The sequence below is a fragment of the Bradyrhizobium sp. B124 genome, from assembly GCF_038967635.1.
Taxonomy (GTDB): domain Bacteria; phylum Pseudomonadota; class Alphaproteobacteria; order Rhizobiales; family Xanthobacteraceae; genus Bradyrhizobium.
On the sequence record NZ_CP152413.1, the window covers coordinates 5,555,783 to 5,667,359 of the forward strand.

The following is a 111,577-nucleotide window of genomic DNA, read 5'->3' on the forward strand; positions in this document are numbered from 1 at the left end:
CTTCGAGGCGTGGGGCGGCACCGATGAGGCAACCGTCGAGGGGCGCAGGCGGTTGTCGACGATTCTGTTCTCGTAACGCACGCCCGTCACAGCACCGGGACCGCAGATGCCGATCAATGCCGAATATCGCGGGCCCGGCGAGCTCCCCGAGGTGATCCCGGTGTTCCCGCTGCCTGGCGCGCTGCTGCTGCCGCGCGGCCAGATGCCGCTCAACATCTTCGAGCCGCGTTATCTCGCGATGATCGATGACGCGCTGCGCGACGGTCACCGCCTGATCGGCATGATCCAGCCCGACGTGGCGCATTCGCAGAACGAGGCGAGGCCGGCGCTGTTCCGCATCGGCTGCGTCGGCCGCATCACCCAGCTCGCTGAATCCGGCGACGGCCGCTACATCCTCGAACTGACCGGCGTCGCGCGCTTCAAGGTGGTCGAGGAGTTGACCGTGCAGACGCCGTACCGGCAGTGCAAGGTCGATTTCTTCTCCTTCACCGGCGACTTCACCGCGCGCAAGGGCGAGGACGCGGTCGACCGCAAGGCGCTGCTCGAGGTGCTCGCCGATTTCCTGGAAGCCAACAATCTGAAGGTCGACTGGGAGGGCATCGAATCCGCGCCGAACGAGGCGCTGGTCAATGCGCTGGCGATGATGTCGCCCTATGGTCCGGCCGAGAAGCAGGCGATGCTCGAGGCACCCGACCTGAAGACCCGCGCCGAGATCCTGATCGCGGTCACCGAGATGGACCTCGCCAAGAAACGCACCTCGGGCGACCCGCCGGTGCAATAAGGCGCTTCACCGCAGCCCTCGTCGGCCCAGCCAGATGTGAAGCGGAAACATCAGGGAGAGGGCAAATCCCGCTGTGAGGTGGATCCAACTCATCCAGGGCCGCACCTCCTCGGACCCAAGATAGTAGAGTCCGAATGCGGTCACGATCAGGACCGCATTGAACGCCGCCATGATCGATCCCGAAATGCGATTCTTCCGGCTCCGCCACGCGCGCAGCAGATGCACGGGGATGAGGGCGCCCAGCGTCAACAGCGCCAGCATGGCGACGCCGCCATGAACCATCAATAAGTTGGCCGCGGCCTGCTGCCATATCTCGTCGCCGGCAACGTTCTTTTGCCAATCCGCCACCAGCCAGCCGGCGCCCGTCAGTAACAGCACGCCGAACGTCGCGTACATCGAATAGCGAAATGAACGTTTAAGCCGCAAGATGCACCGCCTGAGGCCAGTCGGAAGTGATCTGAACGTCGCCGTCGGTCGAGATCAGCAAGGCACTTGCCCTGTAATGCTCAAGCAGGTCGCCGGCATCGGTCCCCGAGATCATGACAGCCTTCGTCAGCGCATCGGCGATCATGCATGAGGGCGCGCAGACCGTGGCGCCGATAGCGACGTTTGTCGGATTGCCCGTGGCGGGATCGATGATTGCGGAAGTGCCCGGAGGCGCTCCGTCGACCAAATCAACCCGGAGCGCGGTCGATGCCAGCGCCTGATCCGTCAGCTCGATACGAGCGAGCAAGCGGAGCGGGTCGCGGGGGTCGCGCAGATGGATCGTGTGCTGTCCCTGTCCGAACACCCGAAGATCGCCGCCGGCATTCACCACCCCGCCCGGAATATCGAAGCTGCGCAACACCTCGACTGCGCGGTCGACGGCAAAGCCCTTCGCGATCCCTCCGAGATCGATCGCGATGCCCGGCGATCGAAGGCGCACTGCTTGTTTGGGCAGCAGCTCGATCGCATTGTCGAGGCTCTGTTCCGGCCCGATGATGCGATCGCCGCCCGATCCGGGCAGCAGGCCCATGGCTTGCAACACCGGCGCAACGGTGACATCGAAGGCACCCTTGGAGCGGCGATGCATCTGGAGCGCCGCCTCCAGGACCTCGAACGTCCAGGCATGAACGCGCGTCGGCCGGACGCCGGCCTCCCGGTTGACGCGGCTGACGTCGCTGTCGTGTTCGTGAAAGCTCATCAGCCGATGAACCCGCGCGACGGCATCGAATGCGGCGTCAATGGCGGCATCCGTTTCGGGTCCGGCGGCAGCCGCGACCTCGATCTCGACGAAGGTGCCGAGCAGCGGCCGGGCGCGGCGAATACTATCGGAGGCGATTGGCATAGGCGGCCAAAATCCTCTTCACGCCCTCCGTGACATGCGTCGACGACAGCGTCGCGCCGGAGATATTCCGGATGTCGCCGTTGATCTTCAACGCGCTGCCGCCGGTCTTACCGACGAATTGCGCCAGCCAGCTCGGACTCCGGATCTCGCCGCCATAGGACTCCCGATATTGCAGGATCTCGACCTTATGCACTGCGCCGCCCGGCGTCAGCGCCACTGCATAGTCGATAAACAGGTGCTTGCCGATCACCCGGTCGAAGACGAAGAAGCCCGCGACCTTGCCTCCGGCTTCGGCCTTCCAGACCCGGCCTGCCTGGACTTCGGTGAAATTCGTCGCCGACGGAAACGCCTGCTTCTGCGCCTCCTCGATCGACAGATACTGAACGGCATAGGCCGGCGAAGCCGCCGACACGATCGCCGCTGCAGGCAGTGTATATCGAACCCACGTCATCTCTCACCTGGCTCCAATCGTTTTCATCATGCGCGCGGAGCGTTTGCTCCGCCGCGGCCGTGTTGATCTCAGAAGAAGAATCCGACGCCGCCGAGGAACGAATCCGACATCGCGCCGGTGATGCTCTTGTCGATGACGTGCTGATAGGTCGCCTTCAGCGCGATCTTCGGTGACGGGAAGAGCGCGAAGCCGGCGGTATGGAACTGGCGTTGGCCGGCGCCGGTCGGCAGGTTGGCATCCGTGCCGGCAAAGCCGCCGCTCTGCAAATTCTGGTAGGTGTAGCGATAGAAGGGCACCGCCTCCCACTCGCTGTTCAGGATGGTGCCGAGCGGCACGTGATAGGCGATCTCGCCGGAATAGCCGTTCATCGCCTTGCCGACATTGTTGGTGGGATCTGAATCGTTGTTCGCGCGCAGGTTCTCCGGATGGCTGAATTCGGCGTGGACATACTCGCCGCGAAGCTCGAGGCCCGTTTCAGGGACGCGGTAGCGGAACTCGGCGTCGAACATCGCCAGACTGGAGTGGCCCAGGAAATTGCCGAGATCATCGTGCGCCCCCCGTGGCGTCGTGTTCGGCGAGAAGTAGGCGCTTACACTTCCCGCGAAGCCGGGCAGGAATGTCGGCGTGACGTCGAGCCGTCCGGAGACGGCGACGGCATTGTTGAGCTGCTGGAAGTCACCGAGCGGGGGCCTGGAGAACCCGAGCCCATTCAGGCCATCGATGCCCGCGGCGTAGGGCGTTCCGGGAAGCGGCACGGTCTTGGCCGCGGTGCGATTGTCGAAGGTATCGCCGAAGTCCTCATTACTGGTGCTGACCATCACCTGATACTTCAGATCTTCGCTGATGGTGCCGTAGACGCTGCTCGACGGCACCTTCCAGGTCGATGGAATGAGGCCGTTGTACAATTCGGGCCGGTTCACACTGTAGAACTGCGTCGGCTCGTGATGCTGGTTGATGTAGCCGATCGGCACGAGATCGATGCCGGGCGCGCGCCAGTTGAACTGATCGAGGATCTTGAAATCGATCCAGAGCTGCTCGATCTCGGCGGTGCCGTGCAGCTTGTCGTCGTTGTCAAAACCGGACCCTGCGTGCTCGAACTCGATCTCGGCGTTGAAGATGATGTTCGGCGTGATCGCATAGGTCGGCAACAAGACGAATCGTGCGGCATCGAAGCCCTTCTGCCATTGGCCGTTGGCGGCGGGGTTTTGCATGCTACCGAACTTGATCTCGCCATAGGCGCCGATGCTGAGACCGGCCACGGGCGAGTCCGCCAGCCCGAGAATAGGCTTGTCACCGACCGCCGGAAGCGGGGGCAACTGCAACATCGGCTTGGCCGGCGTCTGCGCTGATTGAGCCGCGGGCTTGCCCTTGGCGTCCTTCGGGTCCTTGGTGTCTGCCGCCTCTTTCGGCTCGACCGACGAAGCCGCGGCGTTGGCGCTCCGGATCGAGGCCGCCTGCGGCGCCGGTGTGCGGCTGTCCTTCTGCTTCAACTCGGCCTCGAGCGCCTGGATTCGCCGCTCCATCTTGTCGAGCTTTTTCAGCAACGCCTCGTTCGCAGTATCTTCAGCCCCGAATGCGCTGCCGCTGCTGATGATCGACAGCGCGGTCGCCGCGAGCAGCGCCGCACGCCTGGAATTAAAGCCAAGTTCGAATTTCGATGCACCCAACCCCACGCGACGATGCGACGACATGTGCCCCCCTGCTCTGCGGAAACGAAAAGCCCGCGACATAAGGGCGCACCTAACACCACTGAGAATTATTTCGGAGAGTTTCCGTCATCCGAGTGGCAGCTCGGCGATTAGAATCGCTCAAGTTTGGAATTAGAATAAGAATAAGCTTCAATTGTTGGTTGGGATCATCCGTCGCCGGAGGCGGATTTGCGCATGGGCTTCCGAACCAAAGACGCGCCCCGGCCTGACGGCTCGAAGCTGCTTACCGAGGACTGCGGAAAAGCTTCCGCCCGGTGAACATCGCGCGCACCAGGTTCTGACGCTGCAGCAATCCCACCACGATGACGCCGAGCACGTGCAACCCGGCCAGGATGATGACCGCATCCGAGGCATAGGCGTGGGTGTCCTCGACCCACCAGACCCCGAAGAAGGTCACCGTGACCTCCATTGCACCCGTGATCGCGGAGACCGCGAGCGTGAGCAGCAGTGCCACCAGCATCACGGTGCCCGCGGGGTTGAGCCCGATATAGCGGCCGGTGATGCCGCGGCGGAGATTCCAGATATAGCGCGGCGCGGCGCGCAGGCGGATACCGAGCTTGCCGAAGCGCGCATAGCGGGTGCCGGCAAAGCCCCAGATCAGCCGGAATGCCAGGAGCCCGATCACGGAATAGCCCGCCAGCCGGTGCAGCCGGTCATAGACGTTGGGCGTCACCCAAGCGACCAAGACGAGGATGGCGAGCGCCCAGTGCCAGAGCCGCAGCGGCAGGTCCCAGACCTGCACGGTGGTGCCGCCGCGGGCGCCGGGCGCCGCCTTCGTCATCGCGCCTGCTTCACTTCGCGATCGTGTGCTTCAGGCTGAGATCCTCCGGGCTGTAGAACAGCTCGTAGAGCTTGCCTTCCTTGACGCCGTAAACTTCGTAGCAGGAGCCCTCGACCTTCGAGCGGCGCACCTCGTAGCCCGCCGCCTTGGCCTTGGCTTCGGCATCGCTTGCCGGCTTCCACGACGCCTTGTCGAGCTTGGTGCAATTCTTGTAGCCGTCGGCGAAGGCCGCCGATCCGGTCAGCCCAAGAGCGGACCCAAGAACGCACGCTGCAAGCGCAGCGCTCATCATCAATCTCACGCGCATCTCCCCTCCGTTGACGATCATGCCCACAACGCCATCGCGTAGAGCACATGCGTGAAGAATGCGGAGGTGATTGCCAAGTCAAGGAAGCACGGACACGGCACGCTTTAGAGAAATTCTAACGGTCGCGAAAACCGCTTTGCGCTCCACGCGCAATTTGGTTTTCACCGCTTGCCGCGGCCTTACGCCTCATGGACATCCGAATCTGCTGGCGCGGCCCCTCGGTCAGGACGCGGCGCCGGCCATTGCCAGGCGAACCGCTGGGCGTTCGGTCGCCGCCGAGGTCCGCCCACCGATCATCTGCGCGACCTTCTCGCTCTGGACTGCGGGGCTGAAGTGGAAGCCCTGCACTTCGACGCAGGCATCGGCGCGCAGGATGTCGAGCTGCTCCCTCGTTTCAACTCCTTCGGCCGTCGTCGTCTTGCCGAGGCTGACGGCGAAGCGAACGATCGCGCGCGCGATCCGGCGCGACTCGTCCGTTGCGCCCGAAAGTTCGGACACGAAGCTGCGGTCGATCTTGACCTTGTCGAACGGAAACTTCTGCAGAAAGCTCAGCGACGAATAACCGGTGCCGAAATCGTCGAGCGCGATCCGCACCCCGAGATCATGCAGCTGGCCGAGCGCCGCGAACACCGCCTCGCTGTCCTGAATGATCGCCGTCTCGGTGACTTCGAGCTCGAGCCTGTCAGGCGAAACGCCCGAGCTCGCCAGCGCGTGCACGATCACCGGCACCAGTTCCGGGCTCCTGAACTGCACCGGCGACAGATTGATCGCGATCTTGAGATCATCGGGCCATTTGGCGGCTTCCGCACACGCCGTGCGCAGCACCCATTCGCCGAGCGGCACGATCAGACCGGTCTCTTCCGCCAGCGGAATGAACTGCGCCGGAGACACCATGCCGCGTTGCGGATGATGCCATCGCAGCAGCGCCTCGAAACCACAGGTCTCCCCGCTCGCGACGTGGATGAACGGCTGATAGTGCAGCTCGAACTCGCCGTTGGCGAGCGCGCTGCGCATGTCGCGCTCGAGGCTGCGCCGGGTCTGCAGCTGTCGATCGAGCTCCGGCTCGAAGAAACGGAACGAGCCGCGCCCGCCGCTCTTGGCCGAGTAGAGCGCAAGATCGGCGCTGCGCAGGACCTCGTCGGAATCGGTGCCGTCGCGCGGTGCGATCGCAATCCCGATGCTGGTCGTCGTGGTGACCCGATGATCGCCGAGATCGATCGGCTCGCTGAGCGCCTTTCTGATCTTCTCAGCGAGCACACCGGCTTCCGCGACCGGATCGGTGACGTAGTCGATCACCGCGAACTCGTCGCCGCCGAGCCGCGCCACCAGCGTGGTATCGCTGACGCACCGGCGCAGCCGCGAGGCCACGGACTTCAGCAGCGCATCGCCCGCCGGATGTCCGAGCGTGTCGTTGACGTCCTTGAAGCGATCGAGATCGAGCATCAGCACCGCGAGGCTCGGTCCACCACATCGCGCGCCGGAGAGCGCCTGCTCCATCCACTCCTTGAGCAGCACGCGGTTCGGCAAGTCGGTCAGTGCGTCGTGCTGCGCCATATGGGTGATCTTGGCCTCGGAGCGCCGCTGCTCGGTAACGTCGCGATGCGTCGCCACCCAGCCGCCGCCGGGCATCGGCTGTCGCGTCACGCAGATCAGGCGGCCGTCGGCAAGCTCGTCGACCCGGCTGCTGATCTCGCCGGCCGGCAGCGCGTTCAGTGTCGCGAGCACCTGGGTCGCGGCGCTGTCGCTGGTCTCGCCCTTGAGAATGCCGTTGGCGATCCGATGCGTGATGATCTCGCGATGGGCGGTGCCGGGCAGCAACAATTCGGGCGGCAGCCGGTACATCTTGGCGTAGCGATCGTTGCACACCACGAGGCGCTTCTCCGCATCGAACATGCAGAGGCCCTCGCCCATGTGGTTGATCGCCGTATCCAGCCGGAGCCTCTGTTCTTCCAGCTCCTTCTGCGACGCCTCGACCTGCTGCCGCGCCAGCGAAAGCTGGCTGATGATCTCCTCGAAGCGGCGCGTGCGAAGCGCGAGGCGCCGGTCGGCGAGCACGCCGACCAGGCTCATCCCGAGCACCGAGAGCGCCACGCCCGCGATCACGATGGCGAGGAAGGCGGGGGAGAGCGACAGGGCCTCCGGAGCCAGCAACGGGTCCGGAATGATCGCGACCGCGCCCATCGCGGTGAAATGATGCGACACGATCGCAAGCGTCAGCAACAACGCCGCGACGAGCGACATCCAGCGATCCTGGTAGCGGACCGCGACCGACAGCGCGGCGTAACCGAACAGCATGCCGAGCACGATGGAAGCCGCCACGAGATCCATCGACCACACCACGTGGCCCGGCACCTCCAGCGCCCACATTCCGAGATAATGCATGCTGGCAATGCCGGCTCCGATCACCGCGCCGCCCACCGGCGCACGCCAGGAGCCGGAGTCACCGGCGGCAAGACCGAGGCCGCCGGATGTCAGCATCATCGCTGCGACGAGCGACAGGGCGGTGAGGATGATGCCATAGCCGGTCGGCACGCCCGGCTCGTAGGCGAGCATGGCAATGAAATGTGTTGCCCAGATGCCGTAGCCGATCGCAGCTCCCGCGATCGCGATCCAGATCAGCCGCGTCCTCGCCTGTGAAGCGATCGCGCGATGGAAGATGTTGACGGCGACAATGCTGGCAACGAAGCAGACCAGGCCGGCGAGCAGAACGAGCCGCCAGTCATGCTCACCTGTAAGGCACGTCAGAACACGAAACATGCGTCGGTCCATGGTTGTCCGCGCGGACAAGCTAGGCCGATTGAATTGGCTTCTCGATAATTTTCTACAACTTTCAGTGGCATGGTTATCCGCGCGTAAGCCGATTCCGCACGGAAATTGATGGCTCCATAAATATTGCACACGTCCTGCGATCGCGCGTCTTCAGCCCTCGAGCGGAACAAGGACAGTTCCGCCGGTTGCGCCCCGCGACGCCTCGCGCTGTTCGTTCTCAGCCAGTCATTCCGCGCGCGAAGACGATGCTCCGGCTGGCGCGATCATCGTCATGATCGCACTCGCTAGTAACCGGCCGCGGCGAGCGCCACGACGGCGCTCATCGCCATCCAGCCGAAATGCCGGCCGCGAGTCGCAACTGCATTGGCGAGCGCGGCGCTGCCGAACACGATGGCGAGCGTTGCCACGATCCAGTGCCGCGCGGCATCGGAGGCCATCGCCGGCGCGGCGACCAGCAGCACGCCGCCGCCGATCCAGGCGACCGTGCCGGCCTGATAGACCAAACGAAGCAAAAGACGCAGCCGCGGGGGTTCGACGGTGGCGCGTGCGAACACTTTGGTCTCGCCGAGAACGCCATGGATCAGGCTGACCAGGATGGCGATGAGTCCGGCGCCTTGCAGCAGAAGATCACGCATCATGACGCCTCCATACAGTTATGTATGGATAGGACACCGCCGGCTGGCGCCTGTCAATACACTTGTGTATGGTCGGGCGCGGACGGGGAACCATGACGGAACAGCTCTCGGTCAAGGACTGGCTCGATCAGGGCCTGAAGACGCTGGCGAAGCACGGCTTCACGGCGCTCAAGGCCGAGCCGATAGCCAAGGCGATGGGGGTCTCGCGCGGCAGCTTCTACTGGCATTTCGCCGACGTCGGCGCCTACCGCACCGCGATCCTCAATCATTGGCGCGAGGTTGCCGCCGAGCAGGTGATCGCCGAGCTCGAGACCATTCCGGAAGGCGGCGACGCGCTCGCGCTGTTGCTGCGCCGCGCCTTCTCGGCGCGGCTGGCACTGGAACGCGCGGTGCGCAGCTGGGCCACCGCCGATGCCGCGGCGCGCGCCGCCGTGCTCGAGGTCGACCAGCGCCGCATCGGCTATATCGAGACCCTGCTCCGGCATGCCGGATTCCTCGACGGCGTGGCGCGCGGCCGGGCGCAGATCTTCTATTGGGCGTTCATCGGCTACGCGCTGTCCGAGCAGACGCTGCCGAAGCCGCGTCAGCAGGCCGCAATCGACGAGCTGTTACGGATGACCAAGCGCTGACAGCTGACACGGGAATGTGCTACACGACGGCCAGTTTGTTCTGACGCGTTTTCTTCACGCGAACCGCTGCCCACTTCGCTCGAGAACGCTCCAGTCGGAGACATCAATGAATTCGACGACCGACCACCTCGATAGCACCGCCGACCCAAAACTGCTCGAAATCCTGGTATGCCCGATCACCAAGGGACCGCTGGAATTCGACGCCGCGCGGCAGGAGCTGATCTCGCGCTCCGCAAAGCTCGCCTATCCGATCCGCGACGGCATCCCGATCATGTTGCCGGAAGAGGCGCGCAAGATCGATTGATGCGCGCCCTCGTCACATGGCTGCTGCTGCTCGTCTCGTTGGCGAGCGCGACAGCCGACGAGAGCAGGCTGCGCATCGGCGCCATTGACGCGGTGCTGACCGTGCCGCCCGACATCGCAAAACCGCCGGTGGCGCTGCTGATCGCCGGCTCCGGCTCGACCGATCATGACGGCAACGGGCCGCAGCTCAAGCCGGCGACATTGAAGAAGCTCTCCGAGCAGCTGGTCGCGCGCGGCATCGCGACGCTACGCTACGACAAGCGCGGCGCCGGCGAATGGAAGAAGGAGTTCGGCCGTCCGGAGGACTTTCGCTTCAAGGACTATGTCGGCGATGCGGCGGCACTGATCGAGTATCTGCGCGGCAGCGGCAAGTTCGCCCATGTTGCGGTGGTCGGGCACAGCGAGGGCGGCCTGGTCGCGATCCTCGCCGCACAGCGCGTGCCGGTCGACCGGCTGGTGCTGCTGGCAACGGCGGCGCGCAAGCAGGGCAACCTGTTGAAAGCGCAGCTCGAAAAGCAGCTGCCGCCGGACAAATTCGAGCCGATCGGAAAGGCCATCGACGACATCATGGCCGGGCAGATCGTCAACCCGCCGCCGGCGGGGCTGGCGATCGCACCTGCGATGCAGCCCGCCATCGCATCCGCCTTCACCGAGGATCCGATCGATCCGATGAAGAAGATCACCGGGCCTGTCCTGATCGTCGCGGGCGGCCGCGACCATCAGCTGGCGCGGCTCGACTTCCTCGCACTCACCACCGCCGACTTCGCGGCCAAATCATTGTGGCTGCCGGACATGAATCACCTGCTGGTCGATGTCACCGACGCGGCGGACGACATGGCAAGCTACAACGAGCCGGAGCGGCCACTCGATCCCGACCTGATCGATGCGGTGGCTGGCTTCATTTCACAGAAATAGTGGATGCGAAGGCCGGAGCCCGGATGGAGCGCAGCGCAATCCGGGGCCGATCCATCCGTGGAGGGACTGCTCCCGGATTTTGCTTCGCTGCATCCGGGCTACGGCACGGCGCAAGTCTTACAGCGCCTCGCCCTTCAGCAGCCGCGGCACTTCGCCCGACAATCCCGCCGCCTGGCGGATGAACATGCTCTTCAGCGGCGGCGCGCGATCGACGAGGCCCAATCCGATGTCGCGCACCGTGCGCAGCAGCGTCGATTCGTTGGAGAACAGGAAGTTCAGCGAGTTGGTCGCAACCCCCATCGCCATCGTGTCGAAGCGCCGCCAGCGCTGATAGCGCTCGAGCACGTCGGCCTGTCCGAGATCCATGCCGAGCCGCGCCGCATCGACGACCACCTCGGCCAATGCGGCGACATCCTTCAGGCCCATGTTGAGCCCTTGTCCTGCGATCGGATGGATCACATGCGCGGCGTCGCCGATCAGCGCCAGCCGTTCGGCAATGAACGAGCGTGCGACGAAATAGCCGAGCGGGAATGCGCGCGGCTTGTCGAGCGCCTTGATCTCGCCGAGGTGCAAACCAAAACGCTGCTCGAGCTCGGCGTGGAATTCCTCCTCGCTCAACGCCGTGATCCGCGCAGCATCCTTGCGCGTCTCGGTCCACACCAGCGACGAGCGATTGCCGGTCAACGGCAGGATCGCGAACGGACCGGCAGGCAGGAAATGCTCCTCGGCGCGGCCGTGATGCTCGCGCTCATGCCCGACGGTGACCACGATGCCGGATTGGTCATAATCCCAGCCGTGGGTCGCGATCCCGGCGCGCTCGCGCAGCTTGGATCGCGCGCCGTCGGCGGCAACCAGCAGGCTCGCATCGATCTCGGTGCCGTCGGCCAACCGGACGCTGATGCCGTCGGGCCGCGAGTCGAAGCTCGACACTGCGGTGGCGCGCAGCTCGACGCCCTCGGCCTCGGCGCGGGTCGCCAGCGCATCGATCAAATAGCGGTTCTCGACCATATGGGCGAACGGCTCGCCGGGCTCGACATTGCCGGCGAAGGTCAGGAACACTGGACGCGTCGCGTCCTCCAGCTTGGAATCGGTCACGACCATGTCCGTGATCGGCTGCGCCGTCGGCGCCACCTGCCCCCAGACGCCGAGGGTCTCGAACAGCCGTCGGCAGGCCGCCACGATCGCGGTCGCGCGGGGATCGCGGCTAGGGCGCTGGCTCAGCGCCGGATCGGCCACGATGACCGGAATGTCCGGCCCCAGCCCCTGGCGCAACGCCACGGCCAGCGCCAGACCCGCAAAAGCGCCCCCGCAGATGACAATACTTCGCTGTGCCGGCATGCCGTTCCTTTACGCGCCCTGCGCTCTCAGACTGTGCTTGCTACCTGATAATAGCTGGGCGAAACAGGGGACAGAAACAAGAGCGGCTATTCAGCCCCACCCGTCATTCCGGGGCGCGCAACGCGCGAACCCGGAATCCATCAGGCCGCATCTTCCGTGGACGAATGGATTCCGGGCTCTCGCGGAGCCTGTCATCGGGCGCGCATCCGCGCGACCCGTTGGCGAGCCCCGGAATGACGGCATCCAACCCTTCCAGGACGCACCCCTCATGTCCAAGAGCCTGATCGACCTGTTGTCCATCCTCGATCTCGAGCAGCTCGAGGTGAATTTGTTCCGCGGCAACAGCCCGAAGACGAGCTGGCAGCGCGTGTTCGGCGGCCAGGTGATCGGCCAGGCCATGGTCGCGGCCTGCCGCACCGTCGAGGGCCGGCTGCCGCACTCGATCCATTGCTATTTCATCCTGCCGGGCGATCCGCAGATCCCGATCATCTACCAGGTCGAGCGGCTGCGCGACGGCAAGAGCTACACCACCCGCCGCGTCACTGCGATCCAGCACGGCAACGCGATCTTCTCCATCATGGTCTCGTTCCACGCCGAGGAAGAGAGCAACTTCAATCATCAGGAGAAGATGCCCGACGTGCCGCCGCCGGAGAAGCTCACCGCGGAGGAAGTGTCGAAGCAGCCGATGTTCAAGGAAATGCCGGAGTTCATCCGCCGCTACTATGAGAGCGACCGGCCGATCGAGCTGCGCCCGGTCGAGCTCGGCCGCTATTTCGGCCAGCAGATCGAGGACGGCCGCATCCATGTCTGGATCCGCACCGCGGCGAAATTGCCCGACGATCCGGCGCTGCATCTGTGCGCACTCGCCTATGCGTCGGATTTCTCGCTGCTCGACGCGGTCATGGCGCGCTACGGCCGCACGCTGTTCGACCGGCGCATGATGCCGGCGAGCCTCGATCACGCGATGTGGTTTCACCGCCCGTTCCGCGCCGACGAATGGCTGCTCTACGCGCAGGATTCGCCGAGCGCGCAGTCTGGCCGCGGTCTGACCCGCGGCCAGATCTTCAAGCCCGACGGCACGCTGGTGGCATCCGTCGCGCAAGAAGGTTCGGTGCGCGAACGCAAGGCGTAATCGCTTTAGCCGTTGGCGTAAGCGCCGCGCTCGGTCAGCGCGAATTGCGAGACGATCCAGTTGGCGTACCAGCGCAGCACCCACGGAATCGGGATCAGGAAGGCGCAGCCGATCGAGAACACGATGGTTCGCCACAGCACCTCGAGCCCGGATGCGTTGAAGGTGACCTCGCGGCGTGTGCCCTCGACGTTACGGCAGATCCAGCGCAGCCATGCGGTCAGCACCCAGGCCCAGCCGACGATGGTGATGGCCGAGATCACCATCAGCAAATACCAGCCGATATAGACGAGCGGGCTGCCCGTGAACGAGATCGGCAGATCCTGGCCGCTCGAGCTGAGGCGGCCGAAGATCCAGCGCACGATCATCCAGCTCAGGAAAGCCTGCAACAGCAACGAGAGCAGCGTGACGATGTTGCTGTTGGCCGCTCCGGCATAGGTCAGAAGACCGAGCACGATGAAGACGTACCAGATGTCGAGCGGCTGCCCGGTGAAGCCGAGATGCGGCCGGCCCGGCACGCGGATATAGGGAATCGCGAAGCGATACAGGCCGGTCGCGGTCCACGGCGCGGGGATGACGAAAATCTGGCCGATGAACATCAGCAAGCTGCGCCCGAACAGGCCCCAGATCGGGAAGTCGGCCGACAGCGCGCCGCCACTATAGCTTGCCGATGCGGCCACCGGCGGCGGTCCGCCGGCCTGCGGAAACGCCGGCGGCGCACCGGCGCTCGGAACAAGGCCAGGAATCTCCCCGGCCTTCTGCCAGCCGGTCATACCCTCGGTCCACACCAGGGTATCGGCGCCCACCATGCCACGGGTGATCAGGTCGCGGAGCTGAGCTTCAGGCAGGGGGCCCTTTTGCTGGCCTTCAGATGCATAAAACCAGTTTCGATTCGACATTTTATTGTTCCTCGGGGCGCGGGCGCACGCGCTGTGGCGAGAATGAGCCAGCGGGAGCGCTGGCCGGGGCGGGAAAGCCATATTCTGGCCGACGGTTGTCGTCCCGTACAGTGACGGAGTTCACGCGCTGCGCACGTTTTCCCCTTCAACCTGCAACTTTTTTATGCCATTTGCCCAGAAAGCTGCCAGATTTGGCGGACGGCAAATTGCCGCTCCGGTGGCGGGACGTGCAGACTCGGAGTTGGCAAGTGCCGCTCCGGGGATGGGCGCACACGGAAAACCTCAAGGAAATGAAGGCCTGAACCATGAAACTCGTCGTCGCGATCATCAAACCGTTCAAGCTCGATGAGGTACGCCAGGCCCTGACCGCGATCGGCGTTCACGGCATGACGGTGACCGAGGTGAAGGGCTATGGCCGCCAGAAGGGCCACACCGAGATCTATCGCGGCGCCGAATATGTCGTGAATTTCCTGCCCAAGCTCAGGATCGAAATCGCCGTCGACACCGCTCTCGCCGACAAGGCGGTCAGCGTCATCACCGAGCACGCCCGCACCGGCCAGATCGGCGACGGCAAGATCTTCGTGACGCCGATCGACCACGCGCTGCGCATCCGCACCGGCGAGACCGACAACGACGCGCTCTGAGTCTCAATCGACACCACCGCCGCCAGCGACGCCGGCACACGCCAAAAACCACGTAAAGAAACCACGACACGCCGGGGAATGATGATGGGGGCACGAGCTCTTCGTGCAGCGATATCAGCTGCGCCGATCACTGCTGCAATCCTGCTCTCGTGGGGTACGCCGGCGTCAGCGCAAGATTCCAGCGCCTCCGGCATCAACGCCGCCGACACCGCCTGGATGATCGTCGCCACCGCGCTGGTCTTGATGATGACGATCCCGGGGCTCGCGCTGTTCTACTCCGGCATGGTGCGCAAGAAGAACGTGCTGGCGACGATGGCGCAGAGCCTCACGGCCGTTGCGATCATTTCGATCCTGTGGGTCATCTTCGGTTATTCGCTGACCTTCGTCGGCAACGGTCCATGGCTTGGCTCGCTCGACAGCTGGTTCCTGGCCGGCATCACGATGGACAGCGTCAATCCGGCGGCAAAGACCATCCCGGAAGCGCTGTTCATGCTGTACCAGATGACGTTTGCGATCATCACGGTGGCGCTGGTTGCCGGCTCGGTCGCCGACCGCATGCGGTTCTCCGCCTATGTGCTGTTCTCGATCGGCTGGTTCATCTTCGCCTATGTGCCGCTGGCGCATTGGGTGTGGGGCGGCGGCTTCCTCGCCTCGATGGGCGTGATGGACTTCGCCGGCGGCCTCGTCGTGCATCTGTCCGCCGGCATCAGCGGCCTGGTCGCGGCCAAGGTGATGGGCAACCGGCACGGCTATGGTAGCGAGAATTTGTCGCCGTTCGACCTGTCGCTCGCCGTGGTCGGCACCGGCCTGCTCTGGGTCGGCTGGTTCGGCTTCAACGGCGGCTCGGCGCTGGCGGCCAATTCGCGCGCGGTGATGGCGATCACCGCCACCCATCTTGCGGCCTGCGCCGGCGCGCTGACCTGGGGCGCGATCGAATGGGCAACGCGCCGCAAGCCGTCGGTGCTCGGCATGATCTCGGGCGCGGTCGCAGGGCTCGGCACCATCACCCCGGCATCCGGTTTCGTCGCGCCGTGGCACGGCATCGTCATCGGCATCATTGCCGGCCTGGTCTGCTTCTGGGCCTGTACCTGGCTGAAGCACCGCTTCCAGTACGACGACTCGCTCGACGTGTTCGGCGTGCACGGCATCGGCGGCCTGACCGGCACGCTGCTCGCAGGCGTTTTCGCCACCGCGGCGATCGGCGGCACCTCCGGCCTGCTTGAGGGCAATCCGGGGCAGCTCCTGATCCAGCTCTACGGCGTCGTGGTCACGCTGGTCTGGTGCGGCGGCGTCACCTTCGTGCTGCTCAAGCTGGTCAGCGCCTTCGTCCCGCTGCGCGTCTCGATGCAGCAGGAGCTGGAGGGTCTCGACATCTCGCAGCACGGCGAGGCGTTGCAGTAACAGCCGAGCTCGTATCGCCAGGACGAGATGGGCCCTGAGAGGGCGAATTCGTAAAACAACCCCATGCAAAGTACCCGAGCGCCGCGACGTCACGCTGCACGGGACAGTTCAGGCTTGCACGACACATAAGTATATGCTTATGTGTTGGCATGGTCGACACCGATATCTTCAAGGCACTGGCTGATCCGACCCGCCGCAGGGTGTTTGAGAAGCTGGCCGGCGGCAGCCTGAACGCCAGCGCCTTGCGCGACGGACTTGAGATCAGCCAGCCGGCGATGTCGCAGCATCTGGCGGTGCTGCGCGCGGCCGGATTGGTGCGCGAGCAGCGGCAGGGCCGCTTCGTCAACTATGAAGTCGACCCGGACGGGATCGCCAGCATCGGGACCTGGCTCGCCCGCTACCGCGCCTATTGGCCGAAGCGCATCGAGGCGCTCACCGACCTCCTGAAGGACATGGATCAATGAGCGACACGGTTGAGCCTGACGCCGACGCAGCCTTGGTGATCGAATACGAGCTCGACGCACCGCCTGACAAAGTATGGCGCGCCGTCACCATTCCAGCCCTGCGTGAACGCTGGCTTCCGGATTGCGATCTCGCGGGCGCTGAACCCCTATCATCGATCACGGGCGAAGAGGTGCGTTACCGGCTCCGCGATTCCGAGCCGCCGTTTCGCGAGAGTCATGTCACCTTCCGGATCGAGCCGAACGAGGCCGGCGGCACCCGGTTTCGCATCATCCAGGAAGCCTGCGACCAGCGCGCAAACCGGCCGCAAGCGGCCAACAGCAACAGCCGCGTGCTGATGCGCGCGGCCTGATCGCAGACTTCATCATCCGCTGAAACTTCATCACCTGCTGAAATGGGAGGTCGCCGATGCGCGACATGATGCAACTCGTCCCGATGGTCGTCGAGCAGTCGTCCCGCGGCGAGCGCTCCTTCGACATCTATTCCAGGCTGCTGCGCGAACGCATCATCTTCCTCAACGGCGAGGTCAATGATGCGATGTCCGGACTGGTCTGCGCGCAGCTTCTGTTCCTCGAGGCTGACAACCCGAACAAGCCGATCAACCTCTACATCAACTCCTATGGCGGCGTGGTCACCAGCGGGCTTGCGATGTACGACACCATGCAGTTCATCAAGGCGCCGGTGCACACGCTGTGCATGGGCACCGCGCGGTCCATGGGGTCGTTCCTGCTGATGGCCGGCGAGCCCGGTCACCGCGCCGCGCTCCCGAATGCCAGCCTGCACGTGCACCAGCCGCTCGGCGGCTTCCAGGGCCAGGCCTCCGACATCCAGATCCATGCCGCCGAGATGCAGGCGACCAAGCGGCGCATCATCCGGCTTTATGCGCAGCACTGCCGGCGCACCGAGGCGGACGTGGAACGGACCCTGGACCGCGATCACTTCATGTCGGCGGAGCAGGCGCTCGAATGGGGATTGATCGACAGGGTTTTTGCAGCGCGCGACGCCGCCTAATGGTCTGGCATTGCTCTATCTAAATACCGATGCCTGCACCGCAGCTGAGCAGAATTGTGTCCAGACCCTGGCTTGCTCACGAATTAGGCCAATCTGATTATATTTTAGGCGCGACGGAATAGCGCAGCAGCACCTTGCTCCCGCAATGCGGGAAAAGGTCCGGATTCATAATCCATTAGCGAACCCGAGCCGTTTGGCACGGCATTTGATTCTAAGGGTCTCGGCTGTGCCCGCGTAATGGATGTCTTCCGCGTGGTGAACCTCAGTCGAAACTCCCGGTGTTCGTTCGCACCGGGCCCAAGCGGGGATAGGACTCATGAAAATTGTTATGGCGATCATTAAGCCATTCAAGCTGGAAGAGGTCCGTGACGCCCTGACCGCCATTGGCGTTCACGGTCTCACGGTGACGGAAGTCAAGGGGTACGGCCGCCAGAAGGGCCATACGGAAATCTATCGCGGCGCCGAATATGCGGTGAGCTTCCTGCCCAAGATCAAGATCGAGGTCGCAGTCGCCTCCGATCAGGTCGACAAGACCATCGACGCCATCACCGCCGCCGCCAAGACCGGACAGATCGGCGACGGCAAGATCTTCGTCATCAGCCTCGAGCACGCCGTGCGCATCCGCACCGGCGAGGCCGATGCCGCGGCCCTCTGATTTCGCGCTCAACCTTTAAGACCTCAGGAGTGAAATAACATGACGTTCAAGCGTCCCTATGGCGCGGGACTGGCGGCCCTCGCAGTCGGCCTCTTTGCCGCAACCGCCGCCTACGCCGAGCCAACCGTCAACAAGGGCGACAACGCCTGGATGCTGACATCGACGGTGCTGGTGCTGTTGATGACCATCCCGGGCCTCGCGCTGTTCTATGGCGGTCTCGTCCGCTCCAAGAACATGCTCTCGGTGCTGGCTCAGGTGTTCTACACCGTCTGCATCGTCACCGTGCTCTGGGCCCTCTACGGCTACAGCCTCGCCTTCACCGGCGGCTCCGACTTCATCGGCGGCTTCTCCAAGGCCTTCCTGATGGGCGTCACGCCGGACTCCAAGGCTGCGACCTTCTCGGTCGACGCCAACATCTCGGAACTCGTCTATATGTGCTTCCAGATGACCTTCGCGGCGATCACGCCGGCCCTCATCGTCGGCGCCTTTGCCGAGCGGATGAAGTTCGCGGCGATCGCGCTGTTCATCCCGATCTGGGTCACCGTGATCTACTTCCCGATCGCGCACATGGTCTGGTACTGGCCGGGCCCGGACGCGATCCAGGATGCCGCCAAGGCGCTTGCCGCCGCGGCTGACGGCGATGCCAAGACGAAGGCGCAGGCCGCCCTCGACGCGATCAACGCCGATGCCGGCTGGATCTTCAAGAAGGGTGCGATCGACTTCGCCGGCGGTACCGTCGTGCACATCAACGCAGGCATCGCCGGCCTGGTCGGCGCGCTCCTGATCGGCAAGCGCACCGGCTACGGCAAGGAGCTGATGGCTCCGCACTCGCTGACCATGACCATGATCGGCGCCTCGCTGCTCTGGGTCGGCTGGTTCGGCTTCAACGCTGGTTCGAACCTCGAAGCCAATGGCGGCGCTGCGCTCGCCATGACCAACTCCTTCGTGGCCACGGCCGCGGCGGCGTTGGCCTGGATGTTCGCGGAATGGATCATCAAGGGCCATCCCTCGCTGCTCGGCGCGCTCTCGGGCGCGGTCGCGGGCCTCGTCGCGGTGACGCCTGCGGCCGGTTATGCCGGTCCGATGGGTGCCATCGTGCTCGGCCTCGTGGTTGGCGTGGTCTGCCTGTTCTTCTGCACGGTCGTGAAGAACGCGCTCGGCTATGACGACTCGCTCGATGTGTTCGGCGTCCACTGCGTCGGCGGCATCATCGGCGCGCTCGGCACCGGCATCCTGGTCAACCCGGCGCTCGGCGGTGCCGGCATTATCGACTACACCGCGATCCCGCCCAAAGTTGCCGATTACGACTTCGTGGCGCAGATGACCTCGCAGGTCTGGGGCGTCTGCACCACGCTGGTGTGGTCGGGCGTCGGCTCTGCGATCCTCTACAAGATCGTGGACGTGATCGTCGGCCTGCGTGCCAACGTCGAGACCGAGCGTGAAGGCCTCGACATCACCGAGCACACGGAGCGCGCCTACAACATGTGAGTTCTCCCGGGGCGCGACCTCCCCAAGCGGTCGTTCCCAGAACTACGGTCCGGGCACATACCCGGCAATGTCCGGACCGTTGAGGGGCTCCAGCGCAAGTTGGAGCCCCTTTCTTTTTTCTGCGGCTTGAGAAAATATTGTCGGAATTGGCTGCTATTGTGGAATAGCAGGCTACATACAAGAAAACGGGAGGACGTCATGAAGGTGCAAGGCAGGTGCTATTGCGGCAACGTGCGCTATGAGGCCGAAGGCGAACCGATGATGGCGGCGCAATGCCTGTGCCGCGAATGCCAATACATCACAGGCGGCGGACCGAACATGTTCATGGCGATGCCGACCACCGGCTTCAAATACACCGCCAGCCAACCCAAGCAGTTCACCCGGAAGGACCTCGAGCGCGCCGTGACGCGCGAATTCTGCCCGGAATGCGGCACCCATCTCGTGACCAAGGTGCCCGGCCTGCCCGCCACCATCCTGAAGGTCGGCACGTTCGACGATCCCAGCGTGTTCACCCCGCAGATGACGATCTACACCTGCGACAAGCAGACCTTCCACCATGTCCCCGACGGCAAGCCGTCGTTCGAGAAGCTGCCGGCGCGGTAGTCGTCACATCGAGTACGTAGCCCGGATGGAGCGTAGCGCAATCCGGGAACAGCGTCTACGCGGCGAGACTGCCCCCGGATTTCGCTTCGCTTCATCCGGGCTACGCAGCTCACGCCGCGTCGCGCGCGTGCTCGACGCGGTCGCGGCCGTGGCGCTTGGCGGCGTAGAGCGCCTGGTCGGCGGTTCGCATCAGGCCGCTGAGGTCGAAGCCGCTTTCCTTCAAGGTGAAGCCGATACTGATCGTCACCGGCAGAAGGGTCACGCCGTCGAGGATCGTTCGCGCCGCGCAATCGCGGCGGATTTCCTCGGCGCCGTGCGCCGTCTGCTCGTGGCTCAGGCCGGTCACCACGGCTGCGAATTCCTCGCCGCCGTAACGGGCGACCAGCGCACCGTGCCGGATCGCGAACTGGCGCAGCACGTCGGCGATCTCGACCAGCACCTTGTCGCCGATCTCATGTCCGTAGCGGTCGTTGATCGACTTGAAATGATCGATGTCGCACATCAGCACTGCAACCGACGCGCCATCGGCCTGCGCGCGTTCAAGCGCCGCGGCGGCATCAGCGTCGAAGCCGCGCCGGTTCAACAGGCCGGTCAGCTGGTCGGTCTGCGAGATCTGGGCCAGCTCGCGGCGGGTACGCGCGAGCTCCAGCATCAACATGCCGGCGCGATAGGACATCGCGCCGCTGAGCGCGATTGAGATAAAGACGCCGGCGGTGAGCCCGAACAGCTGCATCTGGCCGACCGTGATCGGCGCGGCCAGATCGCGGCCGAACACCAGCATGCCGATGGTGAAGGACATCACCGCGGTCATGCCGGCAGCAATCACCATCACCTTGCCGGTGCGGCGCAGAACATCGCCGTGTGTCTCGATCCTGATGGCCATGTCCGTCTGCACGTCCTCGCAATACGCGGGTTCATTCGGTCGTGCTGTGTTGCGAATTGCTGAAGGAACTCGTGACGTGCGCGCTGGCCTTAATAGCGGGTAAAGCGGATCACTCGAATGCACGGCAATGCTGTCAGTCGATCAGGACTTCCTCGTCCGGCAGCTCGCCTGGCGCGCCGTCGCGCAAATAGCTTTCGAGGATGCCGGCCAGCGACAGCGGCGTGAGGCGCTCCTCCGCGCGGGATAGATCGGCGATCGGCCACCAGCGAAAGCAATCGAGCACCGTCGCCTCGATCTTGTCGGCCATCACAGGGTCGAATCGATCCGTGTGAACGATCCGGTACTCTTCCTTCTGGGAGATCCGCCGGCCGCCCCAGTTGAAGGTGTGATGACGCCGCCAGACGGCGGGACCAGGCTCGAAACCGACCAGCCCCAATTCCTCGGCCAATTCCCGCTGCAGCGCCGCTTCCGGCGTCTCGCCGTCTTCGATGCCGCCGCCGGGCGCGATCCAGAAACAGTCGCCGCCGTGCGGCGGGCGAATCCGCATCAGCAGGACCTCGCGCTCGCCTGCGATGATGAGCGCCCTGACGGCGCGGCGATGGATCATGTCTCGGTGCAATTTTGATGCGGTTTTCAATGCGTTTTCTGAGGGGGGTGCTGATATCACGCGCCGGCCAAACGTGCCGCGCCGCCGATGGTTAATCGCGTCTTAACCTCGCCCTATCTATGGTGATTTGATCGGTTTACGGTCGGCTCCCCCTCACCTCCGACCGCAGTGAAAGTGCTGGCTTTTCAACCATGGCAATGACCGCCTCATCCGGCGTGGCGCAGGGCGCCGCCGATGCCACATCCGCCGGCCAGGCCGAGCGCTCCCCATTCGTGCGAACCACCGAATTGCTGGCGCCGTACCAGCCGGCCAAGCCCTTGATTACACTGTCGGTCGGCGAGCCGCAGCATCCCGTGCCGGATTTCGTCGGGCCGGTGCTGGCGAAGCACACCGCCGAGTTCGGCCGCTACCCGATGGCCAAGGGCATCGAGCCGTTCCGCCGCGCGGTCGCGACCTGGCTGGGAAGCCGGTTCCAATTGCCGCGTCCGGTCGATCCGGAGAGCGAAGTGTTGGTGCTCAATGGCAGCCGCGAGGGGCTGTTCTTTGCGGCGATCACAGCCGCGCGCCACGTTGCCCCGCGCAAGGGCCGGCCGGCGATCCTGATGCCGAATCCGTTTTATCCGGCCTATGGCGCCGGCGCGCGCGCGGCCGGCTGCGAGCAGATCCATCTGCCGACCACGCTCGCCAACGGTTTCCTGCCCGACCTTGATACGATCGACGAGGCGACATGGGCCCGCACCGTCGCGTTCTTCATCGCCTCGCCGGCCAATCCGCAAGGGTCGGTCGCCTCGCGCGCCTATTTCGCGCGGCTGAAAGAACTCGCCGACCGGTTCGGCTTCATGATCTTGTCCGACGAGTGCTACTCGGAGATCTATACCCGCGAGGCGCCGGGCAGCATGCTGGAATGCGCCGGTCCCGATTTCCGCAATGTCGTTGCGTTTCAGTCGCTGTCGAAGCGCTCGAACCTGCCGGGTATGCGGGTCGGCTTCGCCGCCGGCGACCGGAAGTTTCTCGCCGCGTTCCTCGAGTTGCGCAACGTCGCTGCGCCGCAGGTGCCGGTGCCGCTGCAACATGTCGCGGTCGCCGCCTATGGCGACGAGGCGCATGTCGAGGAGAATCGCAGGCTCTATCGCATCAAGTTCGATTTCGCCGACCAGATCCTCGGCAACCGCTACGGCTACAAGCGTCCCGCCGGCGGCTTCTGCGTCTGGCTCGACGTCTCCGATCGCGGCAGCGACGAGGCGGTGACCGTCAGGCTCTATCGCGACGCCGGCGTTCGCGTGATTCCGGGCAGCTACCTGGCGCGTGAGCAGAACGACGGTTCCAATCCGGGCGAGGGCTATATCCGCCTTGCGCTGGTCTCCGACAGTGAATCGACGGCCGAGGCGATGCATCGCCTGGTCGAAACCCTGGGTTAATCGCGAAGCGCGAAGATTGAGTATGCCAGCGATCGAACGTGTCATCCCCCTGGTCGGCCATCTGCCGCTCTCGTTGCGCGAGGCGCTGGCGCGACGGCTGCGCGAACTCACCGGGCTCGGCCTGATCGCGCTGTCGGGCGCCATCACCGCCGCGCTGATGACCTGGTCGGTGCAGGATCCGTCGCTCAGCCACGCCACCTCGCGCGCGATCCGCAACGTGCTCGGCTATCCCGGCGCGATCGGCGCCGACCTCTTGATGCAGATTCTCGGCCTCGGCGCCATCATGCTGCTGCTGCCGGTCGCAGTCTGGGGCTGGCGGATGCTGACGCATCGTCCGTTCGACCGCGAGGCATTGCGGCTCGGCTGCTGGATCCTGTGCACGGTGATCGCGGCGGGTTTTGCCAGCTGCTGGCCGCACAATACGTCATGGCCGCTGCCGACCGGGCTCGGCGGCGTGGTCGGCGACGCGCTGCTGCGCGCGCCGGCTGTCGTGTTCGGGCCGCCCGGCTTCATCTATCGCGTCGTGCTCGGCCTGATCCTGTTTGTTGCGATGGCAGCAAGCTTCCTGTTCGCCTGCGGTTGGGGCGCCAAGGAAGAGGACGAGGAGTTGACGCCGATCGCTGACGACGACGAGCCGTTCGTCGAAGAGGAAGACAACGACCGCAGCTCGGTCTCGCTGGGCTGGCTGTTCCATGCGCTGATGAGCGCGAAAGCACGGCTCGGCTGGCTGTTCACCACCGCCTACAAATCGCTGGTGTCGAGCGGATCGCAGGGCCGCAGCAGTGCGGCGTTCGAGCGCCAGGAGCCCAATATCGGCGGCGGCCGCGCGGCGCCCTCGATCGCGCCCGCGGCTGACGACCACGACGAAGACGAAGCCGAGGCTTTCGACGACGAGGAAGAAGAGGATAACGAGGAGGAAGCTCCCGCCGCCCGCGCCCCGCGCAAGAAGGCCGAGCCGAAGCCGAAGAAGAAGAACTCCGACAAGTTCGAGCTGCCGTCGGTCTCGGTCCTCAGTGCGCCGAAGGCGAGCGATCGCCAGCCGCTGAGCAAGGCCGAGCTTGAAGCCAATTCGCGTTCGCTGGAAGGCGTGCTGCAGGACTTCGGCGTGCGTGGCGAGATCGTCAAGGCCAATCCGGGCCCGGTGGTCACGCTGTACGAGCTGGAGCCCGCGCCCGGCATCAAGTCGTCGCGCGTGATCGGATTGTCCGACGACATCGCCCGTTCGATGAGCGCGCTGTCGGCCCGCGTCGCCGTGGTCGCCGGCCGCAACGCGATCGGCATCGAGCTGCCGAACGCGCATCGCGAGAAGGTCTATCTGCGCGAACTCCTGGTCGCCAAGGAAAGCGTCGATTCGGTTGCGAAGCTGCCGCTGTGCCTCGGCAAGACGATCGGCGGCGATCCCGTCATCATCGACCTCGCGCGCACACCGCATATGCTGATCGCCGGCACCACCGGCTCCGGCAAATCGGTCGCGATCAACACCATGATCCTGAGCCTGGTCTACCGGCTGCGTCCGGATCAGTGCCGCCTGATCATGGTCGACCCGAAGATGCTCGAACTCTCCGTCTATGACGGCATCCCGCATCTCTTGACGCCCGTCGTCACCGACCCGAAGAAGGCCGTTGTCGCGCTGAAATGGGCCGTGCGCGAGATGGAGGAACGCTACAAGCGGATGGCCAAGCTCGGCGTGCGCAACATCGACGGCTACAATGCGCGCCTCGTCGAAGCCAAGGCCAAGGGCGAAGAGCTGACGCGCACCGTGCACACCGGTTTCGACAAGGAGAGCGGCAAGGCGATCTACGAGGAAGAGAAGCTCGACCTCGAGCCGCTTCCCTACATCGTTATCATCGTCGACGAAATGGCCGACCTGATGATGGTCGCCGGCAAGGACATCGAAGGCGCGGTGCAGCGCCTCGCGCAGATGGCGCGCGCCGCCGGCCTCCATGTGATCCTCGCCACGCAGCGTCCGTCGGTCGACGTCATCACCGGCACGATCAAGGCGAACTTCCCGACCCGCATCGCCTTCCAGGTGACGTCGAAGATCGACAGCCGCACCATTCTGGGCGAGATGGGCGCCGAGCAGCTGCTCGGCCAGGGCGACATGCTTTATATGGCAGGCGGCGGCCGCATCAGCCGCGTGCACGGCCCGTTCGCATCGGACGAGGAAGTCGAGAAGGTGGTGCGTCACCTCAAGACGCAGGGCCAGCCGGAGTATCTCGAAGCCGTCACCGCGGAAGAGCCGACCGACGAGGACGGCGCCGTGTTCGATGCCACCGGCATGGGTGGCGACGGCGGCGGCGATCTGTTCACGCAGGCGGTTGCGATCGTCAAGCGCGACCGCAAGGCGTCGACCTCCTACATCCAGCGCCGGCTGCAGATCGGCTACAACCGCGCCGCCTCGCTGATGGAGCGGATGGAACTTGAGGGCATCGTCGGCCCGGCGAATCACGCCGGAAAGCGCGAAATCCTGGTCGGGGAGGAAGAGGGCCAGTTCTGATCGGGGGCGATCATCACGGAAAAACCATATCTCCCTCGGAAGAGGCGGGATAAAATCCGGCGAAGCGGGACGAGCGTCGAACAGAGACCTGACATATCTGATGGCAAAACATCTCATTGACCGCGGCACGCGCACTGCGCTGGCTCTTCTCGTCACCGCCGCGATCGCCGGCGGCGCGGCTGCGCAGAATGCGCCGGCGACGCCGAAACCCGTAGCCAACGCGGGGCCGAAGGCTGCGCCGAAGGCCAAGGACGCCGGCGCGCAGAGCAATGCGGACAAGGGCCCGGCCACCACGGGCGCCACCCAGGCACCGCCGGACCCGGTGATTCCCGATCCGCGCCGCAACGTGCCCGCCAACATCTTCCAGACCTTCGACGCCAACCAGAAGGCGCAGGCCGCCAAGGTCTCGGCCTATCTGTCGTCGCTGCAGACGCTGGTCGGGAATTTCGTCCAGGTTGGTCCCGACGGCACCAAGACCAAGGGCGATTTCTACATCCAGAAGCCCGGCAAGCTGCGCTTCGAATATGACAATCCGAGCACCATCGAGGTGATCGCCGACGGCTCGTCGGTCGCAGTGCGCGACCGCAGGCTCGCCACCCAGGACATCTATCCGCTGTCGCAGACCCCGCTGCGCTATCTGCTGTCGGACCGCATCGACCTGATGAAGGACACCAACGTCGTCAGCGTCACGGCCGACGACGTGTTCGTCAGCATCACGATCGAGGAGAAGCAGGCGCTGGTCGGCACCAGCCGCTTCCTGCTGATGATCGGCGCCAAGGACGGCAAGCTCAAGCAGTGGACCGTCACCGATCCGCAGGGCTACGACACGACAGTTGCAGTCTACAATCTCGACGCGACGCAGAAGCCCGATCCGGGGCTGTTCAAGATCGACTTCACGACCTATCCGGGTTCTTCGCCGGGTTAGCCTGTTTGCGTAGGATGGGTAGAGCGCAGCGAAACCCATGGGCTTCGTGCCGCTGATTGAGATGATGGGTTTCGCTTCGCTCTACCCATCCTACAGGCGCTTGCTTGTGGACAAAGCGCTAACCCGCACCGAGAACCGTGCTAAGACGCACCTCTCATGCGGTTCTCCGTCACCACCTGGAACATCAACTCGGTGCGCCTGCGCATCGACATCGTCGCCAAATTCCTGAAGAGCGCGCGGCCAGATGTGCTGTGCCTGCAGGAGACCAAATGCATCGACGATGCGTTTCCGCTGAAGCGCTTCAAGCGGCTCGGTTATGAGCACATCGCGCTGAACGGACAGAAGGGCTATCACGGCGTCGCCATCGTCTCGCGCCTGCCGTTCGAGACCACCGACATCAGGACGTTCTGCGACAAGATCGACTCCCGGCACATCTCGGTGTCCTTTGGCGAGAAGGCGCAGCTCTCAAAGCCGCTGGTGCTGCATAATTTCTACGTGCCGGCCGGCGGCGACATTCCCGATCCCGCGCTCAATCCGAAGTTCGAGCACAAGCTGCAATTCCTCGACGAGATGAAAGCCTGCGAGCCGCTGCATCCGCGCGGCGACGACCGTCACATCCTGGTCGGCGACCTCAACGTCGCGCCGCACGAGAACGACGTGTGGTCGCACAAGCAGCTGTTGAAGGTGGTCTCGCACACGCCGGTCGAGACCGAGAAGCTGCTCGCGGCGCAAGCGCATGGCGAATGGTTCGACATCGCGCGCGAGCGGATCCCGATGTCGGAAAAGGTCTACACCTGGTGGAGCTATCGCGCCGCGGACTGGACCGTCGGCGACCGCGGCCGCAGGCTCGACCACATCTGGGTCTCGCGCGCGCTGAAGGATCAAGTCAGCGATTTCAAGATCACCCGCGACGCCCGCAGCTGGGAGCGGCCGTCGGACCACGTGCCTGTCACGGCGGTGATGGAGGTTTAGACGCGGCGTCAGCCTGAGCACCGTCATCCTGAGGCGCGAGCGGAGCGAGCCTCGAAGGATGAATCGGCCCGGCTGGTGGCCGTCGACCCTTCGAGACGCGCGCAAGAGCGCGCTCCTCAGGGTGACGGATCAATAGACAGCGGCTACGTGCTCAGCTTCCCGCCCGCGATCAAAATATCGCTCGCGAGCTGGCTGGTGCGGAGCGCGAGTTCGTCGCGCAGGCGGCGGGCGGCGGCCGGATCGCTTTCCAGCACGCGCTGGAACAGGCTGCGCGCGACGCGGATCACCGAGCCGCGCTCCAGCGCGGTCGCGGTCGAGGGCCGCTTCATCGCGACGATCAATGCGAGCTCGCCGATCAGCGCGCCGTGGCCGGCGATGATCTCGGCGCCGCCTTCCTCGACCCGGAACGTGCCGCGCTGCACGACGTAGCCGGCATCGGCCGTGTCGCCGGTCTTGAACAGCACCTCGCCTGCGTTGAAATCGCGTTGCTCGGAGCCGATCGCCAGCATGCGCAAGGAGCTGTCGCCCAACAGACGCATCGTCGGGACCTGCTCGAGCAGGGCTACGTCATCATCGATCGACATTCAGGGCCGGTAACCGCGGTGCGCCTCGATTTCACGAATCGTTGAGCGCGGAGCGTATCACGGCACCAGCTTGTAGCCACCGGCTTCCGTCACCAGGATTTCGGGGTTGGCGGCGTCCTTCTCGATCTTCTGGCGGAGGCGGTAGATGTGGGTTTCCAGCGTGTGGGTGGTGACGCCGGAATTGTAGCCCCAGACTTCCTGGAGCAGGGTCTCGCGCGACACCGGCATCTGGCCGGCGCGGTAGAGGAAGCGCAGGATCGCGGTTTCCTTCTCGGTCAGCCGCACCTTGCGGGCATTGGCGCCGGTGAGCATCTTCGAGCCGGGCCGGAACGAGTAGGGGCCGACCGAGAACACCGCGTCCTCGCTGGCCTCGTGCTGGCGCAGCTGCGCCCGGATCCGGGCCAGCAGCACCGCGAAGCGGAAGGGTTTTGCCACATAGTCGTTGGCGCCGCTTTCGAGGCCAAGGATGGTGTCGGAATCGGTGTCGTGGCCGGTCAGCATGATGATCGGGGCCTTGAAACCGCCCTTGCGCAGGCTGCGGACCACTTCGCGGCCGTCGGTGTCGGGCAGGCCGACGTCCATCAGGACCAGATCGGGAGAATTGGCTTTGGCGGCAGTGGCGCCCTTGGCGCCGGTGTCGACTGCGGAGGCTTCGAATTCCTCGTGCAGGGACAGCTGCTCGACCAGCGTATCGCGCAGATCGGTATCGTCATCCACGATCAAGATCTTGCGGGCATTGGCCATAGGTACAATCCTTCGGGGGCGGGGCGGTCAGAAGCGGGGGGCGCTTATGGCCGTAGCATCGGCTAGATACGTGCTCAGGTAGGCCGTCGTTACCGATTCACAAGGCAGCGCAGTCTACCTCAAATCCGGCGGGGCAGGACGTGAATGTCCTGTAATGCCGGGAGATAGAATGTTTGGGACGTTCAAGGCAAGTTCAGTTTTGAACGATTCTTAAAGGAAGACCAGCTATTTCAATCACTTATATGACAGTGAAACGTGATCGCCCGCTCTCCGCCATCGAGGTCCGCAGCGCCGCCGGCGACCCGCGCCGGGGCTGGCTGACCGCCGATGGCTGGACCGTTCCGGTGGCGCTTGGGCGCGGCGGAATCCTCGCCAACAAGCGCGAGGGCGACGGCGGCACGCCACGCGGCATCTTCCACCCCAAGCAGCTCTGGTGGCGCGCCGACCGGCACCGGCGTCCCGTGACCTTCCTGCCGGCGCGGCCGATCCGCCGCGAGGACGCCTGGTGCGAGGACCCGGCCGACCGCCATTACAACCAGCCGATCCGGCTCGACCGCGAGCAGGGCGGCGACCGCCTGACGCGCGAGGATCACCTCTACGACTTCATTGTCGAGATCGACCACAACGCCGCACCGCGCATCGCCGGCCGCGGCAGCGCCGTGTTCCTGCATCTGGCGCGGCCGAATTTCGGGCCGACCGCGGGCTGCGTCTCGATGACCAAGGCGTCGATGCTGCGGCTGCTGCGGCGGATGTCGCCGCAGACCCGGATCATCATCGGGTAAAGTTCTGGAATAGCTGAGCATCGGTTTTCCCACGCGACAAGCACGACGCGCTTGTGCTGAGATCGTGCGCAACGCAGAAAATTCCCGCAGGGACGAAACCGCATGCTCGACAACAACCAGATCGCCGCCGCCGCCAAGGTTCTGCACGATCACTGGCACGCCGGAATAAAACTCGGCGCGCTCGACGGCGCCATCCGGCCGCGCGACCGCGCCGAGGGTTACGCGGTGCAGGCTCAGCTGGAAAAGTCATCGCGCGAAAAACTGTTCGGCTGGAAGATCGCGGCGACCAGCGAGGCCGGCCAGAAGCATATCAATGTCGCAGGGCCGCTGGCCGGGCGCATCCTCGCCGAAACATTGATCGCTGATGGCGGCACCGCATCGATGAAGGGCAACGCGATGCGCGTCGGCGAACCGGAATACGCCTTCCGCATGGCGCGCGATCTCGCGCCGCGCACCACGCCCTACAGTGTGCAGGAGGTCCTCGACGCGGTCGGCACGCTGCATCCCGCGATCGAGATACCGGATTCGCGCTTCGCCGATTTCACATCGGCCGGCGAGGCGCAGCTGATCGCCGACAACGCCTGCGCGCATCTGTTCGTGCTCGGACCCGCAACATCAGCGGATTGGCGCGCGATCGATCTGGTCGAGCAGCGCCCGACCATCACGCTGCGCGGCGAGCGCTACACCGGCCACGGCAAGAACGTGCTCGGCGATCCCCGCGTGGCACTCGCCTGGTGCGCCAACGAGCTGCGCGCGCTCCGCCTGACCTTGCGGGCAGGCGAGGTCGTCACCACAGGCACCTGCCATCCGCCGCTGCCGATTCAGGCCGGTGACGTGTTCGCAGCCGATTTCAGCGCGATCGGAACGGTGTCGGTGAAGTTCGCGTGAGCCGTGCGCGAGCCGCACACACCGCCGTCGTCCTGGCGAAGGCCAGGACCCATTACCACCGCTGTCACTTGCAAGATGAAGGTCTCGCCGCGTGCCCTTTGCGATGGCCGCGGCGTATGGGTCCTGGCTTTCGCCAGGACGACGTTAGTTGTGCACCACCGTCCGCGTCCCGAAGATCGCCGAGCCCACGCGCACATGGGTCGCGCCCATCTGGATCGCGACCGCGAAATCCGCGCTCATGCCCATCGAGAGATTCTTCAGCCCGTTGCGCGCGGCGATCTTGGCGCACAGCGCGAAATGCGGCGCCGGGGCCTGGTCGACCGGCGGGATGCACATCAGTCCTGAAATCTGCAGGCCATATTTGTCGCGGCATGCCGCGATGAAGGCATCCGCGTCCTGCGGCGCGACGCCGGCCTTCTGCGGCTCCTCGCCGGTATTGATCTGGACGAACAGCTCCGGATGCTTCCCTTGATTTTTGATTTCCTTGGCTAACGCTTCGCAAATGCTGGCGCGGTCGACCGAATGGATCGCATCGAACAGCGCCACCGCTTCCTTGGCCTTGTTCGACTGCAACGGCCCGATCAGATGCAGCTGCAGTCCCGGATGAGCCTGGATTAATTCCGGCCACTTGCCCTTGGCCTCCTGCACGCGGTTTTCGCCAAAAACGCGCTGTCCGGCGCGAATAATCGGCAAAATTGCGTCGGCCGCGAATGTCTTCGACACCGCGATCAAGGTCACTGAGGCGCGGTCGCGCCGCGCTTCCTTGCAGGCATGCGCGATCTCCTGCTCCACGGCGGCGAGGCCGAACGCGGGGTCATGTGGTGAATCAGCCGATAACGGCGCGGTCGGGCTTTGTGTCATGCTTGTGCCGTTCTCTGACAGGCGCGGGGGGTTGGCTCGAATTTTACCAAATTCGGGAAAGGCTTTTTGAAGCCCTTCACTCTACCTTGCGCCCGGGCAAGGGACCAGAATGTCGGGCGTCACTTTCAACCGCAACCGGGTCAGACTCAAGAAGGTTCTGGGCATTCGCGCCCGGCTCGCCTTGCTTGCGGTGATGCTGGTCGCGCCCTTGATGCTCGATCGCGTCCGCACGCTGGAGAATTTCCGCTCGACGCAGATCGCGCAGGCCGCGGCCGGCTATGCCAACCTCACCGCGCACGCTGCCGAAACCCAGCGCGAGGTGGTCTCCTCGGTCGAGACCATGCTGAAATCCGCCGCCTATATCCGCGCCTCCGGCGGCATCGGACAGAGCTGCGAAGTGTTGCGCGCCAGCCTGCCGACGATCCTGCCATGGATCCGCAGCATCATGTTCGTCTCCAGGGACGGTCTCGTGCAGTGTTCGACGCTCAACAGCCAGGTCGGACTCAATCTCGGCGACCGCGAATATTTCAAGAAGGCGCAGGACAACCGCGGCTTCGTGTTCAGCGACTATCTGCGCGGCAGGACCAACGGCCGGCCGATGATGATGGCCGCCTATCCGGTGGCCGCGATCAATCCGGAGCTCGACTCCATCGTCGTCGCCGGCATCAACATCGACTGGCTGTCGCAGATCATGGGTAATCTCGGCGGCCAGCCCGGCATGTCGGCGGTTCTCGTCGACTCGACCGGCGTCGTGGTCGCCGCCCCCACGGATCATGCGAGCCTGATCGGCCGCTCGCTCGACACCATCCCCTTGATGTCGGCGATTGCGGAGAAGGCGCTGAGCTACGACGAGCCGTCAGGCTCGGTGTCGTTCACGGCGTCCGACGGCGCGCAGCGCACCCTGAGCTTCGCCCGCATCGCCGGAACGCAATCCCGCCTGATCGTGAGCATGGATGAGGCCAAGGTGACGGCGGCGATCAGCCGTGAGATCCGCACCGCCTATCTGCAGCTCGGCTTCGTCTGCCTCTTCGTTTTGTTGGGTGCCCTGGTCGGCGCGGAGCGGCTCGTGATCCATCCGATCGAGCTGATGACCAGCATGGCGCGGCGCTTCGGCGAGGGCGACTGGTCGGCGCGCGTCGCCAAGCACAAGCTGCCGTCGGAATTCGTGCCGCTGGCGCGCGCCTTCAACGCGATGGCGGCGCAGCTCAGCCAGCGCGAGCGTGAGCTCGTCGCCTCCAACGATCGCCTCACCGTGATGGCGTCGATCGATGCGCTGTCCGGCCTTGCCAACCGCCGCGGCTTCCAGAGCCGGCTCGATTTCGAGTGGATGCGGGCGCAGCAATATGAATGCGAGCTGTCGCTGATGATGATCGATGTCGATCACTTCAAGCTCTACAACGACACCTACGGCCATCCCGAAGGCGACGTCTGCCTGACCCGGATCGGCGAGACGCTGGCCGGGATCGCCGCCGACACCATGGGCTTCGCCGGCCGCTACGGCGGCGAGGAATTTTGTCTATTGCTGCCGAACACCGACGCCGCGCACGCACTCGCGATCGGCGAAACCGTGCGCACCGCAATCCTCGGCCTCGCCGTGCCGCATGCGCCTTCCAGCCATTGCGTCGTCACCGTCAGCGTCGGCGTCGCCACCACGAAACCGAACGAGACCCAGCGTCCCGGCGACCTGATCGAGGCGGCGGACGCCGCCCTCTACGCCGCCAAACGCCGAGGCAGGAATGCCGTGATCGAGCACGGCTTCTTGCAGACGCTGGATGAAGCCGGGATGGCGCTGGCGAGTTAGTACCTCTGATCAAGGAGCGGGCGGAACGAACGGCAAAACTCGGACAAAACATGTCGCGAGGACGCGAAATCGGGCCCCATATCACGCTGTCATCGCCCGGCTCGACCGGGCGATCCAGTACGCCGCGGCCTCTCGGTTCAAGTATAAACGTCTCTGGAATACTGGGTCACCCGGTCAAGCCGGGTGACGACACCGGATCGGTTCCTAGCGGGCTGCCGTGTGGCGACCCTCACCCTTCCCCGCTGTACCGACGGCAGGCCATGAGCATTTGGCAGCCCCCAAGCCGTTGACCCCATGGGCGATTTTATGGCCTAGTCCGCCGTCCCCGGATGGGACCCGAAAACCACCCAAAGCCACCCAGAATCCCTGCGATTTCATGACCGCCGAACGCTACAACGCCCGTGAATCCGAACCCCGCTGGCAAGCCACCTGGGACGAAAAGGCGATCTTCGCCTCCAAGAACGACGATCCGCGGCCGAAATACTACGTGCTCGAAATGTTCCCGTACCCGTCGGGGCGCATCCATATCGGCCATGTCCGCAACTACACGCTCGGCGACGTGCTGGCCCGCTTCATGCGCGCCAAGGGCTTCAACGTGCTGCACCCGATGGGTTGGGACGCGTTCGGCCTGCCGGCGGAGAACGCCGCGATCGAGCGCAAGGTGGCGCCGAAGGCCTGGACCTACGACAACATCGCCGCGATGAAGAAGCAGCTCAAGTCGATCGGGCTGTCGCTCGACTGGAGCCGGGAGTTCGCGACCTGCGACCCCAGCTACTACAAGCATCAGCAGAAGATGTTTCTGGACATGCTGCGCGCCGGCCTCGCCGAGCGCGAGAAGCGCAAGCTGAACTGGGATCCGGTCGACATGACCGTGCTCGCCAACGAGCAGGTGATCGACGGCCGCGGCTGGCGTTCCGGCGCCGTTGTCGAGCAGCGGGAAATGAGCCAGTGGGTCTTCAAGATCACGAAGTACGCGCAGGAGCTGCTGGAGGCGCTGGACGGCCTGGACCGCTGGCCCGACAAGGTGCGGCTGATGCAGCGCAACTGGATCGGCCGCTCCGAGGGCCTGTTGATCCGCTTCGCGCTGGATCCGGCGACCACACCGGCCGGCGAGAGCGAGCTGAAGATCTTCACGACGCGGCCGGACACGCTGTTCGGCGCAAAATTCATGGCGATCTCGGCGGATCATCCGCTGGCGCAGGCGGCGGCCGCGAAGAATCCGAAGCTCGCCGAGTTCATCGCCGACATCAAGAAGATCGGCACCGCGCAGTCGATCATCGACACCGCCGAGAAGCAGGGTTTTGATACCGGCATCAAGGCAGTGCATCCGTTCGATCCGAGCTGGAAGCTGCCGGTCTATGTCGCGAACTTCGTGCTGATGGAATACGGCACCGGCGCCATCTTCGGCTGCCCGGCGCATGACCAGCGCGACCTCGACTTCGTCAACAAATACGGCCTCGGCAACGTGCCGGTGGTCTGCCCCGAGGGCCAGGACCCGAAGACGTTCTTCATCACCGACACCGCCTATGACGGTGACGGCCGCATGATCAATTCCCGCTTCCTCGACGGCATGACGATCGACGAGGCGAAGGAAGAGGTTGCGAAACGGCTGGAAGCCGAGCTGCGCGGGAATTCGCCGGTCGGTGAGCGGCAGGTGAATTTCCGGCTGCGCGACTGGGGCATTTCGCGCCAGCGCTATTGGGGCTGCCCGATTCCCGTCATCCATTGTCCGACATGCGACGTGGTGCCGGTGCCCGACGACCAGTTGCCGGTGACGCTGCCGGAGGATGTCAGCTTCGACAGACCGGGCAACGCGCTCGACCATCACCCGACCTGGAAGCACGTCACTTGCCCGAAGTGCGGCGGCAAGGCCGTGCGCGAGACCGACACGATGGACACCTTCGTGGACTCGTCCTGGTACTTCGCGCGCTTCACCGATCCCTGGAACGAAACCGCGCCGACCACGCCCGCGGTCGCCAACCGGATGATGCCGGTCGACCAGTATATCGGCGGCGTCGAGCATGCGATCCTGCATCTGCTCTACAGCCGCTTCTTCACCCGCGCGATGAAGGCGACCGGCCACATCGACATGAGCGAGCCGTTCGCCGGCATGTTCACCCAGGGCATGGTGGTGCACGAGACCTACCAGAAGGCCGACGGCAGCTGGGTCACGCCGGCCGAGGTGAAGGTCGAGGTCGGCGGCAACGGCCGCCGCGCGGTGCTGATGGCGACCGGCGAGGACATCGAGATCGGCCCGATCGAGAAGATGTCGAAGTCGAAGAAGAACACCGTCGACCCCGACGACATCATCGCAAGCTACGGCGCCGACGTGGCGCGCTGGTTCATGCTGTCGGACTCGCCGCCGGATCGCGACGTGATCTGGAGCGACGAACGCGTGCAGGGCGCCTCGCGCTTCGTGCAGCGGCTCTGGCGGCTGGTGAACGAATCGGCCGAGATCGCCAAGCTGGCGTCGGCGGCCCGGCCCGGCACCTTCGGGCCCGAGGCGCTGGCGTTGCGCAAGGCGGCCCATGGCGCGCTCGACAAGGTGTCGTCCGGGATCGAGCGGCTGCATTTCAATGTCTGCCTCGCGCATATCCGCGAATTCGCCAATGCGCTGTCCGAGGTGCTGGCGAAAGGCGACAAGCCGGCGCCGGACGTCGCCTGGGCGGTGAAAGAGGCCGCGACCATCCTGGTTCAGCTGTTCTCGCCGATGATGCCGCATCTGGCCGAGGAGTGCTGGGTGGTTCTGGGCCAGTCCGGCCTGGTTTCCGAGGCCGATTGGCCGCAAATCGAACGCGATTTGCTGGTCGAAGACAGCGTGACCCTGGTCGTCCAGGTCAACGGTAAAAAACGAGGTGATGTTACCGTGCCACGGGCGGCGCAAAATGCGGATATAGAGGCTGCCGTTTTGGCGCTCGATGCGGTAAAAGCCGCACTGGGCGGCAAACCCGTCCGCAAGGTGATCGTGGTGCCCATGAGGATCGTCAATGTTGTCGGCTAGGATCAGGATCGCCGCCCGGCTCGTGGCCGTGGCAGCCTTGGCCGCGCTGACGGCTGGTTGCTTCCAGCCGATGTATGCCGAGCGCACCCTCGACGGCCAGTCGTCCGCCTTGCGCGAAAAGCTGATGGGCGTCGAGGTTCCCCCGGTCGACAAGGCGAACGCGTCCCGCGAGGCCCGGGTCGGCGTCGAGGTTCGCAACGCCCTCGCCTTCAAGCTCTACGGCACCGCCACCGGCGCACCGCCGACGCACCGGCTGGTGCTGCGCTTCTATACCAGCCGCTCCTCGCTGATGATCGATCCGACCACCGCGCTGCCGACCAGCGAGAACTACGGCATCGATGCCCAGTTCAACCTGATCGAGATCGCGTCGAACAAGTCGGTCATGACCGGCACCACGTTCTCGCGTGTGTCCTACGACATGCCGGGCTCCTATCAGCGCTTCGCCCGTACCCGCGCCCTCCGTGACGCCGAGGACCGCGCCGCGCAGGAGATCGCCGACAACATCCAGACCCGCCTCGCCTCCTTCTTCTCAGCCGGGACCTGATCGCCGCATTGGTCGCGCTTCGCGGAAAAGAGATCGACAGCTTCCTCGCCCGGCCTGACGCCGGTCGCCCGATCATCCTGCTTTACGGCCCGGACCTCGGCCTGGTGCGCGAGCGCGCCGACGCGCTGATGGCCTCCGCGGTCGACGATCCCAATGATCCGTTCTCGCTGGTGCGGCTCGATGGCGACGAGCTCGCCGCCGAACCATCGCGGCTGGTCGATGAGGCCATGACGGTGCCGCTGTTCGGCGGCCGCCGCGCCATCCGCGTCCGCGCCGGCTCGCGCAATTTCGCAAGCGGCGTCGAGACGCTGACCGAGACCCCAGCACTCAGGGATTGCCGCATCGTGATCGAGGCCGGCGAGCTCAGGCCGGAATCGCCGCTGCGCAAGATCTGCGAGCGCGCCAAGAACGCGGTGGCGATCGGCTGCTATCCCGACACCGAACGCGACCTGACCAAGCTGATCGAGGACGAGCTGCGCGTCTCCAACCTGCGGCTCGCGCAGGACGCGCGCGCGGTGCTGATGTCGCTGCTCGGCGGCGACCGCATGGCCTCGCGCAACGAGCTGCGCAAGCTCGCGTTGTTCGCGCATGGCAAGGGCGAGATCACGCTCGACGACGTGATGACCGTGGTCTCCGACGCCTCCGAGCTGAAGCTCGATCCGATCGTCGACGGCGCCTTCGCCGGCAACGCCGCGTTGGTCGAAAGCGAGTTCACCAAGGCAATGGTCGCCGGCACCTATCCCGGCGTGATCATCTCGGCCGCGCAGCGCCAGGCGGCGTGGCTGCATAAATCGGCGCTCACGATCGCGGACGGCACGCCGGCGTCAGCCGTGCTCGAAGGCGGATTTCCGCGCCTGCATTTCTCGCGCAAGCCGGCGGTCGAGGTCGCGCTGCGCAATTTCACGCCGCCGCGGCTGGTGGCCGTGATCGATCAGCTCGCGACCGCGGCGCTCGACATGCGCAAGCAGGCCGCGCTCGCCGCCGTGATCGCGCAGCGCGCGCTGCTCTCGATCGCGGCGAATGCGAAGCGACGGGGGTGAGACACGATTTTGGAGTGACGTCATTGCGAGCGAGGCGAAGCAATCCATCTTCCCGCGTGCTCGGAAAGATGGATTGCTTCGTCGCTGTCGCTCCTCGCAATGACGGGGACAGATGTCGGCGGGCTAACCGCCTTCCAGCCGCCGCACCACCTCGTCGAGCTGCTCGAGGTTGCGGTAGCTGATCTGGACCGTGCCGCCGGGATCGCGATGGCTGACGGTGACGGCAAGGCCGAGCGCATCGCTGACGCGCTTCTCCAGCGCCAGCGTGTCGGCGTCCTTGTCGACCTTAGCCGCGGCGCTGCTCCGCGGCTTCTGCGGCTTGCGCTCCGGCACGCCCTCCTCATGCGCCAGCGCCTCGGCCTGGCGCACGTTGAGGCCCTCGGCGACGATGCGCTTCGCGGCGGTGAGCGGATCGGGCACGCCGATCAGCGCGCGGGCGTGGCCGGCGGAGAGATCGCCCTTCGAGATCAGCGCCTGCACCTCGGCGGGAAGCTTGGTCAGCCGCATCATGTTGGCGACATGGCTGCGGCTCTTGCCGACGATCTTGGCGATGTCCTCCTGGCTGCGTTTGAACTCGTCGGCGAGCGCGTGATAGCCCAGCGCCTCTTCCATCGCGTTGAGGTCTTCGCGCTGGACGTTCTCGATGATCATTATCTCGAGCGCGTCGGAATCAGAGACCTCGACCGGCACGATCGGCACTTCATGCAGGCCTGCGAGCTGCGAGGCGCGCCAGCGGCGCTCGCCGGCGATGATCTCGTAGCGGTCCTGCACGCCCTTGATGGCGCGCACCACGATCGGCTGGATCACGCCGCGCGCCTTGATCGAATCCGCAAGCTCGCCGAGCTCGGTGTCGGCGAAGCTGCGCCGCGGATTGCGCGGGTTGGCCTTGAGGAATTCGATCGGCACCTTGCGCTGCGTGCGCGGCCGCTCGACATGCGCGGCCGCCTCGCCGCCGACATCTCCGATCAGGCTTGCCAGCCCGCGCCCCAGTCGCGAACGCGCTTCATCGGCCATTGTTGCGAGCTCCCTTGGATTCACACGCAGTACTCCAGACTTGAATTTCAGAATCGTCGAATGGGCCGCGCGCAGCGAAACCCATCGCTCTCATTGTGTGCAATGATGGGGTTCGCTTCACGGCGCCCATCCACCACATCGTCAATGCGCGCGCAGCTCGCGCTCGCGCTGGATCACTTCGGTGGCGAGCTTGAGATACGCATCGCTGCCGGCGCATTTGAGATCGTAGACCAGCACCGGCTTGCCGTAGGACGGCGCTTCCGAGATGCGCACGTTGCGCGGGATCATGGTGTCGTAGACCTTGTTGCCCATGAACTGGCGCACGTCGGCAACCACCTGGTTGGACAGGTTATTGCGCGAGTCGAACATGGTCAGCACGATGCCGTGGATCGACAGGGTCGGATTGAGCGTCGAGCGCACTTGCTCAACGGTCTGCAGCAATTGCGACAGACCTTCGAGCGCGAAGAACTCGCATTGCAGCGGCACCAGGATCGCATCCGACGCCGCCATCGCATTGACGGTGAGCAGATTGAGCGAGGGCGGGCAGTCGATCAGCACATAGGTGTAATCGGAGTCGGGCGAGACGTTGTTGTTCAGCCCGGCGATCGCATCGCGCAGCCGGAAGGCGCGGCCCGGCGTGGTGCCGAGCTCGAGCTCGAGGCCGGAGAGATCCATGGTGGAGGCGGCGATGTGCAGCCGCGGCACCGCGGTCGCGACCACGGCATCGCGCAGCGGCGCTTCGCCGATCAGGACATCGTAGGTCGAGCAGCTGCGGTTGCGGCGATCGATGCCGAGACCGGTCGAGGCGTTGCCCTGCGGATCGAGATCGACGATCAGGACGCGCTCGCCAATCGCAGCGAGTGCGGTGCCGAGATTGATCGCTGTGGTGGTCTTGCCGACGCCGCCCTTCTGGTTGGCGAGCGACAGGATGCGCGGATGGCCAGGCGGCTGGGACGCCTTATCCTCTTGATAAACCTCGTCCATCACAGTCATACCAAAATACCATTTGCTCTTGCGGAGTCCCCTAGCGCCGCTCGATTGACCCGAGTTCGACGATCCAGCCCTGTCCGCCGGTCCGGCTGGAGTGTAGCTTTGGCTCAATAATCCAATATTTAGTGGCCTCGGTCAATTCGGCCTCTACATCTTGACCCTTCAAAAACAGCGCCTTCGCGCCCTTTTTGACCCACGGCTCCGCAAAGCTGATGAGTTGATGTAACGGAGCCAGCGCCCGCGCGGTGACGCAATCGATGGGACCTGCGATTCTATCCACAGTATCCCCGATATCAGCCAGATGCACCGTTCCCGGTGATGCCGTTACCCGTATCGCCTCGCGCAAGAATGCGGCCTTCTTGGCGATTCGCTCAACCAAATGGATCCGCGCGCCTTGTGTCTCGGCCAACGCACAGGCGAGCACGACGCCGGGAAAGCCCCCGCCGCTGCCGAGATCGACCCAGGATTTTGCTGAGGGTGCGAGGCTCAGGAGCTGCAGCGAATCGGAGACATGCCGCGTCCAGAGATTCGGAAGCGTGGAGGGCGCGACGAGATTGGTCTTGGCCTGCCACTCCAAAAGGAGGGCGATGTAGCGATCGAGCCGTGCCTCTGTTTCACGCGAAACAGGCGTGAGCGCGAGCGCTGCGGCCTTGTCCTTGGCAGAGACGCTGAGTTCGGCGGATTGCGGGGCTGGAGCCATTCTTGGTACAGGCCGTTTGTCTGACGTAATGAAAGCCGGTCGCGAGGCCGACGAGCGGCGCGTCGATCGATTCGCCTTCACAAAAGATAGGCGCTCACCTCGCGTGTTTCACGCAAAACGTCAGGCGGTCGCCTTGGCCGATTTCCGCCGCGCCTCGCGCCGCAGATACGCCGCTAAAATACCCAGCGCTGCCGGCGTCATGCCGTCGATCCGGCCCGCCTGCCCGACCGTCCGCGGCTGCGCCTTCTGCAGCTTGGCGCGCGCTTCGTTCGAGAGACCCGGCACATCGGCATAGTCGACATCGGTCAGGACCAGGCCCTCGTCGCGCCGGAAGGCGTCGACATCGGCAGTCTGGCGCTTCAGATAGACGTCGTATTTGGCATCGATCTCGAGATGCACCGCGATCGCAGGGTCAATGGCCGACAGCTCGGGCCAGATCGCCTGGACTGCGGGCCACTCGATCTCCGGATAGGCCAGCAGCTCGAAGGCGGAGCGGCGATGGCCGTCGCGATTGAGCGCAAGCCCATGCTTGGCAGCTTCATTCGGCGTAATCGCAAGCGACTTCGCCAAGGTCTTGGCCGCATCCAGGGCCGCCATCTTGGTCCGATGGCGTTCCGCCCGCGCCGTTCCGACGCATCCGAGCGCGATGCCCTTATCGGTCAGCCGCTGGTCGGCATTGTCGGCCCGTAGCGTCAGCCGGTATTCGGCCCGCGAGGTGAACATCCGATAGGGCTCGGTGATCCCGCGGGTCACGAGATCGTCGATCATCACGCCGAGATAGCCGTCTGCGCGATCGAACACGATCGGATCGGTGCCACTGGCAGCCAGCGCGGCATTGAGCCCGGCAACGATACCCTGCCCCGCCGCCTCTTCGTATCCCGTGGTGCCATTGATCTGGCCGGCCAGGAAAAGCCCGCGCAGACGCTTGGTCTGCAAGGTCGGATCGAGCTCGCGGGGATCGACGTGGTCGTATTCGATTGCGTAGCCCGGACGGACCATTTTCACCTGCTCGAGGCCGGGGATGCTGGCGAGGATCGCGAGCTGGACCTCTTCGGGCAGCGAGGTCGAGATGCCGTTGGGATAGACCGTGCTGTCGTCGAGCCCTTCCGGCTCCAGGAAGATCTGATGGCCGTCGCGATCGCCAAAGCGGACGATCTTGTCCTCGATCGAGGGGCAATAGCGCGGTCCGGAGCTCTTGATCTGGCCGGAATACATCGGCGAGCGATGCACATTGGCCCGGATCACCTCATGGGTCGCCGGCGTGGTGCGGGTGATGCCGCACTGGATTTGCGGAGTCGTGATCCGGTCCGTCATGACCGAAAACGGCTCCGGCGGCTCGTCTCCGGGCTGCATTTCGACCGCGGACCAGTCGATCGTGGTGCCGTCGAGGCGTGGTGGCGTCCCGGTCTTGAGCCGGCCGAGCACAAAACCTACCCGTTCGAACGAGACAGACAGACCCATCGCCGGCGCCTCGCCGACCCGGCCTGCCGGCCAGTTCTTCTCGCCGAGGTGAATCAGGCCGCGCAGGAAGGTGCCGGTAGTGATGACGACCGCACCCGCTGAAAGCTGGCGGCCGTCGCCCAGGCGAATGCCGGTCACGCGCCCGTCGACGACGATCAGCTCGTCCGCCTCGCCCTCGATGACGCTGAGGTTCGCGGTCTCGGTGATCGCCGCCTGCATCGCGGCCGCATAGAGCTTGCGGTCGGCCTGGGCCCGGGGCCCGCGGACCGCCGGACCCTTCCGGCGATTGAGCATGCGGAACTGGATGCCGCCGGCGTCGCCGACCCGGCCCATCAGACCGTCCAGCGCGTCGACCTCGCGGACCAGATGGCCCTTGCCGAGGCCGCCGATCGCGGGATTGCAGGACATCGCGCCGATCGTCGCGAAACGATGGGTCACCAGGGCTGTCTTCGCACCCATCCGGGCAGCCGCACTGGCGGCCTCACAGCCGGCATGGCCGCCGCCGATGACGATGACGTCAAATGAGTCTGCCCTGATAGTCATGGCGGGACTTCTATCGCGGAGTGATGAAAGCCGGAAGAACGAAGTTAGGTCGCAGGTCCGAGAACCAAGCCTGGGTTGCTTCCGCCTTCGCCCAGCATTCGGCGGATAAGCTGCCTCGTTCGCAACAACGGGCGGACCTGTTTCACGTGAAACAGGCCCGGTCATGCCGCGACAATTGTTTCGGGAGAAAGTGTCCTTAACCAGATCGAAACCATGTTTCACGTGAAACAGACGGCCGCCCGCTACTTCCCGACGCAGAACTCGCGGAAGATGACGTCCAGGATGTCCTCGACATCCACCCGACCGAGCAGACGTCCGAGCGAAAAAGCGGCCCTGCGAAGTTCCTCGGCGGCGAGTTCCTCGCCCTGCCCGACCACATCGATGCAACGCCGAAGAGATTCGACGGTCTCCTCAAGCATTCCGCGCTGCCGCGTCCGGCTGATCAGGCCGCCCTCGCTGGTTGCGAAATAGTCGTGAGCGAAACCGATCAATGCGGCGATCAGTTCGGAGAGGCCGTCGCCGCGGGCCGCCGAGATCCGGAACTCGGGGTAACTGCCCCCGTCCCCCGACGGGGCCCTGACGAGGTCGATCTTGTTCCGCACCAGCCACGTTGGCGTCGTTCCGCCATGCCCGACCTTGGCGCCGCGGCTGTCGGCCAGCCACAGCACAAGATCGGCTTCCGCGGCGCGGGCCCGGGCGCGGCGAACCCCCTCCTGCTCCACCGGGTCGTCGGTCTCGCGGATCCCGGCGGTGTCGATGACCGTGACTGGATAGCCGTCGAGATCGAGCTGCACTTCGATCACGTCGCGCGTGGTGCCGGCATGCGGCGAGACGATCGCGACCTCGCGCTTGGCGAGCTGATTGATCAGGGTCGATTTGCCGACATTCGGCGGACCTGCGATCGCGACCACCAGGCCGTCGCGCAGCCGCTCGCTTTGGCCCTGCCCCGCCAGCACCTGCTTGATCTCATCATGCAGCGCCCGGATCTTCTCGAGCGCCGGCGCGATCAGCTCTGCCGGCACATCGCCTTCATCTGAGAAATCGATGCCGGCCTCGATCAGCGCCAACGCCGCGATGATCCGCTCGCGCCAGTCGCGGGCGCGATCGCCGAGCAACCCTTTCAGCTGGCGCAGCGCCTGACGCCGTTGACGGTCGGTATCGGCATGGATCAGATCGTCGAGGCCTTCGGCCTCGGTCAGGTCGAGTTTGCCGTTCTCGAACGCCCGCCGGGTGAACTCGCCGGGCTCGGCCGGCCGCACATTCTCGAACGCCGCGATCGCATCGAACAGCGCTGCCAACACCGCGCGTCCGCCATGGACATGAAACTCGGCCACGTCCTCGCCGGTCGCACTCGCCGGTCCCGGGAACCACAACACGACCGCATCATCGATCGGCTGATGGTTCGAATCGCGGAGCAACGCGCGGGTCGCCATCCGCGGGGCCGCCGTCTTGCCTGCCAGTCCGGCAATGACCGACTCGGCCATTGGGCCAGACAACCTGACAATGGCGATCGCACTCGGCGGCCGCCCGGAGGACAACGCGAAGATGGTCTGGTCGCGCGGATGCATTGCCTATTTCTTCCAGCAAATCGGCAAAGGCAATGCCGCTTCCATTTTGCACGCCGTGCCGCAATATGCTGCGCTGCAACACAGCTAATCTCGTTGCGGCCCAGCGCGCAGCAATTTTGCTGCACTACCGTCGACCTGACCACAATCTCTACGGTATAAAGGTAAATTATATCAGATAGTTATGTGAATATTCGGTGAGCCGAACCTGCTCTATCCATGCTGCGCCCTACTGCAGTAAATCCGCAGCATGAAAAAGGCGCCCCGTTTGTGCGGAGCGCCCTATTCGGTTTGGCCGTGGCCTCAGGTGTTCATGGAATCGAAGAATTCCGAGTTGCTCTTCGTGTTCCGGAGCTTGTCGAGCAGGAAGTCGATCGCGTCCATGGTGCCCATCGGATTGAGGATGCGGCGCAGGACGTACATCTTCTTCAGCACCTGCGGATCGGTGATGAGCTCCTCCTTGCGGGTGCCGGAGCGGGCGATATCGATCGCCGGGAAGGTCCGCTTGTCCGAAACCTTGCGGTCGAGGATCAGTTCGGAGTTACCGGTGCCCTTGAACTCTTCGAAGATGACTTCGTCCATACGGCTGCCGGTATCGACCAGCGCGGTCGCGATGATGGTCAGCGAACCGCCCTCCTCGATGTTGCGCGCGGCACCGAAGAAGCGCTTCGGGCGCTGCAGGGCGTTGGCGTCGACACCGCCGGTCAGCACCTTGCCCGATGACGGCACCACGGTGTTGTAGGCGCGGCCGAGACGCGTAATCGAGTCGAGCAGGATCACGACATCGCGGCCGTGTTCGACGAGACGCTTGGCCTTCTCGATCACCATCTCGGCGACCTGGACGTGACGCACGGCGGGTTCGTCGAAGGTCGACGACACCACCTCGCCCTTCACCGAGCGCTGCATGTCGGTGACTTCTTCCGGACGCTCGTCGATCAGAAGTACGATCAGATAGCAGTCGGGATGATTGGCGGTGATGGAGTGCGCGATGTTCTGCATCAGCACCGTCTTGCCGGTGCGCGGCGGCGCCACGATCAGCGCGCGCTGGCCCTTGCCGATCGGCGCGACGATGTCGATCACGCGGGCAGAGAGATCCTTCTTGGTGGAATCCTCAAGCTCCATGCGGAAACGCTGATTGGGAAACAGCGGCGTGAGGTTGTCGAAATTGACCTTGTGCTTGGCCTTCTCGGGATCCTCGAAATTGAGCGTATTGACCTTCAGCAGCGCGAAGTAGCGTTCGCCTTCCTTCGGGCTGCGGATGTGCCCTTCGATGGTGTCGCCGGTGCGCAAGCCGAAGCGGCGGATCTGCGAGGGCGAGACGTAGATGTCGTCGGGACCAGGCAGGTAGTTCGCGTCGGGCGAACGAAGGAAGCCGAATCCGTCGGACAGCACCTCCACGACGCCCTCGCCGACAATGTCGGTCTCGGCGGCGGCGAGGTTTTTGAGAATGGCGAACATCAGCTCCTGCTTGCGCATGGTGCTGGCATTCTCGACCCCGTTCTCTTCCGCGAACGAGACGAGCTCGGCCGGCGTTTTCGATTTGAGGTCCTGGAGTTTGATTTCCCGCATCGGGGTCGTCCTGTGAGGAAGTAAGTAGGGAAGGGGTGCGAGGTGGCTTGGAAAAAGCGGACGCCAAAGGAAGGTCCGCAGGTCTCAGCCAGGAAAGTGCCGTTTGGGCTTTCAAACCTGATGCGGCGCCGGCCCGAAAAGAACCGAAACGCGACCACATCCGCCTGCGTGGGGTGGGATAGGACCTATATAGAAAATCGATTCGTTCTTCGCAAGAAGGACTGAAGCATGGGTCCTAAACATCGCGATGTCTAGAACGGCTTCACGACCACCATGATCACGATCAGGATCATCAGAAGCGTCGGCACCTCGTTGATAATGCGATAGAATTTCTGAGTACGTTGATTCCGGTCGGCGGCGAAATCCTTCACGCAGCGAGACAAAAAGCCGTGGATACCCGACATGATGAGGACCAGCGTAAATTTGACGTGAAACCAGCCCGATAGGTACCAGTGTCCGGCCCAGGCCAGATAAAGCCCGGCGAGCCAGGCCACGATCATCGCGGGGTTGATGATCGCCTTCAAAAGCCGCCGCTCCATGACCTTGAAGGTCTCGGACTGCTTCGAGCCTGTCTCGGCCTCACAATGATAGACGAACAGCCGCGGCAGATAGAGCATGCCCGCCATCCAGGAGATCACGGCAACGATGTGCAGGGCCTTGATCCAGTCATACAACATCGCGGCGATGCCTTTCAGGGAACAGCTCGGGTGGTCTCAGCGTTGCGAGCCAAGCTCTGCTTGCGAGGGACCGATACATATCCGCTCACACGGCTCTCCTAAACTTAATTAAGTTTAGAATCTAAGGTTTGAGTCTAAGTGACGGTGAATTGGACTCATGCAAAACAATCCAGCCGTTCTTGCGGGCTTGTTCACATCCCTCAACATTTCGGCCAGCAGGACCGGACATCCGGAATCTGTCGCTCAACTCAATCGGTTGCGTACCTCTGTGACCAGCTTATGAAGAGACAAATCCACAGCGGTTCACTATCATCCGTCCGATGACGTCGACTTATCCTTTTCGGCGGTGCTGTGAAGAAGGGGACGAGATATACAGGGACCTGGCGGCGGACCCGGATTCTTCTCCTCGACCTCCACAGGGATTCACAGGATAGACAGGGGCCCCGGTGCCGACGACCTCCAATTATTTCCACCTGCATCTGGTGTCTGATTCGACCGGCGAGACGCTGATCACCGTGGCGCGCGCGGTCGCCGCGCAATACGCCAACGTGACGGCGGTCGAGCATGTCTATCCTTTGGTGCGCAGCCAGAAGCAGCTCGATCGCGTGCTCGACGAGATCGAGGAATCGCCCGGCATTGTCCTGTTCACGCTGCTTGAGAAGGATCTGGTCGGTCGGCTCGAGGGCAAGTGCAAGGCGATCAACGTTCCGAGCCTGTCGATCATAGGGCCGGTGATGCAGTTGTTCGAGGCGTATCTGGGTGCCGCGACGACCGGACGCGTCGGTGCGCAGCATGTGCTGAACGCGGAATATTTCAGCCGCATCGACGCGTTGAATTACACGATGATCCATGACGACGGTCAGCATGTCGAAGGCCTCGAGGACGCCGACGTCGTCCTGGTCGGTGTGTCCCGCACGTCGAAGACCCCGACCTCGATCTATCTTGCCAACCGCGGCATAAGAACTGCAAACGTGCCGTTGGTGCCGGGCATTCCGCTGCCGCACCAGCTCGAGACCCTGAAGAAGCCGTTGGTGGTCAGCCTGCATGCGACGCCGGAGCGCTTGATCCAGGTCCGGCAGAACCGCCTGCTCACGATGGGCGATCGCGACAACGACACCTACATCGACAAGCAGGCGGTGGCCGACGAAGTCGCGTTTGCACGGCGCCTGAGTGCGAAATTTAACTGGGCATTGCTCGACGTGACGCGTCGCTCGATCGAGGAGACTGCGGCTGCGATCATGAAGCTCTATAACGACCGCCAGCGCGCGCGGCCGTCGGAGTAACGGCCAAATCATGAGCATCTGGCGCGGCCCGCAGAAGCTGATCCTTGCGTCGCAAAGCCGTGCGCGAAGGATGCTGCTCGAAAACGCCGGCCTTGAGTTCGAGGCGCTGCCGGCCGATATCGATGAACGCGCGGTGCAGAGAAACTCCGGCCTTTCGGCGCCGGGCGAGATCGCATCGCTCCTGGCGCGTGAGAAGGCGCTGTTCATATCGAGGCAGAGGCCGGGTCAATATGTCGTCGGCGCCGACCAGACGCTGGCGCTGGGGGAGCGGATGTTCAGCAAGCCTGCCGGCCGTGCCCAGGCTGCCGAGCAGCTCGGCCTGCTCGCCGGACAGACGCATGCGCTACATTCAGCCGTCTCGGTCGCGCGCGATGGGAAAGTCCTGTTCGACGATGTGAGCGTGGCCCTGATGACGATGCGGCGGCTTGCTGCCGAGGAGATCGAAGCCTATCTCGACCAGGCCGGGGAGGCGGTGACGACCAGCGTCGGCGCCTACCAGCTCGAGGGCCTCGGCGTGCATCTGTTCGAGCAGATCGAAGGCGACCATTTCACCATCCTCGGCCTGCCGATATTGTCGCTGCTCGCATTCCTGCGCCGCGAAAAACTGCTCGCGGTGTGAGGTGCCGAGGCATGGCGACGGAGAGATGCTGAACCGATGTTGATTTTGGGACTGACCGGCTCGATCGGGATGGGAAAATCCACCACGGCCAAACTCTTCATCGAGGCCGGCGTGCCGGTGTATGACGCCGATGCGGCCGTGCATCAGCTCTATGAGGGCGAAGCCGCACCTGCGATCGAGGCAGCCTTTCCCGGCACCACGGCGAACGGCAAGGTCGACCGCGCAAAACTCTCGGCACGCGTGGTGCACGACCCTGCGGCAATGCGGCAGCTCGAGCAAATCGTGCATCCGATGCTTGGCGCGTCGCGGCAGAAATTCTTTGCCGATGCGGAAGCCGCCGGCGCGCCGATCGTCGTCGTCGACGTGCCGCTGCTGTATGAGACCGGCGGCGAGAAGCGCGTCGATGCGGTCGTCGTCGTTACCACCTCGCCGGAACTGCAGCGCGAGCGCGTGCTGGCGCGGGGCACCATGGATGCCGCCAAGCTCGACGCCATCATCGCCAAGCAGATGCCGGACGCCGAGAAGCGCAAGCGCGCGGATTTCATCGTGGATACCTCGCACGGACTTGATCCGGTGCGGGCGCGCATCCGCGACATTCTGGCCGAGGTTGTTAAGATGCCGGAGCGGCGAACCTGATTCGCCCCGCTTGTCCGGGATTCCCTCACGTCATGCGCGAAATCGTTCTCGATACCGAAACCACTGGCCTCGATCCGCTGCGCGGCGACCGGCTGGTCGAGATCGGCTGCGTCGAGATCTTCAACCGCATGCCGACGGGGCAGACCTACCACGTCTACATCAATCCCGAACGCGACATGCCGGCCGAAGCGTTCGCCGTGCACGGGCTGTCGACCGAATTCCTGGCCTCCAAGCCGCTGTTCAATGAGGTGGTCGACGAGTTCCTGGCCTTCATCGGCGATACGCCGCTGGTGATCCACAACGCGTCGTTCGATATCAGCTTCATCAATGCCGAGCTCGACCGCATCAAGCGGAAGGCCATCCCGAAGGACCGGCTGGTCGATACGCTGCTGCTGGCGCGACGCAAGCATCCCGGCGTGTCGAACCGGCTCGACGATCTCTGCTCGCGCTATCAGATCGACAATTCGCGCCGCACCAAGCACGGCGCCTTGCTCGATGCCGAGCTGCTGGCCGAAGTCTATATCGACCTGATCGGGGCGCGGCAGTCGCAGCTCATCCTGGCGTCGGAAAATTCGGATGCGCGCAGCGGAAGCTATGGCGATACGCCGCGGCGGCAGCGCGAGACGGCGCTGGTTGCGCGGGTCAGCGACGCGGATCGCGAGGCCCACCGGGCGTTCGTCGCGACGCTCGGCGACAAGCCGATCTGGAACGATTACTTGCCGCCGCCAGCGCCCGCTGCAGCACCGGCGGCTTGATCGCTTATACGTATTCCCGTCATGCTGAGGAGCCGCGAAGCGGCGTCTCGAAGGATGAACGGCCCGGCCGGTGGCCCGTCGGTCCTTCGAGACGCGCTACGCGCTCCTCAGGATGACGGGGTCAGGCTTCGGTATTCTCTAACTCAGTTCAGCTCGGCTTGACGCCAGAAGCGGCCTGGGCGGCTGCCTGCCGCTCCATGTTCTGGCGGTAGAGGCCGACGAAATCGACGGGGTCGAGCAGCAGGGGCGGGAAGCCGCCGTCGCGGACCGAGGTCGCGACGATCTCGCGCGCGAACGGGAACAGCAGCCGCGGGCACTCGATCATGACCAGCGGGTGCAAATTCTCCTTCGGCACGTTCACGATCCGGAAGACGCCGGCATAGGCGAGGTCGAAGCTGAACATCACCTTGCCGGCCGACTCGGCCTTGCCCTCGATCGAGAGGATCACCTCGTACTCGTTCTCCGACAGGTTGTTGGCGGAGACGTTGATCTGGATGTTGATCGCCGGCTGCTGTTGCTGCTGGCCGAGCGAGGTCGGCGCATTCGGGTTCTCGAACGACAGATCCTTGGTGTACTGCGCCAATACGTTGAGCTGGGGAGCGGGCTGTTCGACGGGGGCGCCGTTGCCATTGGTCATGAAAATGTCTCCTGGAGCGGCGCTCGGGACTGGATGTCCGACGGCACGCGTTAAGGTTTGGGAATGCCGATGCCGGCGAGTGGCTATCATAGGCCCGGCTCGGTCCACAAGGACGACGAGCGCGTGCGGGCTGGCGTCCCTGCGGCCAAATCGCCGGCATCGGGATCGTGAACGCAACTCCGCCCAATCCCTTAACGGCTTCCTAAATTATTGAAGATACGCGATTTCCGGGAAGGAACGGGTTTCCCCCCGGGGTCAAAACGCGCTACACTTGCCCGTGCCAAAAAGCGCCATTGGCCGGGCATAGTTTCGTGCCTACATGCTGCGGACTCAATCGGTGATGTAATCTCTGCCGTTCCCGACCGGGAACGCTTTGATGCCCGGCCCGTTGCCGGCAGAGACCAGAAAGCGAATTCGACGTGGATATCTACACCATCATCTTCCTGGCGCTGGCCGTATTCATCTTTCTGCGCCTGCGCAGCGTTCTCGGCCAGCGCACGGGAAGCGAGCGGCCGCCGTATGATCGTGCAGCACCCAACGTCCTACAGCGCAGCCAGGATAACAACGTCGTGCCGATCCCGGGATCGGTGATCGATCAGCCGGCCCCGGCCGCGCCCGCCGAACCGGTCGAACCCACGGAACGCTGGAAGGGCATCGCAGAGCCCGGCACGCCGCTGGCGCAGGGTCTTGACGCGGTTGTCGCCCAGGATTCCTCGTTCGATCCGCGGCATTTCCTCTCGGGCGCCCGCTCGGCCTATGAAATGATCGTGCTGGCCTTCGCCAACGGCGATCGCCGCGCGCTGCGCGACCTGCTGTCGGCCGAGGTCTATGAAAGCTTCGAGGCCGCGATCAAGGATCGCGAGAAGCACGAGCAGAAGACCGAGACGCGGTTCGTGTCGATCGACAAGGCCGAGATCGTCAGCGCCGAGACGCGCGATCGCTCGACCCAGCTGACCGTCCGCTTCGTGTCGCAGATGATCTCGGTCACGCGCGACAAGGCGGGAACGATCGTCGACGGCAGCCCGGACAAGGTCGCCGACATCACCGACATCTGGACCTTCGCCCGCGACTCGACTTCCCGCGATCCGAATTGGAAGCTGGTTGGAACTGGAAGCGCTCACTAAACATCTCAGCTACGGGCGCCTCGCGATCGCGTGCTGTGCGCTCGCGGTTGTGTGCTCCACCGCGGCGATCGCCGCGCGCTACAGGTCGAGCCGGCACGCTCCGCCGCGACACGAGCATAGCCACCCGATCCCCTATCCCAATCTGGAACTGCCGTTGCAGGTCAGCGGCAGCCAGTACGAGCCGCTCGCCTGGGCCAACGTCTCCGGCTGGAGCGACGACGATCATCTCGCGGCCTACAAGGCGTTTCGCACCAGCTGCAAGCCGATCGCGGCCCAGCAGGGCGCGCCCGCGGATTCGAAGGCGCTCGGCAGCTCGCTGCGCGATCCCTGCGGGATCGCCAAGGGACTCGATCTCGCCAGTGGCGCGAAAGCGAAGGAATTCTTCGAGCAGAATTTTGTGCCGCTGCGGATCTCGCGGCTCGGCGAGGATGCCGGCTTCGTCACCGGCTATTACGAGCCGGTGCTCGATGGCTCGCGGACCCAGACCGACGTCTACAATGTTCCGGTCTATCGCCGGCCGTCCAACCTGTTCGTGCGCGGCAAGACGCAAGCGTCGGTCGGCCTGCCCAACAGCGGTCCTGTGTATCGCAAGATCGGCCGGCGCAAGCTCGTGCCCTATTACGATCGCGGTCAGATCGAGGACGGCGCGATCGCCGGCCGTGGGCTGGAGATCGCCTGGCTGAAGAGCCAGACCGATCTGTTGTTCGCGCAGATCCAGGGCTCGGCGCGGATCAAGTTCGAGGACGGCACCACCCTGCGCATCAATTACGACGCGCATAATGGCTATCCCTATACGCCGGTCGGACGGGTCCTGATCGACCGCGGCATCATCCCGAAGGACCAGATGTCGATGCAGAAGATCAGGGAGTGGATGGAGCAGAATCCCGACGGTGCCAAGGAGCTGCGGCGGCAGAATCGCGCCTATGTGTTCTTCCGCGAGGTTCCGCTGTCCGACAAGGACGAGGCGGTCGGCGCGCAGGGCGTGCCGCTGACGCCCGGCCGCTCGATCGCGGTCGACAAGGCGCTGCACGTCTACGGCACGCCGTTCTTCATTGCCGGCGAGCTGCCGATCGAATCCGAGCAATCCAAGACGCCGTTCCATCGCCTGATGATCGCGCAGGATACTGGATCGGCGATCGTCGGCCCGGCGCGCGCCGATCTCTATTTCGGAGCCGGCGCGGACGCCGGAAAGGTCTCGGGCCGGCTGCGGCACAATATGCAGTTCGTGATGCTGGTGCCGAAGGGTCTCGATCCCGTTGCGCGCGGCCACAAGCTGCCGATCCCTGACGAGCGGCCGTCGGCCAAAATCGCGAAGCTGTTTCCGCAGACCGATCCGCAGAAGGACAAGCCGGCGGATGTACCGACTGCGACCGTCGCTAGGGCTGGGAGCAAGGACGCCGCCAAGGCCCCGCCCGCGAAGGATGCTGCGCCCGCAGCACCGGCTGCAATGACCTCTGTTGCACAGTCGGCGCCTGTGGCAGAACCTGTGCCGCTGCCGGTCGCCCGGCCCGACATTCCGCAACCGGAGAAGCGGCGCACTCGGCGCTATCGCCATCACCGCGATCAATGAAACGACCCGCGCCGATCCCCGACCTGTCCGCTCCGTCACGGCGCAAGCGTGCGCTGAGCGAGGAAGAGCGTGCGCTCTGGGAGAGCGTGGCCAAGCAAGTCAAGCCGCTGCGCAAGAAGCCGGCCGCACCGAAAGCCCACGCCGACGCTTCTGACCCGGCCACGCACCACGCCGCGGCCAAGCCCATCCCGGTCAAGCCGGTGACGTCGGTCAAGGCGACGCCGGCGCCGCGCCCACAGGTGCCGCCGCTGGCGCCGATCGGCCGCCGCGAACGTGCAAAGCTGTCGCGCGGCCGGCAGGAGATCGATGCGCGGCTCGATCTGCACGGCATGACGCAGATCCGCGCGCACCGCGTGCTGTTCACCTTCCTGCAACGCGCGCACAGCGACGGGCTCACCTTCGTGCTCGTCATCACCGGCAAGGGCAAGGTCGGGGGGGCGGATTCCGAACGCGGCGTGCTGCGCCGCCAGGTGCCGGAATGGCTCAGCCTGCCGGAATTCCGTTCGCTGGTGGTCGGCTTCGAGGAAGCGCATATCGGCCATGGCGGCGAGGGCGCGCTCTATGTGCGCGTCCGGCGCGCGCGCTGAGCATGATCCGGAAAAGTGTGAAGCGGTTTTCCGAGAATGATCATGCGCAAACAAAATGATTAGAACGGCCGCACGATTCCGACGCGGGGGATCAGCGTAACGATCCAGCCTGATATCGTCGTCTTGCGATCGTCTGACGGGATCGGCGGCACGTCCTTCGACGCTGGCAGCATCCTGGTGGCGTGCAGCATCAGGAACATGCAAACCGCCCAGTTCGAGATCCAGCGCGAATAGTCGAACACGGTCACGAACATCCCGAAATAGCCGGCGCTGATCATGATGAGTGCGGCGAACACGATCCGCCGATGCAGCTCGTTCGCAAGCGCGCCGATCAGCCGCGCGAAATAGCGCCACAGCGGCGCATGCAGCCAGATCAGCAGCGCAAACACCGGGACGCCCAGGATGTTCGAGGGCATCCGCGCCCAGGTGTCGGCGAACTCCTTCGACAGCGGCTGGTACCAGATGTAGCCGAACTGAAGCAGGTCGGTCCGCGACGGATCGGCCATCCGGCTTTGCAGGTGACGGATGAATTCATCGTAGGGCACTTCGACCGTGCCGGCGAACTGCGCGACCAGGAACAGGATGCCGACTGCCGCGAGCGCCATAAGGCCGATGGCGATGTTCCGCGGCGTCACGCGTTGCATCAGATAGAAGCGCAGCACCACGATTGCCGCGATGGTCGGCACATACATCAGGACGAAGATGTGATGGATCAGGATCAGCAGGATCGAGAACAGCGCCGCGATCAGCACATAGACGACCGAGCGCGCCGGAATCAGCAGCAGCACGATCGTCAGCGCGCAGCCATAGATGTCGAAATGGCCGAGGGTGTGCATGAAATTCTTCAGGAAGAACGGCGATCCCGCGATGAAAATGAACAGCGGCCAATGCGCATCGTCGAAGCCGAATGTCCTCTGAAAGAGTGTGGCGAACAGGGCGAGCGTTACCAGCCAGACCGCGCCAGCCAACGCGAACACCAGCCACACCGGCACCTTGTCGGTGAACAGCGACACGATCGCGCCGATCAACGCGCGCTTGGTGAAGCCGTAGTGATAGTCGACCAAGAGATGGATGTACGGGACGAAGGGCGGCAGCGCGATCTTGTGCAGGAACACCCCGACCAGCACGGCCGCGTTGACGGCCAGCATCAAGCGCCAGGGATTTTGCCACCATCCTAGGTTCAAACTCATTGTCGTCCCGGGCAAGCGAAGCGCGACCCGGGACCCATAACCACAGGCCCGCGTTTGACGAGGACTGGTGCTGCAGCTTGCTTCAACGACGGGTGCCGGTGGTTATGGGTCCCTGCTTTCGCAGGGACGACGATCTTAGCGGGGCTGCCTACAAAATAAACCGGCTCAGATCGGCGTTCTTGGCGAGGTCGCCGACATGCTTGGTCACGTAATCGGCGTCGACCTGGATGGTCTCGCCGTGGCGATCGGGCGCGGTGAAGGAGATCTCGTCCAGCACCCGCTCCATCACGGTCTGCAGCCGGCGCGCGCCGATATTCTCGACCGTGGAATTCACCGCGACTGCGACATCGGCCAGCGCATCGATTGCGCTGTCGGTGACGTCGAGCGTGACGCCCTCGGTCTTCAGCAGCGCGACATATTGCTTGATCAGCGACGCCTCCGGCTCGGTCAGGATCCGCCGCATGTCGTCGCGGGACAGCGCCTGCAGCTCGACGCGGATCGGCAGGCGACCCTGCAGTTCGGGCAGCAGGTCCGAGGGCTTCGCGATATGGAAGGCGCCCGAGGCGATGAACAGGATGTGGTCGGTCTTGACCGCGCCGTGCTTGGTCGAGACCGTGGTGCCCTCGATCAGCGGCAGCAGGTCGCGCTGCACGCCTTCGCGGGAGACGTCGCCGCCCTGGCGGTTCTCGCGCACGCAGATCTTGTCGATCTCGTCGAGGAAGACGATGCCGTTGTTCTCGACGGCGTTGATCGCCTCCTGCACCAGCTGGTCGGTGTCGAGCAGCTTGTCGGATTCCTCGTTGACGAGGATCTCGTGCGAGCCTTCGACTGTCAGGCGGCGCGTCTTGCTGCGTCCGCCCATCTTGCCGAAGATGTCGCCGAGCGAGATCGCGCCCATCTGGGCGCCGGGCATGCCGGGGATTTCGAACATCGGCATGCCGCTGCCGGACGACTGCGTCTCGATCTCGATTTCCTTGTCGTTGAGCTCGCCGGCGCGCAGCTTCTTGCGGAACGACTCCCGCGTCGCCGGGCTCGATGCGGGGCCGACCAGCGCATCCAGCACGCGCTCCTCGGCGGCGAGCTGGGCACGGGCCTGAACGTCCTTGCGCTTGCGCTCGCGGGTCTGCGAAATCGCCACCTCGACGAGGTCGCGGACGATCTGCTCGACGTCGCGGCCGACATAGCCGACCTCGGTGAACTTGGTGGCTTCGACCTTGAGGAACGGTGCGCCCGCAAGCTTGGCCAGCCGCCGCGCGATCTCGGTCTTGCCGACGCCGGTCGGCCCGATCATCAGGATGTTCTTGGGCAGAACCTCCTCGCGCAGGGAACCGGCAAGCTGCAGCCGCCGCCAGCGGTTGCGCAGCGCGATCGACACCGCGCGCTTGGCATCGGCCTGGCCGACGATGAAACGGTCAAGTTCAGAAACGATTTCGCGGGGGGAGAAGTCGGTCATTGGCTCTAGCTAGGTTGAAAGAATGGTCTCGGCAAGCGCCGTTCCGCGCCTGCGACGTTAGCTCATTGTTTGAGCATGATCTTTTCGGAAAACCGCTTCGCACTTTTCCGGATCATGCTCTAGGTCATTTGTCGCGGATCATCAGCAGCGCAGGCCCATCAGGCGTATCGACCATTCCGGCCTCCCGAAAGCCCGCTTTCGCATAGGCACGCACGGCACGCGCATTGGCCGGATCGGGATCGGTGACGATGCGTGGTGCGCCTCGCGCCAGCCGGTCGTCGACAAAGGCGCGGATCAGCGCCGAGCCGTGACCACCCACCATCATGTCGGGCGCGCCGATGAAGAGATCGATGCCGCGGGTGCCTTCCGGTTGCTTGCCGAAGCCGGAATTCCACGCCGTCAGGTCGTAGCACTGGATGTAACCGAAATCGTTGCCCTCGGCGGCAACGATGAACTGGTCCATCGCCGGCTCGTCGAGGTCGCCGCTGACGAGCGCATATTGCTCGGCCGGATCGCCCCACCACTCCCTGACATGCGGCAACGCCAGCCACTGCCTGATCTGCGGCAGGTCGGCTGTCGTCATCGGGCGGAAACGATAGGGGCCGGCCATGCTCAGCCGCCGATCGTCTCGATCGTCACGTTCCGGTTGGTGTAGACGCAGATATCGGCGGCGATATCCAGCGCGCGGCGCACGATGGTCTCGGCGTCCTTGTCGGTATCGACCAGCGCCCGGGCCGCGGCGAGGGCGTAGTTGCCGCCGGAGCCGATCGCCATGACCCCGGATTCGGGCTCCAGCACGTCGCCGGTGCCGGTCAGCACCAGGGAAACGTCCTTGTCGGCCACGATCATCATGGCTTCCAGCCGGCGCAGATAGCGGTCGGTCCGCCAGTCCTTGGCGAGCTCGACGGCCGCCCGGGTCAGCTGCCCCGGATATTGCTCCAGCTTGCTTTCCAGCCGCTCGAACAGGGTGAAGGCGTCGGCGGTGGCGCCGGCAAAGCCGCCGATCACGTCGCCCTTGCCGATCCGGCGGACCTTCTTGGCATTGGCCTTGATCACGGTCTGGCCGATCGAGACCTGCCCGTCACCGCCGATCACCACCTTGCCGCCCTTGCGGACCGTGCAGATCGTGGTGCCATGCCAGACCGGCAGCTCATTTTGGGATGCTTGCATAGGTTACCTCTCTTCCGGGCAGATTTAGGCGGTCGGGCAGGGGGTTACAATCAGGCGATTTAGCAAGGAATTTGGGTCACCATGGCCCGAAGTTAGGGCGTTTCGGGGTCATCCCGCAGTAGCGAAGGTGACATCAGCCTGTTAAAAGACCGGCGTTTTCGGCACGGGAAAGCTTAATCTTCATGCGCACGGCAACCATCAAGCGCAAGACCAAGGAGACCGACATCGAGGTGACGGTCAACCTCGACGGAGCAGGCGTATCCACGGTTTCGACCGGGATCGGCTTCTTCGACCATATGCTCGACCTCCTGGCCCGGCATTCGCGCATCGACATCACGGTGAAGGCGGATGGCGATCTCCATGTCGATTACCACCACACCACCGAAGACGTCGGAATCGCGCTCGGGCAGGCCGTGAAGCAGGCGCTCGGCAACATGGCCGGCATCACCCGCTACGCCTCGATCCATATGCCGATGGACGAGACGCTGTCGCGCGTCGTGATCGACATTTCCGGCCGCCCGGTGCTGGTGTTCAAGGTCGAGTTCCCGCGCGACAAGATCGGCGAGTTCGATACCGAGCTGGTGCGCGAGTGGTTCAACGCCTTCGCGATGAACGCCGGCGTGACTCTCCACGTCGAGACCCTATATGGCGAGAACAGCCATCATATCTCCGAATCCTGTTTCAAGGGTTTGGCGAGGGCACTCCGGACCGCAGTTGCGATCGATCCGCGTGCCCAGGGCGAAGTGCCCTCGACGAAGGGTCAGCTCGGCGGCTGACCCCGGGAGCATGATCCGGAAACGGTGGCACCGGTTTTCCCGGAGATCATGCGGTAAGTAAAAGTCCATCCTCGGCGGAGCGTTCGATGCCGGTCTATACAGTGCATGCCCCCGTGGCCAACGGCGCCGATCTCGCGGCGGCCGACAAGTTCGTCTTCGTGCGCGACGGCTTCCATTTCTGGGCCGCGGTCGCCGGTGTGATCTGGCTGGTCTGGCATCGGCTCTGGCTGGCGCTGATCGGCTGGCTGGTGCTGACCTTCGCGATCGATTTTGCGCTGGCCAAGCTCGGGATCGGCCGCGGCGCGATCTTGCTCGTCGACCTGGTGTTGATGGTGCTGATCGGGCTGGAGGCTGCGACATTGCAACGCTGGACGCTGTCGCGGCGCAAATGGCGCCAGCTCGACATCGTCGTGGCCGACAACGTGGAGGCTGCCGAGCGCCGCTTCTTTGAGCGCTGGACCGCGCGGCATCGCGGCGGCTTCAACGACCAGCGGTCTGTCGATCGCGGCGGACCGCCGCCGACCCGGGACGTTCCCGGTCAATCATTCTCGAAACCCCCGCCGATGCCGCAGGGCGGCATCATCGGATTGTTTCCAGAGCCAGGAGGATCGCGATGACCGTTGCAATCATCGATTACGGCTCCGGCAATCTGCATTCGGCGGCAAAGGCCTTCGAGCGCGCCGCGCGCAGCATGCAGGACCCGCAAGCCATCAAGGTAACGCGCGATCCCGATGCGGTGTATCGCGCCGATCGGATCGTGCTGCCCGGCGTCGGCGCGTTCGCCGATTGCCGCCGCGGCGTCGATGCGGTCGACGGCATGCTGGAAGCGCTCACCGAGGCGGTGCGGGTCAAGGCGCGGCCGTTCTTCGGCATCTGCGTCGGCATGCAGCTGATGGCGACGCGCGGCAAGGAGCACGTCATCACCGAAGGCTTCAACTGGATCGGCGGCGACGTCGTGAAGATCGAGCCGCGCGACGAGAGCCTGAAGGTCCCGCACATGGGCTGGAATACGCTCGACATGGTGCGCGAGCACCCGGTGCTGGAGCGGCTGCCGCTCGGGCCGAAGGGACGCCACGCCTATTTCGTGCACTCCTATCACCTCGCCGCCGCCAACGAGGCGGACGTGCTGGCGCGCGCCGACTACGGCGGGCCGGTGACCGCGATCGTCGGCAAGGACACCGCGATCGGCACCCAGTTTCACCCCGAGAAGAGCCAGCGCTTCGGCCTCGCTCTGATCTCCAACTTCTTGAAGTGGAAGCCGTGATTCTCTTTCCAGCGGTTGATCTGAAGAACGGCCAGTGCGTGCGCCTGGAGCAGGGCGACATGGCGCGCGCCACTGTGTTCAATCTCGATCCGGCGGCGCAGGCTAAGAGCTTCGCCGCGCAGGGCTTCGAATATCTCCACGTCGTCGATCTCGACGGTGCCTTCGCCGGCAAGCCGATGAATGCGCATGCGGTGGAGGCGATGCTGAAGGCCGTCACCATGCCGGTGCAGCTCGGCGGCGGCATCCGCGACCTCAAGACCATCGAGGCCTGGCTCGACAAGGGCATCACCCGCGTCATCATCGGCACAGCGGCGGTGCGCGATCCGGATCTGGTGAAGGGCGCCGCCAAGAAATTCCCCGGCCGCGTCGCCGTGGGCCTCGATGCGCGCGACGGCAAGGTCGCGGTCGAGGGCTGGGCCGAGACCTCGCATGTGACCGCGCTCGAGATCGCGCAGCGCTTCGAGGACGCCGGCGTCGCCGCGATCATCTTCACCGACATCGCCCGCGACGGCCTGCTCAAGGGCCTCAACCTCGACGCCACGATCGCCCTCGCCGACCGCATCTCGATTCCGGTGATCGCCTCCGGCGGCTTTGCCTCGATCGACGACGTCAAGGCGTTGCTGGAGCCGCGTGCCAACAAGCTCGCCGGCGCCATCGTCGGCCGCGCGCTCTACGACGGACGGCTTGATCCCGCCGCCGCGCTCAAGCTGATCCGCAGCGCGGCTTAGGAGACAGAGACATGTTCAAGGTTCGTGTGATCCCCTGTCTCGACGTCAAGGACGGGCGCGTGGTCAAGGGCGTCAACTTCGTCGATTTGCGCGACGCCGGCGATCCGGTCGAGGCCGCGATCGCCTATGACGCCGCCGGCGCCGACGAGCTCACCTTCCTCGACATCACCGCCACCCATGAGAACCGCGGCATCATGCTGGATGTGGTGCGGCGGACGGCGGAGGCCTGCTTCATGCCGCTGACCGTGGGCGGCGGCGTCCGCACCGTCGACGACATCAAGACCCTGCTGCGGTCCGGCGCCGACAAGGTCTCGATCAATTCCGCGGCCGTCAGCCGCCGCGAATTCGTCAAGGAGGCGGCCGAGAAGTACGGCGAGCAATGCATCGTGGTCGCGATCGACGCCAAGCGGGTCAAGCGCGCCGGCGGCTCGGAGCGCTGGGAGATCTTCACCCATGGTGGGCGTAATGCCACCGGGATCGATGCCATCGAATATGCCCAGGAGGTCGTCGCGCTCGGCGCCGGCGAAATCCTGCTGACCTCGATGGACCGGGACGGCACGAGGCAGGGCTTTGACCTGCCGCTGACCCGGGCGATCGCGGACAGTCTTCCCGTACCGGTCATCGCGTCCGGTGGCGTCGGCAATCTCGATCATTTGGTCGATGGCGTCCGCGAGGGTCATGCCACCGGCGTGCTGGCCGCCTCGATCTTCCACTTCGGGGAATTTACCATCCGCCAGGCCAAGGATCACATGGTGCGCGCCGGCCTGCCGATGCGCCTCGATCCTTAGTGCGTGGTCCGGAATAGTGGAGACGGGTTTTCCGAAAAGACCAAGCTCAAACAGAGTGGTTGGGGACTCCTTGTCACAAAAATGCTAAGCCCCCACCTAGGGATGGCACCAAAGCGGTGCCGGTGCGCATGCTTGAGTTGAGTTGATGTCGCGTTTCACGGTCCACGATCTGGCTGCCACCATCGACGCCCGCGCTGCAACGGGCGGCGAGGCGTCCTATACCCGCAAGCTGCTCGACAAGGGCGCGGAGCATTGCGCCAAGAAATTGGGCGAGGAAGCGGTCGAGACCGTGATCGCCGCGGTCGGGAATGACCGTGATCATCTCATCGCGGAAAGTGCCGATCTGGTGTTTCATCTGCTGGTTCTGTTGAAGTCACGCGGCGTGAAGCTGGAGGATGTCGAGGCCGCGCTGGAGAAGCGCACCTCGATGTCGGGACTGGAAGAGAAGGCGTCGCGCAAGCGCGACTAGCGCACATGATCGAGCGCATTGATGAGAGGGGCGGCCTCATGGACATCCGGGCACCAGATCAACAATACAACCCCTACCGCACCTTCACGCGCCAGCAATGGTCGCATTTGCGCGACGATACGCCGATGACGCTCGAGCCGGGCGAGTTCGACCGCCTGCGTTCGATGCACGACCGCCTCGATTTGCAGGAGGTCGAGGACATCTACCTGCCGCTGTCGCGACTGCTCTCCATTTATGTCGATGCGACCCAGCGGCTGTATTATTCGCAGCGCCAGTTCCTCAACATCCGCGACCGCAAGATGCCCTATATCGTCGGCGTCGCCGGCTCCGTCGCGGTCGGCAAGTCGACCACGGCCCGCGTGCTGCAGGCGCTGTTGGCGCGCTGGTCACCGCGGCCGAAGGTCGACCTGATCACGACCGACGGTTTCCTGTTTCCGAATGCCGTGCTCGAGCGGCAGGGCATCATGCAGAAGAAGGGCTTTCCTGAGAGCTACGACCTGCCGACCCTGCTGTCGTTCCTCAGCGACATCAAGGCGGGACGGCGCCGCGTGCGTGCGCCGGTCTATTCGCATCTGACCTATGACATCGTGCCGAACAAATGGGTCGAGATCGATCAGCCCGACATCCTGATCGTCGAGGGCGTCAACGTACTGCAGACCGGGCGGCTGCCGCGCGACGGCAAGGCGGTGCCGTTCGTTTCCGACTTCTTCGATTTCTCGGTCTATATCGACGCCGACGAGTCCGCGCTGCGGCAGTGGTACATCAAGCGCTTCCTGGCGCTGCGCGACACCGCGTTCACCGATCCAAGGTCCTACTTCCACCGCTATGCGCTGCTGTCGGACGAGGAAGCGACGGCAACCGCGATCGCGATCTGGGAGCGCACCAACCTCGCCAATCTCGAGGACAACATCCTGCCGACCCGGCCGCGCGCGACGCTGATCCTGAAGAAGGGCGCCGACCACGTGGTGCAGTCGGTCGCGCTGCGCCGGCTGTAAGTTCTGACCCGCTAAAAGCTGACCACATCAGTTGTGTCGTCCCGGCCAAGTGCGCAATTGCGCACGGGGGGCCGGGACCCATACGCCGCCGGCCCTTGCAAAAGGCACGCGGAGAGACGGTCGTTCACCAATTAACATTCGTGGTTATGGGTCCCGGCCTTCGCCGGGACGACGCGGAGTTTGCGGCCACTACGCCGCGACATGCCGCGCAGCGGCCAGGCCTGCTAGCGCTTCTTCCAGCTTCTCGCGGTCGAGTGGCTTGATCAGGAAGCCATCCATGCCGGCTTCGAAGCAGGCGTAGCGATCCTCCACCAGCGTGTTGGCGGTCAGCGCCAGGATCGGCGTCCGGCGTCCGGACTGGCCGGCCAGCCCGCCGGACTCGTGGGCGCGGATCTGCTTGGTGGTCTCGATGCCGTTGAGGCGCGGCATCTGGATGTCCATCAGCACGAGATCATAGGGCGTGCCGGCCGACGTCGCCGAGAGCCAGGATTCCATCGCCTGCTCGCCATTGGTGGTGATGACGACGCTGTGGCCGAGCCGGGCGAGCAGCGAGCGCATCAGGAGCGCGTTGATCTCATTGTCTTCTGCAACCAGGATCGTGAGCCCTAGCGGCGCGGCCGCCGGCGCAGTGGGCGCGGACTCAGTGACTGTCTCGATTGCAGGGCTTGGCGTAACAAGACTTGGCGTCACAAGGCTTGGTGCGGCGATTTCGGGTGACGCGGTCAGGCGCGCGGCGAGCGACGACGCACGCAGCGGCTTGACCAGATAGCCGGTGAATGCGGCCGTCTCGGAAGCCGAAAGGTCCTGCCGCGTCGCCGGCGTGACCATCACGATCCGATGGGTTGCGTGGATGCGAGCAGCGTTGGCGAACGTCTCGATCGTCGGCGTGCCGAGCGTGTGATCGATCAGCACCGTGTGCCAGCTCCGCTCCGGCAGCAAGGCCTTGGCGACATCGGCATCCGACACGATGCAGGTCTGCGCGCCCCAGCGTTGCAGCCGCCGCGAGATCAGCGAGGCCTCGATGCTGTGCGGCGCGATCAGCATGATCGATTGCCCGGCGAGGTCGGGCGCGGTGAAGCCGTTGGCCTCGCCGGTGTCGGCAGCAACGAGCGGAATCGAGACCTCGAAGGTCGAGCCCGCGCCCGGCGTGCTTGCGAGCGAGATCCGGCCGCCCATTCGCTTGACGATGCGATCGCTGATCGAGAGGCCGAGCCCGGTGCCGCCATAGCTGCGCGCGATGCGGTCGTCGGCCTGCTCGAATTCCCGGAAGATGCGCTGCTGCGCTTCCGGTGCGATGCCGATGCCGGTGTCGCGAACCAGGAAGCTGATCTCGTTCGGCCAGATGCCGGGCTCGACGATCAGCGCCACGCCGCCGGTCGCGGTGAACTTGATGGCGTTGCCGGCGAGATTGAGCAGCACCTGGCGCAGCCGCGCGGCGTCGCCGGTCACCTGCATCGGCAACCGCTCGTCGACATAGGCGGCGATCTCGATGCCCTTGGCCTCCGCGCGCGGCGCCAGCAATTCGGTGATCTCCTCGATCAGGCCGGACAGCGCGAAGGCGCGGTGTTCGAGATCGATCTTGCCGGCTTCGATCTTGGAATAGTCGAGCAGCTCCTCGATCAGCGCGAGCAGCGCGTCGCCGGAGGTCTTGACCGCCTTGACGTAGGTGGTCTGCTCCGGCGTCAGCTGGGTGTCCATCAGCAGTCCGCTCATGCCGATGATGCCGTTCAGCGGGGTGCGGATCTCGTGGCTTGCCATCGCGAGGAAGCGCGACTTGGCGCGGTTGGCGGCATCGGCCTGGTCGCGGGCTTCGGCCAGCGCGCGCTCGCTCTCGGTGCGGTCGGTGACGTCGCGGCCGACGCTCTGCATCTCCGCCGGCGCGCCGGCATCGTTGCGCACGAGGCCCTCGCGCCAGGCGATCCAGCGCGGCCCGTGCGGTCCCTCGATCTTCTGGTCGTAGACCCGCGTGCCGTTGGATTCGAGCGCGGTGTCGCCCTGCTCGAGCACCTTGAGGGTAGCGGTGCTGCCGATCAATTCGCCGCGCGGGATCTGCGCCAGCGCGCAATAAGCGTCGTTGGCATAGGTGATGAGGCCGTCGAGGTCGCGCAGCACGATCAAATCGTCCTGCGCCTCGAACAGGGTGGAGGCGCGCTGTTCGGCCTCCTGCAGTTCCCAGTTGCGATCGGCCATCGCCTCATTGTGCATGACGATGGTGCGCAACCTTCTGCGCATCAGCCGCAACCGGATGCCGAGCGTCACGATCCAGAGACAGGCGAGCGCGAACAGGAAGCTGACGCCGATCGCGAATATATTGGGATCGTAGCCGCTGTGGCTCGAGAGCGCGCCGGAAATGAACCCGAAGGCGCCGCCGAATGCGACGGAAAAGATCGTGAAGGAACGGACGATCGTCGCAACCCAGGAATGGCGCCGCAGGAAGCGGCGAAGGCGCAACTTGATCCGGAAGAAACGCCCCATCAATGGTGGTCCTGAGAGTGCCCGATCTGGCGATGAGGATGCGTCGGCCACCTTGAAAAGTGCTTGAGGTTGGTGGCCGTTTCGCGCCGCCCTCGGAACAGGGTTAGCGGGAGGTTAACTCCGCCACTGTCTGGTCGCGGAAGCGCGCGTGCGGCGCGAGCGATGCCGCTTCGAGACGGCGGTGTCCGCCGCGGGCGCTGACGATCAGCGCCGCGGCGTCGCGCGCCGAGAACGTCTTCGACTGCACGTAGACGCCGTAATCGAACGGACCGTCATGGGAAAGATAGATGATCGGGCCGGTTGCGGTCGGCGCGCCGGAAATCCCGATCAGCTGCGGCACGGCGTTGCTTTCGCAGGCGCCGGCCTCGGCATCGTCGATGTCGTCGATCATCGTGAAGTCGGCGGCCTCGGCGCTGTCGGCGATCCGGACCCGGACGGTGGCAAGGCTGGGGTCGTCGGTGAAGCTGACGTGAAGCTGCGCCTGCCAGGGGACCGATGCGATCTGCATCGTGGCGCCGCCGACCTCGATGCAGGGCCCAGGACCCGGCAGGAATTCAGCGCGGGCGAATACCGCGGCCACGGCAAGGGGGACCACCGAGGCCAGAACCTTCATACGCAACATGACACAACTCGCTCGACCCAAGCTTGCCGCGGATCGCGGTGCTTATGGTTTGCGGAGCGTAAATGAGAGTGGTTACCGTCGTGTTGACGCGGATGATTCCGGCATGAATCGGGACAGTGCTCCGGTTCGAGTCACGCCGCGCGGCGCAAATCGTCGGCCAATGCACGATAGGACAGCGCTTCGGCGAGGTGCAGCCGGCCGATCGTCTCGGCGCCGTCGAGATCGGCGAGCGTGCGCGCCACCCGCAGCACGCGGTGATAACCGCGCGCGGTGAGGTGCATGGTCTCGGCCGCTTCGCGGAGCAGCTTCTGGCCATGCGCGTCGGGCTGCGCGATGGTCTCGAGCAGCGCGCTCGGCGCTTCCGCATTGGTGCGGACATGCGGCATGCCGGCCGCCGCGAAGCGCGCAAGCTGGATGTCGCGCGCGGCCGCGACGCGGGCGGCGACCTCGGCCGAGCCCTCCGCCGGCGGCGGCAGGATCAGATCGGCCGCGGTCACGGCCGGCACCTCGATCCGCAGGTCGATCCGATCCATCAGCGGCCCGGAGATCCGCATCTGGTAATCTGAGGTGCAGCGGTCGAGCCGGCCGCGCTTGCAGGAATAGCCGGGCTCAAAGGCGTGGCCGCAGCGGCACGGGTTCATCGCTGCGACCAGCATGAAGCGCGCCGGATAGGTGACGCGATGGTTGGCCCGGCTCACCGAGACTTCGCCGTTCTCGAGCGGCTGGCGCAGCGAATCCAGCACACGCGGATCGAACTCCGGCAATTCGTCGAGGAACAGCACGCCCTGATGCGCGAGCGAGATCTCGCCCGGCTTGGCGCGCATGCCGCCGCCGGTCAGCGCCGCCATGCTGGCGGAATGATGCGGGCTGCGGAACGGGCGCCGCGCGGTCAATGCGCCGTCGCGGATCTCGCCGGCGACGGACGCGATCATCGAGACTTCGAGCAATTCGGATGGCGACAGCGGTGGCAGGATCGAAGGCAGCCGCGCCGCCAGCATCGATTTGCCGGCGCCGGGTGAGCCCATCATGAGCAAATGGTGTCCGCCGGCGGCGGCGATCTCGAGCGCGCGCTTTGCGCTCTCCTGGCCCTTGATGTCGCGCAGGTCGAGCAGCGCTTCCTCGCGCGCCTCGTTTTGGTCTTGCACCTTCGGCTGCGGGCGCGACAGCACCTGCGTGCCCTTGAAGTGATTGGCGATCTGGATCAGCGATTGGGCTGCGATGATCTGGATGTCCGGGCTCGCCCAGGCGGCCTCCGAGCCGCAGGCGGCCGGACAGATCAATCCCTCGTCGCGCGAATTGGCGCCGATCGCCGCCGGCAGCACGCCCGCCACCGGTGCGATCGAGCCGTCGAGCCCGAGTTCGCCAAGCACGGTGAAGCCGCTGAGCGCATCCGGCGGGATCGCCCCGATCGCCGCCATCAGGCCGAGCGCGATCGGCAGGTCGTAATGGCTGCCCTCCTTGGGCAGGTCGGCCGGCGCGAGGTTGACGGTGATGCGGCGGGCGGGAAGCGCGAGGCCGGAGGCGATCAGCGCCGAGCGCACCCGCTCGCGCGCCTCCGACACCGCCTTGTCGGGCAGGCCGACGATCGCAAACGCCGGCAATCCCGGCGCGACCTGGACCTGTACGTCGACCGCACGGGCCTCAATCCCCTCGAAAGCGACGGTGGAAACCCGCTGGACCATGCTGCCCCTATCTTCCGCCACCCAAGGTAGCGGAGCGGATTGCCCAGCGCAAGAACATTAAGAGAACATCCGGGGGCGACGCGCGCCGCCCCCGGATGCGCCCGCCGTCACAGCGTCATCTGCATCGGCTCGGGATAGTAATGGAAGCCCTCGCCGGCCTTGGCGACGTGGCCGTAGCCGGGCCAGGCGAAGTGATAGGACATCACGGGCGTCTTGTTGGCGGCCAGCATCTCGAGCAGCTTGACCCGTGAGTTCGCCGCCTGTTTCGGATCGGTATCGTAGGAGAACTCCATCCGCGGCCGCTCCAAGAGCAGCACCGCGTGATGCGAGAGGTCGCCGAGGAAGGCAAAGGACTTGCCGCCCGAGCTCACCATGAAGATGGTGTGGCCCACGGTGTGGCCGGGCGCTGCGATCGCCTGCACGCCGGGCAGGAATTCCTGGCCATCCTTGAAGAACACGATGCGATCGCGCACCGGCAGCAGGTTCTTGCGGGCGTGCACCACAAAGTCCTTCAACGGACTGCCCATCTTGCCTTCGTCGGTCCAGAAATCGAGATCGCTTTGCGCGATGTAGTACTGCGCATTCGGGAACAGCGGCTTGTTGTCGGCATCGACAATGCCGCCGATATGATCGATATGCGCGTGCGACAGCACGACGGCGTCGATGTCCTCCGGCTTGATGCCGGCTTCCTTCATGCTCTTCTGCTGCCGGCCGGTGGTCGGACCGAACGCCTTCGACGTGCCCATGCCGGTATCGAACAGGATCAGTTTGTCGCCCATGTTGACGATCGGCGAGTTCTGCTCGAGCACGACATTGTCGGGCGAGAGGAAGTTGTCGGAGAGCATCTTCTTCACTTCTTCCTTCGGCACGCCGGTGAAGGTGCCGGAGGGATCGCCGAGCGGAAGCGGGCCGTCGGAGACGACGGTCACTTCGGCATCGCCGAGAACGAAGCGGTGCCAATAGGGTGTCTGCGTGCCGAGCTTCGGCGCGCGTGCCTGCGCGGTGCCGCCGAGAAGTGTGCTGGCGCCGAGACCGGCACCGAGCGCGAGCAAGGATCGTCGTGAGACATTGAGCGTCATAACGTCTTCCTCCACAATTTTTATGATGTTTTCGCGTTGTTGCCCGCGCGTTGACCCGCCGCTTGACCTGACGCAGGCAAGAGAATGCTGCCCTCGCCCGCGCAAGCTGGCAAGTAGAATAAGGCGAACGCACACGCGCCCGTACGCTGGCTAAATTTCAGCCAGCCTGTGCAGCGCACAAGGGAGGAGGATTATTTCGCGGCGCGCTTCTTCTCGATGGTATCCCAGATCATCGCTGCGACATCCGGGCCGTTGAGCCGCTGGATGGCGCGGATGCCGGTCGGCGAGGTGACGTTGATCTCGGTCAAATTGCCGTCGATCACGTCGATGCCGACGAACAGCAGGCCGCGTTCGCGCAGCGCAGGTCCAAGTGTGGCGCAGATTTCGCGCTCGCGATCCGAGAGCTCGGTCGCCTTGGCCGCACCGCCGCGCACCATGTTGGAGCGCAGATCGTCGGCTGCCGGCACGCGGTTGACGGCGCCGGCGAATTCGCCGTCGACCAGGATGATGCGCTTGTCGCCATGCTTCACCTCGGGGAGGAAGCGCTGGATCACCCAGGCCTCCTTGAAGGTCACCGAGAACATGTCGAACAGCGAGCCGAAGTTCATGTCCTCCGGCAGCACGCGGAAGACCGCGGCGCCGCCATGGCCGTGCAACGGTTTCATCACGACGGCGCCGTGCTGGTCGCGGAACGCGTTGATCTCGTCGAGGTCGCGCGAGATCAGGGTCGGCGGCATCAGCTGCGGGAAATTCATCACGAACAGCTTTTCCGGCGCGTTGCGCACGCTGGCCGGATCGTTGACGACCAGGGTGCTCGGATGGATGCGCTCGAGGAAATGCGTCGAGGTGATGTAGGCGAGGTCGAACGGCGGGTCCTGCCGCAGCAGCACGACGTCGAAGCCGTTGAGCGCCTCCCGCTTCGGCTCGCCCAGCGTGAAGTGATCGCCGACCTCGTCGCGTACGGTGAGAGGCTGCACCGGCGCCACCAGCTCCTCGCCGCGCAGCGACAGCTTGTCGGGCGTGTAGTAGGAAATGCCGTGGCCGCGCTTCTGCGCCTCGAGCAGCAGCGCGAAGGTCGAATCGCCGCGGATGTTGATGCGCGCGATGGGATCCATCTGGACGGCGATCTTCAATTTCATAAGCGTGTCCCGCGAGGTCTGAGGGTAACTTTAAGGGCTTGCGTCGAATGCCGCTAACAAATGGCGCGGCAGGCTCTTCGGCGCAATCAGCACGGCGTCGAATCTGAGATCAAATTCGGCATGTTCGGGATGCGCCATCAGCCAGGCCTGGGCGGCGTTGACGATGCGCTGCTGCTGGCGCGGCGTCACCGCATAGGCGGCGTCGTCGAGGCTGGCACGGGCCTTGACCTCGACGAAGGCGAGCAGATTGCGCCGGCGCACCACCAGGTCGATCTCGCCATAGGGGGTGCGGAAGCGCCTTGCCAGGATGCGATAGCCCTTGGCGATCAGAAGCGCCGCGGCGCGGCTTTCGGCCGAGATGCCGGTGCGGAATGCCGCGACGCGTTCAGGCGAGGCGCTGTCAGTCTTCGCCATCGCCGTCCCCGATGGTCTTGGCAATTTCTTTGGCGAGCTCGAGGGCGCGGGCGTAGACCTCGCGGCGCGGCCGACCCGACAGCTCGACGGCGTGCGCCACCGCATCCTTGACGCTGCCGCGCGCGAGCTGCACGCGCAGGAGATCGTCGAGTGCGTCCTGGCCCATCATGCCGGCATCGTCTGGTGGCGGCCCGATGACGAGCACGAATTCGCCGCGCGTCTCCAGCGCGTCCGCGCCTGCCGCAAGCTCGGCGACCGGCGCGCGCTTGACCTCCTCATGCAGCTTGGTCAGCTCGCGGCAGATCGCCGCATCGCGTCCAGCCATGATCGCGGCGAGATCGCGCAGCGTGTCCTGCACGCGATTGCCGGATTCGAACATCACGAGCGTCGCATCGATCCGGGCGAGCTCGGTAAGCCGCGCGCGGCGCGCGTGCTCCTTCGCCGGCAAAAATCCCTCGAAGAAGAACCGGTCGGTCGGCAGCGCCGCAACCGACAGCGCTGATAGCACCGATGATGGCCCCGGCACCGAGATGACGGCATGCCCGGCGGCGCAGACGTCGCGCACCAGCTTGAAGCCGGGATCGGAGATCAGCGGCGTGCCGGCATCGGAAACCAGCGCGATCGAGGCGCCCTGCGCCAGCCGCTCGAGGATCTTGGGCCGGGCCTGGGCCGCGTTGTGCTCGTGATAGAGCGCCAGCTCGGCGGTGATTGCGTAACGTTCGGTCAGCCGGCGCGTAATCCTGGTGTCCTCGCAGGCGATGACGTCGACGCCCGCCAGCGTCTCCAGCGCGCGAAGGGTGACGTCGGCGAGATTTCCGATCGGGGTCGCCACCAGATGGAGCCCGGGCGCGGCCTTTGGCGCAGCAAGCTGCTGGCCGCCGATCGAAAAGGTCCTGGCCGCTGTGCCTGTCGTGGCATCGGAATGGTGGAGGGAACTGGCTTTTGCGCGCATAATGCCAATCTAGAGGGATGGCAGCACTTGCGCCACATCCGGCAACCGCGATGACGGTAGGCGGTTGCTGAGGGAAACGGGAGCCGCGGCAACGGCGCCGCGAGGCCATAATCCTTTTGTTTTAGTTAACTATTCGCCGACAATATGCCTGAATCCACCCGCCTCATCAGAGCTGGATGGAGTCCTGGCCGATCCTGGTCGGTCAAGAGAAGAGAGACGATGGCAGGCCCGCATCACCGCATGTCCCCGCCGTCGGGCACGACCCGGCGAACCGCGCTAGGTCTGCTCGTGGGCGCGCCGTTGCTGACGGCCTGTTCTGGCGTCCAGCAGAGCCTGAGCCAGTTTTCCAGCCCGTTCGGCGGCAACCAGGAAGCCGGTCCTGCCGGGCCGCCGCAACAGCCGCAGGCGGTCGGCACCGGGCAAGTCAAGATCGGGCTGATCCTGCCGCTGTCGGCCTCCGGCAATGCCGGGCTCGCCGCGCAGTCGATGCGGAACGCCGCCGAAATGGCGCTGGCGGAATTTCAGAACCCCAACATTCAACTCCTGATCAAGGACGATGGCGGCAGCCCGCAAGGTGCGGCGCAGGGCACCCAGCAGGCGCTGTCCGAGGGCGCCGAGATCATTCTGGGACCGCTGTTCGCAGGCTCGGTGCCCGCCACCGCGCAACTGACGCGGCCGCGCGGCACCTCGGTGATCGCATTCTCCACCGATTCGAGCGTCGCCGGGCGCGGCGTCTATCTGCTGAGTTTCCTGCCGGAGTCCGACATCAATCGGATCGTCGACTATTCCTCGGGGATCGGAAAACGCTCGTTCGCCGCGATGGTGCCGGACAACGCCTATGGCAACGTGGTCGAGGCCGCGTTCAAGCAGGCGGTCGGCCGCAAGAACGGCCGCGTCGTTGCCTTCGAGAAATATGGCGCCGACCGCGCGACGCCGGCGCGGACCGTGGCCCAGGCGCTCGGCCAGGCCGACGCGCTGCTGCTCGCCGACGACGGCGATTCGGTGGTCGCGACCGCCGACGCACTCACCGCAGCGGGTGCCAATCTGCGCAACATCCAGCTGCTCGGCACCGGGCTGTGGGACAATCCGCGGGTGTTCGCGAGCCCGGTCCTGCAGGGCGGCCTCTACGCCGCGCCCGATCCGTCCGGCTTCCGCAGCTTCGCCGGCCGCTATCGCGCCAAATACGGCGGCGAGCCGGTGCGCACCGCAACGCTTGCCTATGACGCCGTGGCGCTGATGGCGGCGCTGGCGCGCACCCAGGGCGCGCAGCGTTTTGCGCCGGAGACGCTGACCAATCCATCCGGCTTTGCCGGCATCGATGGTCTGTTCCGTTTCCGCTCCGACGGCACCAATGAACGCGGCCTTGCCGTCATGAAGGTGGCTTCCGGCGGCGGCACGCCGGTCGCCGGCTCGCCGAAGAGCTTTGGCGCTTAACTTTCGTCAGGCGGTCAAGCTGCCTTGTCGAGCGCCGGAACCCGCCAGCTACTTTGCATGGGGTTGTTTTCGATATTTTGGCAGCGTGCACCTAGACCGTTTTCGAGCGAAGTGGATACCGGTTCGCGTGAAGAAAACGCGTCAAAACAAGAATCTGGAGCCCCGTTCCGATTCAATCGGAACGGGATAGGCTCTAGGCGGCGAGATCCGCGACGACCGCGTCGAGCACCGGAAATCCCGACTTGGTCACGCGCAGCCGTCCGTCGGCATCGACGGCGATGGCGCCTTCCTCGCGCAGCATCGCGATCCGGTGCGGGTCGAGCTTGCGGCCGGAAAGCTTCGCATAGCGCGTGGGATCGATACCTTCGGCGAGCCGCAGCCCCATCAGGAGGAATTCGTCGGCGCGCTCTTCGCTGTTGAGGCTGTCATCGGTGACGACGCCATGGCCCCGCTCCTCGACGTTCAACAGCCAGGCCTCGGGGCGCCGCTCGGTCGCGGTTGCGTGCCTGACGCCGTCGATGTCGAGCCTGCCATGCGCGCCGGGGCCGATACCGGCATATTGCTCGCCGCGCCAATAGACGAGGTTGTGCTTGCACTCGGCGCCGGTGCGGGCGTGGTTGGAGATCTCGTAGGCCGGCAGTCCTTCGCGGGCGCAGACCTCCTGCGTCACGTCGTAGAGCGCGCGCGCGGTCGCTTCATCCGGGGTCTGCAATTTGCCGGCGGCATGCAGCCCGAAGAACGGCGTGCCTTCCTCGATCGTGAGCTGATAGAGCGACAGATGCTCGGCCGCTTCCGAGATCGCCTGCTTCAATTCGTTGGCCCACATCTGCGGCGTCTGGTCGGGCCGCGCGTAGATCAGGTCGAACGAGTAACGGTCGAACGCGTTTCGCGCGATCGCAACCGCGTCGAGCGCTTCGCGCGCGGTATGCAAGCGGCCCAATGCCTTGAGCGACGCATCGTCCAGCGCCTGCACGCCGAGCGAGACGCGATTGACGCCGGCTGCGCGATAGCCGCGAAAGCGCGTCGCCTCGACGCTGGTCGGATTGGCCTCGAGCGTCACCTCGACATCGCGCGAGACCTGCCAGTGCTTGCCGATCGCATCGAGCACGGCGCCGACGGTCTGCGGCTGCATCAGCGAGGGTGTGCCGCCGCCGAGGAAGATCGAGGACACTTCGCGTCCCGGCACCCGTGCCGCCGTGGTCTCGATCTCGCGGGCGAACGCGCGCACGAAGCGCGCCTCGTCGACCGGCGCGTGCCGGACGTGGCTGTTGAAATCGCAATACGGGCATTTGGACAGGCAGAACGGCCAGTGCACGTAGACGCCGAAAGCTTCTCGTTCAGCGTGGCTCAAGGCAGATCTCCGCGAGCTTCACGAAAGCGCGGGCGCGATGCGACAGGCCGAGCCCGAGCGGCGGCAGGCCGTGCTTCTCGATGCTGCTCATCTCGCCAAAGGTCCGCGTGTGCCCGTCGGGCAGGAAAGCCGGATCATAGCCGAATCCGGCGGTGCCGCGCGGCGGCCAGACCAGGGTTCCATCGGCGCGGGCCTCGACCTCTTCGAGGTGATCGTCCGGCCAGGCCACGCACAGTGCGGAGACGAAGTGCGCACTTCGGCGGTCCGGCGCGGTGGCGCCGCGCTCCTGCAGCAGGCGCTCGATCCGCGTCATCGCCGCCATGAAGTCCTTGCCCTCGCCGGCCCAGCGCGCCGAGTAGATCCCGGGCGCGCCATCGAGCGCGTCGACCACGAGGCCGGAATCGTCGGCGAAAGCCGGCAGTCCCGTCGCCTTCGCGGCCTCGATGGCCTTGATCGCCGCGTTGGCGCGAAAGCTGTCGCCGGTCTCCTCGGGCTCGGCGAGACCGAGCTCGCCGGCCGACACCGCCTCCACGCCGTGCGGCGCCAGCAGTTCCCGCATCTCGGCAAGCTTGCCGGGATTATGGGTGGCGATGACGAGCCTTCCGGTGATTCGGCGGTGCATGACCAATCTGACTACGCCACCGCGATCTTTTGCAAGTCGACCAGACGCGCGACACCTTTGCGCGCCAGTGCCATCAGCGCCAGGAATTCACCTTCCGAGAACGGCGTCTTCTCGGCGGTGCCCTGCACCTCGATGATGCGGCCGTCGCCGGTCATGACGAAATTGGCGTCGGTGTCGGCCTCGGAGTCCTCGGCATAGTCGAGATCGAGCACCGGCGTGCCCTGGTAGATGCCGCAGGAAATCGCCGCCACGTTGTCGCGCAACACGTTGGTCTTCAGCATGTTGCGGGTCTTCATCCAGTTGATGCAGTCGGCCAGCGCCACCCAGGCACCGGTGATCGAGGCGGTGCGGGTGCCGCCATCGGCCTGGATGACGTCGCAATCGACCGTGATCTGGCGCTCGCCGAGCGCCTCGAGGTCGACGGCCGCGCGCAGCGAGCGGCCGATCAGCCGCTGGATCTCGACCGTGCGGCCGCCCTGCTTGCCGGCGGAGGCCTCGCGGCGGGTGCGTTCCAGGGTGGCGCGCGGCAGCATGCCGTATTCGGCGGTGACCCAGCCGCGGCCCTGGCCCTTCAGCCAAGGCGGCAACCGCTCTTCCAACGTGGCGGTCACCAGCACATGGGTGTCGCCGAACTTCACCATGCAGGAACCCTCGGCATATTTGACGACGCCGCGTTCCAGCGACACGGGACGCAGTTCATCGGGCGCACGGCGGCTTGGCCGCATTGGAAATCCTCCAGAATTCCGAGAAAGTGGGTTGGGCGTGCTTGTAGGAGGGGGAAGGGGCAGCGGCAAGGGTTTTCGGCCCCGGGATGGTCCGGTGCCAGGGTGGCCGAATGCACGCTTGTCACAGGCCTCCGGGAGCGACAGATTAGGCAGCAATTGTGAAGGACTGGGAGTGTGACGCACCACGATCCGATAGGCCTGATCGCGCCGCATGCAGGGCTCGCCCAGCTCAACGAGCGTTCGCGCGACATTTTTCGTCAAATCGTCGAAAGCTATCTCGCGACCGGCGAGCCGGTCGGTTCGCGCAATATCTCGCGCCTGATCGCATTACCGCTGTCGCCGGCCTCGGTCCGCAATGTGATGTCGGATCTCGAGCAGCTCGGCCTGATCTATGCGCCGCACACCTCGGCGGGCCGGCTGCCGACCGAACTCGGCCTGCGCTTCTTCGTCGACGCCCTGATGCAGGTCGGCGACCTCACCGAGGCCGAGCGGCAATCGATCCAGACCCAGCTTGCTGCCGTCGGCCGTGCGCAATCGGTCGAGGCGGCGCTTGGCGAAGCGTTGACGCGGCTGTCGGGGCTGACCCGTGCGGCGGCGGTGGTGCTGACGCAGAAGTCGAACGCGCGGCTGAAGCACATCGAATTCGTGCGGCTGGAGCCGGAGAAAGCGCTGGTCGTGCTGGTCGGCGAAGACGGCCAGGTCGAAAACCGGGTGCTGGCATTGCCGCCGGGCGTTCCCTCCTCGGCCCTGATCGAAGCGACCAATTTCCTCAATGCGCGGATTCGCGGCCGGACGCTGGCCGAAGCGCGGCTCGAGCTCGAGACGGCATTGACGCAAAACCGCGCCGAGCTCGATCAGCTCACGCAAAAGGTCGTCGCGGCCGGCATCGCGAGCTGGTCCGGCGGCGAGAGCGAGGACCGCCAACTGATCGTGCGCGGTCACGCCAATCTGCTCGAGGATCTGCATGCGCTGGACGATCTCGAGCGCATCAAGTCGCTGTTCGACGATCTCGAGACCAAGCGCGGCGTGATCGATCTGCTTGGCCGTGCCGAGCGCGGCGAGGGCGTGCGGATCTTCATCGGCTCGGAGAACAAGCTGTTTTCGCTGTCGGGTTCCTCCACCATCATCGCGCCCTACGGCGACGCCCAGGGCCGGATCGTCGGCGTCCTCGGCGTGATCGGACCGACGCGGCTGAACTATGCGCGGGTGATCCCGACCGTCGACTATGCCGCGCGCATCGTCAGCAAGATGCTGGGTGGCTGAGCGGACTGGATTTCGCCTTCATTTGACGGGTTTTCTTCGCCCGAACTGGAGATCCCACTGCCTGAGGCCGGTATGTTGCGCTTGATTTTCGCCGCCCAAAGCACGATATCCCGGGCAGCAATCCCCAAGATTTGAACCGACGCGAGTTTTCGAGAAGGCAAGCCATGACCGATCCGAACCGGGCCAATGATAACACCGAGAATTCGGCGCCGACGGGTGAGCCCGTGGTCTCGAAGCCCTACATCATGCCTGACGATCCCGAGGTGGGATCGGTTGAGGCGCTGACCAAGGAACTCGCCGAGGCGCGCGACCGGACGCTGCGCACGCTGGCCGAGATGGAGAACCTCCGTCAGCGCACCCGCCGCGAGGTTGCCGACGCCAAGACCTACGGTATCACCGGCTTCGCCCGCGACGTGCTCGATATCGCCGACAATCTGCAGCGCGCGATCGATGCCGTGCCGGCCGAGACCAAGGAATCCGCCGATCCCGGCCTGAAGGCGCTGATCGAAGGCGTCGAGCTGACCGAGCGTTCGCTGCTCAACGCGCTGGAGAAGAACGGCGTGAAGAAGTTCGATCCGATCGGCGAGAAGTTCGATCCGAACTTCCAGCAGGCGATGTTCGAGGTGCCGGACACCTCGGTGCCGTCGGGCACCGTGGTGCAGGTCGTGCAGGCCGGCTACATGATCGGCGATCGCATTCTGCGTCCGGCGCTGGTCGGCGTCTCCAAGGGTGGCGCCAAGGCGGCCCCGAGCGCCGACATCACGGTCTGATCGCTTCGACGCCAGCCCTGAAGCTGCGAGCTTGCTGCTGTCGTTTCACGGCAGCGGCTTCTTATGCGCCTTCGGCCAATAGGTGCCGAAGCTCCAGAGATTTCCTTCCGGGTCACGGCAGGCGAAATCGCGGCTGCCATAGTCGGTGTCACGCAGTTCCATTTCGTCGCGGTAGATCACGTGCTCGGTGAATCCGATCACTGTCTTGAGCCAGCCGATCATCGCCTCGGCGTCCTTGCAGCGCAGGGTCGGGTAGATGCGCGGGGATTCGATGTCGTGCGTCATGGTCGCGCCGTCTCGCGGTAACCTGTAATTCCGACAATCAGGCCTGCCAGCGACGGCGGGCGTCGCGCGAAGTCGAATGCGACGGGGGCCCCAAGCTCGGCCATGTGGATCTCGCGCGGAATGCCTACGCGATGTCCGACGACTGGATCCGCTTGACGCCGGCCTTGTCCATGTCGGTCCAGGCCTTGGCGAGCGATCCCTGGGTGTCGATGCCGCGGCAGGCGTCCTCCACGACATAGGTTTCGAAGCCGGCCTTGCGCGCATCGAGCGCGGTCCATGCCACGCAGAAATCGGTGGCGAGCCCGGCCACGAAAACCCGCTCGACATTGCGCGCCTTCAGATAGGCGGCAAGCCCCGTGGTAGTCTTGCCGTCGGCTTCGGTGAAGGCGGAGTAGCTGTCGACGTCCTTGTGAAAACCCTTGCGGATGATCAGCTCGGCCTGCGGGATCGCGAGATCCTTCGACAGCGAGGCGCCGTCGGTGCCCTGCACGCAGTGGTCGGGCCACAGCACCTGCTTGCCATAGGCGAGGTCGATGGTCTCGAACGGCTTCTTGCCGGCATGGACCGAGGCAAACGAGATGTGTCCAGGCGTGTGCCAGTCCTGCGTCATCACCACATTGGCAAAGCTCTTGGCGATCTTGTTGATGACAGGCACCACCTGCTCGCCGTCCTTCACCGCGAGGCTGCCGCCGGGCAGGAAGCAGTTCTGGACGTCGATCACGAGCAGCGCGGAGCCATCGTCGGGCTTGATCGCAGCCGCCCAGAGGCTCCTGGGAACCAGGGTCGCAAGCGCCAACGTGCCGAGGCCTGCAACTATCTGTCGTCGATCCAACATCGCGCCCCTCCTCGCTTTGATACCGCGCGAGGAGGCTAGTTCCGTTCGGCGAACGGCGAAAGTGGGATTTTTCCAACCGGCCTTGCGAAGGGCCGATCAGCCGCGCGGCTGGATGCCGTCGCGGACCGCGCGGAAGCGCGGGAAGGCCGTCTCCCAATCGGTGCGCGGCGAGCTGCCGATGACCCGCAGCGATGTCTGCGCGCCGAACCGCAGCCACTGCACGATGGTCACCGGGGTGTTGTCCTTGCCGCTGACGGCGTCGATCCGGGTCTCGAAGCCGGGCTGGCCGTCGATCCGGATCGGTTCGGACATGGTGATCCGCCCGTCGCGCACGCCGGGGATCGTGGTGGCGATCTGCTGGGCAAAGCGGCCGCGATCGTCGGGCGTGGCCGGCGCCGAAGTGATGATGCCGAGCAGCATGAAGGGCTTGGCCTCAAGGGCCTTGTCGTCGCCGTCGGCCATCAGCAGCGCTGCGCCCGGCGCCAGCATGCGGATGTTCTTGAAGCTGCTGAGCTCGGTGACCTTGAACGGCATCATGGCGAGCTGTTCGTCGACCGGCACATCCTTGCGGATTTCGGCGGAGGCGAACATCTGCCGGACGGCGTCGTCGGTGTAGATCTTGCTCGCGTTCTCCGGCACTTGCACCGCGACATAGCCGGAGAAGGTCGGCCCCGGCAGGATCATGGAATAGCGCCGCACATTGCTGGCGCCGTCGCGGGCGCTCTCCACGGTGTAGTAGGCGAGGCCGGCCGGCGTCTCGAGGCTCTCGGGCTTGATGTTTCCGGTGCCGGCGGGGTTGGCCTTGAAGGCCGTCACGACCTCGTTGTAGGCGTCCGCGGGCAGGTCGGCGATCAGGACCTTGACGCCTTGGTCCTCGGTCTCGAAGCCGATGAATGATTTGGCGCGGACGAGGCCCACCAGCGGTTTCATCCCGACATGCGCGCCCGGCGGAAACACCACGTCGGCGGCAAAGCCACGACAGGTGGCAGCAATCAGCAAGGCAACCGCAACGAGAACTCGAAAAGGCGTCATGGGGGATCTACCGGTTTTGCTTGGTGGCCGCGCAACGGGGCCGATGCAGGGCTGGATGGCCTCTTCAGTCGAACCGCTTTTAGCGGTTTTGATGGCCCTGCAACAGGCCGCCAAATCTCCGGTCCAGGCCAGTCGGCTCAATTCCATGGGCTTTTCGCCTTGATTGGCGGGCACTTTCCAGTTTCCCGAGGTTTCCAGGAGCGACCACCTGCGGCCGCCAGCGGCCAAACAGCGCGCCCTCGACCCGTGCGCCGCTCTCGCATACGACGTTTGTGAGCGTTCACTCAACAGCGCTGTCGTCGCGCCGTTGATGTCGCGGTCGACGACGGGCGGCATTCTTGCCGATTTGTTAACTTGGTCTGGGCTTGAACCGGGGCCGCAGCCGAGCTGACACAATCTTTCAAACGTCAGTCTTTTCAGGCCTCAACGTTGCGTCCAGTCCTTGCGGGCAGGACCCTCTCTCCTATATCAGGCTCACCGTCGCAATATCGCGAGTATGTGAACGTCTGGGGGTTCGGTACGGAGCGCCGTCAGGGCCCAACCAACCTGCCGTAGCAAAGAGGATATCAAAACCATGGGTAAGGTCATTGGGATCGACCTCGGCACCACGAATTCGTGCGTCGCCGTGATGGATGGCAAGAACGCCAAGGTGATCGAGAATGCCGAGGGCATGCGAACGACGCCGTCGATCGTTGCTTTCACTGACGATGGCGAGCGCCTCGTCGGACAGCCGGCGAAGCGCCAGGCGGTGACCAATCCCGAGCGTACGTTCTTTGCGGTGAAGCGCCTCATTGGCCGCCGCTATGACGACCCGATGGTCGAGAAGGACAAGAAGCTCGTTCCCTACAAGATCGTCAAAGCATCGAACGGCGATGCCTGGGTCGAAGCCGACGGCAAGACCTATTCGCCCTCGCAGGTCTCGGCCTTCATTCTGCAGAAGATGAAGGAGACCGCGGAGGCGCATCTCGGCCAGAAGGTCGATCAGGCCGTCATCACGGTTCCTGCTTATTTCAACGACGCGCAGCGTCAGGCCACCAAGGATGCCGGCAAGATCGCCGGCCTCGAAGTGCTGCGCATCATCAACGAGCCGACGGCTGCCGCGCTCGCCTACGGTCTCGACAAGACGAAGGCCGGCACGATCGCCGTGTACGACCTCGGCGGCGGCACCTTCGACGTCTCGATCCTCGAGATCGGTGACGGCGTGTTCGAGGTGAAGTCGACCAACGGCGACACCTTCCTCGGTGGTGAAGACTTCGACATGCGCCTGGTCGGCTATCTCGCCGACGAGTTCCAGAAGGAGCAGGGCATCAACCTGCGCAACGACAAGCTCGCTCTGCAGCGCCTGAAGGAAGCCGCCGAGAAGGCCAAGATCGAGCTGTCGTCGACCACGCAGACCGAAATCAACCTGCCGTTCATCACGGCTGACCAGACCGGTCCGAAGCATCTGACGATGAAGCTGACCCGCGCCAAGTTCGAGGCGCTGGTGGCCGACCTCGTCGAGAAGACCATCGAGCCGTGCCGCAAGGCGCTGAAGGATGCCGGCCTGACCGCCGGCGAGATCGGCGAAGTGGTGCTGGTCGGCGGCATGACCCGCATGCCGAAGATCCAGGAAGTGGTGAAGCAGTTCTTCGGCAAGGAGCCGCACAAGGGCGTCAATCCCGACGAAGTCGTCGCGATCGGCGCTGCGATCCAGGCCGGCGTGCTGCAGGGCGACGTCAAGGACGTGCTGCTGCTCGACGTGACCCCGCTGTCGCTGGGCATCGAGACGCTGGGCGGCGTGTTCACCCGCATCATCGACCGCAACACCACGATCCCGACCAAGAAGAGCCAGGTGTTCTCGACGGCCGAAGACAATCAGGGCGCCGTCACCATCCGCGTCTTCCAGGGCGAGCGTGAAATGGCGGCCGACAACAAGATGCTCGGCCAGTTCGATCTGATGGGCATTCCGCCGGCTCCGCGCGGCATGCCGCAGATCGAGGTGACCTTCGACATCGACGCCAACGGCATCGTCAACGTCTCGGCAAAGGACAAGGCGACCGGCAAGGAACAGCAGATCCGGATCCAGGCATCCGGCGGTCTGTCCGAGGCCGACATCGACAAGATGGTCAAGGACGCCGAGGCCAATGCGGCCGAGGACAAGAAGCGCCGCGAGGCGGTCGACGCCAAGAACCATGCCGATGGCCTGGTTCATTCGACCGAGAAGGCTTTGGCCGAACACGGTTCGAAGATTCCGGAGACGGATCGTCGCGCCATCGAAGACGCCGTCAGCGACCTCAAGGAAGCGCTGAAGGGCGACGACGCCGAGGCGATCAAGGCCAAGACCAACACGCTGGCGCAGGCCTCGATGAAGCTCGGCGAGGCCATGTACAAGCAGCAGGCCGAGGCCGATGCGGCCAAGGACGCTGCGAAGGATGACGTTGTCGACGCGGAGTTCACCGAGGTCGACGACGACAAGAACAACAAGAAGTCTGCTTAAGCGGGCTTGCGATCATGGCCCTCACACCAAAGAGCACGCGACGCGTCTCGGAGGGGTGGGGGTCATTTTTCTTTAAGGCGATCGCTGCATCTTCCAGACAGGCGCAATCCTTGACGCAATCCCTTGCGCAATCCTTGGCGATCGCGACGAACTTCGGACGGAATTGAAGGATGTCCACCAAGCGCTGCTATTACGAGACCCTCGAGGTTGAGCGGAACGCGGACGAGACCAAGCTGAAATCGGCTTTCCGCAAGCTCGCGATGAAATGGCATCCGGACAAGAACCCGGGCGACGCCAGCAGCGAGGTCCGGTTCAAGGAAATCAACGAAGCCTATGAGGTGCTGAAGGACGGCGACAAGCGCGCCGCCTATGACCGCTTCGGCCATGCTGCCTTCGAGCAGGGCATGGGCGGCGGCGGTCCCGGCTTCGGCGCCGGCTTCGCCTCCTCCTTCTCCGACATCTTCGAGGACCTGTTCGGCATGGCCGGGCAGCGCCGCGGCGGCGGCGGCCGTGAACGCGGTGCCGACCTGCGCTACAATATGGAGATCACGCTCGAGGAGGCCTTCCAGGGCAAGACCGCGCAGATCGAGATCCCGGTCTCGGTGACCTGCGAATCCTGCTCCGGCACCGGCGCCAAGGCCGGCACCAAGCCGAAGACCTGCTCGCATTGCGGCGGCGCCGGCCGTATCCGGCAGGCCCAGGGCTTCTTCACGCTGGAGCGGACCTGCCCCGGCTGTCAGGGCCGCGGCCAGATGATTGAGGACGCCTGCACCTCCTGCGCCGGTTCCGGCCGGGTGACGCGCGAGCGCACGCTGTCGGTCAACATTCCCCCGGGCGTCGAGGACGGCACCAGGATTCGTCTCGCCGGCGAAGGCGAGGCCGGTGTCCGCGGCGGACCGCCCGGCGACCTCTACATCTTCCTGTCGCTGACCACGCACCAGTTCTTCCAGCGCGACGGCGCCGACCTGCACTGCCGCGTGCCGATCTCGATGGTGACCGCAGCCCTCGGCGGCGAGTTCGAGGTGCCGACCATCGACAAGAGCAAGACCAAGGTGAAGGTGCCGGCCGGGACCCAGTCCAGCCGCCGATTCCGCATCGCATCAAAGGGTATGCCGGTGCTCCGCTCGCGCCAGACCGGCGACATGTATGTCCAGGTTGTGGTCGAAACGCCGCAGAATCTGACCAAGAAGCAGCAAGAATTGCTGATGGAGTTCGAAAAACTGTCGTCCGGCGCAACTCAACCGGAGGCAGCGGGTTTCTTCTCTAAGGTCAAGGACTTCTTCGGAAGCCGCTCCGTCTAGCCGCAGTCGTTATGCTTGACCGTAACGACTTCGATCTATACGTGTTTATGACTGTTTTCTGACAACCGCTCGATTGTGCGCGGTCCCGCCTGGTAGCGACATGCCTCTGCAATCGTCCGTGCGTGCGTCGAAGAAGCCCCTCCGTCTCGACGACGAGGTTCGATTTCTCCGTTCATGGATCGAGAAGCCGCTGCATATGGGCGCGGTGATGCCGTCCGGGCGGCTGCTCGCACGCACCATGGCGCAATATGTCGATCCCGAAGCCGAAGGACCGGTTGTCGAGCTCGGACCCGGCACCGGTGCGATCACCAATGCGCTGATCGAGCATGGCGTCGATCAAAAGCGTCTCGTCCTGGTTGAATACAATCCCGGCTTCTGTGCGCTGCTGCGCGAACGCTATCCGCAGGCCAAGGTGGTCCAGGGCGACGCCTACAGGCTTCGCGATACGCTGTGGGACGTCATGAAATCTCCGGCCTCGGCTGTGGTCTCCGGCCTGCCGCTGGTCACCAAGCCGATGCTGACCCGCCTGAAGCTGGTCCGCGACGCCTTCCTGGCTCTCGCGCCCGGTGCGCCGTTCGTCCAGTTCACCTATTCGGTGGCGCCGCCGATTCCGAAGTCGCTGCCCGGCGTGTCCACAGAGGCGTCCGAGCGGATCTGGATGAACCTTCCGCCCGCGCGGGTCTGGGTGTATCGCAAGGGTTGATCGCCCTGCGTTGTCGCGCTGGGCACGCGCCCTAACCGCGATTTCGAAATGTCCGCGCTGAAAATCCTCGTGATCCCCGGATCGCTGCGATCAGGCTCGCTCAACGCGAAGCTCGCCGCTGTCTTGGCCCAAGAGCTCGCGCAGCTCGGGGCCGACGTCACCCGCATCTCGCTCGGCGATTTTCCGCTGCCGATCTATGACGGCGATTTTCAGGCCAAATCGGGCGTGCCGCAGCACGCCGTCAATCTGAAGCGGATGATCGGCGCCCATCATGGCGTGCTGATCGTGACGCCGGAATACAATTCCTCGGTGCCGGCGCTGGTGAAGAACACGATCGACTGGGTGAGCCGCGTGCAGGATCCGCATGAGACCCGTGGCCAGGTGTTCCATGGCCGCGCCTTCGCGCTAGCTGCGGCATCCGGCAACCGGCTCGGCGGCACGCGCGCGCTGGCGGCGCTGCGCCTGATCCTGACGGCGTGCCATGCCGCCGTGATCCCGAACCAGCTCGCGCTGTCATTCGCCGAGCACGCCTATGACGACATGGATCGTCTGAAGCACCAGGCCGACATCGATACGATGCGGGCGCTGGTGCGGCAGCTGATCGACCATTCCCAACGCATGATGTGAGGTGACATGCAGCCAGCCAAGATCGCTCCAAGGATCGCTCCAAGAGACCGGTTGATTGTGGCGCTCGATTTGCCATCGGTCGCCAGCGCCGAGGCGATGATCGACAGGCTCGGCGACAGCGTCACCTTCTACAAGATCGGCTATCAGCTCGGCTACGCCGGCGGGCTCGCGCTGGCGAAGCAGCTTGCGGGCAGCGGCAAGAAGGTCTTTCTCGATCTCAAACTGCACGACATCGGCAACACGGTGGCGCGCGGGGTCGAAAGCGTCGCCGCTCTCGGCGCGACCTTTCTCACCGTGCATGCCTACCCGCAGACCATGAAGGCGGCGGTCGAGGCGCGTACCGGCTCCGGTCTGAAGATCCTCGCGGTGACGGTGCTGACCTCCTACGACGACAGCGACCTGCACGCGGCGGGCTATCGCCTCAACGTCTCCGATCTCGTCGAAGCGCGCGCCAGGCAGGCGCAGGCACTCGGTGTCGACGGCCTCGTCAGCTCGCCCGAGGAAGCTGCCGCCCTGCGCAAGATCGTCGGTGATCAGATGAACCTGGTGACACCGGGCATCCGCCCCGCGGGCTCGGCGACCGGCGACCAGAAGCGCATCATGACGCCGGCCCGCGCCATTACCGCCGGCGCCGACTATCTGGTGGTCGGACGTCCGGTGATGGAAGCCGCCGATCCGAAAGCCGCGGCCGAAGCCATTCACACCGAGATCGCCCAGGCACTCGCCTGAGCCAACAACAAGGGAGAACAGAGATGGCGAAGGGATACTGGATTGGACGCGTCGACGTTCACAATGAGGAGGGCTACAAGCCCTACATGGCGGCCAACCCCGCTATCTTCCAGAAATTCGGCGGCAAGTTCATCGTGCGCGGTGGCAAGTTCACCGGCGTGGAGGGCCAGAGCCGCTCGCGCAACGTCGTGATCGAATTCCCCGATTACGCGACCGCGCTCGCTTGCTACCAATCGCCGGAATACCAGGCCAACATCAAGGTGCGGCAGCCACACTCGATCGCCGACCTGATTATCATCGAGGGGCACGACAGCCCATAGCCCCGGACGCCAGCCCGCCGGTTCGGCCGCTCGGAACAAGCCTCCGATGGCCGTCGTTTAGGCATGTTGTGGTGCCGGAAAACCGGTTTCCACTTTGCCGGATCATGCTTTATACGGCGGTGAGAGGTGAGCCATGGCTGACATGCGTCTGATTGTTGCGGGAGCCGGCGGCCGGATGGGCCGCACGCTGACGCGGGTGATTTCCGAAACCCCGGGGGCGGTGCTGGTCGGCGCGCTGGAAGCGCCGGGCTCGGAACTGCTCGGCAAGGACGCCGGCGTGCTCGCCGGCCTTCCCGCCAATGACGTCAAGCTGTCGGCCGATCTGTGGTCGATGTCCGCGGCTGCCGACGGCATCCTGGATTTCACCGTGCCGGCCGCGACCATCGCCAATGTCGCCATCGCGGCCGAGCGCGGCCTTGTTCACGTCATCGGCACCACCGGCCTGTCGCAATCCGACGATGCGGTGATCCGCAGCGTCACCAACCGCGCCATCGTGGTGAAGTCGGGCAATATGAGCCTCGGCGTCAATCTGCTTGCCGCGCTGGTCAAGCGCGTCGCGCAGTCACTCGACCAGAGCTTTGACATCGAAATTCTCGAGATGCACCACAAGTCCAAGATCGATGCGCCGTCGGGCACCGCCTTGATGCTCGGCGAAGCCGCCGCCGCAGGACGCAAGATCGCGCTGGAGCAGCATTCGGCGCGCGGCCGCGACGGCCTGACCGGCGCACGGCGCGCCGGCGATATCGGCTTTGCCTCGCTGCGCGGCGGCACCGCGGCCGGCGATCACAGCGTGATCTTTGCCGGCCCGTCGGAGCGCATCACGCTCTCGCATCATGCCGAGGACCGCGCGCTGTTCGCGCAGGGGGCGCTGAAGGCGGCGCTGTGGGCGCACGGCAAGAAGCCCGGCATGTATTCGATGACCGACGTTCTCGGGTTGAGCGACTGAGACCGCGCGACGAAATCAAATCCAGCCAAGCGAAAACGGAATCTGAAATGAGTGATCGTCTTCTTGTGCTCGTTCGTCACGGTCAGAGCGAATGGAATCTGAAGAACCTGTTCACCGGGTGGAAGGATCCCGATCTCACCGAGCAGGGCATCGCCGAAGCCAAGGACGCCGGCCGCAAGCTGAAGGCGCAGGGCCTGTCGTTCGACGTCGCCTTTACGTCAGACCTGACGCGCGCGCAGCACACGCTGAAGCTGATGCTGGAGCAGATCGGCCAGACCGGGTTGCCGACCACGAGGAATCTGGCGCTCAATGAGCGCGACTACGGCGATCTCTCGGGCCTCAACAAGGACGACGCCCGCAAGAAGTGGGGCGAGGACCAGGTCCTGGTCTGGCGCCGCTCCTACGACGTGCCGCCGCCCGGCGGCGAGAGCCTCAAGGATACGCTGGCGCGCACGCTGCCCTATTACGTGCAGGAGATCCTCCCCGGCGTGCTGCGCGGCCAGCGCACGCTGATCGCCGCCCACGGCAATTCGCTGCGCGCGTTGATCATGGTGCTGGAGAAGCTTTCGCCGGAGCAGATCCTCAAACGCGAACTCGCAACCGGCGCGCCGGTGGTCTATCGGCTCAACGCCGATTCCACCGTTGCGTCCAAGGTCGATCTCGCGGCTTAAAAACGTTTAATCCGTCATCCTGAGGTGCGAGCGGAGCGAGCCTCGAAGGATGCACGGCCACCAGCGGGGCCGTCGACCCTTCGAGACGCGCTTCGCGCTCCTCAGGGTGACGGTGAGAGACCGGTTTTGCTTAGTGCAATCCCACCTGGCCGGCTTCCCAGCCCAGCATCGCCTGCTTGCGGGTGATGCCCCAGTGATAGCCGGTCAGCGCACCGCTCTTGCCGAGTGCGCGATGGCAGGGCACCACGAACGACACCGGATTGCGGCCAACCGCGGCGCCGACGGCGCGCGAGGCCTTCGGGTTGCTGATCTTGCTGGCGATGTCGGAATAGCTTACGGCGCGGCCCATCGGGACCTTGAGCAGCGTTTCCCACACCCGCACCTCGAAGTCGGTGCCGATCAGCACGACGCGCAGCGGCTGGTCCGCCCGCCACAGCCGTGTATCGAACACGCGCTGCGCCAGTGCGGTGGTGCCGTCGGTGTCCTCGACAAAGGTCGCGTTCGGCCAGCGGCGCTTCATGTCGGCAAACGCGGTCTGCTCGTCGCCGGGGTCGGCGAAGGCAAGCCCCGCGAGCCCGCGGTCGGTTGCGATCACGATCGCGGTGCCGAACGGCGAGGGGTGGAAGCCGAAGCGCAGCGTCATGCCGCCGCCGCCGGTCTTCCATTCGCCGGGAGACATCGCCTCATGGGTGACGAACAGATCGTGCAACCGTCCCGGTCCCGAGAGACCTGAGTCGAGTGCGGCGTCGAGCACGCTGGCGGAATCGCGCAGCAGGTTCTTGGCGTGGTCCAGCGTCAAAGCCTGCATGAAGGCCTTCGGCGTCAACCCGGCCCAGCGGCGGAACAGATGGTGCAGTTCATCCGGCGTCACGGCGGCGGCATCGGCCATCGCTTCGATGGTCGGCTGCGCGCGCCAGTGCTCCGAGATGAACGCGATGGCGCGCCGTACCGAGTCATAGTCGCGCAGCGCGGCGCTCTGGTGGAAGCCCGGCTTGGCCAGGCGCTGGTCGTGTATGGCGAGTGTCATCATGGTGTCTGATTTAGGAGCCATGGCGCGTCCAAACCACCCGATTTCCGACAAGCATGATCCGGAAAAGTGGGGACCGGTTTTCCGGCAAGATCATGCTTAAAATAAGTATGATCAAGCGATGGGATTGTAAGTCGGGCCGCGTTTCGCGGTGTTCAGTGCGGCCGCCAAGGCTTTGGAAAAGCTGGCCTTTTCGTCCGGACCCAGGAAACTGCCGACGCTGACCCGGCGGCCCCGGGACACCAGATAAAGCCGCTCGATGCCGAACTCCTCGTGCGAGATCTGCTCGAACCGCACCCAGAGCGGGTTGAGCACCCATTCCGCCACATGGCCGCGGTGACTGGTCCGGCGCACCCGCAGTTCCGACGGCGTGACGGTGATCTCTTCGCTCGCCTTGGCGGAGCGGAAATTGACCTTGAACGCCCAGTAGATCACCAGCACGTCGAGGCCGAAGAAACCGAAGATCGGCCAGGCGCCGAGCCACCAGAACACCGCGCCGGCGATGAAGCTGACCAGTGTGACGAACGACATCAGCACGATGAAGCCGGTGCGATTCAGCGAGCGGTGCGGCGTCAGCAGCGCCGAGAACAGTTTCGGCTCCGTGTCGGGCGCATCGACGTCGAGGTCATTGGCCCTGGGGTCTTCGCCCGGATCAAAGTCGTTGCCTGAGGTCATGACGTGTCAGTATATCCCGTTCATGGCCAAAATCATCCGCTCTCAACGCGCCAGCACCTCAAGCGTTCGGTCCGCGCCGAAGAAGAAAGCCGCGAAAGCGGCAAAGCCGCTGCCCAAAAGCGTGGCAAAGAAGGCTGCCAAGAAAACCGCAAAGCCGAAGCCGTGGACGGCGGAGGAAGTCTACGAGGCCTTCGACCGGTTCCGCAAAGCCAATCCCGAGCCGAAGGGCGAGCTCGAGCATCTCAATCCCTACACGCTGCTGGTCGCGGTGGTGCTGTCGGCACAGGCAACCGATGCCGGCGTCAACAAGGCGACGCGGGCGCTGTTTGCGATCGCCGACACGCCGGAGAAGATGCTTGAGCTCGGCGAAGACAAGGTGCGCGACTACATCAAGACCATCGGGCTCTATCGCAACAAGGCCAGGAACGTCATCGCGCTGTCGGAGAAGCTGATCGCCGAATTCGGTGGTGAGGTGCCGCGCACCCGTGCCGAAATCGAATCATTGCCCGGCGCGGGCCGCAAGACTGCGAATGTCGTGCTCAACATGGCGTTCGGCGAACACACGATGGCGGTCGACACCCATGTGTTCCGCGTCGCCAACCGCACCGGTCTCGCGCCCGGCAAGACGCCGCTCGAGGTCGAGCTGGGACTGGAGAAGGTCATCCCGACCGAGTTCATGCTGCACGCCCATCACTGGCTGATCCTGCACGGCCGCTACACCTGCCTCGCGCGCGGTCCGCGTTGCGACGTATGCCTGATCAATGATCTTTGCCGGTGGCCGGAGAAGACCGTCTGAGCCATGATCGTCATGTGATAAGTGACGCGCCCGGCATTCGGCGCGCGTGATTGAGGGGAGTGTGGTGTGGCAGAGCAGGTTCAAGACGGTCCGTCACAAGTCAGCAAGACCGCGCCAGCAGCAGTGACAACACCAGCCAGGCCGCAGCCTGCGGCGAGCGGCTTCTGGAGCCGTTTTACCATCCCGCTGTTCGCGGTGCTGGCCGCGCTTGTATTCGTCGCGGTGGCGACCACGCATTGGGACGCCTGGGTCGGCAGCGCCACCATCCAGACCACCAATGATGCCTATGTGCGCGCCGAGTTGACCCAGCTCAGTAGCCGCGTGTCCGGCGAAGTGCTCACGGTCGCCGTCTCCGATTTCCAGCGCGTCAAGGCCGGCGACCTCCTGGTGCAGATCGATCCTGCCGACTATCAGGCGCAGGTCGCGCAGGCTGAGGCGGGTGTGGTCGGCGCACAGGCCGCGCTCGATAACCTCAACAACCAGGTCGAGCTGCAATACGCGACCATCGCGCAAGCCGAGGCCTCGCGGTTGTCTGCGGAGGCGCAGCAGACCCTGGCACGCCAGGAGCAAGAGCGTCAGCAATCGCTGTCGCAAACCGACGCCGGCACGCGGCAGCGGCTCGAGCAGGCCACCGCATCCTATGCCAAGTCGGATGCCGACGTGCAGGCCAGCCGCGCGGTGATCGCCGCGCAGCGCCATCAGCTCGAGGTCCTGCAAGGCACCAAGAAGCAGCGTGCCGCCGACCTCGACGCCGCCAGGGCGCTGCTGGCATCGGCCAAGCTCAAGCTTGGATATACCAGGATCGCCGCACCGTTCGACGGCGTCACCGGCGAGCGTCAGGTGCAGCCGGGTGATTATGTCAACATCGGCACCAATCTGATCAATGTCGTGCCGCTGCCGAACGTCTATGTGATCGCCAACTACAAGGAAACCCAGCTGACCAACGTCAGACCGGGCCAGCCGGTCGAGGTGACCGTCGATACGTTCTCCGGCCAGACGCTGCGCGGCGTCGTCGAGCGCATCGCGCCGGCGAGCGGCTCGCAATTCGCGCTGCTGCCGCCCGACAACGCCACCGGCAATTTCACCAAGGTGGTGCAGCGCATCCCGGTGCGCATCCAGTTCGACAAGGGCCAGCCGCTGCTCGATCGCCTGCTGCCCGGCATGTCGGTGGTCACGCGGATCAACACCGGCGAGGCGGTCGCCAATGGCGGAAAGTGACGAGCGCGAGCGCGGCCCGGTCTCGCGCGGCGATGTCGCGCGCTATCCGCTGTTTGCCGTTATCGCCGTGCTGCTCGGCGCGTTCCTGGCGAATTTCGACAGCCGCCTGACCTCGGTCGGCCTGCCCGACCTGCGGGGCGCGTTCTCGCTCACCTTCGACGAGGGCGCCTGGCTCTCGACCGCTGCGATCGGCTCGCAGATCTTCATCGCGCCCGCGGTGGCCTGGCTGGCCACCGCGTTCGGCCTGCGGCGCGTGCTCGGAATTCCGAGCCTGGTCTATGCCGTGGTCTCGCTGACCATCCCGCTCGTGCACGACTACACGACGCTGATCGCGCTCAGCGTCGCCCACGGCATGCTGCTCGGCACCTTCGTGCCGGCGACGCTGATGATCATCCTGCGCAACCTGCCGATCCGCTGGTGGCTGCCGGCGATCGCGATGTATTCGATCCGCGTCGGCTTCGCGCTGGATTCGTCGAGCTCCCTGGTCGGCTTCTATGTCGAGCATCTCGGCTGGCCGTGGCTGTACTGGCAGGGCGCGGTGATCGCGCCGCTGATGGGGTTGATGGTGTATCTCGGCACGCCGAATGAGCCGGTCAATCGCGACCTGCTGCACCATGCCGATTGGGGCGGCATGCTGTTGCTCGGCGCCGGCCTGGCGATGGTCTATGCCGGGCTCGATCAGGGCAATCGGCTGGACTGGTTGTCGTCGGGCACCGTGATGGCGCTGCTGATCGGCGGCGGGCTCCTGATCATCGCCTTCATGATCAACGAGACGGTCGCGCGCCGGCCGTGGGCGCATTTCAACGTGCTGTTCTCGCGCAATATCGGGCTCTCGCTGATCGTCATCCTGCTGTACACGCTGACCAGCCTGTCGAACTCGTCGCTGGTGCCGAATTTCCTCGGCACCATCGGCGCGCTGCGGCCGGAGCAGTCGGGCGTGCTGCTGTTCACCTACGGCGCGCTGCCGATGTTCGTGCTGGTGCCGATCTCGATTGTCCTGTTGCGTCACCTCGATCCGCGCATCGTCGTGGTGCTCGGATTCTCGGCATTCGCAGCGGCCAATCTCTGGGGCACGCAGCTGAGCCATGTCTGGGCGCGCGAGGACTTCGTCGGCATCGTCCTGCTCACGTCGGTCGGGCAGGCGTTCACGCTGCTGCCGATCATCATCATGGCGCTGTCCAATTCCGATCCGTCGCGGGCGACGGCGTTCGCGGCCTATATCCAGATCATGCGGCTCGGCGGCGCCGAGATCGGCATCGCCCTGATGGGGACCTGGCTGCGCGTTCGCGAGCAGATCCATTCGAACTATCTCGGACAGCACGTCCAGAGCGGCGATGTCGACGTCGTGAACCTGCTGAAGCGGTTGGCGGGTGAATTTTCCGGCCACGGCATCGGGGCGGCGACGGGACGCGCCATCGGCACGCTCGCGGCGCTGGTGCAGCGCGAGGCCAACACGCTCGCCTACATTGACGGCTTCTGGCTTTGTTTCTGGATCGCGATCCTGGCGCTGTTCCTGGTCGCCCTGATCACGCGCGCGCCGCAGGGTCCGCTGTCGCCGGTGCCGCTTGGCTTCGTGAAGAACGTGCTGCGCAGGTTGGGCGCCGCCGCTTCCTGACTTGCGAACGGCGCGGATATCGCCGGGGCTTGCCGCTGCCGGGTCAATTTATAGTGAATGCGGCGCCCCAGCTATCTCGTGGGTGTCTGAAATATTTTGCACGTCGCGTGGTTCCACAAGTGGGGGAACGGGAGCCACGATGATCGAGACCAAGCAGACGGCCGCGCTTGTTTCCATGGCGACGGCGGTTCCACCGCATCTATTCCATCAGGGACAAATCCTGCAGGTCGCGCGCGACCTTCTCGCCGACCGCTATCCGGAGTTCGAGACGCTCTCCAGCCTGTTCGCCAACACCGGCATCCAGCATCGCTACGGCGTGAAGCCGATCGACTGGTATCTCGAACGGCGCGGCTGGCCGGAGCGAACGCAGGCCTTCCTGGAAGGCGCGGAGGCGCTGTTCGTCGATGTCGCCCGCAAGGCGATCGCCCGTGCCGACCTGACCGGCAGCGACATCGATATCGTGGTCACGGTGTGCTCGACGGGCATCGCCACGCCGACGCTGGAGGCGCGCGTCGCGGGCCAACTCGGCCTGCGGACCGATGTGTCGCGCGTGCCGGTGTTCGGCCTCGGCTGCGCGGGCGGCGTGTCGGGCCTGTCGATCGCGGCGCGGCTGGCGCAGGCGCAGCCAGGCGCGAATGTGCTGCTGGTTGCGCTCGAGCTCTGCACGCTCGCGGTCCGCCACGACGAGCTCACCAAGGCGAATATCGTCGCGGCTAGCCTGTTCGGCGACGGCGCCGCTGCGATCGTGCTGCGCGCCGGCGACGGCGGTGCGACGCGGATCGAGGCGGCCGGCGAAAAGCTGTGGCCGGATACGCTCGGCATCATGGGCTGGACGGTCGATCCGGAAGGCTTCGGCGTCGTCTTTCAGCGCACCATTCCGGATTTCGTTCGCGACCATGTCGGACCGGCCGTTGCCGAGATTCTGGCTCGGATGGAGCTGACGGCCGATGACATCGATCGCTTCCTCTGCCATCCCGGCGGCTCCAAGGTCATCGCCGCCTTGGAGCGGGCGCTCGCGCTCGATCAAGGCACGCTCGATCACGAACGCGACGTCATTGCTGCCTGCGGCAACATGTCGGCCCCGACGGTTCTCTTCGTCCTCGAACGCGCCCGTGCCAAGGGCTTGCCGCCGCGCTCGCTGCTCACGGCGCTCGGGCCCGGCTTCACGCTCAGCTGCGTTGCGCTCGGGCACGCGGCATGAGCCTCGCCTCGCTCATCCTTGCGCTGGTCACCTTGCAGCGTCTCGGCGAGCTCGTGCTGTCCCGTCGCAACACGGAGCGGCTGCTGGCGCGAGGCGCGATCGAGGTCGGCGCCGGTCATTACCCGCTCATTGTGCTGGTTCACGCCGGCTGGCTGACCGCGCTGTGGATCTGGGGCCGTAACCAGGATGTCAGCCTGGCCGCGCTCGCGGCCTTTCTCCTGCTGCAAGGCTTGCGGCTGTGGATCCTCGCGGCGCTCGGACCGCGATGGACCACGCGGATCATCGTCTTGCCGGGCGCGCCGCTGGTCGCATCCGGGCCGTACCGACATTTTCCACATCCAAACTATGCCGTCGTCGTCGGTGAAATCGCGCTGCTTCCGCTCGCCCTGCATCTGCCGGTGCTGGCGCTGATTTTCACCTTGCTCAATCTCGCGGTGCTTGCGATCCGGATTCGCACCGAGAGCCGCGCGCTCTCGGTTGCGGACTGGCCGCGCGTCAGCACGCCATGAGCGACCGGGCGGAGCATCGCACCGACAGCCCGTCGGCGGCGACCTGGGCCGGCTTTCTCCTGATGTGCCTCGGCATGTTCATGGCGATCCTCGACATCCAGGTCGTCGCAACCTCGCTGCCGACGATCCAGCGCGCGCTGGCTATCTCGCCTTCAGCGATGAGCTGGATCCAGACCGCCTATCTGATCGCGGAGGTGATCGCGATCCCGTTGACCGGATTGTTCACCCATGCGTTGTCATTGCGATGGCTGTTCGCGATCGCCGTGAGTCTGTTCACCGTCGCCTCGGTCGGCTGCGCCTTCAGTGGCGGATTTGCCGTGCTGCTGGTCTTTCGCGTGCTGCAGGGATTTTCCGGTGGCGTCCTGATCCCAGCGGTGTTCTCCGCCGTGTTCACGCTGTTTCCGGCGCGCCTTCATCCGGTGGCGACCACGATCGGCGGCGTCGTCGCGGTGCTTGCGCCGACCGTTGGACCGGTCGTCGGCGGCTGGATCACGCAGACCTGGTCGTGGCCTTGGCTGTTCCTGATCAACCTGGTTCCGGGAACGATCGCGGCCACGGTCACGCCGTTGCTGCTGCCGAAGGAGGGCGCGAATCTCCGCGCCTTCGCCAGGCTAGACGCATGGTCGCTGGTCCTGCTTTCAGCGGCGCTCGCGAGCCTCATGATCGGTTTGAAGGAAGCGCCGCAGCGCGGCTGGGGCTCGATGCCCTGCCTGAGCCTGCTGATCGGAAGCATGGCCGGGATCACCCTGCTGATCCGGCGCACGCTCCGCGCGGCGCACCCGATCGCGCGATTGACCCTGTTCAGGCGGCGTTCGTTCGCGATCGGTTGCGCCCTGAGCTTCTGCCTCGGCACCGGCCTGTATGGATCGACCTATCTGATGCCGGTGTTCCTCGGCTTCGTCCGCCGCCATGATGCCTTCGAGATCGGCACCATCATGCTGGTCACGGGGGTTGCGCAGCTGATCGCAGCACCTATGGCGGCAATTCTCGAAAGCCGCGTCGGCGCGCTCCTGTTGACTGCTACAGGCTTCGCCTTGTTCGCGCTCGGTCTCGGCTTGAGTGCATTTCAGCCGCGCATCGCGGATTTCGGCGAGATGTTCTGGCCGCAGATCATGCGCGGTGTCGCGATCATGTTCTGTTTGCTGCCGCCGACACGCATTGCGCTCGGCACCCTGCCGGAGGCGGAGGTTGCCGACGCCAGTGGATTGTTCAACCTGATGCGCAATCTGGGGGGCGCGATCGGGATCGCCTTGATCGATACGATCCTCTATGGCCGAAGCCCAATTTATGGTGAGGATTTTCGTGCACGCCTGCTGGCAGGTGATCTCAACGCCGCACAGGCGATCGGCCTCGATCCAATGTTGCTGATCAACCGCCCGCCGGGGCCGCCGGATGACGCGACGGTGGCGTTTATCCGGCCGCTGGTCGAGCGGGCGTCGCTCGCCCTCAGCGTCAACGAGGCATGGGCGATGCTCGCCTGCGTCGCGATCGTCGGGCTTCTGCTGGTGTTATTGGCGCGCGATCGGACGCCGGCATCGGTGCAGGTGCCCCCAGATAGAGCTTAGACGGATCGGACGTTGCTTCGCCGCGCCGGCTCGATCAGCTCGCGGCGCGGGCCTGACAGCCGCTTGTACATGTGCACCATGAAGGCCATCCCGAACAGCGGCGTCGCCAGATTGACGATCGGGATCGAGACGAAGGCGGCGATGAACAGGCCGGCGGTGAACACGGTTGCCGCATTCTCCTTGCGCATCGCTTTGGCATCCTCTGGCGAACGGAAGCGCATCGCGGCGAGCTCGAAATATTCGCGGCCGAGCAGCCAGGCGGTCGCGATGAAGAAGATGATGAAGCCCGCACCCGCGAACAGCACGAACGGCAGCGCGACGAGGTAGACCAGGATCGTCAGCAGCGCCGTCTTGACGCCCTCGATGGTCGCGAGCGTGACCGGCAGCGCCGTGCCGGGATGGTCGGCCGGATAGTGCTCGCGCTCGACATGGTCGGCGACGTCGTCGACAAACAGGCTCGCCACCAGCGAGGTGATCGCGGGCATCAGGAAGATGCCGCCGAGCACGACGCCGAGGCCTGCCGAGATCGAGATGACCCAGGACAGCACGTGCAGGGTGGAATGGAAGTTGGGGCCGAGCATGCCTTCGGCCCAGACCTCGCCGGTGTCGGCAAACCAGCCCAGCAGCCGCTGCAATCCGATCGCCAGCACGGTGATCAGCACCAGTGCAAGCCCGATCGAACGCCACAGGATCGTGCGCATCGGCGGCGACAGGATTTGCGAAAGCGCCTTAACGGCGGCGTCGAACATGACCGGGGTACCTCTGCAAAATGACGTGCGAGAGGTAGCCACCCAATATGGCTTCGGCAAGTGCCGCTTGTGTCGCGGTCACAGCGTTTTTCGAGCGAAGTCCGCCCGCATTTGATCCGGGGTCGACGCCGCTTCGCGTCGAGAAACGCTTCAGGCGTCGAGCGGCTTGCCGCGGACGTTGGGTCCCCAGACACCGATCGTAATGATGACGATGACCATCGCCGCGGTGATCAGGCCGAACACCCCGCTGACGCCGGCCTCCTTCAACATGAACGCCACGATGAAGCCGGAGAAGGTCGCGCTGAGCCGGCTCATCGAATAGACGAGGCCCGCCGCGCGGGCCCGGATCGCGGTCGGGAACACTTCGGTCTGGTAGGCATGATAGGCGTAGGACAGCGTCATGTTGGCCCCGGTCACCAGCACGCCGCTGGCGATCAACAGCACCGGCTCGGTGAGCTGCGCGAAGGCGAGGCCGAACACCGAGATCGCGGCGGCCGCGCCGCAGATGATCCATTTGCGCTCGAAGCGGTCGGCGAAGGTCGCGGCCAGCATCGGCGCCAGCGGATAGGCGAAGGCGATGATGAAGGAATATTGCAGGCTCTTGGTGACGTTGATGCCCTTCTGGACCAGGAGCGCCGGAACCCAGTTGGAGAAGCCGTAGACGCCGAACGCCTGGCACAGATTGAAGATCATGAAGAGCACGACGAGCGAGGCGAAGGGCGGCCGAAACAGATCGGCATAGCCGGTTTCGACCGCCGGACGTGCCGGCGCCATTGCGGCTTTAACGGCAGGGCGCGGCGCGGCCGTCGGCGATGAAGCCTCGAGGCTCCGCATGATTGTCTCGGCCTCGGCAAGGCGGCCATGCCGGGCCAGCCAGAGCGGGCTTTCCGGCACGTAGAGCCGCAGCACCCAGATGATCATGCTGGCGGCGGCGCCGATCAGCACCACCCAGCGCCAGCCATCGATGCCGTAAGGCGAGAGCGGCACCAGCCACCATGACAGCGCGGCGACGATCGGCACCGCCGACAGCATCACCGCCTGGTTGATCGCAAAGGCACGGCCGCGCATCCAGCTCGGCACCAGCTCGGTGATGTAGGCGTCGATGGTGATGACCTCGATGCCGATCCCGATTCCGGCGATGAAGCGCCACAGCAGCACGCCGCCAGGTGTGGTCTGGCACGCCATGATCACCGAAGCTGTGCTGTAGAACAGCAGCGAATAAGTGAAGACGGCCTTGCGCCCGAAGCGATCGGCGAGGAAGCCGAGGCAGAAGGTGCCGATGAACAGGCCGGCGAAGGTCGCCGCGACGAAGGCGCCGATCCCGGAGAACCCGAAGAAGGCCTGCGTCGTCGTGGTCATCAGCCCGCTGCGGGCGAGGCCCGGCGCGATATAGCCGGTGAAGAACAGGTCGTAGATCTCGAAGCAGCCGCCGAGCGAAAGCAGGATCACCAGCCGCCAGACATAGCCGGAGGTCGGCAGCGCCTCGAGGCGCCGCGAGATCTGGTCCGGCCCGCTTGTCGTGTTGGCAAGATCGGCAACCGAGCCGAGTTCGACGGCGCTCATGATGGTCCTCCCCGAATGCTCCAGCGGCCGCCTTTCTTGCGAAGGCGTGCCGGTTGCGCATGTTTGGCAGCCGGGTGCCAGAAATCCAGACGAACATATCGAAGAGATCGTTCGATATTTTCGATAGCGGTGTTTCTGCTTGAAAGCGCTTTTAGATCAGCAGCGTCGCCTCCCACGCGCCGCGCCCGACCTGTTCGGCGATCAGGGAGCGGATCAGCCGGCACATCTCCTCCATCGCATAGGTCATCGGCCGGTTGCGCAAGCGGCAGAGATAGAGCGTGCGGCTCAGCCTGGGTTCGATCACCTCGTGTGCGACCAGCAATCGCGCTTTCAAGGGCTCGCTGACGAAGTGCGTCGTCGCGATCGTGCAGCCGAGACCCGCGGTCAAGGCGCCGATCATGCCGCTGGTCGAATTGAGGTGCAGGATGGCATTGGCCTCCAGCCGCTTCAGCGGCACGGGGTCGTCCAGCAAAGCGCGGGCCGACAGCCCGTGCCGCAGCAGGATCAGCGGCAGCTGGGCCAACTGCTCGAATGTGATCGCGCCCTTCTTGCCGATCAGCTTTTCGGTGCCGACGCAGAACATCTGCTCCTCCAGCACCGGCTCGGCGATCAGATCCTTTTCCGACGGCGGATTGTAGACCAGCGCGAGGTCGACATCGGAGCTCATCAGATGCAGCAGCGTCGCGCCGGAGAGACTTTCGGTCAGCGACAGTTTCAGGTTGGGATATTTCGCCAGCACGGTCCGCATCAGCGGCACGCCGATCGCCTTCATGCCGGAATTGGCCATGCCGATTGAGATCTCGCCGGCAATGGCGCTGCCGCCTTCCTTGATCTCGCGCTCGGCCGCCGCCATCGCGCGCAGGATGATGCGGGCATGCTCATAAAGCCGCTCGCCCGCCGCGGTCGGTTCCATGCCGCGCGGCTTGCGCTCGAACAGCGGCGTGGCGAATTCCGCCTCGAGATTGGCGATGTGGTGGCTGAGCGCCGATTGCGCGACATTGGCCTGATCCGCCGCCCGTGACAGGTTGCGTTGTTCGTAAACCGCGATGAAATAGCGAAGCTGGCGCGAATCCATGGGGGTTCTGCGTTCTAGAACGACGAATGCACTATTCGACAGATTATATTTTTCAGATAGCGTGCGGAAGCCTAACCTGCGCCGATCAGTCAAAACGAGCGCAACGAGCACGGAGAAACCGATGACCGGGAGCGGACTGCCGCTGGAAGGCGTGAGGGTCGTCGAGATGACCCACATGGTAATGGGTCCGACCTGCGGGATGATCCTGGCGCAACTCGGCGCCGAGGTGATCAAGGTCGAGCCTCCCGCCGGCGACAAGACCCGATCGCTCGGCGGCATGGGCGTGTCGTTCTTCCCGCTGTTCAATCGCGGCAAGCGCAGCGTCGTGCTCGATCTCGCCAACGCCGAGGACCGCGACACGATGCACCGGCTGCTCGCCGGCGCCGACGTGTTCCTGGAGAATTTTCGTGACGGCCAGCTCGACAAGCAGGGACTTGGGCCTGAAGAGCTGCGCGCGAAATATCCGCATCTGATCATCGCCGGCCACAAGGGCTTTCTCTCCGGGCCCTACGATCATCGCCCGGCGCTCGACGAGGTCGTGCAGATGATGTCGGGCCTCGCCGCGATGACCGGCACCCGCGACAAGCCGCAGCGCATCGGATCTTCCGCCAACGACATCATGGGCGGCATGTTCGGCGTGATCTCGATCCTCGCCGCGCTCTATCAGAAGCGGGGCGGCAACGGGAACGGCGCCGACATCCGCATCGGCCTGTTCGAGAACTGCCTGTTCCTGGTTGCCCAGCACATGGTCGAGTACGAGATGACCGGGCGCAAGCCGCGCTCAATGCCGGAGCGCGAGCATGCCTGGCCGATCTACGACATCTTCGATGCCGCCGGCGGCGATCGCATCTTCATCGGCGTCGTCACCGAAGGCCATTGGCAGAGCTTCTGCCGCGAGTTTGGTCTGACGGAATTCGCCGACGATCCGACGCTGCGCTCCACCACGGACCGCATCATGGCGCGCGACCGGATCATTCCACGGGTCGCCGAGGTGATCAAAGGCTGGAACGTGGCCGACCTCTCGGCGAGGCTCGACGCGCTCAACATCTGCTTCTCGCCGATCAACCGGCCGGAGGATCTGCTCAGGGATCCGCATGTGCTGCGGCCCGGCGGGCTCGTCAACAATGTCAACGCCGACGGCAAGCCGTTCCGGGTTCCGGCGCTGCCGGTCGAATGGAACGGCAGCAACATCGGCGAAGGCCTGAAAGTGCCGGCGCTTGGCGCCGATACCGATGCGGTCCGCGCCGAGCTTGCACAACAGAAGATTTCATCAACCGGAAACGCTGCGTGAGGCTGACATGACCCGCGTCCACGATATCTATCCCAACGACAAGGTGAGCCTGCGCGAGGTCGGTCTGCGCGACGGCCTGCAGCTCGTGAAGACGTTCCCGTCGACCGCCGCGAAGCAGCGCTGGCTGCGCGACGAATATGCCGCCGGCGTCCGGCATTTCGAGGTCGGCTCCTTCCTGCCGGCCAAGTCCTTTCCGCAATTCGTCGATGTCCGCGATGTCATCGCGACGATCGCCGCGCTGCCCGGCGCGCACGGCGTCGCGCTGGCGCTGAACGAGCGCGGCGTCAACGAGGCGCTGGCCTCCGGTGTCGCCGAGATCGCCTCGGTGGTGTCGGCGACCGAGGAACACAGCCAGGCCAATGCCAACCGCTCGCGCGAGTCCGCGATCGAGAATATCAAGCGTCTCTGCGAGCTGCGCGACGCCAGCGCGCACGAGCCGCTGGTCAATGCCGCGATCTCGATGGGGCTGGGCTGCTCGATCGTGGGTGCGGTCGACCCGAAGGAGGTGCTGCGCCTCACCGAGAAGCTCTATGAGGTCGGCGTCGACATGGTCGCGATTGCCGATACCGTCGGCTATGCCGGACCGAAGCAGGTCGGCGAGCTGACGCGCGGCGCGGTGAAGATCGCAGGCGCGAAGCCCGTCTGCGTCCATCTGCACGACACCCGCGGCATGGGCATCGCCAACGCCTCCGCCGCGCTCGATGAGGGCGCCCGCGTGCTCGACGGGTCGCTCGGCGGCCTCGGCGGCTGCCCGTTCGCGCCGGGCGCGACCGGCAATGTCGTGTTCGAGGACCTCGTGTTCCTGTGCGAGAGCAAGGGATTTCCGACCGGCGTCGATCTCGACCGGCTGGTCGAGGTGCGCGCGATCCTGAAAGCCGAGATGCCGAACGAACAGCTCTATGGCGGCCTCGCCCGCGCCGGCTTGCCGCGCGGCACCAAGGCGAGGGCGGCGTAGCGAATTGTTCGCGTAGCCCGGATGCAGCGAAGCGAAATCCGGAGTCTTGCGTCCGCGGGTGGACCGTCCCGGATTGCGCTGCGCTGCATCCGGGCTACGAGGTCTCAATCATGCCGATGCCCCCGCTTGCGCGGCTTCTTGTCCGCCGCGGTCGGAATCATCACGACGCGGCCGTAACGAACCCCGCGCTCGGCGATGATGTGATCGGCGAGATGGCGGACCTCGCCGCTCGGGCCCTTCAGCGCGGTCACCTCCATGCAGCTGTCGTCGTCGAGATGGACATGCAGCGTCGCCAGCGACAGGTCGTGATGGCCGTGGAAATTCTGCACCAGCCGCTTCGACAAATCGCGCGCGGCGTGATCGTAAACATAGACCAGTGCCGCGACGCATTGCCCTGACGGCGCGTCCTCCGCGCTCTGTTGCAGGCCGGCGCGCGCGAGATCGCGGATGATCTCGGAGCGGTTCTGATAGCCCCGCGCCTCGGCGGCGGCGTCGATCTCCGCGAGCAGATCATCCTCGATGGTGATGGTGATGCGTTGCATGGACTGTCCGTGTTGGCTCGAATGCCTGTTCGATTGGCTAGCGGTATGACATTCTTATTGAAACATCATACCGCGCTTGCTAGCGTCGTTTCGCCGGGATTGGTTGGAGCTGGTGCGGTCGTCGCGTGACTGTAGCAGGTATCATGCGGGGGCATGGGCGTTGCGTCGTACTGCTTGGCGGATATTTCCCGCCGCCGCATCCATTGCAGCATTCGCGCCGGTCGCCGAAGCGCAGACGCTTCCCCCCGCGCCCGGGCAACTGCCGCCGGTGACGGTGACCTCGCCCGATCAGGCTCCGCCCAAGCGCGCCAAGCCATCGCAGCGTCGGCACCATGTTGCCGCTAGCCGCCGCCAGCCCGCGGCACCGCAGTCGAACCAACCCAGCTCCGCAAGCAACGGAATCACCGGCGGCTCTGCAACGGTGTCTCCCACCTTGCAGCCGACCGCGGCCAGCGAGCGGCAGATCAGCGGCGACGAGGTGAACGCGCGGCCGGTCTCGCGCGTCGGTGAAGTCCTGGAGGTGGTGCCGGGCCTGATCGTCACCCAGCATTCCGGCGAGGGCAAAGCCAACCAGTATTTTCTGCGCGGCTTCAATCTCGACCACGGCACCGATCTCGCCATCACCGTCGACGGCATGCCGGTCAACATGCCGACCCATGGTCACGGCCAGGGCTATGCCGACATCAACTTCCTGATCCCGGAGCTGATCCAGTCGGTCGACGTTCGCAAGGGCCCCTACTACGCCGACAAGGGCGACTTCGCGTCTGCCGGCGCGGTCGACATCAACTATCTCGACCGGCTTTCGAAGAATACCGTGGAGCTGACCGCCGGCAGCTTCTTCTATCAGCGCGCGATGGCCGCGGGCTCGACGCGCGTGGGTGATGGAACGTTGCTCGCAGCCTTCGAGGCCAACAAATACAACGGCCCGTGGGACGTGCCCGACGACATCCGCAAGCTGAACGGCGTGCTGCGCTACAGCCAGGGCACCGCGACCGACGGCTTCTCGCTGACCGCGATGGCCTATTCCAACGGCTGGAATTCGACCGACCAGGTCGCGCAGCGCGCGATCGATCAGGGCCTGATCGGCCGCTACGGTTCGCTCGATCCGACCGACGGCGGCACCTCCAGCCGCTTCAGCCTGTCCGGCAACTGGGCGCAGTCCAGCAACTACGGGCAGACCAGGCTCAACGCCTATGTGATCCACTCGTCGTTGCAGCTCTACAACGACTTCACCTATTTTCTCGACGACCCCGTCAATGGCGACCAGTTCAGCCAGATCGACAAGCGCACCGTCTATGGCTTCGACGCCAGCCACGCCGCCGATGTCCGCATCGCCGGAATCGACACCCAGACCCGGATCGGCGTGCAGACCCGCTACGACGACATCAACGTCGGCCTGTTCAAGACCGCGCAGCGCGAGATCCTGTCCACGGTGCGCAATGACCAGGTGCAGGAGGGCAGTGTCGCGCTGTGGGCCGATAGCACCGCGCGCTGGACCGACTGGCTGCGCACCACGGTCGGCGTCCGCGAGGATTATTTTGCCGGCCACGTACTGAGCGACACGCCGCAGAATTCCGGCAACGCGCAGGCGGCGATGACGAGCCCGAAGGCCGGCATCGTGCTCGGTCCCTGGTCCAAGACCGAGTTCTACGGCAATGCCGGCTTTGGCCTGCATTCCAATGATATCCGCGGCGCGACCATCACCGTCGATCCCAACGACAAGGTGATGCCGCTCGATCGCGCGCCGCTCTTGGTGCGCTCGAAGGGCGCCGAGCTCGGCATCCGCAGCAAGGCGATCGACGGGCTCACTTCGTCGCTCGCGGTGTTCGTGCTCGACTTCGATTCCGAACTGCTGTTCGTCGGCGATGCCGGCACCACCGAGCCGAGCCGACCGAGCCGGCGCGTCGGCGTCGAGTGGACCAACCAGTATAAACTGCTGCCGTGGATGAGCCTCGATTTCGACCTTGCCTATACCCGCGCCCGCTTCACGGATTATGATCCGGTCGGCAACTTCATTCCCGGCGCACCGGCCTGCGTCGCCAGCGGCGGCGTCACCTTCGGCCGTGACACCGGCTGGTTCGGCAGCCTGCGCGCTCGCTATTTCGGTCCGCGCCCGCTGATCGAGGACGACAGCGTCCGTTCGCTGTCGTCCCTCATCGTCAACGCCCGCGCGGGTTACAAATTCGACAACGGCATGCGACTGCAGCTCGACGTCCTCAATCTCTTCAACGCGCAAACCAACCAGATCGAATATGACTATCTGTCGCGGCTGCCGGGTGAGCCGATCGACGGCGTCGGCGACCGTCATGTGCATCCCGCCGAGCCGCTTGCCGTGCGCCTGACGCTGGCGGCGACGTTCTGATCAGTCGCGCGCGCGGCGGCTCGAGCTGAAATCCTCGACGTCGGGCTGCACAGGGGGTGTTTCGCGATAGGGCGGTACGATCAGCATCACGACCCGCCGTGTCCGGCCGGCCCTGCCGAGTAGCGTCGCCTGGGCATCAAACTCGGAGCGAAAGACGTCGGTTGCGCGCAAGGTCGTGCGCTTCATCCAGCTCAGGCAATCTAGCTGGTCGGCGAAGCACAATGCGGCCCAGCCGCGATCGAGTGTGGTCTTGCGCGGCAATCCCCAAGTGTACTGGTAAGCGAACGGCCGGGCATAGTGCGGATGGTCCGGACTGTAGAAGGCGGCAGCGAAAGCGAGCGCGTCGTCGCCGCTGACGGCGGCGAGCGGTGTCCCGGCCGCGTCGCGCCATCGCGCGGTGAGCTCGGTCGCGGCGGCGTGATAGAAGTCGCGGCCTTCTTCATAGCCGTAAGCGCTGCGATAGAGGGCATGGATCGGAGCGCCGACGGTGACCGCGAGAATGGCGATCCCGGCCACCATGACGGTCAGGTTGACCGCGTAGAAGCGCTCGATCGGGTAGCTCGTTGCGCACACGATCAGAACCACGAACAGGAAGAGACCCTGTACCGCCCAGAGCGACGGCAGGTCGGTGCCGATCGCGAGCGAGACGGTCACCGGAAACAGGATGGTCCCGATTGTGACCAGCAGCAGCAGACGGAGCCCTGGGTTCATCGTGCGGAAATCGGCCGGCAGCCGCGCCAGCCGCGGGCCGGCAATGAACACCCAGGTCACCGCCGCGATCGCGAGCGCCGCGATCAGGCCCGTGATGAAGTAGGCGACTTCCCATAGCGCGGCGACATGATCGGCGCCGGCATGCGCGAGCGCATAGTCGAACGGCGTTGCGCCTGTGGTGGCGAGCCAGTGCAGATGCGGGCCAAGCACGAGCATGCCGGCCAGCGTCGAGATCCAGGGTGAGGCCGACAGCAGATAGCGGCGGCGATCCGGATGCAGCACGGCTGCGGAGACGAAGCTTGCGACCAGGAAGATCGAATAATATTTGCCGAGCATCGCCAGTGCGCAGGCCGCCCCCGCCGCGATCGCCCAGCCGAGCTGCCTCGGCGCCTCGAACGCGCGCAGGAAGCAGTAGGTTGCCAGCGGCCAGACCGCCAGCAGCACCGTGTTCGCGTTGAAGCGCTGGGCATGGAATTGATAGACCGGCAGCAGCATCAACAGCAGCAGCACGATCGCCCGCTTCTCGCCACGGACAAAGCGGCGAGCGATCAGGTCGACCGCCCATAGCGCCAACGCTGCGTTGACCATCGCCATCAGCTGCAGCGACCAGTCGGTCAGGGGGAAGATCACCGTCCATCCCCGCGTGATCCAGCCCATCAACGGCGGATGCTTGGGGTATCCCCATGCGAGGTGCCGGCCGAGCGTCCAGGTCTCGAGCACGTCCGGATGCAGGCCGGCGCCGAGATAGGCGATGACGAGATACGTGGTCCAGGTTGCAACAAAGAGGACGAGCAGAATCGGGATCGACCACCCGGTTTCGATTCCCTCCAGCCATTTGATCAATGGACGGCGCCAGCGCGCCGGGTCCTTGTCGGACGCGACGGCCATCGCCGAGAAATTGATAAGCGAGAGCACCGTAAAACTACCGAATGAAAGCAGGCGTGAAGCGCGCGCACCCTAGTGATGCGAGCGCGAGAACTCAACGGCGGAGCCGGACGATGAGACGGATTCCAGACCGGGGTTGAGGCGGCCAGCGCTCGACATGTCGAGCCTGACGCCTGCGCCCGTCACACCGGCGCGGTTTCCGCCGCGGTCACTTCCGCAGCCGGAAGCGGCGCCTCTTCGTCAATCGCTTCAGGAACAAGCGGCGGCGACTTGTACTCTGGAAACACACTGAATTCGCCGGCTACCTCCTGGAGCGGCTTCTGCTTGTCGGCCCAGTGCAGGGCCGTGTAGTCGAAACCGTGCACGATGGTGGGTTTGATGACTTCGAAATAGGGCGAGATGTCGAAGTCGCGCGGCATGTAGAGCGACGAATCGCGGATGTGCAGGATCTCGCGACGCGCCTTGCGGCTGGCAGCACGCGTGATCTTCGGCAGGATCGGATAGCGCACGGCGTCGAACGCCTGCGCGATCAGCGCCGAGCAGATGATCTTGGTCGGATCGCCGGAGCCGAACGCGATCATGCGGCGCCGCCAGCGCTGCGGAATCGGCAGCGGAAACAGATAGCGCGCGAGATCGACGATGTTCTTGGTGTCGTAGCCGAAGCCGATGCGGTTGATAGCGTAACGGCACACCGTGGTGCGGTCCTCGAAGGACAGCCCGACCGGCCGGCAAAGGCGGGTGTGATAGGACAGGTATTTCGACAGCGGCGCCGAGGTCACGCCTTCGCCGATATTGGCCTCGATCAGCACATGCTGTTCGCCGTCAGGCTCGAACGCGCCGTCGATCGGTCCAACGAAAAGCGCGGCATGCGACCAGGTCGATTGCGTGAGGTATTTGATAATGCCGGAAATCCGGTTGTTGCCTTCGACCAGCAGCACATCGCCGGGCTGCATGATGCCCCGCAGATGGTCCGGATCGCTCGGCGTGAACGGCTCGTAACCGGGGACTTCCTTCTGCAGGTACCCCGCGATCCATTTGCCGACGGTATCGAGCATTACGCCCATGAATTCCCCCCAGCGGTTCTACGACCGCTTCCGTTCACTTAATCATGGTCGCAAGCCGTTGCAATTTAGTTCATGCCGTCAGCGGATCAATCATGATTGATTTACCATGATGGTTGCTGCGGTCGGTGAGATGCGGCACAGTTCGCGAAGCGTTCCCATTCTCTGCAAGTCCCCGGAAACCATGCCAGAAGCTATGTCATGACAGTGACCCGCCGCGATTTCCTGTCGGCGTCCGCAGCTCTGGCGCTGGCGCCCGTGCTGGGCGGCCGGGCTGTCGCTGCGCCGCTGCCGCGTGAGGCCGACATCGTGGTGATCGGCGCGGGTGCCGCGGGCATTGCCGCGGCGCGACGGATCGCCGCCGCGAACCGCAAGGTGATCGTGGTGGAGGCGTCCGGCCAGGTCGGCGGCCGCTGCCAGACCGATGCATCGACCTTCGAGGTGCCGTTCGACCGCGGTGCGCGCTGGATGCACAATCCCGAAACCAATCCGATGATCCGGCTGGCGCGCTCCGCGGGCCTCGACATCGTCACGGCGCCTGCAGGGCAGAAGATCCGCATCGGCCGGCGCTACGCCCGACCTAGCGAGACCGAGGAGTTTCTGGCGGCACTGGTGCGCGCCAATCGCGCCATCGACGACGCCTCGCGCAAGGCCGATATCGCCTGCGCCGCGGCAATGCCGAAGGATCTCGGCGATTGGGCCGGCACCGCGGAATTCCTGCTCGGGGCCAATTTCAGCGGCAAGGATCTGAAGGACCTTTCGGCCGTCGACAAGGTGCGCGCGCAGGATCGCAACACCGCCATCGCCTGCCGGCAGGGGCTCGGCGCGCTGATCGCGAAACTCGGTGAGCAGCTTCCGCTGGCGCTGTCGACACCCGCGCAACGCATCCTGTGGAGCAATCGCGACGTGATGGTCGAGACGCCTTCCGGCAAGATCACCGCGCGCGCCGCTATCGTCACGGTGTCGAGCAACGTGCTCGCGAGCGGCAATATCAAGTTTGCGCCCGAGATCCCGAAGCGCACGCTCGACGCCGCCGCCAAGCTCGGCCTCGGCAGCTACGATCGCATCGCGTTGCAGATCCCCGGCAATCCGCTCGGGCTGTCGCGCGACGACGTCATCATCGAGCAGAGCAATTCGACCAGGACGGCGCTGCTCTACGGCAATATCGCGGGCTCCTCATTATGCACGATCGACGTCGCCGGCTCGTTCGGCCGCGACCTGTCAGCGCAGGGCGAGAAGGCGATGACTGCTTTCGCGGTGGAATGGCTGACGAAGCTCTACGGCAGCGAGGCAGGCGCTGCCGTGAAGAAGACCAGCGCGACGCGCTGGAACGCACAGCCCTTCATCCTCGGCGCGATGTCGGCGGCAGTCCCCGGCGCGCAATTTTCCCGCAGGATCCTGTCCGAGCCGATCGGCGCGATGTATCTCGCGGGCGAGGCCACGCATGAGACGCTGTGGGGTACGGTCGACGGCGCCTGGGAAAGCGGCGAGCGCGCCGCCGACGCCGCGCTGCGCAGGATCGGCGGGGTGAAGGATACGACGCCGGAGCCCGCAGCGCCCGTCGCAAAACACAAGCGCCGCGCGCCGCGCTCTGCCGGGCCGATGAATTGATGGCTAGGTGAGATCAGGCAGCTTGGTGGAGTGTGGGTAGAGCGCTGCCGCACGACAGGTGTCGTCCCTGCGAACGCAGGGACCCATACTCCGCGGCCGCTGTTGTGTGAACGCGACTCGTCGTTCGAGCATCGCGTAAGCATCACCATTCGTGGTTATGGGTCCCTGCGTTCGCAGGGACGACGGCGAGTCTGTGGCGCCACCTGAGTCGCACATCCCGGTCGCCGTCGGGCAACTCAGTGATTGGGGGCGGCTTTTCTTCCCGTCATTCCGGGGCAGCCCGCAGGGCTGAGCCCGGAATCCATCGGGCCGCAAAGTGGTGGTGAAATGGATTCCGGGCTCGACGCTGCGCGTCGCCCCGGAATGACAGGAACGGACAGCGTGCCCAGCCTCACACCGGCAGCTTCAGCTCCATCAGATCCTTGGCCACCACGATGCGGCCCTTGAAATTCGTCTTCACGTCCCGTGTCCAGTCCTCGTCGGTGACATCAGGGTCGTCGCCGGGGACGAAATGGCTCAGCACCAGTGTCTTCACGCCGGCGGCGGCTGCAATGCGGCCGACGTCTTCGGTCGAGGTGTGGCTGTCGAGCAGATGCTTCTTCAGTGTCGCGCCGTTCTTGGTCTTTGCCACCAGCCGATCGACCGCGGGAATGTAGAGGCATTCGTGCACCAGCACGTCGGCACCTTTGGCGAATTCGGCGAGCTTCGGATTGTAGGCGGTGTCACTGGAGAACACGATCGTGCCGTCCGGCGTTTCGAACTTGTAGGCGAAATTGTCGACGATCGGCGGATGCGGCGTGCGGAACGCGGTGACGGTGACGTCAGGCGTCTTCAGCACCACGCCGTCGTCGGTGACGTCCTTCGCGATCAGCAGCTTGCGCGGATCGGGCCGGCCTTCGTCCGCGATCCGGGTCTCGACGTCGAACTTGTTCAGCTCCCAATAGTCCTTGGTCATCGCCTCGATGCCCTTGGGGCCGAACGAGTGGATCGGCGTCGAGAGGCCGGCCGCCCACGCGTTGTAGAACAGATTGCCGTATTCCAGATTGTGATCGGAATGGTGGTGGCTGATGAAGATGTACTTCACGGACGGGATCGGCACGCCGGCGCTGACCAGCTGGCGGCTGACGCCCATGCCGCAATCGATCACGAACGGCGTGTCGTTGACGACGACGAGATTGGCCGGATTGGAGGCGCCGTTGCCGACCCGCGGACCGCCTTTGGTGCCGAGGAACACGATCCGCGTGCGCGGCTTTGCGCCCTGCGCGTGCACGCTCGGGGCTGCGAGCATGGCGGCGCTGCCGAGCGCCAGTTTCAAAGCATTGCGGCGATCGATCATCGGTTCTCTCCCTGATTATTTTCTGGACCCTACCCGCCGCGCAAAATGCCATCAAGCGCCGGCAGGCCGACGATGACGGCTGCTGCGATCAGCGCGTAGCAGATCGCGCGAAACACCTGCTCGCTGGCCTTGCCGAACAGCGACGCGCCGAACCAGACGCCGATGCCGTAGACGGGGCCGACGATCAGCGAGAACTTGATCGACTCGACCGTGATCAATCCGGTGAACCAATAGCTGACCAGCGAGAAGAAATCCGAGGCCCCGAAGAACAGCACGATATTGGCGCGCGAGATCACCGACGAGATCGGGCGTCCCAGCCAGTAGGCGACGATCGGCGGGCCGCCGGTCTGCGCGAGGCCGCTGCAGAAGCCGGAGAGGCCGCCGACGCCGATCGAGAGCGCGGCGTGATCCTTGCCGCGATAGCGCCAGCCCGACAGCAGCAGCGCGAGCAGCGCCGCGACGAAGCAGGAAATGATCCAGCGCGTGGTCACGGGCTCAAGCACCGTCAGGAAATAGGTGCCGACGGGAACGCCGACCAGCGCGCCGGCGACCATCACCGCGGTCGCCTTGCGATCGGCATGAGTCCAGGCGTTCGGCAGCAGCGGCGCGGCGGCGACGAAGTCGATGATGAGCAGCAGCGCCGCCACCAGCCGCGGCGCGGCCACGCTGCTCGCCAGCGGCATGAAGATCAGCGCCGAGCCGAAGCCGGAAAAGCCGCGCGCCGTGCCCGACACGAACGCAATCGCGCAGATCGCAAGCGCGATGCTGGTCGAGATGTCGGAGGGGAGGAGGGTGAAGGAGGTCATGGGAGGATAGCGAGATCCAACTAGCTGGCCGGCAAATGGACTCAGACCCGTCATCCTGAGGTGCGAGCGGAGCGAGCCTCGAAGGATGAATCGGCAACAGCTAGGCCGTCGACCCTTCGAGACGGCCGCTGCGCGGCCTCCGCAGGGTGACGGTGCGAGAGCGCGCCCTCTCTACTCCATCACGCCCGCAGCGTGCCGCCGGTCTTCTTCGTCACTTCGGCGACGACCTTGGCGGCGACGGCGTCGATCTCCTGGTCGGTCATCGTCTTCTCGCGCGGCTGGATGGTCACGGCGATTGCGATCGACTTCTTGTCGGGATCGATGCCCTTGCCTTCATAGACGTCGAACACGGTGACGCCGGTGATCAGCTTCTTGTCGACATTCTGCGCCGCGCGGACGATGTCGCCCGCCTTGACGCCGCGATCGACGATGAAGGCAAAGTCGCGCGACACCGGCTGGAATGCCGAGAGCTCCAGCACCGGCTTGGCGCGGGTCGCCTTCTGCTTGCCTTCCGGGATCCGCTCGAGGATCACCTCGAACACGATCATCGGACCGTCGGCGCCGAGCGCCTCGGCCGCACGCGGATGTAGCTCGCCGAAGGTGCCGAGCACGTTCTGCGGGCCGATCTGGATGGTGCCAGAACGTCCCGGATGCAGCCAGGCAGGACCGCCCGGCACGATCTGCAGCGCCTGCATCGGCGCGCCGGCCGCCGCCAGCACGGCGAAGGCGTCGGCCTTGGCATCCATCGCGTCCGCCGCGGCCGAGCCGGTCCAGTGCCGCCCGATGCCCTTCGACGAGGCGTAGCCATGGCGTACACCGGAGGCGGCCACGAGCTGGTCCTCGGGGCGGTCGCCGCGGAACACCTGGCCGACCTCGAACAGTGCGACATCGGGATAGCCGCGATTGATGTTGGCCTGAGCCGCCGCGACGAGGCCGGGCAGCAGGCTCGGCCGCATGTCGGAGAGATCGGCCGCGATCGGGTTGGCGAGCACCAGCTCGCTCTGGCCGCCGCCGAACAGTTTTGCCGCGTCATTGGTGATGAACGACCAGGTCACGGCTTCCACCAGGCCGCGGACGCCGAGCGCGCGCTTGGCGCGGCGGGTGCGTTGCTGCATCGGCGTCAGCACCGGCTTGCGCGGCTCCTCGCCACGCTCGAACGGCGTCATCGGCACCTTGTCGACGCCGACGATGCGCACGATCTCTTCCACAATGTCGGCCTTGCCC

General features: G+C 65.0%; 111 protein-coding genes (2 of these 111 cut by a window edge). 60 read left to right on the forward strand and 51 right to left on the reverse strand.

The genetic code is table 11. The features are described from left to right. Together trxA and AAFG13_RS26445 are read left to right on the forward strand one after the other, a co-directional pair. A protein-coding gene (gene trxA, locus AAFG13_RS26440) for a thioredoxin (RefSeq protein WP_342708684.1) crosses the window boundary here: on the forward strand, positions 1–76 show its 3' end. 845 nt of this gene lie to the left of the window's left edge; only the last 76 of its 921 coding nucleotides appear in the window; the start codon falls outside the window, past its left edge; its stop codon occupies positions 74–76. A 30-nt stretch (positions 77–106) separates the two neighbouring features. Beyond that, on the forward strand, positions 107–781 hold the full coding sequence (locus AAFG13_RS26445) for an LON peptidase substrate-binding domain-containing protein (RefSeq protein WP_212312837.1): 675 nt from the start codon (positions 107–109) through the stop codon (positions 779–781). 6 nt (positions 782–787) lie between these two features. Here the strand turns inward: AAFG13_RS26445 and AAFG13_RS26450 are convergent, their stop codons facing one another. From AAFG13_RS26450 to AAFG13_RS26485, 8 genes are all read right to left on the reverse strand, one after another. Continuing rightward, a complete protein-coding gene (locus AAFG13_RS26450; RefSeq protein WP_342708685.1) occupies positions 788–1,207 on the reverse strand; it encodes a hypothetical protein in 420 nt (139 codons plus the stop codon). Next, the gene (locus AAFG13_RS26455; RefSeq protein ID WP_212312833.1) at positions 1,197–2,108 is read right to left on the reverse strand and encodes an FAD:protein FMN transferase; all 912 of its coding nucleotides are present in this window, start codon (positions 2,106–2,108) and stop codon (positions 1,197–1,199) included. Before AAFG13_RS26455 ends, AAFG13_RS26450 begins: the two co-directional genes overlap by 11 nt. After that, positions 2,089–2,559 (reverse strand): FMN-binding protein, encoded by a 471-nt coding sequence (locus AAFG13_RS26460; RefSeq protein WP_212312831.1) that lies wholly within the window; start codon positions 2,557–2,559, stop codon positions 2,089–2,091. The genes AAFG13_RS26455 and AAFG13_RS26460 overlap by 20 nt, the downstream gene beginning before the upstream one ends. Positions 2,560–2,627: 68 nt before the next feature. Beyond that, positions 2,628–4,250 carry a hypothetical protein gene (locus tag AAFG13_RS26465; RefSeq protein ID WP_249132623.1) on the reverse strand — a complete coding sequence of 541 codons (1,623 nt, stop codon included), beginning with the start codon at positions 4,248–4,250 and terminating at the stop codon, positions 2,628–2,630. A 241-nt stretch (positions 4,251–4,491) separates the two neighbouring features. Beyond that, the gene (locus AAFG13_RS26470; RefSeq protein WP_212312829.1) at positions 4,492–5,049 is read right to left on the reverse strand and encodes a cytochrome b/b6 domain-containing protein; all 558 of its coding nucleotides are present in this window, start codon (positions 5,047–5,049) and stop codon (positions 4,492–4,494) included. Between the two features lie 10 nt (positions 5,050–5,059). Further along, positions 5,060–5,356: a PepSY domain-containing protein gene (locus AAFG13_RS26475; RefSeq protein WP_212312827.1), complete on the reverse strand. Its 297-nt coding sequence runs from the start codon at positions 5,354–5,356 to the stop codon at positions 5,060–5,062. Between the two features lie 222 nt (positions 5,357–5,578). Further along, a complete protein-coding gene (locus AAFG13_RS26480) occupies positions 5,579–8,113 on the reverse strand; it encodes an EAL domain-containing protein (RefSeq protein WP_249132624.1) in 2,535 nt (844 codons plus the stop codon). A 296-nt stretch (positions 8,114–8,409) separates the two neighbouring features. Further along, complete coding sequence (locus AAFG13_RS26485; protein WP_092126409.1) at positions 8,410–8,760, reverse strand: hypothetical protein; 351 nt, start codon at positions 8,758–8,760, stop codon at positions 8,410–8,412. A 92-nt stretch (positions 8,761–8,852) separates the two neighbouring features. On the opposite strand from AAFG13_RS26485, the gene AAFG13_RS26490 reads away from it, so the two are divergent. The 3 genes from AAFG13_RS26490 (at position 8,853) to AAFG13_RS26500 (ending at position 10,607) form a co-directional block, all read left to right on the forward strand. Beyond that, complete coding sequence (locus tag AAFG13_RS26490) at positions 8,853–9,389, forward strand: TetR/AcrR family transcriptional regulator (protein WP_212312825.1); 537 nt, start codon at positions 8,853–8,855, stop codon at positions 9,387–9,389. Positions 9,390–9,495: 106 nt separating this feature from the next. Further along, positions 9,496–9,693: a Trm112 family protein gene (locus AAFG13_RS26495; protein WP_029080935.1), complete on the forward strand. Its 198-nt coding sequence runs from the start codon at positions 9,496–9,498 to the stop codon at positions 9,691–9,693. Then, positions 9,693–10,607 carry an alpha/beta fold hydrolase gene (locus AAFG13_RS26500; protein ID WP_342708686.1) on the forward strand — a complete coding sequence of 305 codons (915 nt, stop codon included), beginning with the start codon at positions 9,693–9,695 and terminating at the stop codon, positions 10,605–10,607. The genes AAFG13_RS26495 and AAFG13_RS26500 overlap by 1 nt, the downstream gene beginning before the upstream one ends. 117 nt (positions 10,608–10,724) lie before the next feature. On the opposite strand, the gene AAFG13_RS26505 is transcribed toward AAFG13_RS26500, so the two are convergent. Then, the gene (locus AAFG13_RS26505) at positions 10,725–11,945 is read right to left on the reverse strand and encodes a ubiquinone biosynthesis hydroxylase (protein WP_212312815.1); all 1,221 of its coding nucleotides are present in this window, start codon (positions 11,943–11,945) and stop codon (positions 10,725–10,727) included. 268 nt (positions 11,946–12,213) lie between these two features. Here AAFG13_RS26505 and tesB point away from each other — a divergent pair, with 268 nt between their 5' ends. Beyond that, complete coding sequence (tesB, locus tag AAFG13_RS26510) at positions 12,214–13,077, forward strand: acyl-CoA thioesterase II (RefSeq protein ID WP_212312813.1); 864 nt, start codon at positions 12,214–12,216, stop codon at positions 13,075–13,077. 5 nt (positions 13,078–13,082) lie between these two features. Here tesB and AAFG13_RS26515 read toward each other — a convergent pair whose 3' ends face one another. Then, positions 13,083–13,973 (reverse strand): DUF4339 domain-containing protein, encoded by an 891-nt coding sequence (locus AAFG13_RS26515; protein ID WP_212312811.1) that lies wholly within the window; start codon positions 13,971–13,973, stop codon positions 13,083–13,085. A 305-nt stretch (positions 13,974–14,278) separates the two neighbouring features. Here AAFG13_RS26515 and AAFG13_RS26520 point away from each other — a divergent pair, with 305 nt between their 5' ends. From AAFG13_RS26520 to AAFG13_RS26555, 8 genes are all read left to right on the forward strand, one after another. After that, entirely contained in the window at positions 14,279–14,617 is a 339-nt protein-coding gene (locus AAFG13_RS26520) for a P-II family nitrogen regulator (protein ID WP_092121117.1), read from the forward strand. An 84-nt stretch (positions 14,618–14,701) separates the two neighbouring features. Then, the gene (locus AAFG13_RS26525) at positions 14,702–16,018 is read left to right on the forward strand and encodes an ammonium transporter (protein ID WP_342708687.1); all 1,317 of its coding nucleotides are present in this window, start codon (positions 14,702–14,704) and stop codon (positions 16,016–16,018) included. A 149-nt stretch (positions 16,019–16,167) separates the two neighbouring features. Continuing rightward, the gene (locus AAFG13_RS26530) at positions 16,168–16,482 is read left to right on the forward strand and encodes a metalloregulator ArsR/SmtB family transcription factor (protein ID WP_212312807.1); all 315 of its coding nucleotides are present in this window, start codon (positions 16,168–16,170) and stop codon (positions 16,480–16,482) included. Then, positions 16,479–16,832: an SRPBCC domain-containing protein gene (locus AAFG13_RS26535; RefSeq protein WP_212312805.1), complete on the forward strand. Its 354-nt coding sequence runs from the start codon at positions 16,479–16,481 to the stop codon at positions 16,830–16,832. The genes AAFG13_RS26530 and AAFG13_RS26535 overlap by 4 nt, the downstream gene beginning before the upstream one ends. 56 nt (positions 16,833–16,888) lie before the next feature. After that, positions 16,889–17,491, forward strand: a complete 603-nt coding sequence (locus AAFG13_RS26540; RefSeq protein ID WP_092121107.1) for an ATP-dependent Clp protease proteolytic subunit — start codon at positions 16,889–16,891, stop codon at positions 17,489–17,491. Between the two features lie 316 nt (positions 17,492–17,807). Then, on the forward strand, positions 17,808–18,146 hold the full coding sequence (locus tag AAFG13_RS26545) for a P-II family nitrogen regulator (RefSeq protein ID WP_044539269.1): 339 nt from the start codon (positions 17,808–17,810) through the stop codon (positions 18,144–18,146). 39 nt (positions 18,147–18,185) lie between these two features. After that, a complete protein-coding gene (locus AAFG13_RS26550) occupies positions 18,186–19,634 on the forward strand; it encodes an ammonium transporter (protein ID WP_176534502.1) in 1,449 nt (482 codons plus the stop codon). Positions 19,635–19,832: 198 nt separating this feature from the next. After that, a complete protein-coding gene (locus AAFG13_RS26555) occupies positions 19,833–20,237 on the forward strand; it encodes a GFA family protein (RefSeq protein ID WP_207834147.1) in 405 nt (134 codons plus the stop codon). A 109-nt stretch (positions 20,238–20,346) separates the two neighbouring features. Here AAFG13_RS26555 and AAFG13_RS26560 read toward each other — a convergent pair whose 3' ends face one another. After that, a complete protein-coding gene (locus AAFG13_RS26560) occupies positions 20,347–21,120 on the reverse strand; it encodes a GGDEF domain-containing protein (protein WP_342708688.1) in 774 nt (257 codons plus the stop codon). Positions 21,121–21,253: 133 nt separating this feature from the next. After that, the gene (locus AAFG13_RS26565; RefSeq protein ID WP_342708689.1) at positions 21,254–21,727 is read right to left on the reverse strand and encodes an NUDIX domain-containing protein; all 474 of its coding nucleotides are present in this window, start codon (positions 21,725–21,727) and stop codon (positions 21,254–21,256) included. Between the two features lie 191 nt (positions 21,728–21,918). Here AAFG13_RS26565 and AAFG13_RS26570 point away from each other — a divergent pair, with 191 nt between their 5' ends. From AAFG13_RS26570 to AAFG13_RS26585, 4 genes are all read left to right on the forward strand, one after another. After that, positions 21,919–23,145: an aminotransferase class I/II-fold pyridoxal phosphate-dependent enzyme gene (locus tag AAFG13_RS26570; protein ID WP_212312799.1), complete on the forward strand. Its 1,227-nt coding sequence runs from the start codon at positions 21,919–21,921 to the stop codon at positions 23,143–23,145. A 16-nt stretch (positions 23,146–23,161) separates the two neighbouring features. After that, a complete protein-coding gene (locus tag AAFG13_RS26575) occupies positions 23,162–25,642 on the forward strand; it encodes a DNA translocase FtsK (protein WP_342708690.1) in 2,481 nt (826 codons plus the stop codon). A 100-nt stretch (positions 25,643–25,742) separates the two neighbouring features. Then, positions 25,743–26,567 carry an outer membrane lipoprotein carrier protein LolA gene (locus AAFG13_RS26580; protein WP_212312795.1) on the forward strand — a complete coding sequence of 275 codons (825 nt, stop codon included), beginning with the start codon at positions 25,743–25,745 and terminating at the stop codon, positions 26,565–26,567. Positions 26,568–26,723: 156 nt separating this feature from the next. Then, a complete protein-coding gene (locus AAFG13_RS26585) occupies positions 26,724–27,539 on the forward strand; it encodes an exodeoxyribonuclease III (protein ID WP_212312793.1) in 816 nt (271 codons plus the stop codon). A 143-nt stretch (positions 27,540–27,682) separates the two neighbouring features. Here AAFG13_RS26585 and AAFG13_RS26590 read toward each other — a convergent pair whose 3' ends face one another. Then, complete coding sequence (locus AAFG13_RS26590; RefSeq protein WP_212312791.1) at positions 27,683–28,123, reverse strand: cyclic nucleotide-binding domain-containing protein; 441 nt, start codon at positions 28,121–28,123, stop codon at positions 27,683–27,685. Positions 28,124–28,180: 57 nt separating this feature from the next. Beyond that, on the reverse strand, positions 28,181–28,867 hold the full coding sequence (locus tag AAFG13_RS26595; RefSeq protein ID WP_016841446.1) for a response regulator transcription factor: 687 nt from the start codon (positions 28,865–28,867) through the stop codon (positions 28,181–28,183). A 242-nt stretch (positions 28,868–29,109) separates the two neighbouring features. Between AAFG13_RS26595 and AAFG13_RS26600 the strand changes: the two genes are divergently transcribed. Further along, positions 29,110–29,649, forward strand: coding sequence for a L,D-transpeptidase family protein (locus AAFG13_RS26600; protein ID WP_342708691.1), 540 nt, complete (start codon positions 29,110–29,112; stop codon positions 29,647–29,649). A gap of 102 nt (positions 29,650–29,751) precedes the next feature. Beyond that, on the forward strand, positions 29,752–30,537 hold the full coding sequence (locus tag AAFG13_RS26605) for a fumarylacetoacetate hydrolase family protein (protein ID WP_342708692.1): 786 nt from the start codon (positions 29,752–29,754) through the stop codon (positions 30,535–30,537). A 144-nt stretch (positions 30,538–30,681) separates the two neighbouring features. Here the strand turns inward: AAFG13_RS26605 and AAFG13_RS26610 are convergent, their stop codons facing one another. Beyond that, on the reverse strand, positions 30,682–31,398 hold the full coding sequence (locus tag AAFG13_RS26610; RefSeq protein WP_342708693.1) for a YggS family pyridoxal phosphate-dependent enzyme: 717 nt from the start codon (positions 31,396–31,398) through the stop codon (positions 30,682–30,684). A gap of 109 nt (positions 31,399–31,507) precedes the next feature. On the opposite strand from AAFG13_RS26610, the gene AAFG13_RS26615 reads away from it, so the two are divergent. From AAFG13_RS26615 to holA, 4 genes are all read left to right on the forward strand, one after another. Beyond that, on the forward strand, positions 31,508–33,199 hold the full coding sequence (locus AAFG13_RS26615) for a diguanylate cyclase (RefSeq protein WP_342708694.1): 1,692 nt from the start codon (positions 31,508–31,510) through the stop codon (positions 33,197–33,199). A gap of 376 nt (positions 33,200–33,575) precedes the next feature. Then, complete coding sequence (gene leuS / locus AAFG13_RS26620) at positions 33,576–36,200, forward strand: leucine--tRNA ligase (protein WP_342708695.1); 2,625 nt, start codon at positions 33,576–33,578, stop codon at positions 36,198–36,200. Continuing rightward, positions 36,187–36,744 (forward strand): LPS assembly lipoprotein LptE, encoded by a 558-nt coding sequence (lptE, locus tag AAFG13_RS26625; RefSeq protein ID WP_097676204.1) that lies wholly within the window; start codon positions 36,187–36,189, stop codon positions 36,742–36,744. The genes leuS and lptE overlap by 14 nt, the downstream gene beginning before the upstream one ends. Positions 36,745–36,752: 8 nt before the next feature. After that, positions 36,753–37,784 (forward strand): DNA polymerase III subunit delta, encoded by a 1,032-nt coding sequence (holA, locus tag AAFG13_RS26630; protein WP_342708696.1) that lies wholly within the window; start codon positions 36,753–36,755, stop codon positions 37,782–37,784. A gap of 123 nt (positions 37,785–37,907) precedes the next feature. On the opposite strand, the gene AAFG13_RS26635 is transcribed toward holA, so the two are convergent. The 5 genes from AAFG13_RS26635 to mnmE all read right to left on the reverse strand — a co-directional run bounded on the left by AAFG13_RS26635 (position 37,908) and on the right by mnmE (position 44,060). Continuing rightward, on the reverse strand, positions 37,908–38,798 hold the full coding sequence (locus AAFG13_RS26635; protein ID WP_342708697.1) for a ParB/RepB/Spo0J family partition protein: 891 nt from the start codon (positions 38,796–38,798) through the stop codon (positions 37,908–37,910). A 141-nt stretch (positions 38,799–38,939) separates the two neighbouring features. After that, positions 38,940–39,791: a ParA family protein gene (locus tag AAFG13_RS26640; protein WP_207834163.1), complete on the reverse strand. Its 852-nt coding sequence runs from the start codon at positions 39,789–39,791 to the stop codon at positions 38,940–38,942. A 31-nt stretch (positions 39,792–39,822) separates the two neighbouring features. After that, entirely contained in the window at positions 39,823–40,488 is a 666-nt protein-coding gene (rsmG, locus tag AAFG13_RS26645) for a 16S rRNA (guanine(527)-N(7))-methyltransferase RsmG (RefSeq protein WP_342708698.1), read from the reverse strand. 120 nt (positions 40,489–40,608) lie between these two features. Beyond that, complete coding sequence (gene mnmG / locus AAFG13_RS26650) at positions 40,609–42,492, reverse strand: tRNA uridine-5-carboxymethylaminomethyl(34) synthesis enzyme MnmG (RefSeq protein WP_342708699.1); 1,884 nt, start codon at positions 42,490–42,492, stop codon at positions 40,609–40,611. 242 nt (positions 42,493–42,734) lie between these two features. After that, positions 42,735–44,060 carry a tRNA uridine-5-carboxymethylaminomethyl(34) synthesis GTPase MnmE gene (gene mnmE, locus AAFG13_RS26655; protein WP_342708700.1) on the reverse strand — a complete coding sequence of 442 codons (1,326 nt, stop codon included), beginning with the start codon at positions 44,058–44,060 and terminating at the stop codon, positions 42,735–42,737. On the opposite strand from mnmE, the gene AAFG13_RS26660 reads away from it, so the two are divergent. Then, entirely contained in the window at positions 43,996–44,148 is a 153-nt protein-coding gene (locus tag AAFG13_RS26660) for a hypothetical protein (protein WP_249132639.1), read from the forward strand. The genes mnmE and AAFG13_RS26660 overlap by 65 nt on opposite strands. Before the next feature lie 212 nt (positions 44,149–44,360). On the opposite strand, the gene rho is transcribed toward AAFG13_RS26660, so the two are convergent. Both rho and hemJ read right to left on the reverse strand, forming a co-directional pair. Beyond that, the gene (rho, locus tag AAFG13_RS26665) at positions 44,361–45,626 is read right to left on the reverse strand and encodes a transcription termination factor Rho (protein ID WP_028341998.1); all 1,266 of its coding nucleotides are present in this window, start codon (positions 45,624–45,626) and stop codon (positions 44,361–44,363) included. Positions 45,627–45,877: 251 nt separating this feature from the next. Beyond that, a complete protein-coding gene (gene hemJ, locus AAFG13_RS26670; protein ID WP_212313001.1) occupies positions 45,878–46,300 on the reverse strand; it encodes a protoporphyrinogen oxidase HemJ in 423 nt (140 codons plus the stop codon). 449 nt (positions 46,301–46,749) lie between these two features. Here hemJ and AAFG13_RS26675 point away from each other — a divergent pair, with 449 nt between their 5' ends. From AAFG13_RS26675 to dnaQ, 4 genes are read left to right on the forward strand one after another with little or no spacing between them, the layout of a single operon-like run. Continuing rightward, positions 46,750–47,586 carry a pyruvate, water dikinase regulatory protein gene (locus tag AAFG13_RS26675; RefSeq protein ID WP_212312755.1) on the forward strand — a complete coding sequence of 279 codons (837 nt, stop codon included), beginning with the start codon at positions 46,750–46,752 and terminating at the stop codon, positions 47,584–47,586. A gap of 10 nt (positions 47,587–47,596) precedes the next feature. Continuing rightward, positions 47,597–48,205 carry a Maf family protein gene (locus AAFG13_RS26680; RefSeq protein ID WP_342708701.1) on the forward strand — a complete coding sequence of 203 codons (609 nt, stop codon included), beginning with the start codon at positions 47,597–47,599 and terminating at the stop codon, positions 48,203–48,205. Between the two features lie 36 nt (positions 48,206–48,241). Continuing rightward, complete coding sequence (gene coaE, locus AAFG13_RS26685; RefSeq protein WP_212312752.1) at positions 48,242–48,841, forward strand: dephospho-CoA kinase; 600 nt, start codon at positions 48,242–48,244, stop codon at positions 48,839–48,841. A gap of 32 nt (positions 48,842–48,873) precedes the next feature. Next, the gene (dnaQ, locus tag AAFG13_RS26690; RefSeq protein ID WP_092121030.1) at positions 48,874–49,596 is read left to right on the forward strand and encodes a DNA polymerase III subunit epsilon; all 723 of its coding nucleotides are present in this window, start codon (positions 48,874–48,876) and stop codon (positions 49,594–49,596) included. Positions 49,597–49,744: 148 nt separating this feature from the next. Here the strand turns inward: dnaQ and secB are convergent, their stop codons facing one another. Then, a complete protein-coding gene (secB, locus tag AAFG13_RS26695; RefSeq protein WP_092121028.1) occupies positions 49,745–50,233 on the reverse strand; it encodes a protein-export chaperone SecB in 489 nt (162 codons plus the stop codon). Positions 50,234–50,652: 419 nt separating this feature from the next. Between secB and AAFG13_RS26700 the strand changes: the two genes are divergently transcribed. The 3 genes from AAFG13_RS26700 to AAFG13_RS26710 are packed head-to-tail and all read left to right on the forward strand — an operon-like array spanning position 50,653 to position 53,514. Beyond that, on the forward strand, positions 50,653–51,357 hold the full coding sequence (locus AAFG13_RS26700; RefSeq protein ID WP_212312750.1) for a Tim44/TimA family putative adaptor protein: 705 nt from the start codon (positions 50,653–50,655) through the stop codon (positions 51,355–51,357). Then, on the forward strand, positions 51,335–52,927 hold the full coding sequence (locus AAFG13_RS26705) for an MltA domain-containing protein (protein WP_249132625.1): 1,593 nt from the start codon (positions 51,335–51,337) through the stop codon (positions 52,925–52,927). Before AAFG13_RS26700 ends, AAFG13_RS26705 begins: the two co-directional genes overlap by 23 nt. Continuing rightward, positions 52,924–53,514, forward strand: coding sequence for a Smr/MutS family protein (locus AAFG13_RS26710; protein WP_212312748.1), 591 nt, complete (start codon positions 52,924–52,926; stop codon positions 53,512–53,514). The genes AAFG13_RS26705 and AAFG13_RS26710 overlap by 4 nt, the downstream gene beginning before the upstream one ends. Before the next feature lie 59 nt (positions 53,515–53,573). Here AAFG13_RS26710 and AAFG13_RS26715 read toward each other — a convergent pair whose 3' ends face one another. From AAFG13_RS26715 to hslV, 4 genes are all read right to left on the reverse strand, one after another. Next, positions 53,574–54,704, reverse strand: coding sequence for a hypothetical protein (locus AAFG13_RS26715; RefSeq protein ID WP_212312746.1), 1,131 nt, complete (start codon positions 54,702–54,704; stop codon positions 53,574–53,576). A gap of 148 nt (positions 54,705–54,852) precedes the next feature. Continuing rightward, positions 54,853–56,157 (reverse strand): ATP-dependent protease ATPase subunit HslU, encoded by a 1,305-nt coding sequence (hslU, locus tag AAFG13_RS26720; RefSeq protein WP_212312744.1) that lies wholly within the window; start codon positions 56,155–56,157, stop codon positions 54,853–54,855. 124 nt (positions 56,158–56,281) lie between these two features. Beyond that, positions 56,282–56,767, reverse strand: a complete 486-nt coding sequence (locus tag AAFG13_RS26725) for a GNAT family N-acetyltransferase (protein WP_342708702.1) — start codon at positions 56,765–56,767, stop codon at positions 56,282–56,284. A gap of 2 nt (positions 56,768–56,769) precedes the next feature. Continuing rightward, on the reverse strand, positions 56,770–57,327 hold the full coding sequence (gene hslV / locus AAFG13_RS26730; RefSeq protein ID WP_024583062.1) for an ATP-dependent protease subunit HslV: 558 nt from the start codon (positions 57,325–57,327) through the stop codon (positions 56,770–56,772). A gap of 182 nt (positions 57,328–57,509) precedes the next feature. Here hslV and hisB point away from each other — a divergent pair, with 182 nt between their 5' ends. From hisB to coaA, 7 genes are all read left to right on the forward strand, one after another. Further along, positions 57,510–58,103, forward strand: coding sequence for an imidazoleglycerol-phosphate dehydratase HisB (hisB, locus tag AAFG13_RS26735; RefSeq protein ID WP_021078165.1), 594 nt, complete (start codon positions 57,510–57,512; stop codon positions 58,101–58,103). Between the two features lie 86 nt (positions 58,104–58,189). Continuing rightward, on the forward strand, positions 58,190–58,720 hold the full coding sequence (locus tag AAFG13_RS26740; protein ID WP_342708703.1) for a DUF2628 domain-containing protein: 531 nt from the start codon (positions 58,190–58,192) through the stop codon (positions 58,718–58,720). Next, on the forward strand, positions 58,717–59,367 hold the full coding sequence (hisH, locus tag AAFG13_RS26745; RefSeq protein ID WP_342708704.1) for an imidazole glycerol phosphate synthase subunit HisH: 651 nt from the start codon (positions 58,717–58,719) through the stop codon (positions 59,365–59,367). Before AAFG13_RS26740 ends, hisH begins: the two co-directional genes overlap by 4 nt. Beyond that, a complete protein-coding gene (gene hisA / locus AAFG13_RS26750) occupies positions 59,364–60,095 on the forward strand; it encodes a 1-(5-phosphoribosyl)-5-[(5-phosphoribosylamino)methylideneamino]imidazole-4-carboxamide isomerase (RefSeq protein ID WP_342708705.1) in 732 nt (243 codons plus the stop codon). Before hisH ends, hisA begins: the two co-directional genes overlap by 4 nt. Positions 60,096–60,106: 11 nt before the next feature. Beyond that, complete coding sequence (gene hisF / locus AAFG13_RS26755) at positions 60,107–60,883, forward strand: imidazole glycerol phosphate synthase subunit HisF (RefSeq protein ID WP_342708706.1); 777 nt, start codon at positions 60,107–60,109, stop codon at positions 60,881–60,883. A gap of 145 nt (positions 60,884–61,028) precedes the next feature. Beyond that, on the forward strand, positions 61,029–61,352 hold the full coding sequence (locus AAFG13_RS26760) for a phosphoribosyl-ATP diphosphatase (RefSeq protein WP_176534535.1): 324 nt from the start codon (positions 61,029–61,031) through the stop codon (positions 61,350–61,352). Between the two features lie 38 nt (positions 61,353–61,390). Continuing rightward, entirely contained in the window at positions 61,391–62,347 is a 957-nt protein-coding gene (gene coaA, locus AAFG13_RS26765; protein ID WP_092126399.1) for a type I pantothenate kinase, read from the forward strand. A 189-nt stretch (positions 62,348–62,536) separates the two neighbouring features. Here the strand turns inward: coaA and AAFG13_RS26770 are convergent, their stop codons facing one another. From AAFG13_RS26770 to rsmI, 7 genes are all read right to left on the reverse strand, one after another. Then, the gene (locus AAFG13_RS26770; RefSeq protein WP_342708707.1) at positions 62,537–64,822 is read right to left on the reverse strand and encodes a response regulator; all 2,286 of its coding nucleotides are present in this window, start codon (positions 64,820–64,822) and stop codon (positions 62,537–62,539) included. A 103-nt stretch (positions 64,823–64,925) separates the two neighbouring features. Continuing rightward, on the reverse strand, positions 64,926–65,444 hold the full coding sequence (locus tag AAFG13_RS26775) for a hypothetical protein (protein WP_342708708.1): 519 nt from the start codon (positions 65,442–65,444) through the stop codon (positions 64,926–64,928). Between the two features lie 131 nt (positions 65,445–65,575). Further along, positions 65,576–67,126: a YifB family Mg chelatase-like AAA ATPase gene (locus tag AAFG13_RS26780; RefSeq protein WP_212312731.1), complete on the reverse strand. Its 1,551-nt coding sequence runs from the start codon at positions 67,124–67,126 to the stop codon at positions 65,576–65,578. Between the two features lie 107 nt (positions 67,127–67,233). Continuing rightward, positions 67,234–68,205 carry an MBL fold metallo-hydrolase gene (locus tag AAFG13_RS26785; protein ID WP_212312729.1) on the reverse strand — a complete coding sequence of 324 codons (972 nt, stop codon included), beginning with the start codon at positions 68,203–68,205 and terminating at the stop codon, positions 67,234–67,236. A gap of 191 nt (positions 68,206–68,396) precedes the next feature. After that, positions 68,397–69,344, reverse strand: a complete 948-nt coding sequence (gene gshB, locus AAFG13_RS26790) for a glutathione synthase (protein ID WP_342708709.1) — start codon at positions 69,342–69,344, stop codon at positions 68,397–68,399. A gap of 30 nt (positions 69,345–69,374) precedes the next feature. Then, entirely contained in the window at positions 69,375–69,758 is a 384-nt protein-coding gene (locus tag AAFG13_RS26795; RefSeq protein ID WP_166212917.1) for a YraN family protein, read from the reverse strand. Beyond that, positions 69,745–70,710: a 16S rRNA (cytidine(1402)-2'-O)-methyltransferase gene (rsmI, locus tag AAFG13_RS26800; protein ID WP_212312725.1), complete on the reverse strand. Its 966-nt coding sequence runs from the start codon at positions 70,708–70,710 to the stop codon at positions 69,745–69,747. Before rsmI ends, AAFG13_RS26795 begins: the two co-directional genes overlap by 14 nt. A 219-nt stretch (positions 70,711–70,929) precedes the next feature. Between rsmI and AAFG13_RS26805 the strand changes: the two genes are divergently transcribed. Then, a complete protein-coding gene (locus tag AAFG13_RS26805; protein WP_212312723.1) occupies positions 70,930–72,144 on the forward strand; it encodes a penicillin-binding protein activator in 1,215 nt (404 codons plus the stop codon). Positions 72,145–72,337: 193 nt separating this feature from the next. On the opposite strand, the gene hemW is transcribed toward AAFG13_RS26805, so the two are convergent. Genes hemW through rph form a run of 3 tightly spaced genes read right to left on the reverse strand, consistent with a single transcriptional unit; the run spans position 72,338 to position 74,842 of the window. Beyond that, complete coding sequence (hemW, locus tag AAFG13_RS26810; RefSeq protein ID WP_342708710.1) at positions 72,338–73,495, reverse strand: radical SAM family heme chaperone HemW; 1,158 nt, start codon at positions 73,493–73,495, stop codon at positions 72,338–72,340. Continuing rightward, the gene (rdgB, locus tag AAFG13_RS26815) at positions 73,482–74,117 is read right to left on the reverse strand and encodes an RdgB/HAM1 family non-canonical purine NTP pyrophosphatase (RefSeq protein ID WP_212312719.1); all 636 of its coding nucleotides are present in this window, start codon (positions 74,115–74,117) and stop codon (positions 73,482–73,484) included. Before rdgB ends, hemW begins: the two co-directional genes overlap by 14 nt. Positions 74,118–74,128: 11 nt before the next feature. Then, positions 74,129–74,842, reverse strand: coding sequence for a ribonuclease PH (gene rph, locus AAFG13_RS26820; RefSeq protein ID WP_016841497.1), 714 nt, complete (start codon positions 74,840–74,842; stop codon positions 74,129–74,131). Between the two features lie 174 nt (positions 74,843–75,016). Between rph and hrcA the strand changes: the two genes are divergently transcribed. Together hrcA and grpE are read left to right on the forward strand one after the other, a co-directional pair. Beyond that, positions 75,017–76,105, forward strand: a complete 1,089-nt coding sequence (gene hrcA, locus AAFG13_RS26825) for a heat-inducible transcriptional repressor HrcA (protein ID WP_173639821.1) — start codon at positions 75,017–75,019, stop codon at positions 76,103–76,105. Positions 76,106–76,269: 164 nt separating this feature from the next. Then, positions 76,270–76,875 (forward strand): nucleotide exchange factor GrpE, encoded by a 606-nt coding sequence (gene grpE, locus AAFG13_RS26830; protein WP_212312709.1) that lies wholly within the window; start codon positions 76,270–76,272, stop codon positions 76,873–76,875. A gap of 45 nt (positions 76,876–76,920) precedes the next feature. Here the strand turns inward: grpE and AAFG13_RS26835 are convergent, their stop codons facing one another. The 3 genes from AAFG13_RS26835 to AAFG13_RS26845 form a co-directional block, all read right to left on the reverse strand. Beyond that, positions 76,921–77,160: a hypothetical protein gene (locus AAFG13_RS26835; protein ID WP_212312707.1), complete on the reverse strand. Its 240-nt coding sequence runs from the start codon at positions 77,158–77,160 to the stop codon at positions 76,921–76,923. A gap of 124 nt (positions 77,161–77,284) precedes the next feature. Then, positions 77,285–77,995, reverse strand: coding sequence for a bifunctional nicotinamidase/pyrazinamidase (gene pncA / locus AAFG13_RS26840; protein WP_342708712.1), 711 nt, complete (start codon positions 77,993–77,995; stop codon positions 77,285–77,287). Positions 77,996–78,091: 96 nt separating this feature from the next. Further along, positions 78,092–79,027, reverse strand: a complete 936-nt coding sequence (locus AAFG13_RS26845; RefSeq protein ID WP_342713400.1) for a hypothetical protein — start codon at positions 79,025–79,027, stop codon at positions 78,092–78,094. A 574-nt stretch (positions 79,028–79,601) separates the two neighbouring features. Between AAFG13_RS26845 and dnaK the strand changes: the two genes are divergently transcribed. The 8 genes from dnaK (at position 79,602) to AAFG13_RS26885 (ending at position 86,800) form a co-directional block, all read left to right on the forward strand. Continuing rightward, positions 79,602–81,503 carry a molecular chaperone DnaK gene (gene dnaK, locus AAFG13_RS26850; protein WP_097671378.1) on the forward strand — a complete coding sequence of 634 codons (1,902 nt, stop codon included), beginning with the start codon at positions 79,602–79,604 and terminating at the stop codon, positions 81,501–81,503. Between the two features lie 170 nt (positions 81,504–81,673). Further along, positions 81,674–82,804: a molecular chaperone DnaJ gene (dnaJ, locus tag AAFG13_RS26855; RefSeq protein ID WP_212312694.1), complete on the forward strand. Its 1,131-nt coding sequence runs from the start codon at positions 81,674–81,676 to the stop codon at positions 82,802–82,804. 100 nt (positions 82,805–82,904) lie between these two features. Continuing rightward, a complete protein-coding gene (locus AAFG13_RS26860) occupies positions 82,905–83,507 on the forward strand; it encodes an rRNA adenine N-6-methyltransferase family protein (protein WP_092120946.1) in 603 nt (200 codons plus the stop codon). A 48-nt stretch (positions 83,508–83,555) separates the two neighbouring features. Beyond that, complete coding sequence (locus tag AAFG13_RS26865; protein ID WP_342708713.1) at positions 83,556–84,134, forward strand: NAD(P)H-dependent oxidoreductase; 579 nt, start codon at positions 83,556–83,558, stop codon at positions 84,132–84,134. Positions 84,135–84,140: 6 nt separating this feature from the next. Then, positions 84,141–84,863, forward strand: a complete 723-nt coding sequence (pyrF, locus tag AAFG13_RS26870) for an orotidine-5'-phosphate decarboxylase (RefSeq protein ID WP_212312691.1) — start codon at positions 84,141–84,143, stop codon at positions 84,861–84,863. 23 nt (positions 84,864–84,886) lie between these two features. Beyond that, positions 84,887–85,183 carry a DUF1330 domain-containing protein gene (locus AAFG13_RS26875; RefSeq protein ID WP_057020363.1) on the forward strand — a complete coding sequence of 99 codons (297 nt, stop codon included), beginning with the start codon at positions 84,887–84,889 and terminating at the stop codon, positions 85,181–85,183. Between the two features lie 133 nt (positions 85,184–85,316). Next, positions 85,317–86,129 (forward strand): 4-hydroxy-tetrahydrodipicolinate reductase, encoded by an 813-nt coding sequence (dapB, locus tag AAFG13_RS26880; protein ID WP_212312689.1) that lies wholly within the window; start codon positions 85,317–85,319, stop codon positions 86,127–86,129. A gap of 47 nt (positions 86,130–86,176) precedes the next feature. Next, positions 86,177–86,800, forward strand: coding sequence for a 2,3-bisphosphoglycerate-dependent phosphoglycerate mutase (locus tag AAFG13_RS26885; protein WP_212312687.1), 624 nt, complete (start codon positions 86,177–86,179; stop codon positions 86,798–86,800). A gap of 130 nt (positions 86,801–86,930) precedes the next feature. Here the strand turns inward: AAFG13_RS26885 and AAFG13_RS26890 are convergent, their stop codons facing one another. Continuing rightward, positions 86,931–87,830 (reverse strand): bifunctional helix-turn-helix domain-containing protein/methylated-DNA--[protein]-cysteine S-methyltransferase, encoded by a 900-nt coding sequence (locus AAFG13_RS26890; protein WP_212312991.1) that lies wholly within the window; start codon positions 87,828–87,830, stop codon positions 86,931–86,933. Between the two features lie 111 nt (positions 87,831–87,941). Continuing rightward, entirely contained in the window at positions 87,942–88,502 is a 561-nt protein-coding gene (locus AAFG13_RS26895; RefSeq protein ID WP_342708714.1) for a DUF2244 domain-containing protein, read from the reverse strand. Positions 88,503–88,524: 22 nt separating this feature from the next. Here AAFG13_RS26895 and nth point away from each other — a divergent pair, with 22 nt between their 5' ends. The 6 genes from nth (at position 88,525) to AAFG13_RS26925 (ending at position 95,406) form a co-directional block, all read left to right on the forward strand. After that, positions 88,525–89,298: an endonuclease III gene (nth, locus tag AAFG13_RS26900; RefSeq protein ID WP_212312685.1), complete on the forward strand. Its 774-nt coding sequence runs from the start codon at positions 88,525–88,527 to the stop codon at positions 89,296–89,298. 123 nt (positions 89,299–89,421) lie between these two features. Then, positions 89,422–90,516 (forward strand): HlyD family secretion protein, encoded by a 1,095-nt coding sequence (locus tag AAFG13_RS26905; protein ID WP_212312982.1) that lies wholly within the window; start codon positions 89,422–89,424, stop codon positions 90,514–90,516. Then, a complete protein-coding gene (locus AAFG13_RS26910; protein ID WP_342708715.1) occupies positions 90,503–92,131 on the forward strand; it encodes an MFS transporter in 1,629 nt (542 codons plus the stop codon). Before AAFG13_RS26905 ends, AAFG13_RS26910 begins: the two co-directional genes overlap by 14 nt. Before the next feature lie 139 nt (positions 92,132–92,270). Next, the gene (locus AAFG13_RS26915; RefSeq protein ID WP_342708716.1) at positions 92,271–93,332 is read left to right on the forward strand and encodes a type III polyketide synthase; all 1,062 of its coding nucleotides are present in this window, start codon (positions 92,271–92,273) and stop codon (positions 93,330–93,332) included. Further along, on the forward strand, positions 93,329–93,841 hold the full coding sequence (locus tag AAFG13_RS26920) for an isoprenylcysteine carboxylmethyltransferase family protein (RefSeq protein WP_212312679.1): 513 nt from the start codon (positions 93,329–93,331) through the stop codon (positions 93,839–93,841). Before AAFG13_RS26915 ends, AAFG13_RS26920 begins: the two co-directional genes overlap by 4 nt. Before the next feature lie 62 nt (positions 93,842–93,903). After that, on the forward strand, positions 93,904–95,406 hold the full coding sequence (locus tag AAFG13_RS26925; protein ID WP_342713401.1) for a DHA2 family efflux MFS transporter permease subunit: 1,503 nt from the start codon (positions 93,904–93,906) through the stop codon (positions 95,404–95,406). Here AAFG13_RS26925 and AAFG13_RS26930 read toward each other — a convergent pair. The 3 genes from AAFG13_RS26930 to AAFG13_RS26940 form a co-directional block, all read right to left on the reverse strand. Further along, positions 95,403–96,155 carry a sulfate transporter family protein gene (locus tag AAFG13_RS26930; protein WP_342708717.1) on the reverse strand — a complete coding sequence of 251 codons (753 nt, stop codon included), beginning with the start codon at positions 96,153–96,155 and terminating at the stop codon, positions 95,403–95,405. The genes AAFG13_RS26925 and AAFG13_RS26930 overlap by 4 nt on opposite strands. 150 nt (positions 96,156–96,305) lie before the next feature. After that, positions 96,306–97,718 (reverse strand): MFS transporter, encoded by a 1,413-nt coding sequence (locus AAFG13_RS26935; RefSeq protein WP_342708718.1) that lies wholly within the window; start codon positions 97,716–97,718, stop codon positions 96,306–96,308. A 151-nt stretch (positions 97,719–97,869) separates the two neighbouring features. Then, positions 97,870–98,793 (reverse strand): LysR family transcriptional regulator, encoded by a 924-nt coding sequence (locus tag AAFG13_RS26940; RefSeq protein WP_342708719.1) that lies wholly within the window; start codon positions 98,791–98,793, stop codon positions 97,870–97,872. Between the two features lie 121 nt (positions 98,794–98,914). Here AAFG13_RS26940 and AAFG13_RS26945 point away from each other — a divergent pair, with 121 nt between their 5' ends. Together AAFG13_RS26945 and AAFG13_RS26950 are read left to right on the forward strand one after the other, a co-directional pair. Then, a complete protein-coding gene (locus AAFG13_RS26945) occupies positions 98,915–100,084 on the forward strand; it encodes a CoA transferase (RefSeq protein ID WP_342708720.1) in 1,170 nt (389 codons plus the stop codon). Positions 100,085–100,091: 7 nt separating this feature from the next. Next, positions 100,092–101,039, forward strand: a complete 948-nt coding sequence (locus AAFG13_RS26950) for a hydroxymethylglutaryl-CoA lyase (RefSeq protein ID WP_342708721.1) — start codon at positions 100,092–100,094, stop codon at positions 101,037–101,039. 104 nt (positions 101,040–101,143) lie between these two features. Here the strand turns inward: AAFG13_RS26950 and nikR are convergent, their stop codons facing one another. Next, positions 101,144–101,581, reverse strand: a complete 438-nt coding sequence (nikR, locus tag AAFG13_RS26955) for a nickel-responsive transcriptional regulator NikR (RefSeq protein WP_092120903.1) — start codon at positions 101,579–101,581, stop codon at positions 101,144–101,146. Between the two features lie 202 nt (positions 101,582–101,783). Between nikR and AAFG13_RS26960 the strand changes: the two genes are divergently transcribed. After that, the gene (locus AAFG13_RS26960; protein ID WP_342713402.1) at positions 101,784–103,943 is read left to right on the forward strand and encodes a TonB-dependent receptor; all 2,160 of its coding nucleotides are present in this window, start codon (positions 101,784–101,786) and stop codon (positions 103,941–103,943) included. Here the strand turns inward: AAFG13_RS26960 and AAFG13_RS26965 are convergent, their stop codons facing one another. Together AAFG13_RS26965 and AAFG13_RS26970 are read right to left on the reverse strand one after the other, a co-directional pair. Further along, a complete protein-coding gene (locus AAFG13_RS26965) occupies positions 103,944–105,569 on the reverse strand; it encodes a glycosyltransferase family 39 protein (protein ID WP_342708722.1) in 1,626 nt (541 codons plus the stop codon). Between the two features lie 152 nt (positions 105,570–105,721). Then, positions 105,722–106,603: a YiiX/YebB-like N1pC/P60 family cysteine hydrolase gene (locus AAFG13_RS26970; RefSeq protein WP_249132627.1), complete on the reverse strand. Its 882-nt coding sequence runs from the start codon at positions 106,601–106,603 to the stop codon at positions 105,722–105,724. A gap of 198 nt (positions 106,604–106,801) precedes the next feature. On the opposite strand from AAFG13_RS26970, the gene AAFG13_RS26975 reads away from it, so the two are divergent. Further along, positions 106,802–108,211: an NAD(P)/FAD-dependent oxidoreductase gene (locus AAFG13_RS26975; protein WP_342708723.1), complete on the forward strand. Its 1,410-nt coding sequence runs from the start codon at positions 106,802–106,804 to the stop codon at positions 108,209–108,211. 391 nt (positions 108,212–108,602) lie between these two features. Here the strand turns inward: AAFG13_RS26975 and AAFG13_RS26980 are convergent, their stop codons facing one another. From AAFG13_RS26980 to pheT, 3 genes are all read right to left on the reverse strand, one after another. Beyond that, positions 108,603–109,547, reverse strand: a complete 945-nt coding sequence (locus AAFG13_RS26980; protein ID WP_342708724.1) for an MBL fold metallo-hydrolase — start codon at positions 109,545–109,547, stop codon at positions 108,603–108,605. Between the two features lie 29 nt (positions 109,548–109,576). Continuing rightward, positions 109,577–110,353: a sulfite exporter TauE/SafE family protein gene (locus AAFG13_RS26985; protein WP_342708725.1), complete on the reverse strand. Its 777-nt coding sequence runs from the start codon at positions 110,351–110,353 to the stop codon at positions 109,577–109,579. A 179-nt stretch (positions 110,354–110,532) separates the two neighbouring features. After that, positions 110,533–111,577, reverse strand: partial view of a phenylalanine--tRNA ligase subunit beta gene (gene pheT, locus AAFG13_RS26990; RefSeq protein WP_212312648.1) — the final stretch only. Its footprint extends 1,364 nt past the window's final position; only the last 1,045 of its 2,409 coding nucleotides appear in the window; the start codon falls outside the window, past its right edge; its stop codon occupies positions 110,533–110,535.

Excerpts from the sequence above, each read along its gene's own strand:
- rsmI (WP_212312725.1), bottom strand. The coding sequence starts at position 70,710 with ATGCGCGCAAAAGCCAGTTCCCTCCACCATTCCGATGCCACGACAGGC.
- nikR (WP_092120903.1), bottom strand. The coding sequence starts at position 101,581 with ATGCAACGCATCACCATCACCATCGAGGATGATCTGCTCGCGGAGATC.
- AAFG13_RS26605 (WP_342708692.1), top strand. The coding sequence starts at position 29,752 with ATGCTCGACAACAACCAGATCGCCGCCGCCGCCAAGGTTCTGCACGAT.
- AAFG13_RS26925 (WP_342713401.1), top strand. The coding sequence starts at position 93,904 with ATGTGCCTCGGCATGTTCATGGCGATCCTCGACATCCAGGTCGTCGCA.
- AAFG13_RS26640 (WP_207834163.1), bottom strand. The coding sequence starts at position 39,791 with ATGACTGTGATGGACGAGGTTTATCAAGAGGATAAGGCGTCCCAGCCG.
- AAFG13_RS26875 (WP_057020363.1), top strand. The coding sequence starts at position 84,887 with ATGGCGAAGGGATACTGGATTGGACGCGTCGACGTTCACAATGAGGAG.
- mnmG (WP_342708699.1), bottom strand. The coding sequence starts at position 42,492 with ATGACTATCAGGGCAGACTCATTTGACGTCATCGTCATCGGCGGCGGC.
- AAFG13_RS26835 (WP_212312707.1), bottom strand. The coding sequence starts at position 77,160 with ATGACGCACGACATCGAATCCCCGCGCATCTACCCGACCCTGCGCTGC.
- AAFG13_RS26590 (WP_212312791.1), bottom strand. The coding sequence starts at position 28,123 with ATGTCGATCGATGATGACGTAGCCCTGCTCGAGCAGGTCCCGACGATG.
- AAFG13_RS26490 (WP_212312825.1), top strand. The coding sequence starts at position 8,853 with ATGACGGAACAGCTCTCGGTCAAGGACTGGCTCGATCAGGGCCTGAAG.
- AAFG13_RS26680 (WP_342708701.1), top strand. The coding sequence starts at position 47,597 with ATGAGCATCTGGCGCGGCCCGCAGAAGCTGATCCTTGCGTCGCAAAGC.
- dnaJ (WP_212312694.1), top strand. The coding sequence starts at position 81,674 with ATGTCCACCAAGCGCTGCTATTACGAGACCCTCGAGGTTGAGCGGAAC.
- AAFG13_RS26520 (WP_092121117.1), top strand. The coding sequence starts at position 14,279 with ATGAAACTCGTCGTCGCGATCATCAAACCGTTCAAGCTCGATGAGGTA.
- hisB (WP_021078165.1), top strand. The coding sequence starts at position 57,510 with ATGCGCACGGCAACCATCAAGCGCAAGACCAAGGAGACCGACATCGAG.
- coaA (WP_092126399.1), top strand. The coding sequence starts at position 61,391 with ATGGACATCCGGGCACCAGATCAACAATACAACCCCTACCGCACCTTC.
- AAFG13_RS26465 (WP_249132623.1), bottom strand. The coding sequence starts at position 4,250 with ATGTCGTCGCATCGTCGCGTGGGGTTGGGTGCATCGAAATTCGAACTT.
- AAFG13_RS26550 (WP_176534502.1), top strand. The coding sequence starts at position 18,186 with ATGACGTTCAAGCGTCCCTATGGCGCGGGACTGGCGGCCCTCGCAGTC.
- rph (WP_016841497.1), bottom strand. The coding sequence starts at position 74,842 with ATGCGGCCAAGCCGCCGTGCGCCCGATGAACTGCGTCCCGTGTCGCTG.
- AAFG13_RS26795 (WP_166212917.1), bottom strand. The coding sequence starts at position 69,758 with ATGGCGAAGACTGACAGCGCCTCGCCTGAACGCGTCGCGGCATTCCGC.
- AAFG13_RS26930 (WP_342708717.1), bottom strand. The coding sequence starts at position 96,155 with ATGTTCGACGCCGCCGTTAAGGCGCTTTCGCAAATCCTGTCGCCGCCG.
- AAFG13_RS26980 (WP_342708724.1), bottom strand. The coding sequence starts at position 109,547 with ATGATCGATCGCCGCAATGCTTTGAAACTGGCGCTCGGCAGCGCCGCC.
- AAFG13_RS26890 (WP_212312991.1), bottom strand. The coding sequence starts at position 87,830 with ATGATGACACTCGCCATACACGACCAGCGCCTGGCCAAGCCGGGCTTC.
- AAFG13_RS26740 (WP_342708703.1), top strand. The coding sequence starts at position 58,190 with ATGCCGGTCTATACAGTGCATGCCCCCGTGGCCAACGGCGCCGATCTC.
- AAFG13_RS26950 (WP_342708721.1), top strand. The coding sequence starts at position 100,092 with ATGACCCGCGTCCACGATATCTATCCCAACGACAAGGTGAGCCTGCGC.
- AAFG13_RS26615 (WP_342708694.1), top strand. The coding sequence starts at position 31,508 with ATGTCGGGCGTCACTTTCAACCGCAACCGGGTCAGACTCAAGAAGGTT.
- AAFG13_RS26600 (WP_342708691.1), top strand. The coding sequence starts at position 29,110 with ATGACAGTGAAACGTGATCGCCCGCTCTCCGCCATCGAGGTCCGCAGC.
- AAFG13_RS26970 (WP_249132627.1), bottom strand. The coding sequence starts at position 106,603 with ATGGGCGTAATGCTCGATACCGTCGGCAAATGGATCGCGGGGTACCTG.
- AAFG13_RS26910 (WP_342708715.1), top strand. The coding sequence starts at position 90,503 with ATGGCGGAAAGTGACGAGCGCGAGCGCGGCCCGGTCTCGCGCGGCGAT.
- coaE (WP_212312752.1), top strand. The coding sequence starts at position 48,242 with ATGTTGATTTTGGGACTGACCGGCTCGATCGGGATGGGAAAATCCACC.
- hisF (WP_342708706.1), top strand. The coding sequence starts at position 60,107 with ATGTTCAAGGTTCGTGTGATCCCCTGTCTCGACGTCAAGGACGGGCGC.
- AAFG13_RS26865 (WP_342708713.1), top strand. The coding sequence starts at position 83,556 with ATGTCCGCGCTGAAAATCCTCGTGATCCCCGGATCGCTGCGATCAGGC.
- AAFG13_RS26595 (WP_016841446.1), bottom strand. The coding sequence starts at position 28,867 with ATGGCCAATGCCCGCAAGATCTTGATCGTGGATGACGATACCGATCTG.
- AAFG13_RS26895 (WP_342708714.1), bottom strand. The coding sequence starts at position 88,502 with ATGACCTCAGGCAACGACTTTGATCCGGGCGAAGACCCCAGGGCCAAT.
- lptE (WP_097676204.1), top strand. The coding sequence starts at position 36,187 with ATGTTGTCGGCTAGGATCAGGATCGCCGCCCGGCTCGTGGCCGTGGCA.
- AAFG13_RS26785 (WP_212312729.1), bottom strand. The coding sequence starts at position 68,205 with ATGACGCTCAATGTCTCACGACGATCCTTGCTCGCGCTCGGTGCCGGT.
- AAFG13_RS26885 (WP_212312687.1), top strand. The coding sequence starts at position 86,177 with ATGAGTGATCGTCTTCTTGTGCTCGTTCGTCACGGTCAGAGCGAATGG.
- tesB (WP_212312813.1), top strand. The coding sequence starts at position 12,214 with ATGTCCAAGAGCCTGATCGACCTGTTGTCCATCCTCGATCTCGAGCAG.
- hslU (WP_212312744.1), bottom strand. The coding sequence starts at position 56,157 with ATGACCGACTTCTCCCCCCGCGAAATCGTTTCTGAACTTGACCGTTTC.
- pyrF (WP_212312691.1), top strand. The coding sequence starts at position 84,141 with ATGCAGCCAGCCAAGATCGCTCCAAGGATCGCTCCAAGAGACCGGTTG.
- AAFG13_RS26455 (WP_212312833.1), bottom strand. The coding sequence starts at position 2,108 with ATGCCAATCGCCTCCGATAGTATTCGCCGCGCCCGGCCGCTGCTCGGC.
- AAFG13_RS26845 (WP_342713400.1), bottom strand. The coding sequence starts at position 79,027 with ATGACGCCTTTTCGAGTTCTCGTTGCGGTTGCCTTGCTGATTGCTGCC.
- gshB (WP_342708709.1), bottom strand. The coding sequence starts at position 69,344 with ATGAAATTGAAGATCGCCGTCCAGATGGATCCCATCGCGCGCATCAAC.
- AAFG13_RS26975 (WP_342708723.1), top strand. The coding sequence starts at position 106,802 with ATGACAGTGACCCGCCGCGATTTCCTGTCGGCGTCCGCAGCTCTGGCG.
- rsmG (WP_342708698.1), bottom strand. The coding sequence starts at position 40,488 with ATGGCTCCAGCCCCGCAATCCGCCGAACTCAGCGTCTCTGCCAAGGAC.
- AAFG13_RS26580 (WP_212312795.1), top strand. The coding sequence starts at position 25,743 with ATGGCAAAACATCTCATTGACCGCGGCACGCGCACTGCGCTGGCTCTT.
- dapB (WP_212312689.1), top strand. The coding sequence starts at position 85,317 with ATGGCTGACATGCGTCTGATTGTTGCGGGAGCCGGCGGCCGGATGGGC.
- AAFG13_RS26940 (WP_342708719.1), bottom strand. The coding sequence starts at position 98,793 with ATGGATTCGCGCCAGCTTCGCTATTTCATCGCGGTTTACGAACAACGC.
- AAFG13_RS26460 (WP_212312831.1), bottom strand. The coding sequence starts at position 2,559 with ATGACGTGGGTTCGATATACACTGCCTGCAGCGGCGATCGTGTCGGCG.
- AAFG13_RS26505 (WP_212312815.1), bottom strand. The coding sequence starts at position 11,945 with ATGCCGGCACAGCGAAGTATTGTCATCTGCGGGGGCGCTTTTGCGGGT.
- AAFG13_RS26555 (WP_207834147.1), top strand. The coding sequence starts at position 19,833 with ATGAAGGTGCAAGGCAGGTGCTATTGCGGCAACGTGCGCTATGAGGCC.
- AAFG13_RS26660 (WP_249132639.1), top strand. The coding sequence starts at position 43,996 with ATGGCGATCGCACTCGGCGGCCGCCCGGAGGACAACGCGAAGATGGTC.
- leuS (WP_342708695.1), top strand. The coding sequence starts at position 33,576 with ATGACCGCCGAACGCTACAACGCCCGTGAATCCGAACCCCGCTGGCAA.
- AAFG13_RS26775 (WP_342708708.1), bottom strand. The coding sequence starts at position 65,444 with ATGTTGCGTATGAAGGTTCTGGCCTCGGTGGTCCCCCTTGCCGTGGCC.
- AAFG13_RS26985 (WP_342708725.1), bottom strand. The coding sequence starts at position 110,353 with ATGACCTCCTTCACCCTCCTCCCCTCCGACATCTCGACCAGCATCGCG.
- AAFG13_RS26485 (WP_092126409.1), bottom strand. The coding sequence starts at position 8,760 with ATGCGTGATCTTCTGCTGCAAGGCGCCGGACTCATCGCCATCCTGGTC.
- AAFG13_RS26495 (WP_029080935.1), top strand. The coding sequence starts at position 9,496 with ATGAATTCGACGACCGACCACCTCGATAGCACCGCCGACCCAAAACTG.
- AAFG13_RS26805 (WP_212312723.1), top strand. The coding sequence starts at position 70,930 with ATGGCAGGCCCGCATCACCGCATGTCCCCGCCGTCGGGCACGACCCGG.
- rho (WP_028341998.1), bottom strand. The coding sequence starts at position 45,626 with ATGCGGGAAATCAAACTCCAGGACCTCAAATCGAAAACGCCGGCCGAG.
- AAFG13_RS26945 (WP_342708720.1), top strand. The coding sequence starts at position 98,915 with ATGACCGGGAGCGGACTGCCGCTGGAAGGCGTGAGGGTCGTCGAGATG.
- rdgB (WP_212312719.1), bottom strand. The coding sequence starts at position 74,117 with ATGCACCGCCGAATCACCGGAAGGCTCGTCATCGCCACCCATAATCCC.
- hslV (WP_024583062.1), bottom strand. The coding sequence starts at position 57,327 with ATGCAAGCATCCCAAAATGAGCTGCCGGTCTGGCATGGCACCACGATC.
- AAFG13_RS26530 (WP_212312807.1), top strand. The coding sequence starts at position 16,168 with ATGGTCGACACCGATATCTTCAAGGCACTGGCTGATCCGACCCGCCGC.
- AAFG13_RS26935 (WP_342708718.1), bottom strand. The coding sequence starts at position 97,718 with ATGAGCGCCGTCGAACTCGGCTCGGTTGCCGATCTTGCCAACACGACA.
- AAFG13_RS26445 (WP_212312837.1), top strand. The coding sequence starts at position 107 with ATGCCGATCAATGCCGAATATCGCGGGCCCGGCGAGCTCCCCGAGGTG.
- AAFG13_RS26515 (WP_212312811.1), bottom strand. The coding sequence starts at position 13,973 with ATGTCGAATCGAAACTGGTTTTATGCATCTGAAGGCCAGCAAAAGGGC.
- AAFG13_RS26545 (WP_044539269.1), top strand. The coding sequence starts at position 17,808 with ATGAAAATTGTTATGGCGATCATTAAGCCATTCAAGCTGGAAGAGGTC.
- AAFG13_RS26480 (WP_249132624.1), bottom strand. The coding sequence starts at position 8,113 with ATGTTTCGTGTTCTGACGTGCCTTACAGGTGAGCATGACTGGCGGCTC.
- AAFG13_RS26715 (WP_212312746.1), bottom strand. The coding sequence starts at position 54,704 with ATGAGTTTGAACCTAGGATGGTGGCAAAATCCCTGGCGCTTGATGCTG.
- AAFG13_RS26535 (WP_212312805.1), top strand. The coding sequence starts at position 16,479 with ATGAGCGACACGGTTGAGCCTGACGCCGACGCAGCCTTGGTGATCGAA.
- grpE (WP_212312709.1), top strand. The coding sequence starts at position 76,270 with ATGACCGATCCGAACCGGGCCAATGATAACACCGAGAATTCGGCGCCG.
- AAFG13_RS26500 (WP_342708686.1), top strand. The coding sequence starts at position 9,693 with ATGCGCGCCCTCGTCACATGGCTGCTGCTGCTCGTCTCGTTGGCGAGC.
- AAFG13_RS26635 (WP_342708697.1), bottom strand. The coding sequence starts at position 38,798 with ATGGCCGATGAAGCGCGTTCGCGACTGGGGCGCGGGCTGGCAAGCCTG.
- mnmE (WP_342708700.1), bottom strand. The coding sequence starts at position 44,060 with ATGCATCCGCGCGACCAGACCATCTTCGCGTTGTCCTCCGGGCGGCCG.
- AAFG13_RS26780 (WP_212312731.1), bottom strand. The coding sequence starts at position 67,126 with ATGGTCCAGCGGGTTTCCACCGTCGCTTTCGAGGGGATTGAGGCCCGT.
- AAFG13_RS26725 (WP_342708702.1), bottom strand. The coding sequence starts at position 56,767 with ATGGCCGGCCCCTATCGTTTCCGCCCGATGACGACAGCCGACCTGCCG.
- hisH (WP_342708704.1), top strand. The coding sequence starts at position 58,717 with ATGACCGTTGCAATCATCGATTACGGCTCCGGCAATCTGCATTCGGCG.
- AAFG13_RS26475 (WP_212312827.1), bottom strand. The coding sequence starts at position 5,356 with ATGCGCGTGAGATTGATGATGAGCGCTGCGCTTGCAGCGTGCGTTCTT.
- AAFG13_RS26525 (WP_342708687.1), top strand. The coding sequence starts at position 14,702 with ATGGGGGCACGAGCTCTTCGTGCAGCGATATCAGCTGCGCCGATCACT.
- AAFG13_RS26770 (WP_342708707.1), bottom strand. The coding sequence starts at position 64,822 with ATGGGGCGTTTCTTCCGGATCAAGTTGCGCCTTCGCCGCTTCCTGCGG.
- AAFG13_RS26470 (WP_212312829.1), bottom strand. The coding sequence starts at position 5,049 with ATGACGAAGGCGGCGCCCGGCGCCCGCGGCGGCACCACCGTGCAGGTC.
- AAFG13_RS26570 (WP_212312799.1), top strand. The coding sequence starts at position 21,919 with ATGGCAATGACCGCCTCATCCGGCGTGGCGCAGGGCGCCGCCGATGCC.
- AAFG13_RS26710 (WP_212312748.1), top strand. The coding sequence starts at position 52,924 with ATGAAACGACCCGCGCCGATCCCCGACCTGTCCGCTCCGTCACGGCGC.
- AAFG13_RS26560 (WP_342708688.1), bottom strand. The coding sequence starts at position 21,120 with ATGGCCATCAGGATCGAGACACACGGCGATGTTCTGCGCCGCACCGGC.
- AAFG13_RS26610 (WP_342708693.1), bottom strand. The coding sequence starts at position 31,398 with ATGACACAAAGCCCGACCGCGCCGTTATCGGCTGATTCACCACATGAC.
- AAFG13_RS26920 (WP_212312679.1), top strand. The coding sequence starts at position 93,329 with ATGAGCCTCGCCTCGCTCATCCTTGCGCTGGTCACCTTGCAGCGTCTC.
- AAFG13_RS26915 (WP_342708716.1), top strand. The coding sequence starts at position 92,271 with ATGATCGAGACCAAGCAGACGGCCGCGCTTGTTTCCATGGCGACGGCG.
- AAFG13_RS26565 (WP_342708689.1), bottom strand. The coding sequence starts at position 21,727 with ATGATCCATCGCCGCGCCGTCAGGGCGCTCATCATCGCAGGCGAGCGC.
- dnaQ (WP_092121030.1), top strand. The coding sequence starts at position 48,874 with ATGCGCGAAATCGTTCTCGATACCGAAACCACTGGCCTCGATCCGCTG.
- AAFG13_RS26585 (WP_212312793.1), top strand. The coding sequence starts at position 26,724 with ATGCGGTTCTCCGTCACCACCTGGAACATCAACTCGGTGCGCCTGCGC.
- secB (WP_092121028.1), bottom strand. The coding sequence starts at position 50,233 with ATGACCAATGGCAACGGCGCCCCCGTCGAACAGCCCGCTCCCCAGCTC.
- AAFG13_RS26760 (WP_176534535.1), top strand. The coding sequence starts at position 61,029 with ATGTCGCGTTTCACGGTCCACGATCTGGCTGCCACCATCGACGCCCGC.
- pncA (WP_342708712.1), bottom strand. The coding sequence starts at position 77,995 with ATGTTGGATCGACGACAGATAGTTGCAGGCCTCGGCACGTTGGCGCTT.
- AAFG13_RS26860 (WP_092120946.1), top strand. The coding sequence starts at position 82,905 with ATGCCTCTGCAATCGTCCGTGCGTGCGTCGAAGAAGCCCCTCCGTCTC.
- nth (WP_212312685.1), top strand. The coding sequence starts at position 88,525 with ATGGCCAAAATCATCCGCTCTCAACGCGCCAGCACCTCAAGCGTTCGG.
- dnaK (WP_097671378.1), top strand. The coding sequence starts at position 79,602 with ATGGGTAAGGTCATTGGGATCGACCTCGGCACCACGAATTCGTGCGTC.
- AAFG13_RS26540 (WP_092121107.1), top strand. The coding sequence starts at position 16,889 with ATGCGCGACATGATGCAACTCGTCCCGATGGTCGTCGAGCAGTCGTCC.